The organism is Massilia litorea (genome assembly GCF_015101885.1).
Lineage (GTDB): Bacteria > Pseudomonadota > Gammaproteobacteria > Burkholderiales > Burkholderiaceae_D > Telluria > Telluria litorea.
Genome location: NZ_CP062941.1, coordinates 56,064 through 171,406 on the forward strand (window position 1 = coordinate 56,064; position 115,343 = coordinate 171,406).

At 64.3% G+C, this 115,343-nt stretch carries 77 protein-coding genes, 1 tRNA gene and 1 pseudogene (2 of these 79 cut by a window edge); 29 read left to right on the forward strand and 50 right to left on the reverse strand.

What is annotated here, in order from left to right:
• From nusA to LPB04_RS00330, 9 genes are all read right to left on the reverse strand, one after another.
• Positions 1-1,335, reverse strand: partial view of a transcription termination factor NusA gene (nusA, locus tag LPB04_RS00290; protein WP_193686841.1) — the 5' portion only. It extends 231 nt beyond the left edge of the window; the window shows 1,335 of its 1,566 coding nt (coding positions 1-1,335); the start codon lies at positions 1,333-1,335; its stop codon lies off the left edge, out of view.
• Complete coding sequence (gene rimP, locus LPB04_RS00295; RefSeq protein ID WP_193686842.1) at positions 1,332-1,820, reverse strand: ribosome maturation factor RimP; 489 nt, start codon at positions 1,818-1,820, stop codon at positions 1,332-1,334. The genes nusA and rimP overlap by 4 nt, the downstream gene beginning before the upstream one ends.
• 430 nt (positions 1,821-2,250) lie before the next feature.
• On the reverse strand, positions 2,251-4,221 hold the full coding sequence (rluB, locus tag LPB04_RS00300; RefSeq protein WP_193686843.1) for a 23S rRNA pseudouridine(2605) synthase RluB: 1,971 nt from the start codon (positions 4,219-4,221) through the stop codon (positions 2,251-2,253).
• Positions 4,208-4,942 (reverse strand): SMC-Scp complex subunit ScpB, encoded by a 735-nt coding sequence (scpB, locus tag LPB04_RS00305; RefSeq protein ID WP_193686844.1) that lies wholly within the window; start codon positions 4,940-4,942, stop codon positions 4,208-4,210. The genes rluB and scpB overlap by 14 nt, the downstream gene beginning before the upstream one ends.
• A gap of 397 nt (positions 4,943-5,339) precedes the next feature.
• Positions 5,340-6,353 (reverse strand): glucokinase, encoded by a 1,014-nt coding sequence (locus LPB04_RS00310; protein WP_193686845.1) that lies wholly within the window; start codon positions 6,351-6,353, stop codon positions 5,340-5,342.
• Positions 6,354-6,495: 142 nt separating this feature from the next.
• A complete protein-coding gene (locus LPB04_RS00315; RefSeq protein WP_307727301.1) occupies positions 6,496-7,470 on the reverse strand; it encodes a DedA family protein/thiosulfate sulfurtransferase GlpE in 975 nt (324 codons plus the stop codon).
• 60 nt (positions 7,471-7,530) lie between these two features.
• Positions 7,531-9,234, reverse strand: coding sequence for an ABC transporter ATP-binding protein (locus LPB04_RS00320; RefSeq protein WP_193686846.1), 1,704 nt, complete (start codon positions 9,232-9,234; stop codon positions 7,531-7,533).
• Positions 9,231-10,235, reverse strand: a complete 1,005-nt coding sequence (locus tag LPB04_RS00325; protein WP_407943873.1) for an ABC transporter permease — start codon at positions 10,233-10,235, stop codon at positions 9,231-9,233. The genes LPB04_RS00320 and LPB04_RS00325 overlap by 4 nt, the downstream gene beginning before the upstream one ends.
• 5 nt (positions 10,236-10,240) lie before the next feature.
• A complete protein-coding gene (locus tag LPB04_RS00330; RefSeq protein ID WP_193686848.1) occupies positions 10,241-11,179 on the reverse strand; it encodes an ABC transporter permease in 939 nt (312 codons plus the stop codon).
• Between the two features lie 387 nt (positions 11,180-11,566).
• Here LPB04_RS00330 and LPB04_RS00335 point away from each other — a divergent pair, with 387 nt between their 5' ends.
• Positions 11,567-14,350, forward strand: coding sequence for a TonB-dependent receptor (locus LPB04_RS00335; RefSeq protein WP_227496561.1), 2,784 nt, complete (start codon positions 11,567-11,569; stop codon positions 14,348-14,350).
• 136 nt (positions 14,351-14,486) lie between these two features.
• Here the strand turns inward: LPB04_RS00335 and aroG are convergent, their stop codons facing one another.
• Entirely contained in the window at positions 14,487-15,545 is a 1,059-nt protein-coding gene (aroG, locus tag LPB04_RS00340; RefSeq protein WP_193686849.1) for a 3-deoxy-7-phosphoheptulonate synthase AroG, read from the reverse strand.
• 491 nt (positions 15,546-16,036) lie between these two features.
• Here aroG and LPB04_RS00345 point away from each other — a divergent pair, with 491 nt between their 5' ends.
• Positions 16,037-18,904, forward strand: a complete 2,868-nt coding sequence (locus tag LPB04_RS00345) for a TonB-dependent receptor (protein ID WP_193686850.1) — start codon at positions 16,037-16,039, stop codon at positions 18,902-18,904.
• Positions 18,905-19,249: 345 nt separating this feature from the next.
• The gene (locus LPB04_RS00350; protein WP_193686851.1) at positions 19,250-21,907 is read left to right on the forward strand and encodes a TonB-dependent receptor; all 2,658 of its coding nucleotides are present in this window, start codon (positions 19,250-19,252) and stop codon (positions 21,905-21,907) included.
• A 229-nt stretch (positions 21,908-22,136) separates the two neighbouring features.
• On the opposite strand, the gene tldD is transcribed toward LPB04_RS00350, so the two are convergent.
• The 3 genes from tldD to LPB04_RS00365 form a co-directional block, all read right to left on the reverse strand.
• Entirely contained in the window at positions 22,137-23,597 is a 1,461-nt protein-coding gene (tldD, locus tag LPB04_RS00355; protein WP_193686852.1) for a metalloprotease TldD, read from the reverse strand.
• Positions 23,598-23,864: 267 nt separating this feature from the next.
• The gene (locus tag LPB04_RS00360) at positions 23,865-24,662 is read right to left on the reverse strand and encodes a carbon-nitrogen hydrolase family protein (protein WP_193686853.1); all 798 of its coding nucleotides are present in this window, start codon (positions 24,660-24,662) and stop codon (positions 23,865-23,867) included.
• 4 nt (positions 24,663-24,666) lie between these two features.
• On the reverse strand, positions 24,667-28,824 hold the full coding sequence (locus LPB04_RS00365) for a YhdP family protein (protein WP_193686854.1): 4,158 nt from the start codon (positions 28,822-28,824) through the stop codon (positions 24,667-24,669).
• Positions 28,825-28,990: 166 nt separating this feature from the next.
• Here LPB04_RS00365 and glnE point away from each other — a divergent pair, with 166 nt between their 5' ends.
• The 5 genes from glnE (at position 28,991) to map (ending at position 42,254) form a co-directional block, all read left to right on the forward strand.
• Positions 28,991-31,705, forward strand: a complete 2,715-nt coding sequence (gene glnE, locus LPB04_RS00370; RefSeq protein ID WP_193686855.1) for a bifunctional [glutamate--ammonia ligase]-adenylyl-L-tyrosine phosphorylase/[glutamate--ammonia-ligase] adenylyltransferase — start codon at positions 28,991-28,993, stop codon at positions 31,703-31,705.
• 370 nt (positions 31,706-32,075) lie between these two features.
• Complete coding sequence (locus tag LPB04_RS00375; protein ID WP_193686856.1) at positions 32,076-34,970, forward strand: TonB-dependent receptor domain-containing protein; 2,895 nt, start codon at positions 32,076-32,078, stop codon at positions 34,968-34,970.
• 315 nt (positions 34,971-35,285) lie between these two features.
• Positions 35,286-38,195, forward strand: a complete 2,910-nt coding sequence (locus tag LPB04_RS00380; protein ID WP_193686857.1) for a TonB-dependent receptor domain-containing protein — start codon at positions 35,286-35,288, stop codon at positions 38,193-38,195.
• A gap of 325 nt (positions 38,196-38,520) precedes the next feature.
• Entirely contained in the window at positions 38,521-41,337 is a 2,817-nt protein-coding gene (locus tag LPB04_RS00385; protein WP_227496562.1) for a TonB-dependent receptor domain-containing protein, read from the forward strand.
• 152 nt (positions 41,338-41,489) lie between these two features.
• Positions 41,490-42,254 carry a type I methionyl aminopeptidase gene (gene map, locus LPB04_RS00390; RefSeq protein ID WP_193686858.1) on the forward strand — a complete coding sequence of 255 codons (765 nt, stop codon included), beginning with the start codon at positions 41,490-41,492 and terminating at the stop codon, positions 42,252-42,254.
• A 63-nt stretch (positions 42,255-42,317) separates the two neighbouring features.
• Here the strand turns inward: map and gap are convergent, their stop codons facing one another.
• Complete coding sequence (gene gap / locus LPB04_RS00395; protein WP_193686859.1) at positions 42,318-43,328, reverse strand: type I glyceraldehyde-3-phosphate dehydrogenase; 1,011 nt, start codon at positions 43,326-43,328, stop codon at positions 42,318-42,320.
• Positions 43,329-43,408: 80 nt separating this feature from the next.
• A complete protein-coding gene (tkt, locus tag LPB04_RS00400; RefSeq protein ID WP_193686860.1) occupies positions 43,409-45,406 on the reverse strand; it encodes a transketolase in 1,998 nt (665 codons plus the stop codon).
• A gap of 293 nt (positions 45,407-45,699) precedes the next feature.
• On the opposite strand from tkt, the gene LPB04_RS00405 reads away from it, so the two are divergent.
• Positions 45,700-46,425 (forward strand): 16S rRNA (uracil(1498)-N(3))-methyltransferase, encoded by a 726-nt coding sequence (locus LPB04_RS00405; protein WP_193686861.1) that lies wholly within the window; start codon positions 45,700-45,702, stop codon positions 46,423-46,425.
• A 94-nt stretch (positions 46,426-46,519) separates the two neighbouring features.
• On the opposite strand, the gene LPB04_RS00410 is transcribed toward LPB04_RS00405, so the two are convergent.
• Positions 46,520-49,492 (reverse strand): TonB-dependent receptor, encoded by a 2,973-nt coding sequence (locus LPB04_RS00410; protein ID WP_227496563.1) that lies wholly within the window; start codon positions 49,490-49,492, stop codon positions 46,520-46,522.
• 903 nt (positions 49,493-50,395) lie between these two features.
• Entirely contained in the window at positions 50,396-53,473 is a 3,078-nt protein-coding gene (locus LPB04_RS00415) for a TonB-dependent receptor (RefSeq protein WP_193686863.1), read from the reverse strand.
• Positions 53,474-54,013: 540 nt separating this feature from the next.
• Between LPB04_RS00415 and LPB04_RS00420 the strand changes: the two genes are divergently transcribed.
• Entirely contained in the window at positions 54,014-55,651 is a 1,638-nt protein-coding gene (locus LPB04_RS00420; protein WP_193686864.1) for an NAD(P)/FAD-dependent oxidoreductase, read from the forward strand.
• Complete coding sequence (locus LPB04_RS00425; protein ID WP_193686865.1) at positions 55,651-56,517, forward strand: EamA family transporter; 867 nt, start codon at positions 55,651-55,653, stop codon at positions 56,515-56,517. Before LPB04_RS00420 ends, LPB04_RS00425 begins: the two co-directional genes overlap by 1 nt.
• Here LPB04_RS00425 and corA read toward each other — a convergent pair.
• The 5 genes from corA to glnA all read right to left on the reverse strand — a co-directional run bounded on the left by corA (position 56,514) and on the right by glnA (position 62,230).
• Positions 56,514-57,482 carry a magnesium/cobalt transporter CorA gene (corA, locus tag LPB04_RS00430; protein WP_193686866.1) on the reverse strand — a complete coding sequence of 323 codons (969 nt, stop codon included), beginning with the start codon at positions 57,480-57,482 and terminating at the stop codon, positions 56,514-56,516. The two genes, LPB04_RS00425 and corA, sit on opposite strands and share 4 nt — an antisense overlap.
• Before the next feature lie 68 nt (positions 57,483-57,550).
• Positions 57,551-59,017, reverse strand: a complete 1,467-nt coding sequence (ntrC, locus tag LPB04_RS00435) for a nitrogen regulation protein NR(I) (protein WP_193686867.1) — start codon at positions 59,015-59,017, stop codon at positions 57,551-57,553.
• 59 nt (positions 59,018-59,076) lie between these two features.
• On the reverse strand, positions 59,077-60,159 hold the full coding sequence (gene glnL, locus LPB04_RS00440) for a nitrogen regulation protein NR(II) (RefSeq protein WP_193686868.1): 1,083 nt from the start codon (positions 60,157-60,159) through the stop codon (positions 59,077-59,079).
• Positions 60,156-60,662, reverse strand: coding sequence for a DUF4124 domain-containing protein (locus tag LPB04_RS00445; RefSeq protein WP_193686869.1), 507 nt, complete (start codon positions 60,660-60,662; stop codon positions 60,156-60,158). The genes glnL and LPB04_RS00445 overlap by 4 nt, the downstream gene beginning before the upstream one ends.
• Before the next feature lie 152 nt (positions 60,663-60,814).
• Positions 60,815-62,230 (reverse strand): type I glutamate--ammonia ligase, encoded by a 1,416-nt coding sequence (gene glnA, locus LPB04_RS00450; protein WP_193686870.1) that lies wholly within the window; start codon positions 62,228-62,230, stop codon positions 60,815-60,817.
• A gap of 319 nt (positions 62,231-62,549) precedes the next feature.
• Between glnA and LPB04_RS00455 the strand changes: the two genes are divergently transcribed.
• Entirely contained in the window at positions 62,550-63,008 is a 459-nt protein-coding gene (locus tag LPB04_RS00455; RefSeq protein WP_193686871.1) for a rhodanese-like domain-containing protein, read from the forward strand.
• A gap of 57 nt (positions 63,009-63,065) precedes the next feature.
• Here LPB04_RS00455 and LPB04_RS00460 read toward each other — a convergent pair whose 3' ends face one another.
• The 4 genes from LPB04_RS00460 to LPB04_RS00475 form a co-directional block, all read right to left on the reverse strand.
• Complete coding sequence (locus LPB04_RS00460; RefSeq protein ID WP_227496564.1) at positions 63,066-65,033, reverse strand: CocE/NonD family hydrolase; 1,968 nt, start codon at positions 65,031-65,033, stop codon at positions 63,066-63,068.
• Positions 65,034-65,087: 54 nt separating this feature from the next.
• Complete coding sequence (locus LPB04_RS00465; RefSeq protein WP_193688804.1) at positions 65,088-66,482, reverse strand: TAXI family TRAP transporter solute-binding subunit; 1,395 nt, start codon at positions 66,480-66,482, stop codon at positions 65,088-65,090.
• A complete protein-coding gene (locus LPB04_RS00470; protein ID WP_193686872.1) occupies positions 66,479-69,727 on the reverse strand; it encodes a transglycosylase domain-containing protein in 3,249 nt (1,082 codons plus the stop codon). Before LPB04_RS00470 ends, LPB04_RS00465 begins: the two co-directional genes overlap by 4 nt.
• A gap of 343 nt (positions 69,728-70,070) precedes the next feature.
• Positions 70,071-70,883 carry an EI24 domain-containing protein gene (locus tag LPB04_RS00475; protein ID WP_193686873.1) on the reverse strand — a complete coding sequence of 271 codons (813 nt, stop codon included), beginning with the start codon at positions 70,881-70,883 and terminating at the stop codon, positions 70,071-70,073.
• Between the two features lie 170 nt (positions 70,884-71,053).
• Between LPB04_RS00475 and LPB04_RS00480 the strand changes: the two genes are divergently transcribed.
• Positions 71,054-71,410 carry an FKBP-type peptidyl-prolyl cis-trans isomerase gene (locus LPB04_RS00480; protein WP_193686874.1) on the forward strand — a complete coding sequence of 119 codons (357 nt, stop codon included), beginning with the start codon at positions 71,054-71,056 and terminating at the stop codon, positions 71,408-71,410.
• A gap of 165 nt (positions 71,411-71,575) precedes the next feature.
• Positions 71,576-71,830 (forward strand): acyl-CoA-binding protein, encoded by a 255-nt coding sequence (locus LPB04_RS00485; RefSeq protein WP_193686875.1) that lies wholly within the window; start codon positions 71,576-71,578, stop codon positions 71,828-71,830.
• Between the two features lie 51 nt (positions 71,831-71,881).
• On the opposite strand, the gene LPB04_RS00490 is transcribed toward LPB04_RS00485, so the two are convergent.
• On the reverse strand, positions 71,882-72,163 hold the full coding sequence (locus LPB04_RS00490; protein WP_193686876.1) for a polyhydroxyalkanoic acid system family protein: 282 nt from the start codon (positions 72,161-72,163) through the stop codon (positions 71,882-71,884).
• A 163-nt stretch (positions 72,164-72,326) separates the two neighbouring features.
• Between LPB04_RS00490 and LPB04_RS00495 the strand changes: the two genes are divergently transcribed.
• From LPB04_RS00495 to LPB04_RS00515, 5 genes are all read left to right on the forward strand, one after another.
• Positions 72,327-73,841, forward strand: a complete 1,515-nt coding sequence (locus tag LPB04_RS00495; protein WP_227496565.1) for a gluzincin family metallopeptidase — start codon at positions 72,327-72,329, stop codon at positions 73,839-73,841.
• Positions 73,838-74,119 (forward strand): protealysin inhibitor emfourin, encoded by a 282-nt coding sequence (locus LPB04_RS00500; protein ID WP_193686877.1) that lies wholly within the window; start codon positions 73,838-73,840, stop codon positions 74,117-74,119. Before LPB04_RS00495 ends, LPB04_RS00500 begins: the two co-directional genes overlap by 4 nt.
• A gap of 205 nt (positions 74,120-74,324) precedes the next feature.
• A complete protein-coding gene (gene fdxA, locus LPB04_RS00505; protein ID WP_193686878.1) occupies positions 74,325-74,648 on the forward strand; it encodes a ferredoxin FdxA in 324 nt (107 codons plus the stop codon).
• Positions 74,649-74,800: 152 nt separating this feature from the next.
• Entirely contained in the window at positions 74,801-75,898 is a 1,098-nt protein-coding gene (locus LPB04_RS00510; RefSeq protein WP_227496566.1) for an NAD(P)/FAD-dependent oxidoreductase, read from the forward strand.
• 303 nt (positions 75,899-76,201) lie between these two features.
• Entirely contained in the window at positions 76,202-77,437 is a 1,236-nt protein-coding gene (locus tag LPB04_RS00515) for a polyhydroxyalkanoate depolymerase (protein WP_193686879.1), read from the forward strand.
• Positions 77,438-77,516: 79 nt separating this feature from the next.
• Here LPB04_RS00515 and LPB04_RS00520 read toward each other — a convergent pair whose 3' ends face one another.
• The gene (locus LPB04_RS00520; RefSeq protein ID WP_193686880.1) at positions 77,517-77,723 is read right to left on the reverse strand and encodes a hypothetical protein; all 207 of its coding nucleotides are present in this window, start codon (positions 77,721-77,723) and stop codon (positions 77,517-77,519) included.
• Positions 77,724-77,832: 109 nt separating this feature from the next.
• Complete coding sequence (locus LPB04_RS00525) at positions 77,833-78,273, reverse strand: RcnB family protein (protein WP_193686881.1); 441 nt, start codon at positions 78,271-78,273, stop codon at positions 77,833-77,835.
• 170 nt (positions 78,274-78,443) lie between these two features.
• Here LPB04_RS00525 and rsxB point away from each other — a divergent pair, with 170 nt between their 5' ends.
• Both rsxB and nth read left to right on the forward strand, forming a co-directional pair.
• Complete coding sequence (rsxB, locus tag LPB04_RS00530; RefSeq protein WP_193686882.1) at positions 78,444-79,127, forward strand: electron transport complex subunit RsxB; 684 nt, start codon at positions 78,444-78,446, stop codon at positions 79,125-79,127.
• 3 nt (positions 79,128-79,130) lie between these two features.
• Entirely contained in the window at positions 79,131-79,820 is a 690-nt protein-coding gene (gene nth, locus LPB04_RS00535; RefSeq protein WP_193686883.1) for an endonuclease III, read from the forward strand.
• 63 nt (positions 79,821-79,883) lie between these two features.
• Here nth and LPB04_RS00540 read toward each other — a convergent pair whose 3' ends face one another.
• Entirely contained in the window at positions 79,884-81,569 is a 1,686-nt protein-coding gene (locus LPB04_RS00540; RefSeq protein WP_193686884.1) for a methyl-accepting chemotaxis protein, read from the reverse strand.
• A gap of 210 nt (positions 81,570-81,779) precedes the next feature.
• A complete protein-coding gene (locus LPB04_RS00545) occupies positions 81,780-83,036 on the reverse strand; it encodes a serine hydrolase domain-containing protein (protein ID WP_193686885.1) in 1,257 nt (418 codons plus the stop codon).
• Between the two features lie 265 nt (positions 83,037-83,301).
• Between LPB04_RS00545 and LPB04_RS00550 the strand changes: the two genes are divergently transcribed.
• Entirely contained in the window at positions 83,302-84,498 is a 1,197-nt protein-coding gene (locus LPB04_RS00550) for an acyltransferase family protein (protein WP_193686886.1), read from the forward strand.
• Between the two features lie 33 nt (positions 84,499-84,531).
• Here LPB04_RS00550 and LPB04_RS00555 read toward each other — a convergent pair whose 3' ends face one another.
• From LPB04_RS00555 to rplU, 6 genes are all read right to left on the reverse strand, one after another.
• A complete protein-coding gene (locus LPB04_RS00555) occupies positions 84,532-84,903 on the reverse strand; it encodes a nuclear transport factor 2 family protein (protein ID WP_193686887.1) in 372 nt (123 codons plus the stop codon).
• A gap of 8 nt (positions 84,904-84,911) precedes the next feature.
• On the reverse strand, positions 84,912-86,054 hold the full coding sequence (gene proB / locus LPB04_RS00560) for a glutamate 5-kinase (protein WP_193686888.1): 1,143 nt from the start codon (positions 86,052-86,054) through the stop codon (positions 84,912-84,914).
• A 10-nt stretch (positions 86,055-86,064) separates the two neighbouring features.
• Complete coding sequence (locus tag LPB04_RS00565; RefSeq protein ID WP_227496567.1) at positions 86,065-86,481, reverse strand: hypothetical protein; 417 nt, start codon at positions 86,479-86,481, stop codon at positions 86,065-86,067.
• Positions 86,471-87,586 carry a GTPase ObgE gene (obgE, locus tag LPB04_RS00570; RefSeq protein ID WP_193686889.1) on the reverse strand — a complete coding sequence of 372 codons (1,116 nt, stop codon included), beginning with the start codon at positions 87,584-87,586 and terminating at the stop codon, positions 86,471-86,473. Before obgE ends, LPB04_RS00565 begins: the two co-directional genes overlap by 11 nt.
• Before the next feature lie 104 nt (positions 87,587-87,690).
• Positions 87,691-87,972, reverse strand: a complete 282-nt coding sequence (gene rpmA / locus LPB04_RS00575) for a 50S ribosomal protein L27 (RefSeq protein WP_193686890.1) — start codon at positions 87,970-87,972, stop codon at positions 87,691-87,693.
• A 36-nt stretch (positions 87,973-88,008) separates the two neighbouring features.
• On the reverse strand, positions 88,009-88,320 hold the full coding sequence (rplU, locus tag LPB04_RS00580) for a 50S ribosomal protein L21 (protein WP_082493710.1): 312 nt from the start codon (positions 88,318-88,320) through the stop codon (positions 88,009-88,011).
• Between the two features lie 306 nt (positions 88,321-88,626).
• Between rplU and ispB the strand changes: the two genes are divergently transcribed.
• On the forward strand, positions 88,627-89,613 hold the full coding sequence (ispB, locus tag LPB04_RS00585) for an octaprenyl diphosphate synthase (RefSeq protein WP_227496568.1): 987 nt from the start codon (positions 88,627-88,629) through the stop codon (positions 89,611-89,613).
• Between the two features lie 52 nt (positions 89,614-89,665).
• A tRNA-Pro gene (locus LPB04_RS00590) sits at positions 89,666-89,742 on the forward strand.
• A 70-nt stretch (positions 89,743-89,812) separates the two neighbouring features.
• Here the strand turns inward: LPB04_RS00590 and LPB04_RS00595 are convergent.
• The 6 genes and pseudogenes from LPB04_RS00595 to LPB04_RS00620 form a co-directional block, all read right to left on the reverse strand.
• Positions 89,813-90,214 carry a hypothetical protein gene (locus LPB04_RS00595; RefSeq protein WP_193686892.1) on the reverse strand — a complete coding sequence of 134 codons (402 nt, stop codon included), beginning with the start codon at positions 90,212-90,214 and terminating at the stop codon, positions 89,813-89,815.
• On the reverse strand, positions 90,156-90,845 hold the full coding sequence (locus LPB04_RS00600; RefSeq protein WP_193686893.1) for a hypothetical protein: 690 nt from the start codon (positions 90,843-90,845) through the stop codon (positions 90,156-90,158). The genes LPB04_RS00595 and LPB04_RS00600 overlap by 59 nt, the downstream gene beginning before the upstream one ends.
• A gap of 167 nt (positions 90,846-91,012) precedes the next feature.
• A pseudogene (locus LPB04_RS00605) lies at positions 91,013-92,023 on the reverse strand (SDR family oxidoreductase); the annotation flags it as partial.
• Positions 92,024-92,086: 63 nt separating this feature from the next.
• On the reverse strand, positions 92,087-93,298 hold the full coding sequence (locus LPB04_RS00610; RefSeq protein ID WP_193686895.1) for an MraY family glycosyltransferase: 1,212 nt from the start codon (positions 93,296-93,298) through the stop codon (positions 92,087-92,089).
• A 940-nt stretch (positions 93,299-94,238) separates the two neighbouring features.
• Positions 94,239-95,723 (reverse strand): GNVR domain-containing protein, encoded by a 1,485-nt coding sequence (locus LPB04_RS00615; protein WP_193686896.1) that lies wholly within the window; start codon positions 95,721-95,723, stop codon positions 94,239-94,241.
• A 125-nt stretch (positions 95,724-95,848) separates the two neighbouring features.
• The gene (locus LPB04_RS00620; protein WP_193686897.1) at positions 95,849-96,838 is read right to left on the reverse strand and encodes a LysR family transcriptional regulator; all 990 of its coding nucleotides are present in this window, start codon (positions 96,836-96,838) and stop codon (positions 95,849-95,851) included.
• 1,163 nt (positions 96,839-98,001) lie between these two features.
• Here LPB04_RS00620 and LPB04_RS00625 point away from each other — a divergent pair.
• Positions 98,002-98,265 (forward strand): hypothetical protein, encoded by a 264-nt coding sequence (locus tag LPB04_RS00625; RefSeq protein ID WP_193686898.1) that lies wholly within the window; start codon positions 98,002-98,004, stop codon positions 98,263-98,265.
• Positions 98,266-98,418: 153 nt separating this feature from the next.
• On the opposite strand, the gene LPB04_RS00630 is transcribed toward LPB04_RS00625, so the two are convergent.
• The 7 genes from LPB04_RS00630 to LPB04_RS00660 all read right to left on the reverse strand — a co-directional run bounded on the left by LPB04_RS00630 (position 98,419) and on the right by LPB04_RS00660 (position 108,711).
• Positions 98,419-101,133 carry a nitrate reductase gene (locus tag LPB04_RS00630; protein WP_193686899.1) on the reverse strand — a complete coding sequence of 905 codons (2,715 nt, stop codon included), beginning with the start codon at positions 101,131-101,133 and terminating at the stop codon, positions 98,419-98,421.
• 14 nt (positions 101,134-101,147) lie between these two features.
• Entirely contained in the window at positions 101,148-102,374 is a 1,227-nt protein-coding gene (locus LPB04_RS00635) for an NAD(P)/FAD-dependent oxidoreductase (RefSeq protein WP_227496569.1), read from the reverse strand.
• Positions 102,371-102,721 carry a nitrite reductase small subunit NirD gene (nirD, locus tag LPB04_RS00640; protein ID WP_193686901.1) on the reverse strand — a complete coding sequence of 117 codons (351 nt, stop codon included), beginning with the start codon at positions 102,719-102,721 and terminating at the stop codon, positions 102,371-102,373. Before nirD ends, LPB04_RS00635 begins: the two co-directional genes overlap by 4 nt.
• A gap of 10 nt (positions 102,722-102,731) precedes the next feature.
• Entirely contained in the window at positions 102,732-105,257 is a 2,526-nt protein-coding gene (gene nirB / locus LPB04_RS00645; protein WP_193686902.1) for a nitrite reductase large subunit NirB, read from the reverse strand.
• A 21-nt stretch (positions 105,258-105,278) separates the two neighbouring features.
• Positions 105,279-106,571, reverse strand: a complete 1,293-nt coding sequence (locus tag LPB04_RS00650) for an MFS transporter (protein ID WP_193686903.1) — start codon at positions 106,569-106,571, stop codon at positions 105,279-105,281.
• Between the two features lie 300 nt (positions 106,572-106,871).
• Positions 106,872-108,056: a CmpA/NrtA family ABC transporter substrate-binding protein gene (locus LPB04_RS00655; RefSeq protein ID WP_193686904.1), complete on the reverse strand. Its 1,185-nt coding sequence runs from the start codon at positions 108,054-108,056 to the stop codon at positions 106,872-106,874.
• Between the two features lie 19 nt (positions 108,057-108,075).
• The gene (locus LPB04_RS00660) at positions 108,076-108,711 is read right to left on the reverse strand and encodes an ANTAR domain-containing response regulator (protein ID WP_193686905.1); all 636 of its coding nucleotides are present in this window, start codon (positions 108,709-108,711) and stop codon (positions 108,076-108,078) included.
• A gap of 76 nt (positions 108,712-108,787) precedes the next feature.
• On the opposite strand from LPB04_RS00660, the gene LPB04_RS00665 reads away from it, so the two are divergent.
• From LPB04_RS00665 to LPB04_RS00680, 4 genes are all read left to right on the forward strand, one after another.
• Entirely contained in the window at positions 108,788-109,018 is a 231-nt protein-coding gene (locus LPB04_RS00665) for a hypothetical protein (RefSeq protein ID WP_193686906.1), read from the forward strand.
• 174 nt (positions 109,019-109,192) lie between these two features.
• Entirely contained in the window at positions 109,193-111,556 is a 2,364-nt protein-coding gene (locus LPB04_RS00670) for a S9 family peptidase (RefSeq protein ID WP_193686907.1), read from the forward strand.
• 90 nt (positions 111,557-111,646) lie between these two features.
• On the forward strand, positions 111,647-113,908 hold the full coding sequence (locus LPB04_RS00675) for a hypothetical protein (RefSeq protein WP_227496570.1): 2,262 nt from the start codon (positions 111,647-111,649) through the stop codon (positions 113,906-113,908).
• Between the two features lie 108 nt (positions 113,909-114,016).
• Positions 114,017-115,343, forward strand: partial view of a vWA domain-containing protein gene (locus tag LPB04_RS00680; RefSeq protein WP_193686908.1) — the 5' portion only. Its footprint extends 359 nt past the window's final position; 1,327 of the gene's 1,686 nt are visible here — the first part of the coding sequence; the start codon lies at positions 114,017-114,019; its stop codon lies beyond the right edge, outside the window.

Below are 115,343 nucleotides of genomic sequence, written 5' to 3' on the forward strand. Positions count from 1 at the left end.
GGCAGTCGTACGGTCCATGCCTTCGAGGTTGACCAGTTCCTCTTCCATACCCTCAAGACCTTCTTCCGAGGCGATCGCCTCGGTCACCAGGGCGTCGCGGGCACGGGTACGCAGTTCGTTGACGGTCTCTTCGTCGAAGGATTCGATTTCCAGCATTTCCGAAATCGGCACGTAGGCGATTTCTTCCAGGCTCGAGAAACCTTCCTCGACGAGGATGTCGGCCACTTCCTGGTCGACGTCCAGCTTTTCCATGAACAGCGTACGAATCGTTGCCGTTTCCTGGGCCACCTTGTTGGCCGATTCCTCGGCCGTCATGATGTTGATCTTCCAGCCGGTCAGTTCCGAGGCCAGGCGCACGTTCTGGCCGGAGCGGCCGATCGCGATCGCCAGGTTCTCTTCGTCGACCACGACGTCCATCGCGTGCTTTTCTTCGTCGACCATGATCGACGACACGTTCGCCGGCGCCAGGGCGCCGATGACGAACTGGGCCGGATCGTCCGACCACAGCACGATGTCGACGCGCTCGCCGCCGAGTTCGCCAGTCACTGCCTGGACGCGCGAACCGCGCATGCCGACGCAGGTACCGATCGGGTCGATGCGCTTGTCGCTGGTGAAGACGGCGATCTTGGCGCGCACGCCGGCGTCGCGGGCAGCCGATTTAATTTCCAGCAGGCCCTGCTCGATTTCCGGCACTTCCAGTTCGAACAGCTTCATGATGAATTCCGGCGCGGTGCGCGACAGGATCACCTGCGGGCCGCGCATGTTGCGGTCCACGCGAAGAATGTAGGCACGGACGCGGTCGCCGATACGCAGGTTTTCCTTCGGGATCATCTGGTCGCGCGGCAGGCGCGCTTCGATCTTGCCCGACTCGACGATCGCATCGCCCCGTTCCATGCGTTTGATGGTGCCGGTCACCAGCGAATCGCCGCGCTCGAGGAAGTCTTGCAGGATCTGCTCGCGCTCGGCGTCACGCACGCGCTGCAGGACGACTTGCTTGGTGTCCTGGGCGAAGCGGCGGCCGAATTCGACCGATTCCACCGGCTCTTCGATGTATTCATCGACTTCGATGTCCGGAATCTGTTCTTTTGCTTCGAAGTGCAGGATTTCCTGGTCCGGCAGTTGCAGGCCGGCCTCGTCGGGCACGACGTGCCAGCGGCGGAAAGTTTCGAACTCGCCCGTGTCGCGATCGATGCTCACGCGAATGTCGACCTCGCCTTCATAGCGTTTTTTGGTGGCCTGGGCCAGGGCGAACTCGAGCGCCCCGAACACCACTTCCTTATCGACGTTTTTTTCGCGCGCAAGCGCATCAACCAATAACAAAATTTCGCGACTCATGCTTTGCGACTCCTAAAATCCACCTGCGGCACCAAACGTGCCTTGTCCAATTCGGCCAGCGTAAATTCCAACAACGCCGGCCCATCTTTGCCTTCAAATTCCAGACCGATCTTGTCGCCTTCCGGCGCGACCAGGATGCCCGTATAGGTCTTCCGGTTCGCGGTGCCCGGCATGGCGACGCGCAGCTTCACCGTGCATTCATGGCCGGCGAAGCGCTCGAAATCGGCCAGGGTGCGCACCGGGCGGTCCAGCCCGGGCGACGAAATCTCGAGACGTTCGTAATCGACGTTCTCCACCGTCAGCACGTGCGACAACTGGTGACTCACCGTTGCGCAATCCTCGACGGTAATCAAGCCCTTCTCTTCCGCGACTGCAGCCGGGAAATCGATAAACACGCGCAGGACCCCGCGCTCGCCCCGCTCGACATCAACGAGGTCGTAGCCGAGGCCACCGACTGTCTTGGCGATCAAATCAAACTGCTGCACGACACTTCTCCAAGGGCGTTAAAACGTTTTACCAAAAAAAAAATGGGCATCTGCCCATCTTTTGTATTTACAACCCAACCAGATGAAAGCACTTGCACCAAATTAATACTGGGGAAGGACTTCGATTAGGCTGCAAATTATAACGTATTCGAGGGCACGCTGCAATCGACATACCATTTTATGAGCAAGCAAACAACGGCCGCGCACGATATTAAAGCTGAAACTGGTGGTGTTTCGAACACAACAGGCCCGGAGCGCCAGTGTGCACTTCGAACCGATGCGTAACGTAGGGTGGGCTCCGCCCACGCGGACGCGCCATACGAGCAGCGTTACAGACACGCTCGGAGCGACCATATGAAGACAGGCCGCGAAAATTCAAGCGCCATAGACGCGTGGAGTCAGGATTCCACCCTACACCACCACCGGAGTGTCAGCCCCGGCGTCCGCGGCGCGGCAGACCGTGCTCGGACCCGCGCGGACCCTGGCCGCCGCGACGGCCGCCACCGGTGCCGGCAAAGCCGAAGGTGGTCTGCAGCGGATCGGGCTGCTTCGGACGGCTGCTGCCGCCACTGTTCGGACGGCCCGACGCATTGCCGCCAAAGCCGCCGGCGTTGCCGCCTCGGCCCTTGCCGCCCGCAGGACGGCCCACGGGTGCCTGGCCGCCGCGCGGCGGGACGCCGACGCGCGCCACCGGCGGCCCGAACGGGTCGACGTTGCGATTCGCGTCGGCACGGTCGATGCGGTTACCGTCGGAACGGCGCGGATCGGCCGGCTGGCCGCCCTTGCCCTTGCCCTTGCCGTCGCCGCCGGCGCCGCCCTTCTTCTCGATCCCGAAGGCCGACATGAAGCTGCGCACGTCGTTTTCTTCCAGCTCTTCCCAGCGGCCACGCTTCAGGCCCGACGGCAGCGTCATCGCGCCGTAGCGGGTACGGATCAGGCGCGAGACAGTCAGGCCGACCGCTTCGAACATGCGGCGCACTTCGCGGTTGCGGCCTTCGCCGATGACCACGCGGTACCACTTGTTGATGCCTTCGCCGCCGCCGTCGGCGATCTTGGTGAAGTTCGCCAGACCGTCGTCGAGTTCGACGCCGGCCAGCAGCTTCTGGCGCATGCCCTCTTCCAGCACGCCCAGCGTCCGCACGGCGTATTCGCGGTCGATGTTGTAACGCGGGTGCATCAGGCGGTTCGCCAGGTCGCCAGAGGTCGTGAACAGCAGCAGGCCTTCGGTGTTGAAGTCGAGGCGGCCCACGGCCAGCCACTTGCCGGTCTTCATGGTCGGCAGGCGATCGAACACCGATGGACGGCCTTCCGGATCGTCATGGCTGACAATCTCCCCGGCCGGCTTGTGGTACACCAGCACGCGCGGCGGCTTGCTGCTGGTGACGCGGCGCTGGATCAGCTTGCCGTTGATGCGCACGGCGTCGGTCGGCAGGATGCGCTGGCCGATGTGGGCCGGCTCGCCGTTCACCGACACGCGGCCGGCGACGATCAGGTCTTCCATGTCGCGGCGCGAACCGAGACCGGCTTCGGCCAGCACCTTGTGCAGCTTCGGCGCATCGTCGTCGGCGGTCAGGTCGCGGCGCACCTGCTTCGCAGGCTGGCCACGGCCGCCTTCGTTGGCGTCGAAGGCGTCCGAGGTGACAAACGAGAAGACGGCGTCGGCGTCGTTCGGCTTGGCGCCCGGCTTGCCCTTGCCGTTCGGCTTGCCGCCCTGGCCGCGCGGATTCTGCTGGCCTTGCTGTCCCTGCTGCGCATTGCGCTGGCCGGCCTGTGCACCACCGCCTTTACCGTTCTTGCCTTTGCCCTTGGCCTGGCGCTGCTGCTCGCGGCGCGGTTGCTCGGCGGCGGCGCCCTGCTCGCCCTGCGCTTGCGGCGCGTCGGCTGCCGGTGCTTCAGGCGCGGCGGCCGCTGCGGCGACCGGCTGGCGTGCTTCGCGGCTGGCGCGCTGTTCGCGCATCTGGCGCGGACCGCGCGGCTTGCGCTGGCCGTCGCCTTTCCCTTGTTCCTGGCGCGGCGCGTCGGCAGCAGCCATGTTGTCCGCCGCAGGGGCCGACGCGGCGGCCGGCTGCGGCCAGGTTTCCATCGCCGGGGCCGGCGCTTCGGCCGGCTTGGCCTTGGCGGCACGTGGCTTGCGTACGGAGACGCGCGCCGGCGCAGGATCGGCAGCCGGTGCAGCCGCCGGCGCGGCGGCCGGCGCAGGCGCTTGCGCGCTCACGGGCGCTGCGGCCTCGGCCGCAATAGCCGCCTTGGTGCGGCGCTTCGGCTTCTCGGCCGCAGGCGCAGCGTCGGCGGCAGGCGCGGCTGCGGCAGCTGGAGCAGCAGCTTTGGTGCGGCGCTTCGGCTTGGCCGCTTCGTCCTTGCCCGGTTCGGCAGGCGTGATGTCGGTGTCAGTTGGATTCATCGTTCGTTTCGTTGTTGTTGACCCTGTCCACGCCGTAGGCCGGTTGCGGGTCGTGTATCGGGACTTCAACGGGTGAAGTAACTTGTTCTTCTTCGGCGTCCGCCTGTGCGTCCGCCTTGTCAAAATTCTGCTGCAGCGCCGCTTCCAGCGCCTCCAGGCTGCGCCCGTCCTGGGCGTCGGCAATGCTGTCAAGCGGAGGCAATTGCCCCAGCGATGCCAGGCCGAGGTCGTCGAGGAATTGCTTCGTCGTCCCCAGCAGGGCTGGCCGTCCAACCACTTCGCGGTGGCCGACGACGTCGATCCAGCCGCGGTCTTCCAGCATCTTGATCGTCTGCGAGTTGACTGCGACGCCGCGGATTTCCTCGATGTCGCCGCGCGTGACCGGCTGGCGGTAGGCAATGATCGCCAGCGTCTCGAGCGTGGCGCGCGAATACTTCGGCGGCTTTTCCGGCGTGATGCGGTCGAGATACACCTTCATCTCCGGACGGCTCTGGAAGCGCCAGCCCGAGGCCAGGCTGACGATCTCGATGCCGCGGTCCTGCCAGTCGTGGCGGAGTTCCTCGAGCAGAAGCTTGATGGTGTCGGCCCCGACGCCGATGCCGAGGACGCGCCCGTTGGCGTCGACATCGGCAAACAGCTTCTTCATGCCGTGCAGCGACATCGGCTCGCGCGCGCACAGCAAGGCGGTCTCGAGGACCCGCTTGGCCTCATCAGTCTTCATTCTCGATGTCGTCAGGCTCGCGCCAAAGGTTCAAACAAATACGCGTCCGACGGGCACCGGCTGGCCGGATACGGCGCAGCGCAGGCCCTATCGCCGACGCGGTTCGAGGTACTGCTCGCGCAGTCGTGCTTCTCTACAGGAATCAAGGCCCGCGCTTGGACGCGGCGGGCGATAGTACGGTGGCGGGACAGGACCCGCCCACCGGCTGCCCGCGTGCCAGGCGGTCAACCTACAGGTGATTATCTAGCGAAACGCGGATTTTGCATGCGGCTTCGAGGCTCGGCTCGGTGGGCACGTCATGACGACAATCGACGTCGTTTCTTCCAACTGCGGGCCATTGTAACCGATAAAACACAGGAAGGGCCACTTGCGCAAGGGGTGCGAGCCCGCTTTGGCTTCAAGCTGACAGTTTTTCGGCCAAAACGGCGGACACGCCAAGGAAAGCCGGATATTCGGCAGTGATCACGTAGGTGGGTACCTGGGCCAGGTAGGAAGCGAAGCGGCCCTTCTGTTCGAAGCGGCTGCGGAAAGGCGAGCTGGCAAAGCGTTCGCCCAGGCGCGGCACGATGCCGCCGCCGATGTAGACGCCGCCTTGGGCACCGAGCGTAACGGCAAGATTGCCGGCGACGGTGCCGAGCATGCCGCAGAAGACGTCGAGTACCTGGCTCGAGAGCGCGCACTCCCCCGCCAGCGCGCGGCGCGAAATTTCCGGTGCCGACAATTCCTCGGCCGGGCGCCCCTGCACATGCGCCAGCGCGCGATGGATCAGCTCGACGCCGGCGCCCGACAGGAAGCGTTCCGCCGAAACATGCTCGAACTCGCGCCATGCGTATTGCAGCACTGCCACTTCGAGTTCGTTGGACGGCGAAAACGTCACATGTCCGCCTTCGCTCGACAAGGCCGTCCAGCTGTCGCCAAACGGGATCAGGCCGGACACGCCGAGGCCGGTGCCGGCGCCGAGCAGGCCCAGTGGTGCCCCCGCACGCGGCAGGCCGCCGCCGACTTGCACCTTGTCGCCCTCCTGCAGATGCGGCAGCGAGCGCGCCAGCGCATAGAAATCGTTGACCACCAGCAGCGTGTCGAGCCCGACTTCGCGGCGCACGGCCTCGATCGAGAATTGCCAGTGGTGGTTGGTCATGCGGATCTGGTCGCCATCGACCGGATTGGCGATCGCCACCGCCGCATGGGCTACCTTGCCGCAGGCGGCCACCTCGGGCGAAGCGAGATAGGCGCGCATGGCGTCGGCAAAGCTCGCATGGTCGCCGCAGGCAAGTACCTGCACCGCCTCGAACTGCCCCGGCGCACGCTCGAGCGCGAATCGTGCATTGGTGCCGCCGACGTCGGCCAGCAGGCGTGCGCTATCGAAGGGAGCGGCGGAGGAAGCAAGGTCGGCAGGCAGAGAAGCAGTCATTGCGGGACATAAGGCTGGGGATGTCCAAGCTTACTGGATTTCTTTGCTGACTTACAAGAAGATTTTGTAGTTTAGGTACAGGATTGAGCAGAGAGTGACCGGATTACCGCACCAGCATAAGTAGTACGACTACGTTAGTCCCTCAAGCCGCGGCCGGGCGCGACTCTGGCGCCTGCGCCTGATGCGCATGCCAGGCATCGAGCCCGCCATGCAGCGGACGCGCCCGGTGAAAGCCGTTGGCCAGGAATTCCTTGGCCACCTGGGCCGCCGTGACGTCGTTCGGGCAGCTGCAATAGACGACGATATGCCGGTCCTTGTCGAGGCTGGCCATCAACTGGCCGGGTTCGCAACTGTTGTATAGCAGCGCGCCCGGGATCGCCGCTTCGAGTTCCTGGGCGGTGCTGCTGCGCGCATCGATGATGAGCGGATCGTGCCCGCCCTCCATCAGCGCCTGCAGTTCAGCGATGGCGATGCGCGGGATGGCGAGCGAGGCGCGGTGCCGGCGCCGCTCCATATGTTTATAGACGATGAACAGCGCCAGCAGGCCGCCCAGCACCATCAGCGCCGCGCTGCCCATGGTTTCCAGTGCCGCCAGCACGCCGTCGACGCTGTCGTGGAAGACCGCCCCGAGGGCGATGCCGGTCCCGCCCCAGAGCAGCGCGCCGCTCGCGGAAAAGCCGAGGAAGGCGCGGGTGCCGGTGCCCAGCGCACCCGACATCGGCGCGGCGATCGTATTGAAGCCGGGCACGAATTTCGAAACGAGCAGGGATTTCGGGCCGTAGCGCCGGAAGCGGTCTTCGGTCTGGTTGACGCAGGAATCGGGAGAAAGGGAAATCCGGCACAGCAAGCGCAGCACGCGCTTGCCGTAATACCGTCCGGCGCGGAACCAGAAATAATCGCAGATCAGGCAGGCGAGCAACACGGCGGCCAGGCACAACTGCCAGCTGGCGCCGCCGTCGACCGCCATCGCACCGGCCAGCACCAGCACCGGGAAAGCGGGGATCGGCAGGCCGAACTGCTCCAGCAGCACCGTGCCGAAGACGAGGAAGACGCCGTAGTGCTGGATCAGGAGCGAGAGCTGGGACATCCGGTCATGGTAGCCCAAATCGGCGGTCAAGGTTGGCAACGGCCGCCTTCGAGGCTACCCATCGTTCCGCGTGGGCACGGAGTGTCCACCCTACGCCAGACGCGGAATCGCCCCCAGCAGCGAGCGCGTGTACGGATGCTGCGGATTGCGGTACAGCTCGTCCGAATCCGCCATCTCGACCACGCTGCCATGGTGCATCACCATCACCCGGTCGGCGATATAGCGCACCACCGATAAATCGTGCGAGATGAAGATATAGCTCAGCTTGTACTCGTCCTGCAGGTCCTGCAGCAAATTCAGCACCTGCGCCTGGACCGAGACGTCGAGGGCCGATACCGATTCGTCGCAGACAAGGATTTCCGGCTTCATCGTCAGGCAGCGGGCAATGGCGATGCGCTGGCGCTGGCCGCCGGAAAACTCGTGCGGATAGCGGTGGAAGGCTTGCGCCGGCAAGCCGACCCGCTCCAGCAAGGCATGCACGGTGTTGGTGCGCTCGCGGTCGTCCTCGCCGATACCGTGGATGCGCATCGGTTCCAGCAGGATCTGGCCGACCGTAAAGCGGGGATTCAGGGACGCGTACGGATTCTGGAAGATGATCTGGATACGCCGTTTATAGGCCGCATACTCGCGGTCCGACAGCGCGAACAGGTCGCGCCCGTCGAACCGGGCACTGCCGCCGGTGGCGCGATGCAGGCGCAGCAGGGTCAAGCCGACCGTGGTCTTGCCGGAACCGGATTCGCCGACCACGCCCAGGGTTTTACCGCGCGGGAGCGTGAACGACACGTCTTTCACGGCGTGGAAGACCCGCTTGCCGAACAGGCCTTCGCGCAGCGTAAAGCTTTTGGCGAGATTGTCCACCACCAGCAGGTTCTCGTCGTCCGCCGCATAGCCGCGCGCACGCTGCGGCAGCGCGGCCAGGGGATCGCTGCGTCCGCTTAAATAATCGTCGATCACGGGCAGGCGCACCGGACGGCTGTCGAGTGTCGGCCGGCAATGCAGCAGGGCGCGCGTATAGGCGTCGCGCGGGGCGCCGAACACTTGCGTCGCACTGCCCTCTTCCCGCACTTCGCCATGGCGCATCACGATCACGCGGTCGGCAATTTCTCCGACCAGTCCGAGGTCGTGGGTGATGAACAGGACCGACATGCGGTGCTTCTTCTGCAGGGCCGCGATCAGTTCCATGATCTGCTTCTGGATCGTCACGTCGAGCGCCGTCGTCGGCTCGTCGGCGATCAGCAGCTTCGGTTCGCAGGCAATGGCCATCGCGATCATCACGCGCTGCTGCTGCCCGCCCGACATCTGGCTCGGATAAGCGTCGATCTTGTTGGCCGGGTCGGGAATGCCGACTTCTTCCAGCAGTTCCAGGGTGCGGGCGCGCGCTTCCCTCTTGCTCATGCCCATATGCCGGCGCAGCACTTCGCCGATCTGGAAGCCCACCGTGAACACCGGATTGAGCGAGGACATCGGCTCCTGGAAGATCATCGCGATGTCCTTGCCGCAGAGCTTGCGGCGCTCGGCGATGGGCAGGTGCAAGAGCTCGCGCCCATTGAACAGCACGCTGGAACCGGGTTCGATGAGCGTCGTCTCCGGCGGCAGCAAACCCATCACGGCCAGCGAGCTGACCGACTTGCCGCTGCCCGATTCGCCGACCAGGGCGACGGTGGCATTCTGCGGCACGTCGAACGAGATGCCCTTGATCGCCTCGGTCGTGTTCTTCTTGTCGACGCGAAAGGAAATGCGCAGGTCGCGCACCTGGAGAAGCATGCTGTTATTCAAATTCGGATTCGGACTCATTTGATTTTCGGATCGAGCGCATCGCGCAGCGCATCGGTGAACAGGGAAAACGCCGTCACCAGCAGTGCCATGGCCCCGGCCGCGGCGGCCAGCTGCCACCATTTACCGAGGATCAGTTCGTTCTGCGCTTCGTTCAGCATGCTGCCCCAGGACACGGTGCCGACCGGCACGCCAAAACCCAGGAAGGACAGGATGACCTCGGCCTTGATGAAGCCGACGACCAGGATCGACAGCTGCACCAGCGCCACGTGCGAGACGTTCGGGAAAATGTGCGAGAACATCTTGCGCCAGCTAGAGGCGCCGATGGCGTCGGCCGCCATCACGTATTCGCGCGCCTTGTGCTTGATGTATTCGGCGCGGATCAGGCGATACGGTCCGGTCCAGCCGGTCAGGCCGAGGATCAGCACGATCGTCAGCACGCCCTTCTGCTGCAGCACCGCGGCCACCGTCAGGATCATCAGGATCGACGGAATCGACGTAAAGATACTGTAGAACCAGTTAAAGACGTCGTCGACCACGCCGCCGAAAAATCCGGACAGGGCGCCGAACAGCGTCCCCAGCGCGACCGCGACAAAGGCGGCGACGAGCCCTACCACGATCGAGGTTTCGCCGCCCTTGATGGTCTTCTTGACGATGTCATGGCCCCACTTGTCGGCCCCGAACGGCAGGGTCAGCGCTTTCGCGCGCGGCGGGTGGCCGGCGTGCACCTCGGCCTTGAGGACCTCGAGTTCAGCCGCCAGCGGATCGAAGGCATTCGGCGGCGTCGGCGCCTGCGGGCGCGCCAATGCGGCGCCGGCGGCGTCGGGGCCGACAAACGATGGCGGCGCGTAATTGACCGCCACCTCGTCTTCCCAATCGCCGGCGACCAGTCCGCTCGAGGACAGCAGCAACAGCAGGATGAAAGCGCCGACCACGCCCAGTGCCGCCATCGCCAGGCGGTCGGCGCGCAGGCGCCGCCAGGCAAGCGTCCACAGGCCGGGAGAAATTTCGTGATGCATCATTGCGTTCATTTCAATTGCACGCGCGGGTCGACCGCGCCATACAGCAGGTCGGCCAGCAGGTTGAACATCATGGTCGCGGCCGCCACATAGACGGTGATGGCCTTGATGACCGGAAAATCGCTGCGCTCCACGGCCAGGATGACTTCGCGCCCAATGCCGGGAATGCCGAAGAAGCGCTCGAGGAGAAAAGCGCCGATCAGCAGCGCCGGCAGGTTCGCCATGACGTGGGTGATGATCGGGATCGCTGCATTGCGCAACACGTGGACCCAGACGATGCGGCGCTCGGACAAGCCTTTTGCACGCGCGGTGCGCACGTAATCCTGGTGCACCTCGTCGAGTACGAAGCTGCGGTACAGGCGCAGGGTCGGCGCGATCGAGACGGCGAGGCCGATGATGATCGGCAGCAGCGCATAGCGCAGCAGGTTCTCGCCCAGGCTCTCGCCCCAGCCCTGCACCGGGAACAGGCCCAGCTTGTAAGCGAAGAAGTACTGGAACACGATGATGTAGACCAGGATCGAGATCGACATGCCGACCGTGCAGGCGACCATCACCGCGCGATCGGTGAGCGAGCCGCGTACGAAAGCAATGGCGAGCGCCAGCGCGATGCCGAAAAAGGTTTCCAGGATGGTCAGCGGCACCAGCACCGTCAGCGAGGGGCCGAGGCGGCTGGCGATGATGTGGGCAACCGGTTCGCCCGTGCTCCAGGCATTCCCGAAATCGAAGGTCGCGATCTGCTTCAGGAAGATCCCGAGCTGCACGTAATACGGCTGGTCGATGCCGAGCTGGGCGCGGATGTTGGCGATCGCCGCCTCATCGGCCATCTTGCCGGCGAGAAGATAGGACGGATCCCCGCCCACCCAGTTAAACAGCAGGAACACGAGCACGATGACGCCCGCCATCGTCGGCAGCATCTGCCACAGCCGCCGCACAATATAAGCCAGCATGGAAATCCCTCAGCGGCCGCCGGCGCCCTGCACTCGCTCGGCCATATCCAAAAGGCGTAACGATAGCGTAAATCGGATGCGCCGGGCGGGTCCGTCATGCTGCGCCGCACAAACCTCACCAAATATCTCGGGAGCACGCCTGTCAAGCCCCGCACGATTGACGAACTCGACTGTTGTTTCCGTGTCGTGCATACCGTGCGCGTCCTTGACCGTGCTGTATTTACATGTTTTTATGCAAGTGGTCGGGAATGAATGGACTAGTTTTCGGCCTTATAACGATACGCATGGCATATGTATGAGCGTTCAGTAGGATTGACATGCTTGTCAATTTCTTAATGCAAACTGCATATATCCTGCGAAATTTTCTGTAGCTATTTTGGAGTAGAGATGTTGAAAAGAACAATGATGTCGCAAGCCGTTTCCATGGCCCTCGCCGCCGCCTTCGCCCTGCCTGCCTTTGCGCAGACCTCCGGCACACCGGAAGTACCGGTCGCCCGTGTGGAAGTGACCGGCTCGAGCATCAAGCGCGCCAGCGCAGAAACCGCATCCCCGGTGCAGGTCGTCACCCGCGATGACCTGGCCAAGTCCGGCAAGGGCACGGTTGCGGAATACCTGCAGACCCTGACCGCTGACGGCGCGGGCTCGCTGCCGACCGGTTTCGGCAACGGCTTTGCGGCCGGTTCGACCGCGATCTCGCTGCGCGGCCTGGGCGCGACCTCGACCCTGGTGCTGCTCAACGGCCGCCGCATGGCGCCGTTCGCGCGCGCCGACGACGGCCAGAAAAGCTTCACCGACCTCTCCACCGTACCCATGGAAGCCGTCGAGCGCATCGAGATCCTGAAGGACGGCGCCTCCTCGACCTACGGCGCCGACGCCATCGCCGGCGTCGTCAACATCATCCTGCGCAAGGACTTCACCGGCATGGTGCTCAAGGGCGAAGTCGGCCAGTCGCGCTACCACGACGGCGAGATGGCCAAGGCCTCGCTGACCTGGGGCATGGGCAAGCTCGACCAGGAAGGCTACAACGTCCTGGTCAATATCGAGGGCTATGCCAACAAGGAGCTCATGAACAAGGACCGCGCCGACCGCAAGTGGATCGGCGCCGGCGACCTGCGCCGCTGGGGCTATCCGCAGAACACGCAGTTCGCGGGCGGCTTCATCACCCCTGGCGCGTCGAGCCCCACCCCGACCGGCGCGCTGCGCGACCCGGTCACCGGCAACTTCGTGTCGCTGCCGGGCTGCGCGGCCCTGTCGACGACGACCGCCCAGGATCCGGCCGGCGGCTGCCTCTGGTACCACGACCAGTTCCGTTCGATGCAGCCGAAGATCGACGGCTTCAACCTCTACACCCGCGCCGCCAAGCGCCTCTCGGGCGGCCACGAACTGTACGCCGAAGCCGGCTATTCGCGCCGCGATACCGAATTCACGCTGATTCCGCCATCGGTGTCGCCGACGGTCGCATTCCCGCCGAACGCCCAGTTCCCGACCGGCGTCATCAACTACGGCACCGGCGCCAACGCCATCGTGCTGGCGGCGAACCACCCGCAGAACCCGTATGGCGTGCCGGTACGCCTGCGCTACTCGGCCTTCGACGTCGGCCCGTCGACCCGTTCGGCCGACAACGCCTTCATGCGCGCCGTCATCGGCGTCAAGGGCGAAGTGGCGGGCTGGGACTACGACACCGCCTATGTCCACTCGCGCTCGGAGCTCGACCTCAACTACAGCAACATGCTGAACATGCCGGCGCTGGCCGCCGCGCTCGGCAACCCGGCAAGCAACCTGTTCCCTTACTACATCGGCGCCCAGGCCGGCCGCAACCCGGCCTCGCTGTACCAGGCGATCGCGCGCAATGCGACCTCGCACTCGACCACGCGCCTCGACATCCTCGACTTCAAGGCTTCGCGCGAACTGATGCAGCTGCCGGGTGGCGCCATGGGCCTGGCTTTCGGCGCCGAATACCGCCGCGAGAAGCTCGACAACCCTTCCCTGTCGGGCACCGAAAACGGTTCGATCAACGCCTCCTACGTGGCCGCGCGCGGCGACCAGGACATCAAGGCGGTCTTCGTCGAGGTGGTGGCGCCGGTCATCAAGGGCGTCGAAGTGAACGGCGCGGTGCGCTATGACCGCTACGAGAACTTCTCGTCGACCACGCCGAAAGTCGGCGTGAAGTGGACCCCGATCCAGACCTTCGCCCTGCGCGGCACCTATTCGGAAGGCTTCCGCGCGCCGGGACCTGCGGAATCGGGCGTCGAAAGCCAGAGCACCGGCACCGCCACTGCACGCGATCCGATCCGTTGCCCGGGCGGCGTCCCGGCCGCCGGCGGCGCGACCCTGGCCGATTGCTCGGTTGCAGTCGGCGCGGTCAAGATCGGCAACCCGAACCTGAAGCCGGAAACCTCGAAAGGCGTGACCCTGGGCATGGTCTGGGATCCGCTGGCCAACACCAGCTTCGCGCTCGACGCCTGGAAGATCAAGCGCAGCGACGAAATCAACCCGCTGCCGTACAACGAAGCAGCCGCCCTGCCGGACGCGATCCGCAGCGACAACAACCTGGTGGTGAACGGCGTCGTGCAGCCGAACACCGGCAGCCTGCTGCTCTCGCGCGCTCCTTACCGCAATTCGAGCTTCACCGAAGTCAAGGGTGTCGACCTGGACCTCAAGCAGCGCTTCCGCATGGGCGATTACGGCCGTGCCACGCTTGGCCTGACCTGGACCCACATCGCTTCGTGGGAACGCGCCGAGTCGGCTACCAAGCATTACCAGTACGCCGGTACCCACGGCAACTGCGACACCTCGAACTGCGCGGGTACGCCGAAGAACAAGGTCAGCATGGTTGCCTCCTGGGACCGTGACGCGCTCAACCTGACGGCAACGGCCAACTACCGCAGCAGCATGCAGAACGTGGCCTTCGCGGGCGACCTGTGCGCTTCGAAGTTTGCCAACGGCAGCGATGCGCCGTATGGCTGCAAACTGGCCTCGTTCACCACGCTCGACCTGTCGGCGCGCTATAACCTGAACCGCAACCTGCAGCTGTTCGCGTCGATCAACAACGTGCTCGACAAGGTGGCACCGCTCGATCCGCTGACCTACGGCGGCCTGAGCTACAACCCGATGGACGCCAGCGGCGCCATCGGCCGCTACTTCAAGCTGGGCGCGCGTTATCAGTTCTAAATGGTAGGGTGGGCGGCTTTGCCGCCCACGCGGCGATCGATAACGGCTCCGCTATCGCGCCGGACGATCTCGCTGCCAACCATCACCGCGTGGGCGGGAGACCGCCCACCCGACGCCCGGCCTCGGCCGGGTTTTTTCATTCCCCGCGCAAACGGCGCTGGCGCACCGACTCCGCCAGGCCCTCCAGCACGCCCACACTCGTTTCCCAGTCGATGCAGCCGTCGGTGACCGACTGGCCATACGCCAGCTCCTTGCCCGGCACCAGGTCCTGGCGGCCGGCCAGCAGGTGCGATTCTATCATCACGCCGACGATGCGCTCGTCGCCCGCCGCGATCTGGCGCCCGATGTCGGCGCACACCGGCACCTGGTTCTCCGGCTTCTTCGAGCTGTTCGCGTGCGAGGCGTCGATCATCAGGCGCGAGGCCAGGCCGAGGGCGGCGATCTGCTTGCAGGCGTCGTCGACGCTGGCGGCGTCGTAGTTCGGCGTCTTGCCGCCGCGCAGGATGATGTGGCAATCCTCGTTGCCGGCCGTCGAGACGATCGCCGAGTGCCCGCCCTTGGTCACGGAAAGGAAGTGGTGCGGCGTCGAGGCGGCCCTGATCGCCTCCACGGCGATCTTGATGTTGCCGTCGGTACCGTTCTTGAAACCGACCGGGCAGGACAGCCCGGAAGCGAGCTCGCGGTGCACCTGCGACTCGGTAGTTCGCGCGCCGATGGCGCCCCAGCTGATCAGATCGGCGATGTACTGCGGGCTGATCACGTCGAGGAATTCGGTACCGGCAGGCAGTCCCATCTCGTTGACGTCGCGCAGCAGCTCACGCGCCATGCGCAAGCCGTCATTGATGCGGAAGCTGTTGTCCATGTAGGGGTCGTTGATCATGCCCTTCCAGCCTACCGTCGTGCGCGGCTTTTCGAAATACACCCGCATCACGATCTCGAGCTCGCCGATAAAGCGGTGGCGCTGTTCGACCAGGCGCCGTGCGTATTCGAGCGCGGCCTTCGGATCGTGGATCGAGCAGGGTCCGATCACCACCATCAGGCGGTCGTCCTGGCCATGCAGGATGCGGTGCAGCGCCACCCGCGCCGCGGATGCCGTTTCCTCGGCCATTGGTGTCACCGGAAACTCGCGGATCAGGTGCGAAGGTGGCGTCAGTTCCTTCATTTCGCGGATGCGTAAATCGTCGGTACGAGGCATGCGGTACTCCGTTTCGTTGGTCTGGGCTGCAAATAAAAAAACCGCCATCTCTGGCGGTTTCTGGTTGTTCGGTCTGTTCTGCTGTCGCGTGAACCTGCCGCTATTCCACCGCCTGAGGGCCGGAAAAGCTAAACCAAAAATAGCAGGTAAAGAAGACAGGGTTGCGCATGAGGGATCCGAAAAGCTTGAAACGACTATAACCCTTGGCTGGGAAGCTTGGCAAGGGTTTTGTCGCAGTGCGTCATTTGCTGCATAAATCATCAGTGATGAGCAAGCGGTTGCGCAGAACGGACAGGTTTTTGAACGCTCCAGAAACGTTTGAGAGATATCAGATGGTGTGTTGTCTTCAATGCAAAAGTCGGACCAAGCCCCCGTCCGGCCTGCACACACCTTTGCTTCGGATCAGTTTCTTTGAATCCAAACCATGAGGCGACGTAAGGTGCGGCTACAGTCAGGACAGGGATTTCCATACGATCCCTTGGAGTCGAGACATGACCGAGACCTTGTTATCCAGATCCGTGCGCCGCCTGTTCGCAGGTGGCGGCGCCATCGGCCCGATTTTGCTGGTCCAGCTGCTGGTCCAGCCGCAAGCCCATGCGCAGGAAGCGGCCGAGCGGCCGGTCGCGCGCGTCGTCGTCACCGGCAGTAACATCCGCCGTGCGGAAGCCGAAACCGCTTCGTCGGTGCTGACCGTCAACCGGGCCGACATCGAGCGCTCCGGCAAAAGCACCGTGTCCGAACTGCTGCAGACCCTGGCGGTGGACAACCAGGGCTCGGTGCCGAGCAGCTTCGGCAACGGCTTCGCGGCCGGCGCCTCGGGCATTTCGCTGCGCGGCCTCGGCACGGCCTCGACCCTGGTGCTGCTCAACGGCCGGCGCATGGCGCCCTACGGCCTGGCCGACGACGGCCAGAAGGTATTCTCAGACCTGAACGTGATCCCGACCGACGCCGTCGACCGCATCGAGATCCTGAAGGACGGCGCCTCCGCCATCTACGGCTCGGACGCGATCGCCGGCGTCGTCAACATCATCCTGCGCCGCGACTTCAAGGGCACCACGGTGCGCGGGTCCCTCGGCATGACCGGGGACTGGGACGGCGAGAAGGAGAACTACGCGATTACCCACGGCTTCGGCGACCTCCAGGCCGACCGCTACAACGTGCTGCTCAATTTCGAGTACAAGCGCAACAACAACATCTGGCTGCGCGAGCGCGACGACCGCCGCCACATCGGCCGCATCGACCTGCGGCGCTGGGGCTATTCGGCGCAGCAGGCGCTGGGCGGCACCGGCGCCATCACGGGACCGAACGCCGCCGGCAGCGCGATCAACGGCAATGTGCGCAATCCGCTCACCAACAACTACTACAACCGTGGCAGCCTCGACCCGGCAGCCGGATTCACGCGCCCCCAACCGGGCGCCGCCTGCTCGAACTTCACCAATCAACCGCAGGGTGACCCCGGCGGTGGCTGCCTGATCGATTCGACCCTGCTGTACAACCAGATCGTGCCGCAGCAGGAAAACTACAGCGTGTTCGGGCGCGGCACCTTCCGCCTGACGCCGGAGATCGAGGGCTATACCGAGCTGAACCTGTACAAGAGCCTGACTGCAGCGTCGACCACCCCCTCGACCGTCAGCGCCAACGTCGGTTTCCCGGGCGGACCAGTCAGCAATGCCGATATCGCGCTCGGCGCCGGCCATCCGGACAACCCATATTTCGGCACCGCCGCCCGCCTGCGCTACCTGGCTGCCGACGTCGGACCGCGGGTCTCGAACATCGACTCCATCTTCGTGCGCGCGCTCGCCGGCATCAAGGGCAGCTTTGCCGGCTGGGAATACGATACCGCCCTGCTGTTCTCGCGCAACAGGGTCAGCAACGAGCGCTCCGGCTACCTGCAGCGCGACGTCGCCTATGCGCTGCTCAACCCGACTGCGGCGAATGTCGCCCTGGCGCAAGCCGGCAGCCCGGCCTATGCCGCGCTGCCGGCCGGTACCCTGTGGCGCATCGGCGAAAACGCGGGGCTGAACACTCCCGAGGTGTACGGCGCGCTGTCGCCAAGGATCGCGAACGACGCCCGCACGAAAATCATCCAGGGCGACTTCAAGGCCACGCGCGAAGTCGGGCAGTTGGCCGGCGGCGCGATCGGCGTTGCGGCCGGCGCCGAGTGGCGGCGCGAAGAAACCGAGCTGCAGCCGACCGCCGGTACCGAACGCGGCAACATAATCGGCCTCGGCTACTCGGCCTACCGCGGCGCGCGCAATGTCTTCGCGCTGTACGGCGAGGCGCTGGCGCCGGTGCTGCCGGGCCTGGAAGTGACGGGCGCGCTGCGCTGGGACCATTTCACCGACGTCGGCAACTCGTACACGCCGAAGGCCGGCGTCAAGTGGCAGCCGGTGCCCCAGCTGGCCCTGCGCGGCACGTTTGCGCGCGGCTTCCGAGCCCCGAGCGCGGCCGAAAACGGGGTCGGCGGACTGGCCGCCTTCTCGACCGCGGCCGATCCCCTGCGCTGCGGCCTCGGCGTGGCGGCGGCCTGCAACCCGGCGTCGATCGCGATCATCACCTCGCCCAATCCGAACCTCTCGCCGGAACGCTCGAAGAGCTACAACCTCGGCGTCATCTGGGACCCCTTGCCGCGCACCAGCGTCTCGGTCGACTTCTGGAAGATCAAGCGCAAGAACGAGATCAACCAGGAACTGACCACCGCGGCGATCGCCGCCGGCCACGTTGCGCGCGACCCCAGCACTGCACAACAACCGGGCGACCCGGGGGCGATCACGGCCGTGCTGGCGAACTACGTCAACTCGGCCCAGACCGAGGTGCGCGGCGTCGACGTCGACGCCCGCCACACGGTGCGCCTGCCCGGCGACTGGGGCAATATCCTGCTCGACGGTAAATGGACGTATATCGACAAATGGCTGCGCACTGAACTCGACGGCAGCTCGCGCGACTTCGCCGGCACCCATGGCAACTGCGACGTCTCGAACTGCGTCGGCACGCCGGACCACCGCGTGAACCTGCGCGCCGCCTGGGACCGCGGCGACTGGCGCGTGTCGCTGAACGCCAACTTCCGCGGCACGATCGAGAATACGCAGTTCAAGAACGATCCGCGCGGCTGCGCCAGCCACTTCGCCAACGGCGAGGATGCGCCGAGCGACTGCAGGCTGGCCTCGTTCACGACCTTCGACCTGGTCGCGCGCTGGAAACCGCTCCCCGGCCTCGAAGTGTTCGGCAGCATCGAGAACCTGTTCGACAAGATCGCCCCCCTCGATCCGCTGACCTATGGCGCCCAGGCCTACAACCCGCTCGACTTCCAGGGCGCGGTGGGGCGTACCTTCACGCTGGGAGCGCGCTACACGTTCTGATCCGAGGAAGTGGAGGCAGGGAGGCAGAGGCAGACCCGGCGCCGGCCGGTGCGCACGCACTGGCCGACGCTGGCTTGGGTGGGCTCCTTGCCATGTCGCATGCAAGCGCGGCGCCGGATGTGGCGCACATCCAACGGCTTTCCCCGGCAAGCAATGCTTTTGGCGCCAAGAGCACACGAACTCCCACGCCATTTGAGCGCGATCACTCAAATCGACAGGCACGGTGCAAGACTCAGTCCCAATCACCCCCGCCTGACCACAGTTGTCCATGCTTGCGGTCAATTTACCTACAGATAAGCATTGAGGTGGCGCAATGAGGGGCCGACAATCTTCCAGGAGCCGGAAATGAACGAAACCATCTTGTCCCGCCAGCTGCGCCGCCTGTTTGGCAATGCCGTGGCGGGCCTTGGCCTGCTGGCCTGCCTGCCAGCCGGCGCGCAGGACACAAGCGCCCAGCCGATGCAGCGCGTCGAAGTGACGGGCTCGTCGATCAAGCGGCTGGCGACCGAAAGCTCGTTGCCGATCACGACCATCCGCGCCGCCGACTTCGTCAAGCAGGGCCTGACGACGGCCCAGGACGTGCTCAACACGATCCCGATGAACCAGACCTCGACGGTGAGTTCGTCGGCGGTCGGCGCCGGCACCGGCGGGCGCGCCGTGGCCGACCTGCGCGGCCTCGGCGGCGACAAGACGCTGGTGTTGCTCAATGGCCGGCGCCTGGCGAACCACCCGTATTTCGCCGACACCGTCGACCTGAACATCATCCCGCTCTCGGCGCTCGAACGGGTCGAGGTGCTGCGCGACGGCGCCTCCGCGATCTACGGCACCGATGCGATCGGCGGCGTCATCAACTTCATCACCAAGCGCTCGGTCGAGGGCGGCGCGGTCACGCTCGAAGGCTACGAGCCGCTGCGCCGCGGGGGCGGCGACGAACAGCGCGTCAACGCCTCGGGCGGCTGGGGCGACCTCGAGCGCGACGGCTACAGCATGTTCGGCGTGCTCGACTACCACCAGCAGAGCGCGCTGCGCTCCACCGACCGCAGCTTCTCGCGCACCGGCGTGCGGCCCGAGCGCGGCATGAACGAAATCAGCCGTACGCCTTTCCCGGCCAATTTCTTTTCAAGCCTCGGCATCGCCGGCAACCCGTCTTTCGCCACCGGCTGCCGGCCGCCGGACACCCTGCCCGCCACCGACGACCCGGTCTGCGAATTCGACTACACCCAGTTCGTCGACAACGTCCCCAAGACGCGCCAGTACAGCGCGATGGGCAAGTTCAACCGCAAGCTCGGCGCCGACCACATCGGCAGCCTGGAAGTGCTGTGGGGCCGCAGCACCAACGAGTCGCGCGTCGCGCCGCCGCCGCTGTCGAACATCGGCGTCACCATGACGGCGGCGAGCCCCTACTATCCCGGCGCCGGCATCACGCCGGCCTTCCCTGGCCTGACCGGCGAGGACCTCGACATCAGCTGGCGCCCGGTCGAGACCGGCGGACGCCTGAACTACGACAGCAGCAGCACGGTGCGCCTGCTGGCCAGCCTCGAGGGCACCCTGGCCGGCTGGGATTACAATGCCGGACTATCGCATTCGATGGGCCGGGCGCGCAGCGCCTTCCGCGGCGGCTACGTGATCGACCAGGCCATCATCAACGGGGTCGGGGCCGGCATCCTGAATCCCTTCGGTCCGCAAAGCCCGGAGGGCGCCGCCTACCTGCAGAACTCGCTGCTGCTGGGTGAATACCTGCATGCGCGCATCCTCAGCAGCGCCGTCGACGCACGCGCCAGCCGCGAACTGATGACCCTGCCCGCTGGGCCCCTGGGCTTTGCCGTCGGCGCCGAATTCCGGCGCGACAGTGCCAAGTATTTCGTCAACCGGCCACTGGCCAGCCAGGCCTCGAGCTCGGGCTACGCCGACGCCCAGGACCAGAGGGGCCAGCGCCGCATCTACGCCGTCTTCACTGAGCTCAACGTGCCAGTGATCAAGGACCTCGAGCTGAACTTCGCCGGCCGCTACGACCATTACAGCGACGTCGGCGGCAGCTTCAATCCGAAAGTCTCCGTGCGCTACCAGCCGGTACCCCAGGTGCTGGTGCGCGGCTCGTTCAACAAGGGCTTCCGGGCGCCGACGCTGTTCGACCTGTTCGGTCCGCAATCGACCACCAACAGCTCCGACACCTATGACGATCCGCGCCTGTGTCCGGGCGGCGTGGCCATTCCCGGCGCCAACCCGAACATCGTCTGCGGCCAGCAGCAGAACATACGCGGCGGCGGCAACCCCGACCTGTCTCCGGAACGTTCGCGCACCTTCAGCGCTGGCATCGTGGTCGAGCCGATCCCCTCGCTGACGCTGTCGGCCGACTACTGGCAAATCAAGCTCAAGGACCAGATCAATTCGCTGGCCGAGCAAACGATCTTCGGCGACCCGGTGAAATACCAGAACCTGTTCGTCTACGACCCGAGCGGCACCCGGCTCAACTACGTGCTCGACCTCACCGACAACCTCGGCGAAGTGCGTACCCGCGGCCTCGACCTGTCCGTGCTGTACCGGCTGCCGCGCAACGATTTCGGCAACATCAGCCTTTCGATCGATGGCACCTATGTCAACAAATACGAGTACCAGAACGAGCGCGGCGGCCCGTTCACGCAGAACGCCGGACGCTATGCCGACGCCAGCCCGGTGTTCCGGTGGCGCCACAACCTGCTGCTGACCTTGGTACGCGGCGACTACAGCTTCAACCTGACGAACCGCTACCTGTCGCACTACGAAGACCAGAACACGTCCGTTGCGCCCGAGTTCGCCAACAAGGTCCGGCATTACTCGACCTGGTCGCTGTCGACCACCTTCACCGGCAACAAGATGTTCGAACTGACCGCCGGTATCAAGAACCTGTTCGACAAGGAGCCGCCGTTTACGAACCAGGTCACGAACTTCCAGCTGGGCTACGATCCGCGCTATACGGATCCGATCGGGAGGACGGTGTATGCGCGGTTGACGTACAAGTTCTGAGGGGTGGCGGGTAATCCTGCAACTTCAAACGGAGGGACGCAGGGTGGGCCTCGGCGGCCCCGCGGTTTGCCGCCCACGCGTTCAACCGGCTGATGATATTTCGGGAAGAAGCCAGCGTTCGTTGAACGCGTGGGCGGGGGACCCGCCCACCCTACAGCTTAAATCCAATTCATCGCCAAAAAAAATGCCCGGCAAGCCGGGCATTCGTTCATCGCAACAGCAGCGAATTTTATGCCGTACCGCCAACGGTCACGCCATCGATCCGCAGCGTCGGCTGTCCCACGCCGACCGGCACGCTCTGGCCTTCCTTGCCGCACACGCCGACGCCCGAGTCGAGCGCCATGTCGTTGCCGATCATCGAGATGCGGTTCATGACTTCCGGGCCGTTGCCGATCAGGGTTGCGCCCTTGACCGGATAGGTGATCTTGCCGTCTTCGATCATGTAGGCTTCGCTGGCCGAGAACACGAACTTGCCGTTCGTGATGTCGACCTGGCCGCCGCCGAAGTTGACCGCGTACAGGCCGTTCTTGACCGAGGCCAGGATTTCGGCCGGGTCCTTGTCGCCCGCCAGCATGTAGGTGTTCGTCATGCGCGGCATCGGCAGGTGGGCGAAGGACTCGCGGCGGGCGTTGCCGGTGATCGGCATCTTCATCAGGCGCGCGTTCATCGTGTCCTGGATATAGCCCTTCAGGATGCCGTCCTCGATCAGCGTCGTGCACTGGGTCGGATTGCCTTCGTCGTCCATGTTGAGCGAACCGCGGCGGTCCTTCAGGGTACCGTCGTCGACCACGGTCACGCCCTTGGCAGCCACGCGCTGGCCGATCATGCCGGCATACGAGGACGAACCCTTGCGATTAAAATCGCCTTCCAGGCCGTGGCCGACGGCTTCGTGCAGCAGCACGCCGGGCCAGCCCGGTCCGAGCACGATCGTCATCGGGCCGGCCGGGGCCGGGCGCGCATCGAGGTTGACCAGCGCCGATTTCACCGCCTCGGTCGCATAGCGGTCGAGGATCTCGTCGTCGAAATAGCCGTAGTCGAAACGGCCGCCGCCGCCCGAGGAACCGGTCTCGCGCCGGCCGTTCTGCTCGGCGATCACGGTGACGGACACGCGCACCAGCGGCCGGATGTCGGCGGCCAGCACGCCGTCGCTGCGCACCACCAGCACTACGTCGTATTCGCCGGCCAGGCCTGCCATCACCTGCACCACGCGCGGATCCTTGGCGCGTGCCATTTTCTCGACGCGCTCGAGCAGGCGCACCTTGGCGGTGGCGTCGAGCGAGGCGAGCGGATCGCGCGGCAGGTAGAGCGAACGGCCGCCGGTCGGCGTCGTGCTGGCCGCAACCTTCACGCGGCCGGCGCCGGCGCGCGCGATGGTGCGCGTCGCGGCCGCCGCGTCGAGCAGCGCGGATTCGGAGATCTCGTCGGAATAGGCAAAGGCCGTCTTCTCGCCCGAGATGGCGCGCACGCCCACGCCCTGGTCGATCGAGAAGCTGCCGGTCTTGACGATGCCCTCTTCCAGGCTCCAGCCTTCGCTCTTGGTGAACTGGAAATACAGGTCGGCGTAATCGACCTTGTGGGTGAACATCGTGCCCAGCGTGCGCAGCAACTTGCCTTCGTCGAGGCCAAATGGCGTCAGCAGCACATCGCGTGCGACAGCCAGGGAGGAAAGATTCGGTTCGAATGGGGTCATTTTGCGTCTTGTCTCGGTCTCGTGAGGATTCGGGCATTGTGCCATATCCGCCTGGATCGTACCGGTGCGGACGCGGGTGTCTGGCCAAGCAAGCAGCGTAACGTAGGGTGGGCACTCGTGCCCACGCGGGCGCACTTGTGCGCCGTGGTATCGCGACAAAACATCGTAAACGCAGCAATCGCCATGTTGGATACGTTGCGGCATTCAACTGCACGTACGCGTGGGCACAAGTGCCCACCCTACGTTACCTCGGCGTTCCAGGCGAGATCACATTTTTCGGTGCCGTAGCGCCGGCAGGCTCTCGCGCACCGATGCCAGGAACGCCGGATCGAGCTCGCCCGACACCACGCCCTCCCCTTCGCGCAACACGTCCTTCACTTCGCCCCAGGGATCGACCAGCATGCTGTGGCCGAAAGTGCGGCGGCCGTTGGCATGGGTGCCGCCCTGGGCCGAAGCGAGCACATAGCACTGGTTTTCGATGGCGCGGGCGCGCAGCAGGACTTCCCAGTGGGCGCTGCCGGTGGTGTGGGTAAAAGCGGCCGGGACCACGATCAGCGCGCATTCGCCCATGGCGCGGTAGAGCTCGGGGAAACGCAGGTCGTAGCAGACCGACAGGCCGACCCGGCCGAACGGCGCCTCGAAGCTGCCGACCGCTTCGCCCGGCACGATGGTGCGCGCTTCGTCATAGGATTCGCCGCCCTTGTTGAAGCCGAACAGGTGGATCTTGTCGTAGCGGCCGATCGATGCACCCTGCGGGTCGTAGACCAGCGTCGTGTTGAGCACCTTGCCGTCTTCCTGCGAGCGCAGCGGCAGGGTGCCGCCGATCAGCCAGATGCCGTGCTCGCGCGCCAGCGCCGCCATGCAGTCCTGGATCGGGCCGGCGCCTTCCGGCTCGGCATGGCGCACTTTATCGGTATCGGTCATGCCCATGATGGGCCAGTATTCGGGCAGGGTCACCAGGGTCGCACCCGCGGCGGCCGCTTCGCCGACGAGGCGGCGCGCGGTGGCGAGGTTGTGGGCGACGTCGGGGCTGGACACCATCTGGACTGCGGCAACGCGGGTCATCTCGTTATTCCTTCGCTTTGGCGGCCGCGGCGGGCGGCGGGTTGTCGAGTTTGATAATGGTAGGCGATTTCCACGGTCCCGTGACCCGCATCTGGTAAGTCAGCGCCTTCATCACCGGCGCACGCAGGAAGAGCTGCGCCAGGTAGGAGCCGAGGCCGATCACCGGATTGACGGCGAGGCCGTACACCAGCGGCCCGGTACCGAGGTTGAATTCGGGGATCACGACCACGCGCAGGTCGGTCGATTCGTTGGCGATGTCCGCCGTGCCTTCCATCATCACCGTGGCGGCGACGCCGTGCATTTTCAGGTTGTCGGTTTTCACGACGCCGCGCGTGATCATGGCGTTGGCGCTGATGCCGTCAAAGGCCAGGCCTTCCGAGAACACGTCGTGGAAGTCGAGTTTCAGCAGCCGCGGCAGCATTTGCAGGCTGAGCACGCCGAGCAGCTTGGCCGCGCCCGGGTCCTGTTTCAGGAACTGGCCGCCGCCGACGTTCATCTCGATCTGGCCCGACAGCGTCGGGATGTCGAGCGCATACGGCAGGCCGCTCCAGGACAGGTCGCCGGACAGCTTGCCCTTGCCGCGGCGCAGGGTTTCGGGGAAGCCGAGCCGATCCAGCAGACGCCCGGCATCGAGGATGTCGAGGGTGAAATTCATGCCGGTATTGCTCTTGCCGTCTTTCGTCAGCCAGCGCCCGGTCGCTTTCAGCTGGCCGTCGGGATTGGTCAGCGACAGGCGGTCGATGCGCCATTCCTTGCCGGCCAGCGCCTGCACGTTGCTCGCCTGCAGATCCAGGCGCCCGAACTGTTTATTGAAGAGCTCGAAGTGTTCGGCCACGATGTCGAGCGCTGGGATCGTGGCGCTGGCGCCGCGGTTCGATTCGAGCAGCGCCTTGACTTCGGCCGCCTGCGATTCCGGGATCACGAGCGAGGCCAGGCGCGCCGTAACCTTGCCCACGCCCTGCCCCTGCCCTTCGCTCCAGGTGAGATACCCGGTCGCCTGGCGCGAATGGATGTTCGCCTGCCAGGCGTTGCCCCGGTGCGTGGCGCCGACCACGACGTCGGCCATGCGGCGCTCGCCGACGAACAGCTCCGAGGCGCGCGCCGCGATCGTGGTCGGTATCACGTATTGGGAAAAATTCGGACCGGCGGCGGCGCCCGCGACAGCCTCGCCCTCGCCCGCAATCTCGCGCGCCGTGGCCAGCCAGTTGTCGACATTCAGGGACTTCATGTCGACGTTGATCATCATGCCGTCGTCCGGTTCCGGGGCCGGCAGGTTGACGCCGATACCGCCGCGCTCGACCGTCCAGGCGCCGTGCGGCGCGCGGCTGCGCACATAGCGCGCGGCGACCGCTTCGCCCAGGGACAGGCGCAGTTCGTCGCGTCCGCTGCCGTCCGCCGCCGTCGGCGCGCCGGTGAGGGCGAAGCGTAGCGGCAGCGCGTCGGCCTCGGACTTGTTCAGCGGCGCCGGCAAATCCATGCCGAGTCCGGCCAGGCTCGAATCGAGCGTGACGCTGAGCTGGTGGTCGCGGAAGGCGACCAGGCCGCCGTAGCGCGTACTGCCCGACAGGCGCTGCGCCAGGCGCGCCATCGCCGGCGCCGGCGCGGTACGGCGCATGCCCTCGGCCGACAGGGTGCCGGCCAGGCGGATCGCGATCGCACCGTCGCGCTGGGTGCCGCCGGTGAGCGCCAGCGGCCCGCCAAGGAAGTTGGCGCCGACCCCGTTCAGGTTGACGCCGTGTTCGCTGAACTCGACCTTGCCGACGGCAGCCTGCATGGGCGGCAGGTCCGGGAAGAGCTGCACGTCGTTCTCCTGCAGCTGCAGGGCGCCCTGCACCCTGGTGTCGTGCAGGTTCGCCAGCGGCATCTGCAGCTTCAGTCCGAGGCGGGCATTGCCGCTGCCGCGGGTGTCTTCAGTGAAATGGCCGATCCAGCCCAGCACCGGGCTGGCCGCGACATAACGCAGGAAGTCCTGCAGGGCGCCGGCGGCATTGCCGTCGATGTCGAGCTGCATCTCGTGCGAGCCGAGGTTCGGGATCACTGCCTTGACGTTGGAGAGGTTCAGGTCCTGGGTGCGCAGCGTGTCGCCGATGATTTCCATGCGCGCGCGGTCGAAGACGATGCTGCCGTTGATGGCCTCGGCAACCGGCCACGTCGGCTTGTTCTCAGGCGTGCGGTGGAAGGGCGCGTATTCGAGCACGCCCCCGGCGATGCGTCCGGCGACGCGGAACTCGCCGCGCGCGCGCGCCGCCGCGTTCTCGGCGCGGAAGGGGAACTCGGCCAGGTCGCCGCGCAGGCGCAGGCGCACGTCGTTGAGCATGCCGCCCTGCAGCGCCGTGCTCAGCCAGTCGCGCAGGTGTTCGGGCGTCGCCAGCGGCAGGAAACGCCCGACCTGGGCGATCTGGAAGCCGTCCAGCGTGCCTTCGACATCGGCCACGCCCGGACCGTGACCCGGACCCAGCGGCAGCAGGTGGCGCCCCGACAGGTTGCCGCGCAGGCTGCCTTGCGCGAACTCGAGCTTGTCGACCTCGACCAGCAGCTGCTCCTGCGGCTGGTAGGTCCAGCGCGCGCCCAGCGCCAGCTTATCGAAAGGCATGGCCGGATCGGCGAACCAGGCCGGCATGTGCAGCACCAGCTCCCTGGAATCGAGGACGATGCTGCCACCCTTGTCGGTCGCGTCGATCGAACCCGACAGGTTGTCGAAGCCGGGCAAGGCCGGCAGCGCCGGCTGCGCGGTATCGGCGGCTGCACCCGGGGCGGCCGGCACCGCGGCGCGCGCCGCCTGCGGCCGCAGGCTGAGACCAGCCACCTGCCCCTTGATCCGATAGCCGGCCAGATGGGGATACTGGCCGTCCCAGGAGGCCGAGAAATCGAGTAGGCGTCCGCGCGGTGCGAAGTCGGCCAGCGCGCGCCGCTGCAGGTTCGACAGCGGCAGCTGCGCCGCCATCTCGGCCAGGGCCGCCAGGTCGACCTGGCGCGCCTCGACCGTGACGCGCTGCGGCTTGCCGGCCGCTGCCGGAGCGAAAGTTTCGGTCAGGGTGGCCGGCGGCAGGCTGCGACCGTCGTGCGTGACCACCATGAAATTGTCCAGGCTGACCGTGTGGCCGTTGGCGCCGAACGTCGGCTTGCCGTCTTCCTTGCCGGGCAGCAGGGTCTCCTGCGCCGACAGGCGTCCCGAAACCCGCGCCAGCCGCAGCGGCGGCAGCTCGGGTTTGACGCGCGCGGCCACGCCGGACAGGGCAAGGTCGGCAGTGAAGCCGGCCAGGCGCGCATTGTCGAGCGTGATCCAGGCGCGCAGCGAGCCGCGGCCCTGGGTCAGCGAAAACGGATAGTCGAGGTAACGGCGCCAGGCGGCCAGGTCAGCTTCGCGCAGGTCGGCGTAGAGCTCGCCGCGCCAACGCGCGACGTCCGACGCCCGCCCGCCAAAGCGCGGATGGGTGAAGCGTGCGCGCACGTCGAGCGGCTGGGCCAGTTCGGTCGGCGGCGTCGCCTTCAGGGCAAACTTGTGCGTGGTCCAATGGTTCTGCAACACGACGCCGACCTCGCGCAGGCTCAGGGGCGGCGCCCCACGCTGGCCGTCGGTCCAGTCGATGCGGCCTTCGCGGATCAGGATCTCGCGCTGGCGAAACACCCAGTCGCCGCCGGGTCCGCCCTTGTCCTCTTTCGGATCGATGCGGATGCCGGCGACCTGGATTACGCCGTCAGGCCCGCGCCGCACGTCCAGCTGGGGCCGGATCAGTTCGAGCGTTTCGAAGCGCGGCTCGGCCGCGAACACGCTCCACCAGGAAAAGGTGGCCGCCACCGAAGGCAGCGCGAGCACCTGGCGGCCGGCGGCGTCCGTCAGCGTGACGTCGCCCAGGAACAGCGAGGGATGCACCCCGCTCCAGGTGGCGTAGATGCGGGCGATCGCGACTTTGTTGCCGAGCGCGTGGCTGGCGGCGCGCTCGATGTCGCCCTTGTACAGGTCGATGTTGGGGAGGATCGCGTAGCGCAGGACCAGGAACAGGATGCCCAGGCCGAAATAGACGAGCAGCGCCAGCTTGACGGCGAATCCAAGCACATGATGCGACGCCAGGTTGGCATAGCGGTAGGCGGCACGCAACCGCCGCCAGCGTTCGGCCAGCGGCACGGGCGCGGGAGGGGCCTGCGGTTCCGGATTGTGCATCAGGGTGCTAATAATAAGGCTCGCCGAAAATTAGTTCTTTAATAAGAGAGCGCTTGCTTGAATTGCGGCGTCTACCTTACCATCGTGCTGACCGGGGCAGCACGGCGGGCAATTCTACCGCAAGCTGCCTGTCGGAACGCTTTTACTCTCGTGCCGGACACCCTCCATGCCCCATCCTTCCCCCGCCTGCGCCTCGCGCTTCTACCAACGCTGGATCGCCGCCGCCGCCGGGCGTGAAGAGCGCGTCGCACAGCTGGCTCAATTATCGCTGGCTTGCCCGGATTTCGGCGCGTTATTGGAGCACGAGCTGGCAGCCGGCATTCCCTTGCCGCGCGCCATGCGGCGCCTGCGCAACCTGCTGCTGGCGGCCCTGATCCGGCGCGAGCTGGAAGGCGCATCGAACATGGACGAAGTCGTCAGCGCCATGACCCATCTCGCCGACTTCGCGATCCGCACCCACCTGGCCGACCTGATGGCCGAACTGGTGGCCGCCCACGGCATGCCGATCGGCGCCGAATCGGGCCGCCCGCAGGAGATGATCGTGCTCTCCATGGGCAAGGGCGGCGGCGGAGAACTGAACGTCTCCTCCGACATCGACCTGATCTTCGTCTATCCCGAGGATGGCGAAACGGCCGCCGGCCCCGGCCAGCGCGAGCTGTCGAACCATGAATTCTTCGTGCGCCTGGGGCGGCGCCTGATCGGCGCGCTGTCGGAAGTCATCGAGGACGGCTTTACCTTCCGCGTCGACATGGCGCTGCGCCCGAACGGCAATTCCGGGCCGCTGGCCGCCAGCCTGAACATGGTCGAGGAATACCTGATCGTGCAGGGGCGCGAATGGGAACGCTATGCCTGGGTCAAGGCGCGCGCCGTGACCGGGACGGCGGAGGACATTGCCGCACTCGAGGCGATCGTGCGGCCCTTCGTGTTCCGGCGCTACCTCGACTTCGGCGTGATCGACGCGATCCGCAACATGCACGCCCAGATCCGCGCCGAGGTCAAACGCCAGGAGCGCCTGCACCCGGACCGCAGCAACAACGTCAAGCTCGGGCGCGGCGGCATCCGCGAGATCGAATTCCTCGCGCAAGTGTTCCAGCTGATCCGCGGCGGGCGCGATCCGGCCCTGCGCGAGCGCTCGACCCGCCTGACCCTGCGCCTGCTGGCCGAGCGCGAACTGATGACGCAGGAAACCGTCGAGCGCCTGCTGGAAGCGTATACCTTCCTGCGCAACCTCGAACACCGGCTGCAATACCTGGACGACGCCCAGACCCATACCCTGCCCGCGAACGAGGGCGACCGCGAGATCGTCGCCCGCATGATGGGCCTGCCCGACGTGCCGACCCTGCTCGCCCAGCTGGAACAACGGCGTGCCTTCGTCGCCGCCCAGTTCGACGACATGTTCGCCGACAAGAGCGCCCCCGCCGGCGAGGAGCGCGCGGAACTGGAAGCGATCGCGGCCGACCCGGAAGCGATCGCCGCGATCGAAGCCCACCTCGGCGCGCTCGGCTATGACGATCCCGCAGGGGCCGCGCGGCGCCTGGCCGCGACCTGGGGCGCGCCCCGTCTGCAGAGCCTGCCCGACGCGAGCCGTGCGCGCCTGCTGGCCCTGGTCAACCTGGCGCTGCCGCTGGTGGCGACCGTCGTCGTGGAAGCCGGCGTCGGCAGCCATGGCGCGACCCTCGGGCGCCTGCTCGATTTTCTCGAGGCCATTGCCCGGCGCTCGGCCTACCTGTCGCTGCTGACCGAATACCCGCACACCCTCGAGCGCGTGATCCGCATGATGCATGCGAGCGGCTGGGCCGCGACCTTCCTGACCCTGCACCCGATCCTGCTCGACGAACTGCTGGACGACCGCGGCGGCATCGACGAGCCGGCCCAGCTGTCGGCCAGCCTCGACGCGAAACTCGGCGAAGCAGAAGGCGACACCGAACGCCAGCTCGACATCCTGCGCGATGCCCACCACGCCCAGCTGTTCCGGCTGCTGGCCCTGGACCTGGCCGGAGAATTGTCGGTCGAGCGCCTGGCCGACCACCTGTCGGCGCTGGCCGACGTGGTCGTTGCCGCCACCGTGCGCTGGGCCTGGAAGACGGTGGCCACCCGCCACCGCGAGGATCCGCGCTTCGCCGTCATCGCCTACGGCAAGCTCGGCGGCAAGGAACTGGGCTATGTCTCGGACCTGGACGTCATCTTCCTGTTCGACGACGACGACGACATGGCGCCGTCGAATTACGCCAAGCTGGGGCAGCGCTTCATCACCTGGATGACGGCCCACACCCCGGCCGGCATCCTGTTCGACATCGACACCGCGCTGCGTCCGGACGGGGCCAGCGGCATGCTGGTCAGTTCGCTGGCCGCCTTCGAGCGCTACCAGCACAATGCGGCCTGGGTCTGGGAACACCAGGCATTGACGCGCGCACGCTTTTGCGCCGGCGATGCCGCCATCGGCGCGCGCTTCGAGGAGATCCGGGAGGCCGTGCTGCGGCGCGACCGCAGCGCCCAGGAGGCCGAGCTGAAGGCCGAAGTGCTCAAGATGCGCCAGCGCATGCACGACGCGATGCCGAACCGCACTTCCCTGTTCGACCTGAAGCAGGATGCGGGCGGCATGATCGACATCGAATTCATCGTCCAGTACCTGGTGCTGCGCTATGCCTCGGCGCATCCGCAACTCACGGCGAATGTCGGCAACATCGCATTGCTGCACCGCAGCGGAGAACTGGGCCTGATCGATCCGGCGCTGGCCGCCGGCGCCGCCGACGCCTACCGGGCGATGCGCAAGCTGCAGCACCAGTTGCGGCTGCAGGGCGACGAGGCGCGCGTGCCCCATGCGCAGGTTCTCACGCACAGCGCCAACGTCAAAAAGCTCTGGATCAGCCTGCTGGGCTGAAACAGTTTCCCCCTCCTGCCGCCCGCACCGCGATGGTGCGCCGCACCAGCATTTTTGCACTGCCACCAAGCGCTCGCGACCTGCTTCGATGCAGGGCGCGAGCTGCGCCGTGGGCGGCCGTATTTATGCACATTTTCTTATAAAAGAAAACAAAGTTTTCAGGAGCAACTGTTGTGTTGCGTTTAAGACTAATCGGCTCTGCAGAGTATTGACATTGATCAAAGGAAAGTGTCCTATATACAAGTCTTGCAGACAATACATACAGCCTGCGCACGGCACGTCATCCGTGACGTGGCGGGCCGGATTGTTGAAATTGCAGTCTCGAACAGAGCAGACGAAATAACTGAAAACCCATTTTCTTGGAGTGTCCATGCATCAACGTACAAAAATCGCGGTGGCCGTTACCCTGGCTGTAAGCGCGATGTCCGCCTTTGCCCAAACGGCGACTACCGAAACCTCACTGCAGCGCGTCGAAGTGACCGGTTCCCGTATTCGCGCTGTTGACCTGGCGACGGCACAACCAATCCAGGTCATGAGCCAGGAGCAGATCCAGAAGAGCGGCCTCGTCACCGTCGGCGACATCCTGAACACCCTGTCCTCGTCGGGTAGCCCGGACTTCTCGCGCGGCGCGGTGCTGACCTCCAACCGCGAAATGGGCGGCCAGTTCCTGAACATGCGTAACCTGGGTTCCGAGCGTCTGCTGGTGCTGGTGGACGGCAAACGCTGGAGCCAGTCGGTTGACGGCTTCACCGACATGTCGACCATCCCGTCGTCGATGATCGACCGCATGGAAATCCTGAAGGACGGCGCCTCGGCCATTTACGGCTCGGACGCGATCGCCGGCGTGGTCAACATCATCCTGAAGAAAAACATGGAAGGTGGCCAGTTCAGCGGCTACATGGGCCAGAACAAGGAAGGCGACGGCAAGACCAAGGACTGGAGCCTGTCGTACGGCGTCGCTGGCGACAAGGGTTCGTTGATGTTCGGCCTGTCGCACGCGGAGCAAGGCGTTGTGTGGGCACGCGACCGCGCGCTGACCAGCTTCACCTACGGCCCGAACCACTACTTCGACGGCCTGGGCACCAGCCCATGGGGCCGCGTTACCCCGATCACGGCAGCCGGCACCTCGAACACCTCGGCCGCAGCCGGCGGTTTCAACCGCATGATCAACCACACCGGCACCTACGACGGCGTGGGCACCAGCTCGGATTCGCGCAATCCGGCCAACTACCACGCTTTCTCCAGCGCCAAGGAAGCGGACCTGTACAACTCGACCCAGGACATGATGTTCCAGGCGCCGAGCCGCCTGACCTCGATCTTCACCAAAGGCACGCTGAACCTGCCGATGGACATGCGCTTCACCACCACCGCCATGTACGCCGAGCGCGGCTCGACGACCCAGGTCGCCGGCTACCCGCTGACCAGCACCTCCCAGGTCGCGAACAAGGTCTTCCTGGACAAGGACAGCTACTACAATCCGTACGGCAACCAAGTAGCCGGCGCCGGCCTCGGCCAGGACGTGTTCTTTGCCCGCCGCGTCATCGAACTGCCGCGCATCACCCAGAACAAGAACCGCACCCTGCACGTCGACGCAGCCCTGCAAGGCAACCTGAACCTGGGTCCAAGCACCTGGGACTGGAGCCTGGGTTACAACCACAGCGCGGTCAGCGGCAACACCACCAGCAGCGGCAACATCGACCTGGTCAACCTGAAGAAGGCCGTCGGCCCATCCTTCCTGGGTACCGACGGTGTCGTGCACTGCGGCACCAGCATGACCAACATCGTCACCGGTTGCGTACCGTTCAACGTCCTGGGCGGCCCATCGGCGTCGACCCCGGAAGCGCTGGCTTACATCAACCACAAAGGCGGCGGTACCTACAACAGCACCGTCAACAGCGCAACGGCCGACATCAGCGGCGAAATCTTCAAGCTGCCAGCAGGCGGCCTGGGCTTCGCAGCCGGTATCGAACGCCGCGAAGTACGCGGTTCGGACAATCCTGACTCGCTCGAGCAGCTGGCACTGACGACCAACCTGGCTGGTTTCAGCACGGTCGGCAAGTACACGGTCAAGGAAGCGTATGCCGAATTGAACGTTCCTATCCTGAAGAATGTCTTCCTGGCACAGAGCCTGGGCCTGAACCTGGCAACCCGCTATTCGGACTACAGCAACTTCGGCGACACCACCAACAGCAAGGTCAGCCTGACCTGGAAGCCAATCAACGACCTGCTGGTCCGCGGCACCTGGGCTGAAGGCTTCCGTGCTCCGGCACTGGGCGACACCTTCGGCGGCGGCTCGCAGTCGTTCGACACCTACCTGGACATCTGCGATACCGCCTTCGGCCGTGCCTCGCGCGACGCAGCCGTCGCAGCACGCTGCATCGCCAGCGGCGCCCCAGCCAACTTCCGCCAGAAGAACCAGGCTGGCGGCAACGTCGGTGCAGCTGGTGCACAGACCCCGGTGGCGTTCAACACCGGCGTCGGCAACAACAGCCTGACCCCGGAAACGGCAACCACCAAGACCGCAGGCTTCGTGTACAACCCATCGTACGTGAACGGCCTGTCGATCGCTGTGGACTACTTCGACATCGAAGTCAAGAACCGTGTGTCGGCCATCGGCGTCGCTTACACCCTGAACCAGTGCTACGTGAGCGGTGTGCAAGAGTTCTGCAACAACTTCTCGCGTGACGCAACCGGCCAGATCACCCAGCTGAACCGTGGCAACAAGAACATGGGTTCGATGTCGACCAAGGGTATCGACCTGGAGCTGAACTACCGCCTGGCGCGCAATGCGTACGGCCAGTTCGCGATCCGCAGCCAGACCACCTATGTGGACGAGTTCAACCTGCAGAGCACGAACGAGTCGGAAGTGCTGAACTACGCCGGCGAGTACCCGTACTACCGCGTGAAGTCGAACGTCAACCTGGACTGGTCGCTGGGCAACTGGTCGGCCACCCTGGGCGCCCGTTACTTCAGCCCGGTCAAGACCACCGGCTGGGATTGCGATCCTGCCGCGCCGATCGAGTGCAACAACCCGACTGGCCAGTCCGCTGGCTTCGACGGCTACAACAAGCTCGGTTCGCAGGTCTATACCGACCTGAGCGTCGGTTACAAGACCGCATGGAACGGCAAGATCATGGTTGGTATCAACAACATCCTGGGCCGCAAGCCACGTTCGAACTACGATGCCGGCTCGTCGGCAGCGAAAGTCGACGCGGACGTCCCGCTGGACCGCTTCTTCTGGGTCCGTTACAACCAGTCGTTCTAAGCCACGCCTGAACGGCCCGCTCCGGCGGGCTGTCATCGAATGCCCGCTTCGGCGGGCATTTTTCGTTAACGCTTTGCCTACGCGGCGTCAAGGGTGCACAAAAGAAATTCTCACGTATTTACACAATTTTGCAACATTTCAAAAGTAAAAAGTTCACTCCATTGACAAGCTCATGCGTGAGATGGTTCCATGATGCCCGCTTGATGCAACTCCAGTTGCGTCGAAGAATGCCTGAACGCCTGAATGACGTATTTACATAAAAAAATACTAAATCTGGATCAGAGTGAGTGATTTTTTACTGAGGAGTGTCGTTTCATGATCGAAACAATCTTGTCCCGGTCGATCCGCGTGATCTGCCTGAGCGGCCTGGCCGTTGGCATGCAGTCTGCGTTTGCCCAGGACGCAGCGCCGGCGTCGGCATCGATGCAACGCGTCGAAGTCACCGGTTCGCGTATTCGCCAGGTCGACCTGGAAACGGCCCAGCCGGTCCAGGTGATGACCCAGCAGCAGATCCAGGCAACCGGCCTGGTCACCGTCGGCGACATCCTGAACAACCTGTCGTCGGCCGGCTCGCCGGACTTCAGCAAGGGCGGCTCGCTGACCTCGAACCGTGAAAACGGCGGCCAGTACATCAACCTGCGCAACCTGGGCTCGAACCGCCTGCTGGTGCTGGTCAACGGCAAGCGCTGGACCCAGACCGTCGACGGCTTCACCGACATGTCGACCGTTCCTGCCTCGATGATCGAACGCATCGAAGTGCTGAAGGACGGCGCCTCGTCGATCTACGGCTCGGACGCGATCGCCGGCGTGGTCAACATCATCCTGAAGAAGTCGATGGAAGGCGGCCAGCTGAGCCTGTACACCGGCGCCAACCAGCATCATGGCGACGGCAAGAACAAGGACTTCTCGCTCTCTTACGGCGCCGGCAACGACAAAGCCTCGCTCATGTTCGGCCTGTCGCACACCGAGCAGGGCGTGGTCTGGCCATCGTCGCGTGAAATCACCTCCACCTCCTACGGTCCGGCACACCCGACCGCAGGCCTGGGTGGCGGCCCATGGGGCCGTATCACCGCCGTCGACGCGTTCGGCGGTTCCCTCACCGATCCGGCCAAGGGCGGCTTCAACAAGACCCTGAACCACACCGGCACCTACGACGGCGTGGGCACCGGCGCCAATTCGCGCGACCCGAACAGCTACCACAACTACGTGGGCGCCAGCGCGGACAAGTACAATTCGACGCAAGACATGATGTTCGTCATGCCGAACAAGCTCGATACGCTGTTCGTCAAGGGCGAAGTCAACCTGCCGCTGGACATGAAGTTCAGCAGCACCGCGATGTACTCGCAGCGCAAATCGACCGCGCAGATTGCCGGTTACCCGCTGCAGTCGACCACCCAGTCGACCTTCCCGGTCTACATCGACCAGGACAGCTACTTCAACCCGTACGGCAACCAGGTGGCCGGCGCCGGTAATGGCCAGGACCTGTTCTTCGCCCGCCGCACGATCGAAGTGCCACGCGTGACCGAAAACGAAAACCGCACCCTGCACGTCGACGGCACCCTCGAAGGCAACTTCAACGTGCGCGACATGGCATGGAACTGGAGCGCCGGCTGGAACCACAGCAAGGTCACCGGTTCGACCCTGGGCACCGGCAACCTGAACCTGCCGAACCTGAAGCGCGCCCTCGGCCCATCGTTCTTGAATGCCTCCGGCGTCGTCCAGTGCGGCACCCCGGGCGCGCCGATCGGCCTGACCGAGTGCACCCCGTTCGACATCCTGGGCGGCCCATCGGCCTCGACCCCGGAAGCGCTGGCCTACGTCATGTCGACCGGCCAGGCGACCTATGGCAGCTCGGTCACCAGCTTCACCGCCGACATCGGCGGCGAAGTCTTCAAGCTGCCGGCCGGCGCAATCGGCTTCGCGGCCGGCGTCGAGCGCCGTGAAGTGAAGGGCTACGACCGTCCGGGCCAGTTCGAGCAATCGGGCTACTCGACCGACCTGGCGGGCAACCCGACCGTCGGCCGCTACACCGTCAAGGAAGCCTACGCCGAACTGAACGTGCCGGTCCTGAAGGGCCAGCCGTTCGCAGAACTGCTGAGCTTCAACCTGGCGTCGCGCTACTCGGACTACAGCAACTTCGGCAACACCACCAACAGCAAGATCAGCTTCATGTACAAGCCGGTCAAGGACCTGCTGACCCGTGGTACCTGGGCTGAAGGCTTCCGTGCACCTGCCCTGGGCGACACCTTCGGTGGCGGCCAGCAGTCGTTCGACACCTTCCTCGATCCGTGCGACACCCGCTTCGGCGAAGCCGCGCGCGATCCGGCCGTCCAGGCGCGCTGCGTTGCCATGGGCACCAACGCGACCTATCGCCAGCTCGACCAGTCGGGTACCCCGATCAGCAGCACCGGTGGCACCCAAGGCCTGACCGCCTTCAACTCGGGCGCAGGCAACACCTTCCTGCAGCCTGAAACCGCGGTTACCAAGACCCTTGGCTTCGTCTACAGCCCGTCGTTCCTGCCAGGTTTCTCCGGCTCGCTCGACTGGTACAACATCAAGGTCAAGAACCGTATCACCGGCATTTCCGCCGAATACGTGGCCAACGAGTGCTATATCAACGGTTCGGCTGACTTCTGCAGCGTGATCAAGCGTGACCCGGCCACCGGCCAGGTCAATGCCCTGTCGCACGGCAACGCCAACCTGGGCGAAATGGAAACCGAAGGCTTCGACATCGCCCTGTCCTACCGCCTGCCGCGTACCCAGTACGGCCAGTTCTCGGTCCGTAACGAGACCTCGTACGTCGACACCTTCCGTACCCGTACCGGTGCCGACAGCCAGTGGAACAACTACGCCGGCGAGTACCTGTACAACCGCGTGAAGTCGAACACCACCCTGGACTGGAACCTGGGCAACTGGAGCGCGACCTGGGGCATGCGTTACTACAGCCCGGTCAAGGACCAGTGCTGGGACGTGGACGTCGAGTGCAACCTGCCGAACGCCCAAACCACCTGGGGTACCGGTGCCAACAAGCTCGGTTCGCTGGTGTACCACGACCTGAGCGTCGGCTACAAGACCTCGTGGAACGGCCGCATTCTGGTGGGCGTGAACAACGTCTTCGGCAAAGAGCCGCGCATCACGTACAACACCCAGGCCTCGGCTGCCTCGGTGGATGCGGACCAGCCAATCGACCGCTTCTTCTACGTCCGTTACAACCAGTCGTTCTGATGCACGCCTGATCGCAGATGCCGGCCATGCCGGCATGCGGTGCCCGCTTCGGCGGGCATTTTTTATTGTATTTCCGCTTTTCCCGCGTCCCCGCGCCGCCTGCCGCGGCCCTCCAAGCCAATGTGTTTCCTTACAACATTGTGACTCCGTAACGACACATATTCACAATAGTTGTTTTCTTATAACGCGCGCTCGTTGACACCGAAGTTGCCAAATGATGTTATGGCAAAGGTGAAAAGAAGGAACTTCTTTTCACAGAGAACCCATCAGGATGTACCGGACTTCCGCTCGGATTTCCGGGGCCCAATCTATTAAATAGGACATCATGTTTAAAGAAAAAGTTATGGCGCAATCGCTGCGCCTGATGTTTTCCAGCGGTGTCGCGCTCGGCCTGGGCGTCGCCGCCCTGCCGGCAATGGCGCAAGAGCAACCGGAACAACCAGCCATGCAGCGCGTCGAGGTGACGGGTTCCTCGATCAAGCGCATCGCCGCCGAAGGAGCGTTGCCGGTCACGACCGTCACCGCCGAAGCCATCCGCGCATCTGGCGTTACCTCGATGGCCGACCTGGTGCAGCGCATGTCGACGGTGCAGGGCTCGACCGGCGAATCGGCTTCGGTCGGCGGCCAGACCTTCGGCTTCTCGGGCATCTCGATCCACAATGTCGGTGAAACCCGTACCCTCGTCCTGCTCAACGGCAAACGCCTCGCGCAGTTCGGCGGCCAGACCCTCACCGGCTTCGCCGCCGGCTTCGACCTGAACTCGATCCCGCTGTCGGCCATCGACCGTGTCGAACTGCTGACCGACGGCGCTTCCGCGCTGTACGGCGCCGACGCCATCGCCGGCGTCGTCAACTTCATCACCAAGCGCGACCGTACCGATGCCGACATCACGGTCGGCTACTCGCATCCCAAGGACGGCGCCCGTGAACGCCGCTTCAGTCTGACCAAGGGCTTCGGTTCGCTCGACGAGGACGGCTGGAACGTGATGCTGACCTTCGGCCACGACGAGCGCACCAAGCTCACTTCGGGCAGCCGTTCGTTCGCCAACACCGGCGAGCGTACCTTCTCGGCCAACGGCAAGCAGTATCGCATCCAGCAATTCTCGGCCAGCCCGATCCCGGCCAACGTCCTGAACGACCGCGGCGAGCTGATCAGCCCGGCACTGCGCACCAGCGGCAGCTGCCCGACCAAGACCTTCCGCGTTACCCAGCCCTACACCATCGACGGCGAGAACTTCGTCGACGACTACTGCGGCTACGACTTCGTCAAGGATCTGGAGATTTTCCCGGAACGCAAGCGCGACAGCCTGATGCTGTCCGGAACGACCAAGGCCTTCGGCCAGGAACTGTATGCCGACGTGCTGCTCTCGCAAACCAAGCAAAGCTCGCGCATCGCGCCGGTGCCGGGGCAGGTCTCGATCGATGCCGGTACGGCCCTGCACAACCAGTACCTGGTGCCGCTCGGCATTACCGGCGACACCGTCGCCTTCTACCGCCTGTTCGACCTGGGCCAGCGTACGTCGAACGACATCGCCCAGTTCGCCAGCGCCGTGTTCGGCTCGCGCGGCAGCTTCGCCGGCTGGGATTACGATGCGTCGTACAACTTCTCAAAGAGCAAGGTGCGCGGCGACATCTCCGGTTATCCGGGCGCCCTTGCCGTCAGCAACCTGACCAGCAGCGGCCTGCTCGATCCCTTCGTCGGACCGGGCCAGCAAAGCGCTGCCGCGCAACAGGCGATCAGCGCGACTGCCTATAACGGCTATTGGGATGGCGGTGTGTCCGAGCTGAATTCGGTCGCGCTGACCGGCTCGCGCTCGCTGATGCAACTGGCGGGCGGCGCCATGATGCTGGGCGTCGGCGTCAACTTCAACCGCGAGGAGTTCTCCTCGAAGCCGAGCCTGTTCGCCCAGGGCGCACTGGCCGATCCGGTGGCCGGCACCCTGTGCGGCGGCGCCGCAGGCCTCGAGTGCGACCAGCGTTTCGGCGATGCCGCCAGCTCCCTGCCGTACACCGCGAAGCGCAATTCGAAAGGCGTGTTCGCCGAATTGGTGATGCCTGTCATCAAGAACCTGGAACTGGGTGCCGCGGCACGCTACGACCACTACTCGGACTTCGGCAGCGCCCTCACCGGCAAGGCCAGCTTCAAGTGGTCGCCAACGACGAACTTCCTGGTGCGCGGTTCGGTCGGCAACGGCTTCCACGCACCGACGGTCCCGCAGGTCAATGCCGCGCTCCAGAGCTTTGGCGTGACCAGCGAGAACTACACCTGCTCGCCGGAACTGCAGCAGGTGGCAGCGGCTAACGGCGCGCTCTGCCGTCCAGGCAGCGCCCAGTACGACCAGCTGGCCGGCGGCAACCAGACCCTGAAGCCTGAAAAATCGCGCCAGGCCACCCTGGGCTTCCGCTACGAGCCGTTCCGCGCGCTCAGCCTCGGCGCCGACATCTGGACGGTTGCGATCCGTGATACCTTCGGCCAGCTGAGCGAGCAGGTGGTCTTTGCGAACCCGCTGCAGTTCCCGAACTCGTGGGGCTCGCAGGTGGACATCGCCACCGGCCGCAACTACCTGGCCTTCAAGGCGGATAACCAGAACCTGGGCAAGTCCTACGCCACGGGTATCGACTGGGACATCACCGGCCGCTACCGTACCCCTTGGGGCGCGCTGACCTCGCAGCTGAACATCTCGCAGATGCTGCGCGAGAAGGGCCAGCTGGAACAAAACGGAGAGTACTTCTCGGCGATCGCCAACTTCGCCGAGTTGGGCACCGTGACCTTCCGCAACCGCGGCACCTGGCGCAATACCCTGAAGACCGGCAACTTCTCGACCACCCTGAGCGCGAACTTCAAGTCGGGCTACCGCGACCAGGAAACCCTGGTCGATGTACTTGACGCCGGCGGCAACGTCACCGGCCAGGAAGAAGTGCGCTACAAGGTCAAGTCCTTCGCCACCTTCGACCTGCAGACCGTCTGGACCCCGAACGCGACCTGGTCGGTCACCGCCGGCGTCCTGAACCTGGCCGACAAGGAACCACCTTTCGTTCCCTCGACCTCGGGCGCGAACCGCGGCCAGCAGTTCGGCTACGACGACCGCTACTACGATGCACGCGGCCGTACCGCGTACATCAACGCGTCCTACCGGTTCTGACGCGTCACCCGTCGCACCCACATCCGCCGGCCTGCCCGGCGGATTTTTTTTGTCCGCGCACGCCCGGTGCAGCCCTGCAACACCCTGAGGTATCATAGCGGATTGACCGCACCGCGCCCGCAGGGCCGGCACACCTGGCTTTCAAGGCAAACATGGCAATCAAACTCAAGAACGACAAGGACATCGCGAAGATGCGCGTCGCCGGCCGCATGGCCGCCGAAGTCCTGGAAATGATCAATGAATACGTCGTTCCCGGCGTCTCCACCGAAGAACTCGACCGCCGCTGCAACGAGTACATCCGCAAGGTACAGAAGGCAACGCCGGCCAACGTCGGCTACCACGGCTTCCCGAAGACCCTGTGCACCTCGGTGAATGGCGTGGTCTGCCACGGCATCCCGAGCGAAAAGGAAATTTTGAAGGACGGCGACATCGTCAACATCGACGTCACCGTGATCAAGGACGGCTGGCACGGCGACACCAGCCGCATGTACTACGCCGGCACGCCCAGCCTCGAGGCGAAGCGCCTGGTCGACACCACCTATGAATGCATGATGGCGGGCATCCGCACGGTGCGTCCCGGTTCGCGCCTGGGCGACGTCGGCCACGCGATCCAGAAAATCGCCGAGGCCGCCGGTTATTCGGTGGTACGCGACTACTGCGGCCACGGCATCGGCCGCGTCTACCACGAAGACCCGCAGGTGCTGCACTACGGCCGCCCGAACACGGGCCTGCTGCTGAAGGAAGGCATGACGTTTACGGTCGAGCCGATGATCAATGCCGGCGACGACGAAGTGGCCCAGCTCGACGACGGCTGGACCGTGGTGACGCGCGACGGCTCGCTCTCGGCCCAGTGGGAACACATGATCGCGGTCACCGCCAATGGCTTCGAGATCCTGACACCCTGGCCAAAGGCCTGAGCGCAGGCGATGGACGAAAAAAAACCCGCCGGTCGGCGGGTTTTTCATTGCTGCTTGCGAGAATTATTTGGCGTTCATCAGCGCGACGGTGGTGTCGAGCATGCGGTTCGAGAAGCCCCACTCGTTGTCGTACCACGACGAGACTTTCACCAGGCGGCCCGAGACCTTGGTCAGGGTCGAATCGAAGTTCGACGAGGCCGGGTTGTGGTTGAAGTCGATCGAGACCAGCGGCTCGGTCTGGTAGGTCAGGATGCCTTTCAGGGCGCCTTCCGAGGCGCTCTTCAGGATCGAATTGACCTCGTCCACCGTGGTGTCGCGCTTGGCGATGAAGGACAGGTCGACCAGCGAGACGTTGATGGTCGGCACGCGGATCGCGAAGCCGTCCAGCTTGCCGTTCAGTTCAGGCAGCACCAGGCCGACCGCGGCGGCCGCGCCGGTCTTGGTCGGGATCATGCTCATGGTGGCCGAACGGGCGCGGCGCAGGTCTTCGTGCATCACGTCCGACAGCACCTGGTCGTTGGTGTAGGCGTGCACGGTGGTCATCAGGCCGGTTTCCAGGCCGATGGCGTCGTTCAGCGGCTTGACCAGCGGGGCCAGGCAGTTGGTGGTGCAGGAAGCGTTCGAAATGACGGTGTCGGTCGACTTCAGCACGTCCTGGTTGACGCCGAAGACGATGGTGGCGTCCACATCCTTGCCGCCCGGTGCCGAGATGATGACCTTCTTGGCGCCGCCCTTCAGGTGGGCCGATGCCTTTTCCTTGGTGGTGAAGAAGCCCGTGCATTCCAGCACCACGTCCACGCCCAGCTCGCCCCATGGGATTTCGGCCGGGTTACGCTGCGCGAACACGCGGATCGGATCGCCGTTGACGATCATGTTGTCGCCTTCGACCGTGACGGTGCCCGGGAACTTGCCGTGGGCGGTGTCATAGCGGGTCAGGTGGGCGTTCGACTCGGCATTGCCGAGGTCGTTGATCGCCACGATCTGGATGTCTTGCTTTTTGCCGCCTTCGTAGAAAGCGCGCAGGATGTTGCGGCCGATGCGGCCGTAGCCGTTGATTGCAACTTTGATCGTCATTGCTTAGCTCCTGATTAGAAAAAAACTCTTTTCGACCTCGAATACGAAACGGGCCACCCGCAGGCAGCCCGTGAAAAACATTAGGCAGCGATGACCGCTTTCGCCTTGGCCACGACGTTCTCGACCGTGAAGCCGAAGTGCTTGAACAGCACCGGCGCCGGAGCCGACTCGCCGAAGGTGTCGATACCGACGACCGCGCCTTCCAGGCCCACATACTTGTACCAGAAATCGGTCACGCCGGCTTCGATGGCGACACGTGGCGTGCCGCGCGTCAAGACACTTGCTTTATAGCTTGCATCCTGGCGGTCGAACACGTCGGTCGACGGCATCGAGACCACGCGTGCGGCAATGCCCTCGCCTGCCAGCGCTTCGGCCGCCTTCACGGCCAGCTCGACTTCCGAACCGGTGGCGATCAGGATGACTTTGGCGTCAGCGGCGTCGCGCAGCACATAGCCGCCCTTGGCGACGTTGGCGACCTGGGCGCTGTCGCGCTCCATGAACGGCAGGTTCTGGCGCGAGAAGATCAGGGTCGACGGGCCGTCGCGGCGCTGGACTGCCGCGCCCCAGGCCACTTGCGATTCGACCGTGTCGCACGGGCGCCAGTTGTCCAGGCCCGGGATCAGGCGCAGCGACGAGACGTGCTCGACCGACTGGTGGGTCGGACCGTCTTCGCCCAGGCCGATCGAGTCGTGGGTGAACACGAACAGCGAGCGGATCTTCATCAGGGACGCCATGCGCAGCGCGTTGCGGCTGTAGTCCGAGAAGGTCAGGAAGGTCGCGCCGAACGGGATGAAGCCGCCATGCAGGGCGACGCCGTTCTGGATCGCGGCCATGCCGAATTCGCGCACGCCGTAGTTGATATGGTTGCCCGGAATGCCCGAACGCACGGCGACGATCTCTTTCCAGTTCGTCAGGTTGGAGCCGGTCAGGTCGGCCGAACCGCCCAGGAATTCAGGCAGGATCGGGGCCAGCGCCTGGATCGCGTTCTGCGAAGCCTTGCGGGTGGCGATGGTTTCCTTCTTGTCGATGCAGGTGGCGATGGCCGCTTCCAGGACTTCGTTGAAGTTACCCGGCAGCTCGCCTTTCATGCGGCGCTCGTATTCGGCGGCCAACTCAGGGTGCTGGGCGCGGTATTCCGCGAACATCGTGTTCCAGCCGTTTTCCAGCTCGGCGCCGCGTGCCTTGGCGTCCCATGCCTGGTAGATTTCGCCAGGAATGTCGAACGGGACCGGGTCCCAGACCAGGTGCTGGCGCACGGCCGCGATTTCCTTGTCGCCCAGCGGGGCGCCGTGGACTTTATCGCCGCCTTCCAGGTTCGGGGCGCCTTTGCCGATGATGGTCTTGCAGCAGATCAGGGTCGGACGGTCCGAGGTCTTGGCTGCCGCGATGGCGGCGCTGACGGCTTCCACGTTGTGGCCGTCGACCTTCGGGATCACGTTCCAGCCATAGGCTTCAAAACGCTTCTGGGTGTCGTCCGTGAACCAGCCTTCGACGCGGCCGTCGATCGAGATGCCGTTGTCGTCGTACAGCCAGATCAGCTTGTTCAGGCGCAGGGTGCCGGCCAGCGAGGCGACTTCATGCGAAATGCCTTCCATCAGGCAGCCGTCGCCCAGGAAGGCATAGGTGTAGTGATCGACGACGTCGAAGCCCGGACGGTTGAATTCGTACGACAGCAGCCACTCGGCCAGCGCCATGCCGACGGCGTTGGCGATACCCTGGCCCAGCGGACCGGTGGTCGTTTCCACGCCCGGGGTGATGCCCACTTCCGGATGGCCCGGGGTCTTCGAGTGCAGCTGGCGGAAGTCGCGGATGTCGTCCATCGACACGTCGTAGCCGGCCAGGTGCAGCAGCGCGTAATGCAGCATCGAGCCGTGGCCGTTCGACAGCAGGAAGCGGTCGCGGTTGCTCCAGTGCGGATTGGCCGGGTTGTGGCGGTAATGCTTGTCCCACAGGGCGACGGCGATTTCTGCCATGCCCATCGGCATGCCCGGGTGGCCGGAGTTGGCTTTCTGGACAGCGTCCATTGCCAGCGCGCGGATTGCGTTGGCCATCAGGGAGGTGGTTTGCATAGATGTCATGATCGGTAAGTCTGGGAATGGGAGGCGGCAGACCTTGAAAAGGCCGTAACCCGATATTCTACCAGAGCTGCCGCTGCCTAACTTAGAACCTATCCCGGTAGGGATGAGTCGTTGCTGACGCGCCTGGAAAGCGGGTGCTGCGTTGCTCGTCGTTGCATGGCTTGCCATGCGGCCTCCTCGCGCCTTGCCCCCGCTTCCCATGCATCGTCACCAACTTCCCCCTCCCTACCAGGATAGGTTCTGAAAGGCATTCATTTACAATGCGCCCTTCCCTTGACTTTCGCAGGATCTCCATGCCCCGTTTCTACTGTCCCCAGCCGCTCGCCACGGGCGCCGTCGTCGACCTGCCGGAAGCGGTCGCCCATCACTTGCACGTGGTGCGGATGCAGCCGGGCGATGCACTGACGCTGTTCGACGGCCGCGGCGGCCAGTACCGGGCCAGCCTTGCCGAGATCGGCAAGAAACGCGCAAGCGCCCTGGTCGAGGAACATCAGGCGCTGGAGGCCGAACTCCCGTACGCCCTGACGCTGGCGCAAGGCTTGCCGGAAGGGTCGAAGATGGACTGGATCATCGAAAAGGCGGTCGAACTCGGCATCGCGGCGATCCAGCCGCTGGCGGCCCAGCGCAGCGTGGTGCGCCTGTCGGGCGAGCGGCTCGACAAGCGCCAGGCGCACTGGCAGGGCGTGATCGTGGCGGCTTCCGAGCAGTGCGGGCGCAACCGGCTGGCGCAGCTGGCGCCGCTGGCGGATTTCGAGCGTTTCATCGGCCAGCCGGAGGCCCAACCCCGCATCCTGTTCTCGCCACGCGCCACACAGTCGCTCGCCGGATGGGCGCGCGCCGCCGGGCCGCAGGCGGTGACGCTGCTGGTTGGGCCGGAAGGCGGTTTCAGCGATGAAGAAGAACAGGCGGCGATCGGCGCCGGCGCCCTCGCCCTCTCGCTCGGACCGCGCGTGCTGCGCACCGAGACGGCGGGACTGGCGGCGGTCGCCGCCCTGAACGCGCTGTGGGGCCAGTTCTGAGCCTGCCCGGCCGGCGCCGCCCATAAAAAAAACCGCAGCCGAGGCTGCGGTTTTTTGTTGCAGCCGTAAAGGCCGCAAGCCCTACACCGTTCGATTACTTGAACTTGTAGTTGTACTCGGCGGTGAACTTGGCCGAACGTGGCGCGGTTGCGCTGATCAGGCCTTCGTACAGGTTGTAGCGCGACTGGTTGGTGTTGTAGCGCTCGTACACCTTCTGTGCGGTCTGGCTGTTGAAGACGTTGAACACGTCCACTTTCAGCGACAGGCCGGCGACGGCTGCCGGACGGTACACCACGTTCATGTCGAAGGTCTTTTCCCAAGGCAGACGGCCAACGCTGCCGCGCGGCGACGGCGTGTTGGTCGAACCGGTCGCGCCGAAGCAGTAGTGCGATGCCGACTGGTAGTTCAGGCCAGGAGGGAAGCCAACCGTGTTCGGGTTGGTACCCACGCACGAACGTGGACGGCCCGATGCCAGGGTAGCGGCGCCACCGATCACCCATTCGGGCGTGATGTCATAGAAACCGAAAGCCTTGATCTGGTGCTTGCGATCGTTCGGCAGCAGGCCGTCGGCGTAAGACATCAGCTCACGGTAGTCCCAGGTCTGGGTAGCTGCCACGTCGCCCTGCGCCGAACTCGTATCCGACAGCGTCTGGCCCTCGGTGTTGCCCTTGTTGCGCGACAGGGTGTAGTTCACCTTGGCGTACCAGCCGTTGCGGTATGGGTGCTCGGCGAACAGATCCAGCGCTGCGTAGGTACGCGTTGCCTTGTCGAAGCCCAGCTCTTCCTTGGTCAGGTGGACCTTGGTGTAGGTGCCGTTGCCTGCGTAGTCGACCAGGAAGTCGTTGTCTTCGCCCGGGTTGAACGTGGCGCAACCGAAGCCCGCGTAGTTGGTGGCGTCGATGCCGTTACGCGCGGCGTAGGCATCGAACGGACGTGGATCGCACAGGTCGTCGATGGTCGAACGCAGCTTGCGGTAGGTAACCTTGGCGCCGAAGTTCAGGCTCGGGTTGAACGAACGTTCCAGACCGAGGGTGATTTCGTCCTGGTAGGCCGGCTTCATGTTCTGGGCCGCGACCGTCTTTGGATCCTTGGCCTGGCCGAATTCGTTGTTCGACGACAGCACGCCGGTCAGCTCGGTCGTACCGGTCGGCTGGCCGTTTGCATCTACACCGGTGTACGAGAAGTTCTGGGTGGTATACAGCGAGCCGTTCGCGCCGCGCAGGGCAACCACGGTCGGGATCTGGATGGTGTAGCGGCCGATGCTACCGAACACCTTGAACGATGCGTCACCGTTCACGTCCCACGACACGTTCGCGCGTGGTGCGTACTGGTTCTTCATCTCGATGTACTTGGTGCCATCTTGGTTCGCGTTGTAGAAACCTTCGCGACGCACGCCGACGGTCACCAGCACGTCCTTGGTTGCCTGCCAGCGGTCTTCGATGTACTGCGCGTCCTGGCCTGCAAAGGCGTTCGACACGGTCGAGTAGATCGTCTTCTGGACGTAGTAACCCTGGTTCGCCAGGCCTGGCTTGCCCAGCAGGATACCGACGTCGTCGGCCGGCTTGGTCGGATCGGTATGGAGGTAGGTCAGCAACGCACCGCCCGCATAGGCCTCGCCGGCGCCCAGCGATGCCATCTTGTTGTTGTCCAGACCAGCGCGCAGGGTATGGTTGCCCAGCTTGTACTCGAGGTCCAGGCGCTTCGAGGTCACGTCGTCCGACGAGCCGTTCTTCGGCAGCGTGCCGGTGATCGACTGGCCGCTCGTATAGGCCAGGCCAGGGTACTGGTTTTCCGGCGCTGCGGTTACTTGCGGCAAGGCCGGGTTGTAGCCGGCAGGCGTGTAGAAGTGGCGGGCCTGCATCTTGCCGTACAGCGCGTTGACGGTCAGGTTGTCGGTGATGTTGCCGACGTAGCGCAGACTCTGCAGTTCGCCGCCATTCGCGTTGAACGGACCGAATTCCTCACGGGTCGAGGTATTGACGGTCGCGCCGACGGCACGGGTCGCGTAGTTGTACGAGCGGTACTGGGTCTCGGTCTTCGGCAGATCGCCGATCAGCGTCAGCTCCAGGCGGTGGTCGTCGTTGATGTTCCAGTCGACCTTGCCGTAATAGCGCTTGGTCTTGGTCTCGTAGTCGCGCCAGCCGTTGCTTGCCAGCGTGGTCGAGGTACGCGACTGGTAGACGCCATTGCTTTCCAGCTGGGTCTGCTCCAGGGCGAAGAAGCCGAACAGGGTGTCGGGGATCAGCGGGCCGCCGGCATACACCGAGTACTGCTTCTGGTCGACCTTGTTGTCTTCGCGGCGCAGGCGCAGCGTGTTGTCCGTTGCCGGGAAGGTGCCGATGTTCGGGTAGTAATAGTCGCGGTAGCTGGCGCGGGTCGACGATGGGGTGATCGAGACCAGGGCACCTGCTTCCCAGGTGTTGGTGCCGGATTTGGTGGTGATGTTCACCACGCCGCCGGTCGAGCGGCCGAATTCGACGCCGTAGCCGCCGGTCAGGATCTGCGCCTGGGCGATTGCGCCGAACGGCAGTTCCATCGCGCCCAGCTGGGTCAGCGGGTTGGTGACAGGGAAACCGTTGATGTTGTACGCGTTTTCCGATGCGCCGCCGCCGGCGAAGCTCGCGCCTGCTGCATAGGTCGGGTCGCCACGGGTGGTGTTCGGCGCCAGCTGGACGATCGATTCGACGTTGCGGCCGATCGGCAGCTTCTCGAGTTCGCGCGCGGTGAAGGTCGCGCCGTTGACCGAGCTCGACACGTCGATGCGGCTGCGGCGGCCGCTCACGCGGACCGTTTGCGCGCCGCCGGCGATGGCGGCAGCGCTCTCGAAGCTCGCTTCGACGCCCTGGCCGGCAAGGACTTCCAGCTGGCTGGTGCCGACGGTGGCGCCGCCCTTGGTCAGGGTCGCGCTGTAGGTGCCGATCGGGAGGCTGGTGATGCGGAAGTTGCCGTTCGCATCCAGTGCCACCGAACGCGTCGCGTTAGTGCCGTTGTTCTTGAGGACCACGGTGTCGCCGGAACCGGCAGCGACCTTACCAAAAACCGTACCCGAGGCGTTGGATTGCGCCATTGCGGTCGGCATTACGGCTACGGTAATAGCACTGGCTGCGAAGGCAACCTGTAAGGCGCGAACCAAGACTGTATTTCTCAACATGCTCTATTCCTATTTAGTTTTTAGATTTACTGGCGTTCATGTCTCCGCAAAGGAAGCCTCTGCAGCAGCGCAGCTACTCTCCCTGCCATGATGGCCGCGAGACTCAAGTTCCACTCACGCGAGAACCAGTGTTACTGAGCTTACAAATAGAAACATGTGGGCTGAGATTGTGTCAACAGTGCAAGATGCGGTTGTGCATATTTGCAACAGAAAAATTTCACTTAAACAGATTTTTGAAGGATGTACATACTACGTTTTTAGGATCGATAGCGTGTATGTACACGTATTTACGGCTTGTTGGAAGCCTTCTCTTTTTCGCTGCAGCGCAGCAATTGACCCGAAATGTTAAATTTCCTCTTTGCTTGCTCCATCGCTCGACCAGATTCAACCATGCGCAAGCTTGCCGCAAATCGCGAAGAATTAACTCGGCAATAATCTGCAATACCATGATGAAAACGCGCGAAAATAATTTCCTCAATCAGGACATAATAATCAGCCAATTCGGCGGGCGAGAATCAGACATTATCCTGCTCGGGGAAAACTTATGGATATCAAAGCGATGATTTGAATATGCACCGTAACAGGCGGCCGGTTGCGCTTGTTTTCCGCGCGGCGAACAGCGCAATAAAAAAAGCCGGTCCTCGTGGTTGACCGGCATTCGACAAGCAAGCGTGATCATTTTCCGTTGCAGGAAACGTCCGCACGCGAGCCGGCCTCTGGATGGCAGCGCGCGCCCATAAAAAAACCGCAGGCCGAAGCCTGCGGTTGCTCACTGCTCTTGGCGCTAGACCAGCCGCCTTGCGGCGGCCGTTCCCCTCATCAGAAGCGGTAGTTGTACTCGACGCCGAGTCGGACACTACGTGGTGCCGTGTAGCTGATCACGCGGCCGTAGGTCGGGCTGACATCTTCCGTGCTGCCGACATTGTAGGTCTCGTCGATCGTCTGCACGGTCTGCTTGTTGGCCACGTTGAACATGTCCAGTTTCACAGCCAGGCCTTTCAGCATCGCCGGACGATACGCCACGCTCAGGTCCAGGCGGATATCCCATGGGAGCTTGCCGCTGGTACCGCGTGGTGCAGGACCGCCGTTGCAGTAGAAGAACACCGAACCGTAGTCAGCCTCAGGCGGAACGTTTGGATTCCAGCCGAAGCAGTTCTTCGGACGGCCGGATGCAGCCAGGAAGTTACCGCCCAGGGTGATTTCCGGAGTCAGGTCGTAGTAGCCGAATGCCTTGACCTGGTGCTCGCGGTGGTTCGGCAGCAAGCCGTACGCATTGACCATCAGCTCTGGATTGTCCCAGGTCGACGTCGCTGCGACGTCGGTCTGTGCGTTGTCCGACTTGGTCTGGCCTTCCGTATTGCCACGGCTGCGCGACCAGGTGTAGTTCACGCGGCCATACCAGCCGTTGCGGTACGGGTGCTCGGCGAACAGGTCGACGGCGGTGTAGGTACGCTTCGGTTCGTCGAAGCCCAGGTCGGCCTTGCTCAGCTTGACCGTGGTGTAGCCGGTGCCGGTGCCGGCGTAGTCGACCAGGAAGGTCGAGTCTTCGCCCGGATTGAACGAAGCGCAGCCGAAACCACCCCAGTTGTCGGTGTTGATCTTGTTACGCTCGGCGTAAGCCTCGAACGGACGCGGATCGCACAGGTCGTCGATCGTGGCCTTCAGGACACGATGGGTCAGGCGTGCACCCACGTTCAGGTCCGGCGTCAGGGAGCGTTCGATACCCAGGGTCAGCTCGTCCTGGTAGGTCGCCTTGATGTCGCGAGCACTGACGGTGTTCGCGTCTTTTGGCTGGCCCAGTTCGTTGTTGACCGAGTACACGCCCGAAATTGGGTTCAGGCCGGTCGGCTGACCGTACTGGTCGGTGCCGGTGTAGGTGAATGCCTGACGGGTCAGGGTCGAACGGCTGGCGCCGCGCACTGCCAGGTGGGTCGGGATCTGCAGCGCGTAGCGGCCTGCCGAACCATAGACCTTCATCGACGAGTCGCCGTAGACGTCCCAGCTTGCCGCGACGCGTGGCGAGATCAGGTCCTTGGCTTTGAGGAAGGTCTCGCCGTCGCCGTTGATGTTCTTGAAGCTCTCGTTACGCAGGCCGAGGGTCACCAGGAGATCCTTGTTGACCTGCCATTTGTCTTCGATGTACTGGGCTTCCTGCTCGGAGCCGGCGCTGGTCAGCGAATCGAAGATACGACGCGAAACGTAGTAGCCCTGAGTTCCCAGGCCGCCGCCGCTTGCCGTCGAGGCGCGGGTCGGACCGAATGCGAGCGGGGTGTTCGGATTCGCCGTTTTTGCATAGACCCAGATACCGCCGCCGCCGTACACCTGGCCGATGGATTCCGAATCGAGCTTGTTGCTGTCGACACCGGCGCGCAGGAAGTGGTCACCCAGCTTGTATTCGACGTCGAAACGACGCGACTTGACCTTGCTTTCCGAGCTGCCGCTGGAGACGGCACCCGACAGCACCTGCGGGCTGAAGTAGTTCAGGCCGGGAGCACGGGCATTGCTCGGTGCAGTGATCTGGAAAATGTCGGCAGGAATGTTGCCAACTGGGTCGTATTTCGCCGAAGCCGGCGTCTTCATCTGGCCGACCAGCGCGGTCACGGTCAGGTTGTCGGTCAGGTTACCGGTATAGCGCAGGATCTTGATATTGCCGCCGACACCAGGGCCGAAGTCTTCGCTGTTCTTGTAGTGCTGCGAGGCGGTCTGGGCGCCGATCGTACCGCCTTTGACGCCGCTGGTCGGGTAGGTATAGCCGTACAACTGGCGGTCTTCCTCGCCTTTGTCACCGATGAAAGTGGCTTCCAGGCGATGCGCGTCGGTAATGTTCGCGTCGAGCTTGACCAGGTAACGGTCGGTCTTGTCCTGCGTGCGTTCGAAGCCGGTCGAGGCCAGGGCGCTCGAGGTGCGGATACCGATCACGCGGTCCAGGTCGTCGGTGCGGCGCTCGACGGCAGCGAACATGAACAGCTTGTCCTTGATCAGTGGGCCGCCGACGTAGGCGCCGTACAGCTTTTCGTCGCGCTCGAGGTTGTTACGCTGGACGTACAGGGTGCCATCGGTGGCCGAGTTAATTGCCGCGCCGGTGTTCGGATAGTAGATATCCTTCGGTTTCGAGCGCAGGCCATTCGGGGTAATCGAGGCGCTCACGCCTGCTTCCCAGGTGTTGGTGCCGCTCTTGGTGGTGATGTTGACCACACCGCCGACGGAACGGCCGAATTCCGCGCCGAAGCCGCCGGTCAGGATCTGTGCCTGGGCGATGGCGCCGAATGGCAATTCCGATGCGCCGAGCTGGGTCACCGGGTTGGTGACAGGGAAACCATTGATGTAGTAGGAGTTTTCAGAAGCACCGCCGCCGCCGAACGAAGCACCAGCCGAGTAACGCGAGTCGGCGCGGGTGGTGTTCGGTGCCAGCTGGATGATCGCTTCGACGTTCTGGGTCGTCGGCAGCTTGGCCAGTTCCTTGGCGGTGAAGACTGCACCGTTGTTGGTGTTCGAAACGTCGATCCGGTTGCGGCGACCCGTCACGCGAACCGTCTGCGCGCCTCCCGTCACAGCACCAGCCGCAGGCGCGAACGAAGCATCGACACCCTGGCCGACGATGACGTCGATTTCGGTGGTGTTGACCACGGCGCCGTTACGCACCTGTTCAACACGGTAATGACCTGGCGGCATTGCCGTAGCCGTATAGCGGCCACTTGCATCCGGCGTCACCGAACGCCGCACGCCCGTTTCAGTGTTGATCAGGTTGACGGTGGAACCCGATGCTGCCTCGACGGTACCGAAGATGGTACCTGCGGCATTCGACTGGGCCATGACCGGGTTGGTCACTGCCATCGATACTGCGGTTGCGCCGAGCGCAAGCTGCAGTGCACGGACCAAAACAGTTTTCTTCAACATGTGTGATTTCCTAAATTGATAGCGTCTCTATTGATCGGCTTGTTTAACAGTTCTTTAACCCTACAAACTGCCTTACCTCACTACTTCTTCTTTTTACTTGGCCAAGAGATTAATCAGCCTCAAATTTCGATTGGATACGTTCAAACGTTATCTGATCGCAACATAAAACCATAGCAAAAGAACTACTGTCAACGAACAACTATTTGTGACGTGCATATAAACAACAGTCGTCTCTCCCTGGAGTAAAGTTACCAACACGTTCTCCTCAAACTGATGCGGTGCAACGAAAAATGCACCGTAAAATTCCTCCCATGCACCAGACGGGTGCGTCGTTTAACTACGGTTATATTTACGCGATCGTGCAAGGGCAGCAGCCGGACATTCGCGCATTTATATTGCATCGCAATAAAAAATCGCATGCGGGAGCTGCCGTGCGCCGGCCTCGACCTACAGCGCAGCGCCGCTGCCGGGTTAAAATACGTGTTTGCCCACCGCCCTCCCGCGGCCCGGCACAGCGCTACCGCCCCATCTGGACTCTCCATGCTGCGAATTAACGAACTCAAGCTTCCCCTCGACCACCCCGACCACGCCCTGCGCGATGCCATCCTCAAGCGCCTCGGCATCGACGCCACCGAGCTGGTCGACTTCAATGTCTTCAAGCGCAGCTACGATGCGCGCAAAAAAGCGGCGATCGTGCTGATCTACGCGATCGACGTCGAAGTGAAGAACGAAGCGGCCGTGCTGGCGCGCATGAAGGGCGACCAGTACATCGTCCCCTCCCCCGATACCGGCTACAAGTTCGTCGACGCCGCGCGTCCGCCGGCCGGCACGCCGCGCCCGGTCGTGGTCGGCACCGGTCCCTGCGGCCTGTTCGTCGCCCTGATCCTGGCGCAGATGGGCCTGAACCCGCTGGTGCTCGAGCGCGGCAAGGTGGTGCGCGAGCGCACCGTCGACACCTTCGGCTTCTGGCGCAAGCGCAAACTGAATACCGAGTCGAACGTCCAGTTCGGCGAAGGCGGCGCCGGCACCTTCTCGGACGGCAAGCTCTACAGCCAGATCAAGGATCCGAAGCACTACGGGCGCAAGGTGCTGACCGAATTCGTGAAGTCCGGCGCGCCGGAAGAGATCATGTATGTCAGCAAGCCGCACATCGGCACTTTCCGCCTGGTGAAGATGGTCGAGCAGATGCGCGCCGAGATCCTGTCGCTGGGCGGCGAAATCCGCTTCGAGACCCGCGTCGACGACATCCGCATCAGCGAGACGAACGGCGTGCGCCAGGTGCGCGGCGTGGTGCTGGCCAGCGGCGAAGAAATCGCCACCAACCACCTGGTGATGGCGGTCGGCCACAGCGCGCGCGACACCTTCGAAATGCTGTACAAGCGCGGCGTCTACGTCGAAGCGAAGCCGTTCTCGATCGGCTTCCGGGTCGAGCACCCGCAGTCCTTGATCGACGTCTGCCGCTTCGGTCCGAACGCCGGCAACAAGATCCTCGGCGCCGCCGACTACAAGATCGTGCACCACGCCTCGAACGGGCGCTCGGTCTACAGCTTCTGCATGTGCCCGGGCGGCACCGTGGTCGCCGCCTCCTCGGAAGAAGGCCGGGTCGTCACCAACGGCATGAGCCAGTATTCGCGCAACGAGAGAAACGCCAACAGCGCCATCGTGGTCGGCATCACGCCGGAGGATTATCCAGGCCACCCGCTGGCCGGCATCGCCTTCCAGCGCGAACTCGAATCGCGCGCCTTCCTCCTCGGCGGCAGCACGTATGACGCGCCGGGCCAGCTGATGGGCGATTTCGTGCGCGGCGTGCCCTCCAAGGAATTCGGTTCCGTCATCCCGTCGTTCAAGCCGGCGGTGCACCTGACCGACCTGGCGCCGTCGCTGCCGGACTACGCGATTCTCGCGCTGCGCGAAGCCTTCGTCGCATTCGACAAGCAGATCAAGGGCTATTACAAGGAAGACGCGGTGCTGACCGGCGTCGAGACCCGCACCTCCTCGCCGATCCGCATCAAGCGCCGCGACGACGACCTGCAAAGCATGAACACGCGCGGCCTGTTCCCGGCCGGCGAAGGCGCGGGCTACGCCGGCGGCATCATGTCGGCGGCCGTGGACGGCATCCGCGTGGCCGAGGCGGTGGCGATCGCCATGGGCGTGCCGGTCCCTGCACTGCAGGACTGATGCAGGCCACGCCCGCCAGCCCTCCTGCCCGCTCGTTCGCGCCCTTCCTGGCGATCGTCGGGTCGCTGATCTCCGTGAACGTGGGCGCGGCCTATGCCAAGGGCCTGTTCCCGCTGGTGGGCAGCGCCGGCATCACGGCCGTGCGGGTGGGACTGGCGAGCATCTTCCTGATGGCCTTCTGGCGGCCCTGGCGCGCGCCGCTGGCACGGCCCGATGCGATCAACGTCGGCATCTACGGGGTCATGCTGGGCATGATGAACCTGCTGATCTACGCGGCGTTTGCGCGCATTCCGATCGGGGTGGCGATCGCCATCGAAGTCATCGGCCCGCTGGCGGTGGTGGTGCTGTCCTCGCGCCACCTGCGCGACTTCTTCTGGGTCGCCTGCGCGGCATGTGGATTGTGGCTGCTGGCGCCCACCAGCGTGGGCGCGGTGGCGCTCGATCCGCTCGGCGTCGCCGCGGCCGTCGGCGCCGGCTTCTGCTGGGCCATGTACATCGTCTTCGGCAAGCGCGTCTCGACGCTCAAGGGCGGCCATGTGGTCGCCTGGGGCATGCTGGTGGCCGCGCTGTGCACGGTGCCGGTCGGGATCAGCCAGGCCGGCAGCGCGCTCTTCTCCCCGCAGGTGCTGGCGGGCGGCCTGGCGGTCGCCCTGCTCTCGTCGATCCTGCCCTACTCGCTGGAGATGATGGCCCTGTCGCGCCTGCCGCGCCGGGTGTTCGGCATCCTGGTCAGCGCCGGCCCGGCGGTGGGCGCGCTCGCGGGCTTCTTCGTGCTCGGCGAAGTCCTGAGCACGACCCAGTGGCTGGCGATCGGGATGATCGTGGTGGCCACTGCCGGCAGCGCGGCCACTGCCGGGAAAAACTAAATCCAGCCGGATTTCTTGAAGCGGTAGTAGAGGTAACCGCAGACCCCGAACATGATGCAGACCGCGGTCGGATACCCGTACTTCCATTTCAGCTCCGGCATGAATTCGAAATTCATGCCCCAGACGCCCGCAAAGGCCGTGAACACGGCGAAGATCGCGGCATAGGCGGCAAGCTTTTTGTTGATGTCGTTCTCTTCGATCGTGACCATCGACAGCGATACCTGGATGGCGGTGGCGATGGTGTCGCGGATGGTGTCGAGCCGCCCCGAAATACGCAGCAAGTGGTCGTGGACGTCACGAAAATAATCCTGGGTATGCGCAGCCAGGTCCGGCACGCGCCCGCCATGCAGGTGGTCGACGGCGTCCATCAGCGGCATCACCGCGTGGCGCAGCACCAGGGAATTTCGCTTGAGGTCGTAGAGACGCTCGATGTTGTCGCGCTGGGCGCCCTGGCCGCCGAAGATGCGGTCCTCGATCGATTCGAGGTCGGACTCGAGCTTGTCGATGACGGGGAAATAGCGGTCGACGATGGCGTCCATCAACGCGTACAGCACGAAGCCGGAGCCCATTTTGAGCAGCTTCGGTTCGCGCTCGGCGCGGGCGCGCACGCCGAGGAAGCCCTGGGCCGAATCGCGCCGCACCGACAGCACGTAATTCGGGCCGGCGAAGATCGCGACCTCGCCCGAGCAGAGTTCGTCGCCGTTCAGGTTCACCGTATGCACGACCGTAAACACCGAGTTGCCGTATTCCTCGAGCTTGGGGCGCTGGTGGCCGCGCGAGGCGTCTTCCACGGCCAGTTCGTGCAGGCCGAATTCTTCCTGCATCTTGGCCAGTTCGCCGGGCTCCGGATCGCGCAGTGCGACCCAGACGAAGCAGGCGGGTTGTTTCAGGTACTCGCTGATATCCTCGACTGGGATATCGGACAGTTTTTTGCCTTCCTGGTAGGCGACGCAGTTGATCAGCATGGGTGCAATGGATGGGGCAACGGGGCTAAAGCTAATACCAGAGCTTACACCATTGCCCACCCGCCACCCTACTCTTCCCGTGCCCCGTCGATCCCCAGTTCCACGATCTTGCGCGTGATCGTATTCCTGCCGATCCCCAGCCGCATCGCCGCATCGTTCTTGCGCCCGTGCGTGTGCTTCAGCGCCGTCTTGATCAAGGCCGACTCGAACTGTTTGCCGAGGGTGTCCATCACCTCGAACTGGCCGGCGCTGAGCATGCTGGCCGCCTGCAATTCCAGCAGGCCGATCCAGCCGTCCGGCGCCGGCGGCGTTGCCGGCACGGCAGGCGCCACGGCCCCGCCCTCGGCCAGCGCGGGCGTGAACGGCGCCGCGCCGCTCGGGGGTGCCTGGGTCAGGTCGCGCGGCAAGTCCTTGACCTCGACCGTCTGGCCCGGCGCCATCACCGTGATCCAGTTACACAGGTTTTCCAGCTGGCGCACATTGCCCGGCAGTTCCAGGCTGGAGAGAAAACGCATCGCGCTTTCGCTCATGCGCTTCGGCTCGACGCCCAATTGGTGTGCGCTCTGCACCAAAAAGTGGCGCGCCAGCAGCGGGATGTCTTCGCTGCGCTCGCGCAGGCTCGGCAGGCGCAGGCGGATTACGTTCAGGCGGTGATACAAGTCTTCGCGGAACAGGCCGTCGCGCACGCGCTGTTCCAGGTTCTGGTGGGTCGCGGCGATGACGCGCACATTGGCTTTCACGGGCTGGTGCCCGCCCACGCGGTAGAAATGGCCGTCCGAAAGCACGCGCAGAAGGCGCGTCTGCAGATCGAAGGGCATGTCGCCGATCTCATCCAGAAACAGCGTACCGTCCTCGGCCTGTTCGAAGCGGCCGCGCCGCATCGCCTGGGCGCCCGTGAACGCGCCGCGCTCGTGGCCGAAGAGTTCGGACTCGAGCAGGTCCTTCGGGATCGCCGCCGTGTTCAGCGCGATGAAGGGCTGCTGGGCGCGCGGGCTGTGCTTGTGCAGGGCGCGCGCCACCAGCTCCTTGCCGGTACCCGATTCGCCGGTGATCAGCACCGTCACGTTCGACTGCGACAGGCGGCCGATGGCGCGGAACACTTCCTGCATCGCCGGCGCCAGGCCCAGGATCTCGGGCGTCTCCGCAGGCGCCGCCTCGACGCTGGCTTCGCGCAAACTCTCTTCCAATGCGCGCCGGATCAGGGCGACGGCCTTGTCGATGTCGAAAGGTTTTGCGAGGTAGTCGAAGGCGCCGCCCTGGAAGGAGGCGACGGCCGAATCGAGGTCCGAGAAGGCGGTGATGATGATGACCGGCAGGCCGGGATGTTTGGCCTTGACGGCCTGCAGCAGGTCGATGCCCGATTCGCCGGGCATGCGGATGTCCGATACCAGCACCTGCGGCGCATCAAGCTCGAAGGCGCTCAGGGCGTCGCGCGCGTTGGCGAAGCTGCGGGTCTCGAGATTCTCGCGCGCCAGGGCTTTTTCCAGCACCCAGCGGATCGATGCGTCGTCGTCGACAATCCAGATTGGTTTCATGTAGGTCGTACTTTCCGCAGTGAATTCATCATTGGACACGGCGGAAGCGCTTCGGCTGCTTATGGCAGCGGCAGCAGGATCCGGAAATCCGTCAGTCCAGGCCGGCTTTCGCACTCGATCATGCCCAGGTGCTGCTGCACGAAAGTTTGCGCCAGCGTCAGCCCCAGCCCGCTCCCGCCATCCCTGCCCGACACCAGCGGGTAGAAAATTCGGTCGCGGATCTCCGGTGCGATGCCCGGTCCATTGTCGATGATATGCAAGTCTAATGCCAGCCCGTAGCGGACCTTGGCCAGGGTCACCTGGCGCGCCACCCTGGTGCGCAAAACGATCTCGGCGTCGCCCGCCGCGATGCGGCCAGCCAGGGCCTGGGCGGCGTTGTGGACGATGTTCAGCACGGCCTGGATCAGCTGCTCCTTGTCGCCCCTGAACTCGGGAATCGAAGCGTCGTAGTCGCGCCGGATGGTCAGCCCGTTCGGGAATTCGGCCAGCACCAGCGAGCGCACCCGTTCGCACACTTCGTGGATGTTGACGTCGCCGACGATGTGCGGCTTGCGGTGCGGCGCCAGCAGGCGGTCGACCAGGGTCTGCAGGCGGTCGGCTTCCTTGATGACGACCTGCGTGTATTCCTTCAGCGCGGAGAGGTGCAGCGGCGGCAGTTCGAGTTCGAGCAGCTGCGCCGCACCGCGGATGCCGCCCAGCGGGTTCTTGATCTCGTGCGCCAGGTTGCGGATCAGTTCCTTGTTGGCCTGGCTCTGGTCGAGGAAGCGTTCCTCGCGGTCGAGTTTCAGCTGCTGCACGTTTTCGCGCAGCTCGATCAATACTTCGCCGTTTTCCAGGGCGCTGGCGATCGAGTGCACGTGCAGGGTCTCGCGCCCCGGGCGCACCAGGGCCAGGTCCTGCCGCAGGTCGGCGTACTGGTGCAGCCGGGTCTGGTCGCACAGGGCGGCCAGTTCGTCGCCGTTCGAGAACAGGGCGCCGAGGGTCTGGCGCGACAGCGATTTCAATGAAGCGTCGAGCATGTTCTCGGCCGCCGGATTGGCATAGCGCACGCGGTCGCTGCCGTCGACCAGCAGCACGCTGGAAGCGAGCAGCTCCAGGCCGGCGAAGCGGGCCTGGGCGGCGGGACGGTCGGGGATGGTCATCGTATGTTGGCGATCTCGCGCCGCAGCGCTTCGATATTGCGTTCGGTGCGGCTGATGTCGTCGCGCATCTGCGCCACGCGTTCCTGGTATTTGGCGTAGTTACGCTCGTTGCCCTGGCGTTCGGGTTCGCCGTTGTTGAAGACCTTGCGCAAGTCCCCCAGCTTCTGTTCTTCCGCGCGCAGTTCCTCGGTCAGGATGCCGCGCCGGTCGTCGTCGCGGGCACGCTGCTGCGAGGTGTCGACGCGCGGAAAGTTCGAAGGGCTCGGCGTGGCAGCGGCCGGAGCCGGATTGCTCGCGCGGGCAGCGGCTGGCGGCGGGCCGCGGCGTTCGACCGGCGCCGGGATATAGCCGGGCAGGTCAAGCGCCTTGCAGCCTTTCTTGCCGGTGTCGGTAAATTCGACGCGGCCTTGCGCGTCGACGCATTTGTAGACCGTGGTCTGGGCTTCGGCGGCGCCATGGAACATCACGCCGGCCAACACCAGGCCGGTCACACTGGTTGTCATTCGCATCAGTAGAGGCAGCACGCTTGAATGCGTGCATGGTGGAGTTGAGCCGAATATACCGCATCCATAAAAAAACGCGGGGAAAGCCAATGGCTCTCCCCGCGTTTGTTACCTGCGCTTACAGCTTATGATGCCGTAGCGCAACAGTCGGATTACGACGAGTAGTACATGTCGAACTCGGCCGGGTGCGGGGTCATGCGCAGGCGCTGGACTTCGTTCATCTTCAGTTCCAGGTAGGCGTCGATCATGCTGTCGCTGAACACGCCGCCGCGGGTCAGGAACTCGCGGTCCTTGTCCAGGGCTTCCAGCGCTTCTTCGAGCGAGGAGCAGACGGTCGGGATCAGCTTGTCTTCTTCCGGCGGCAGGTGGTACAGGTCCTTCGAGGCGGCTTCGCCCGGATGGATCTTGTTCTGGATGCCGTCCAGGCCCGCCATCAGCAGCGCGGCGAAGCACAGGTAGACGTTGGCCAGCGGGTCCGGGAAGCGCACTTCGATGCGGCGGCCCTTCGGGTTCGGGACGTGCGGAATGCGGATCGAGGCCGAACGGTTACGGGCCGAGTAGGCCAGTTTCACCGGCGCTTCGTAGCCAGGCACCAGGCGCTTGTACGAGTTGGTGCCCGGGTTGGTGATTGCGTTCAGGGCCTTGGCGTGCTTGATGATGCCGCCGATGTAGAACAGCGCCGTTTCCGACAGGCCGGCATAGCCGTCGCCGGCAAACAGGTTCTTGCCGTCTTTCCAGATCGACTGGTGCACGTGCATGCCCGAGCCGTTGTCGCCGTTGATCGGCTTCGGCATGAAGGTGGCGGTCTTGCCGTAGCTGTGGGCGACGTTCCAGACCACGTATTTCAGGTTCTGGGTCCAGTCGGCACGCTCGACCAGGGTCGAGAAGCGGGTGCCGATTTCGTTCTGGCCGGCGCCGGCCACTTCGTGGTGGTGCACTTCGACCGGGATGCCGAGCGATTCGAGGATCAGGCACATTTCCGAGCGCATGTCCTGGAAGCTGTCGACCGGAGGCACAGGGAAGTAGCCGCCCTTGACTGCTGGACGATGGCCGCTGTTGCCGCCTTCGGTTTTCGCGTCGGTCGACCACGAAGCTTCGTCCGAATCGATCTTCACGAAGCAACCCGACATGTCGACTTTCCAACGGATCGAATCGAAGATGAAGAATTCAGGCTCCGGACCGAAATAGGCGGTGTCGCCCAGGCCGGTCGACTTCAGGTAGGCTTCGGCGCGCTTGGCGATCGAGCGCGGGTCGCGGTCGTAACCCTTGCCGTCCGACGGTTCGATCACGTCGCACTGCATGAACAGGGTGGTCTCTTCCATGAACGGGTCGATGTTGGCGGTGTTCGGGTCCGGCATCAGGATCATGTCCGATGCTTCGATGCCCTTCCAGCCGGCGATCGATGAGCCGTCGAACGCGTGGCCCGACTCGAATTTGTCGAGGTCGAAGTGCGACACAGGAACGGTGACGTGCTGCTCTTTACCGCGGGTATCCGCAAAGCGGAAATCCACGAATTTGACTTCATTGTCCTTCACCAACTGCATCACATCTGCGGCGGTCTTTGCCATGCGTTTCTCCTAAGTAAAATGGGGTGCCGTAGAACAGGCGAGATCGTTACCGACCAGTCAGCCAACCTCCGACATGCTCGCAGGAACTTATGCAGGAACCATGCCAGCCTGATTCGAATGACTAAATACGCAATCGTTCTTTGGAAAGCCGAGAGTTTAACCATAAAATCTTCAGCAACACGGGAATATCCAACGGTGCACCACAATTGAACGTTTGCACCATGGTAGTGCACTTGCACATAAATGCACTATTTTGAGGCGTGACGCACTATTTCGGCAAGCCTGCGCCAGGCCGGTGCGATCAACGACAAAGGACAAGATGAAAACGACCAAAGAGATACTCGACGCCGCGCGCGAACGCGCCCCCGGCCAGCCCTATGCCGGTGCGGTAACGCCGGACGAGGCCTTCACCCTGCTGCAGGCGGCGCCGAACGTGAAGCTGGTGGACGTGCGCACCAATGCCGAGCGCGACTGGGTAGGCCGTGTCGTGGTGCCGGAAGGCCAGCACCTGGCGGTCGAATGGGCGAGCTATCCGGGCGGCCAGCCGAATCCGCAGTTCGGCCAGCAACTCGAACGCGTGGCCGGCAAGGACGACGTCCTGCTCTTCCTGTGCCGCTCCGGCGTGCGCTCGCGCCACAGCGCGCGCGTGGCGACCGAACTCGGTTACGCCAACGCCTTCGACATCCTCGAGGGCTTCGAGGGCGACAAGGATGGGGAAGGACACCGCAAGACGGTGGGCGGATGGTGCAAGGCGGGACTGCCCTGGATCGGGGCGTAGATCGTTCGCGACTGATCTGCGGCCTGTCGAACGCGTGGCCGGGGGAACCCGCCCACCCTACGGCAGCACCATCACTTGCAAACCGGACGGGGTAGCGGGCGCGCGGTAGACGCGCTGGGTCGCCTTGACGAAATCTTCCGGCTTCGCCTTCGGGATGTGGATAAACGTCTGCGGATTCAGGTCGACCAGCGGGAACCAGGAACTCTGCACCTGCACCATGATGCGGTGGCCGCGGCGGAAGGTGTGGTTCACCTGGCCGAGCTCATAGCTGAGCGCTTCCACCTTGTTCGGCGTGAACGGCTCAGGCTTCTCATAGCTGTTGCGGAACTTGCCGCGCAGCGGGTTGCCGCGCACCAGCTGCTGGAAGCCGCCCATTTCCACGCCCGGGGCTGCGATGTCGCCGCCCTTGTGTTCACCCGGCGCTTTCGGATAGGCCGCCGGATACACGTCGATCAGTTTCACGACCCAATCGGCGTCGGTGCCGCTGGTCGAGACGAACAGCTTCGGCACCACCGGCCCGGCGATCGTCACGTCGTCTTCCAGCACGGCGCTCTGGTAGACCAGCACGTCCGGACGCGTAGCGGCGAAGCGCTGGTCCGAGACCATGTATTCCTGCGGTACACCGGTTGCCGGGTAGCCGATATAGGGCACCGGTTTGCGCGGGTCGGCCACGTATTCGTCGAAAGCGCCGGCGACCGCCGGCTGGGTCCATCCGAGCTTGCCGTCGGCGCCGAAGTAGAGGGTGCGCGCTTTGGCCTGTACCGGCGGCCAGGCCGAATAACGGCGCCACACATTGCTGCCGGTCTCGAAGGCGGTGACCTCGGCGAGCGCCGCGGCCGGTTTCACGCCCTTCAGGTGCTGCTCGAAGAAGGGGAACTGCAGCTCCTTGCGGAAGTATTCCGAGGTCTTGCTGTCGAAATTCACGTGCCCCAGGCGCGCACCTTCTCCGCGTGCCCAGCCCCCGTGCACCCATGGCCCCATCACCAGGCTGTTCACGATGCCCGGGTTCTGCTTTTCGATGGCGCCATAGGTCGTGAACGGGCCCTGCGGATCTTCGGCGTCGAACCAGCCGCCGACCGCCAGCACGGCCGCCTTGACGTTCTTCAGGTGCGGTGCAATCGCCCGCGCCTTCCAGTACGCGTCATAGGTATCGTGTTCGACGTTCGGCAGGAACAGTGCGCGCTGCTGTTCGCTCATGCTGGCGGCGATGTTCGACAGGCTCAGGCGCTCCAGGAAGAAGTCGTAGGCGCTGGTCGTACCGTATTCGAATCCAGCCCAGCTCTTCGGCAGCGGGGTCGGATTCGGCGCCTCGGTAAAGGCGGCATAAAAATCGAAGTTCGCGGCCAGCATGAAGGCGCCGCCGTGGTAGGAGTCGTCGCCCAGGTAGAGGTCGGCGATCGGCGCCTGCGGCGAGGCGGCCCGGATCGCGGGGTGCGAATCGATGATGCTGGCCGCCGTATAGAAGCCCGGATAGCTGATGCCGTAGATGCCGACTTTGCCGTTGTTGTTCGGGACGTTTTTCAGCAGCCAGGCCACGGTGTCGTGCATGTCCTGGCTCTCGATGCCCTCGCCCGCGGCCCGTTTCGCCTGCGCGTGCGGCGTCATCTCCTGCCACTTCCCTTCCGACATGTAGCGTCCGCGTACGTCCTGCTTCACGAAGATATAGCCGGCATCCTCGAACTCGGGCGAGGGACCGATCGAACCCGGCATCCAGTCGACGCCATAGCGCAGCTCTCCCTCGGCCTGGACGCCGGCGCTGTAGGGCGTGCGCTGCATCAGGAAGGGGTAGCTGCGTGCACCGTCCTTCGGCACGTAGACGGTCGTGAACAGCTTGACGCCGTCGCGCATCGGGATCCGGTATTCGTACTTGGTATAGGTTTCGCGCAGGTTGCGCCTGGCGGCGGGCGCGTCGGCGGCGCTCTCGCTGGAGGCCAGCGTGGCGGCCAACATCGGACCAGGACCGAAGGCAAGCGCCATCGACAGCGCGAGCAGGGAAAGCGGACGGGAAAGCGGGCGACGCATCATGAATTCCTCTGAACAAAGACGGCCGCCAGTGTAATCGCATTCAGTGAGGAATTGTTATTCGGGCAATCCGCTTTCGTCATGGTGTGCCGCCTGCAGCCGCTGGCGCACGATGTTGATATGGCCGCGCAAGCCATACAGGCCGTCGGCATAGGCCAGCGGGATCGAGATGTGGTTGACCTGCTCCTCGATCTCGTCGAGGCGGTGCAGCAAATCGTGGCGGACAATCTCGCGCTGCGCTTCGACCACGCCCTCCCAGGCCTGCTCCACCGCACGCAACTCGCCGTACCAGCGGTAGACGCGCGAACGCACCCGCCACACGTACAGCGGCGGCACGATCTTCGACAAGGGAATCACCAGCGCCGCCAGCGCCACCACCACGACCCACAGCCGGTCGAACAAATTCGCCAGCCAGAAGCTCATGTAGCGCTGCAGCAGCGGCGGGCCGTCCCGGTAGTATTTCGCCGCCTCGCTTGCTACCGGAATCTCGGTGAACTTCGGTGACGGGAACTGGCCCTGCTGCTGGAACCACCCTGCCCCGCCGTGGATCTCGCCGGCCGCCTTCACGAACAAATCGATCAGCGCCGGATGCAGGTCCGCGCGCGCGACCAGGGTCGCCGTCGGCGCGATCAGATGGTAGTCCTGCGAAGGGATGTCGCGCCCGAGGTCGACGATGCCGCGCGGCAGGGTCACGTGCGTGAGGAAAGGCAGGCGCCGGGTATAGGCTTCGGCCTGGCTGAAATTGAAGAGGCGGATGCCCGGGGTTTGCAGCAGCATCTGGATCAGCGGCGCTTCCGGGGCCGAACTGAAGACCAGGCCGTCGATGCGCCCGGCCAGCAGTTCGACGGTGGCCGGCGTGTTCTCGAGCGCGCCGATGCGGAGCTCTTTCGGCTCGACCCCATTGACACTCAAGATCTGCCGGAACAGGTTGGGCACGCCCGTGCCTTCCGGCCCCAGGTTGATGCGCAGTCCGCGCAGGCCGGTGAGGCTTTTCGTCTTGACGCCCTCGCGTACGAACAGCCACACCGGTTCGGTGAACAGGCTGCCGAGCGACACGAGGCCGAGCTCCTTTACTTTTTTATCGGCCTGCTCTTCGCTGGTCGAGCCGCTCTGGACGAAGGCGATGTCGGCCTGGCCGCTGCGCAGGCGCTCGAGATTCTCGCGCGAGCCGAGCGTCGGCTGGAGGGTGACGCGGATGTCGTCCTTTTTCAGTTCCTTCGCGTACTGCTTGCCGAAGGCTTCGTAGGCGCTGTTTTCCTGGCCGGTGGCCAGGCGCACCTGGCGCGGCGGGGCCGGGTCCACTACCCAATAGGCGACGACACAGGCAGCGATGACGAGGACGATCGTCGGCCCTGCGGCGACCAGCAGGTCGCGCAGGGAGACGAGGCTGAAACTGCGGATTCTGGAGACGGCGCGCCGGCTGGCCCGGCGCGCCCGTTCACCCGGGTTCAACGCACGCACTGGCGCGTGGCGCCCACGCTGCCTTGCGGCGGTTCGATCATCGGCATCAGGCTTGGCGCCAAGGTCACCAGCAGCTGCGTCGGCAGCGCGCTGGTGAAGTCGTATTTTTCCGACTGCGGACCGTGGACATACGCCGTCATCGAACCGAAGAAGCGCTCGCCGATGTTGAAGACAAAAGTCGCCGAGCGGTTCACGTAGCGCGACTCGATCAGGCGCCCGCCGCGTGCATAGACGTCGAAGCGCTGGTCGCCGGTACCGGTCTTGCCGCCCACCGCGACCACGTTGCCGTCCGAGGTGGTGAACGCCGTCTTGACGCGCTTGGCCGTCCCTTCGGAGACCACGCCGCGGATGGCATTGACCGCCGCGCGCGCCACTTCCGGCGCCAGCACGACTTCGTTCTCCACTTTCGGCGCGCGCTTCACGAGGGTCTCGTAAGGTGTGCCCTTGGCGAAGTGCAGCGAATCGATGCGCTCGACGGGTTTGCGCACGCCGCCATTGATGAGGATGCCCATCATTTCGGCCAGCGCGGCCGGACGGTCGGCCGAGGCGCCCAGCGTCGTCGCATAGGACGGCACCAGCGAGTCGAACGGATAGCCCATCTTCTTCCACTGCGCGTGGATCTTGAGGAAGGACTCGACTTCCAGCAGGCCCGCGATGCGCTTGTCCTGGGCGTTCTTGCGGTTCGTCTTGAACAGCCAGGAATACACTTCCTGGCGCTCCTTGGTGCTGGCCTTGACCGCTTCGCTCCAGCCGGCTTTTGGATGCGTGCGCAGGTAGCCGACCAGCCACAGTTCCAGCGGATGAACCGAAGCGACATAGCCGCGGTCGGCCAGCGACATGTTGGCCGGGGCGTACTGGTCATACATCTTGGCGATGCGTTCCTCGTCGACCTCGTTGGTCGGCAGCGAGGCGTCGATGAAGGCGCCGAACTGCTGCAGGCTCGCGTTCGGGGCGATCGTGCGGTGCACGGCGGCCAGCTTCGAGGCCATCGGGCGCACGCCCTGGATCAGCAGCGCGGTCGCTTCGTCGCCGGTCTTGCCCTTGTACTTGTTCCAGAATTTCGCCAGGAAGGTTTTACCCTCGGCGTCGGCGAAGCGGGCCAGGTACTCGGCGCGGCGCGGATCGTCGGCGTCGGCCAGCAGCGCGGCCGAGGAACCCGGCAGCTGGAACATGTAATAGCGCGCCACGTCGCGCATCAGGCGCACGAACACGAGGTTCGTCGACTGCTGCAGCGCTTCCTGCACCGTCATGATCTTGCTGTTATCGAGCTTGCTGAAGTTGCCGAAGTAATGCAGGCCGCCGCCGGTGAAGAAGCCTTCGCCCGGGTTGCCCGAATACTTGCGCGCCATCGCGGCCGCCAGCATCGGCGTGAGGCCGCGGTCGGCATTCGCCGGCAGCGCCAGGAAGTAGTCGACCGCCCAGCGGCTCAGGTGGTCTTTCGGATCGATGCGGACCTCGCGCAGCGCCTTGGGATCGAGCGGTTCGTAGCGCTTGTGCAGCTGGTCGACGATGTCGAGATAGCTCACCAGGGTGCGCAGCTTGGCGGTCGAGCCGAGGTCGAGCTTGGCCTGCTCGTTGATGTCGAGCGGCTGGTCGTAGTTGTCGGTCTGGACGCGCAGGTAGTTGACGTTGTCGCCGCGCTCCATCAGCGTGAAGCTGTAGACCACCTGCGAGGGGTCGCCGTTGCCGAGCATACCCTTGCCGGTCAGGCCGGCCTCCGCCGCCGCTTCCGGCGTGGTCAGGCGGCGCAGCGCAGCGGTGACGGCCTGCTGGGCCTCCGAGTCGAGCGTCGAGACGACCGACATGTCGAGGCGGTCCAGGTTGTACAGGCGCGGTTCGCCCAGCAGGTAGCCGAGGTGGTTGCGCACCGCGTTCGAGGCCTTGCGCGAGACGAAGGCATTGGCCGCGGGGGCTTCGACGCCGGAGCCGAGCGCCGGTTTCAGTTTCACGGCCAGCGCGGCGTCGCGCAGTTGCGGCGTGATCACGCCGGCCTGCGCCAGCACGCGCAGGTGGCTGTTGGTCAGCGTTTCGAGGTCGGCTTCGCCGGCGCCCAGGTAATAGGCCGGGCGGCGCTGCGCGATCATCAGCGACAGCGCTTCCTTGTAGACGAGGACAGCCTCCGGCGTGTCCATGCGGCCCTTGAGGGTCTCGCCGACTTTCTTGAAGTCGCGCCCGTACCAGACCCACATGCCGTCGCCGAGGCCGTTGACTTCGCCGTAGCCGAGCTTGGCCGACAGCGGCACCGTGTTCAGGTAGTCGAGCACGATCTGGCGGCGCGCGGAAGTCGTATCCTCGCCGTCCTGGTAGGCGCGCAGCGTGGCCGAGGCCATCTGGACGAATTTATCGTGCAGCGAGGCGGTACGCCCTTCCGGCGAGTGGCGGTATTTTTCGATCTGGGTCGCCAGCGTCGAGCCGCCGGCCACGCGGCCGCCGCCGCTGATGCCGATGGCGGAGAGCGACTTGTCGAACACGGCTTTCGAGAAGCGGTCCCATTCGACGGCCGGGTTACGTTTCGGGTAGGCCGGGTCGAGCAGTTCGCGGTTCTCGATGAACAGCAGGCTTTGCACCAGCAGCTGCGGCGTGTCGTCGAAGCGCTCGTAGAAACGCTCGGGGAAGCGGGAAGCGAACAGCGGCTGGCTGCGGCAGTCGAGGATCTCGAGGCCGGTGCGGGTCTTTTCGCGGTAGGTGGCGAAGATGCCGCGGTCGGCCAGTTCCACCATCTTGGGCGACATGCGCGCCTGGGCGTCGATCACGTAGTCGCGCGTCTGCAGCTTGGCGAGGAAGCCCGGCAGGTGCGAATAGCCGAGGCGCGCATCGTAGGGGCTCTCGGCCGGGAAGCGGATCGCGTTGCTGGGACCCTTTTCCATCCGGTAGTGCACGTCCTTCATCATGCCGGCGAAGACTTTCGCCTGCAGCGTCGAGGTACGCGTTTCGTAGACCGCATAGGCCGAGCCGGCCGCCACGACCACGAGCAGGACGCCGAACAGGACCAGCTTGCCCCGGCCGCGGCCCTTCGGCGGCTCGCCTTCGCGTTCGGGTTCAGGGCTGTTGCCGTCTCCAGGGGAGGTGTCCGCGGGCGCGCCGGTCTCGGTCACCAGCGAAAGGTGGGGAACGGTATCGGACAAGGGTTCTTCCTGCGCGGCCGCATCGATTGCGGGCGCGGCATTGCCGGCCGCTTGACCGCGCAGTGCGCGAAATACGTTACGAGGCCGTTTGAAACGGCGGGTGCTTTCCATGATGGCTCAACCGGTTTTGAATCGACATTCCTGCAATCCCGTCAACCTGCTCGCCATCCCTGCTGCCGGTTTGTTCGAGTGATCGCGGTGGTCATTGGTTCACGTTTGTGGTTCTTTTTTCAAGCGCCGTTCCAATGTCAATTGTGTCGACGCCCAAGACATCATTCCACCACATCAACAGGTTTTGCACGTAGCCCTCTTCAAGAAATTTGACCTGCCCTGATCTTTTTCGCAAAAAAACAACGGCAGAGTTATCTGGATAGCATTGATGCCTACAAGCATTCTTCTCGCTATCCTACATGGCGTCAATGTCGGGCAGATGACATGCCATTTTCGGGTCTGCTCAGGCGGTGACCGGGGCGCTTGCACGCAAGTCTTCCAGCGCCTGCAGGCAGTAGTACTGGAACCATAGTCCAGTGAACAAAAAGATCAGGATATACAGCCAGGCCGACAGGATCGCCAGGACCGGGAACAGGGCCACCGCCAGCACCGCGCCACCCATCCAGGCAATCCCCGGCAGCGCGCCGAGCACGCCCGAGACCATGCCGATCGCCAGCAGCGGCCAGCGCCGCGCCTGCATCAGGGTCTTGCGCTCGGCGGCGCTGGCGTGGGCGGCGAGCGCGTCGTAGCTCATCACGCGCGCGGAGACCCAGCCCCACAGCGCCGCCTGCACCACCACCGCCAGCGGCGGGATCGCATACAGCGGCACCGTGCACAGCCAGAGCAGCGCAAAGACGATGACGCTCGTCAGGTTCATCCAGATGCTGCCGGCAAAGCTGCCGCCCTCCTTCCGCTCGAGCTTGGGGAAGGTCCGGCGGCCGACATGGCGTTCAATGGCCGGCATCGCGAACACCCCCATGAACAGCAGGGCAGAGGCGATCATCAGCGGAAGCAGCAGCAGGATCGCCATCAAGGGCACCACGACCACCTTCAGCATGCCCAGGCCGAGCGTGGACAGCAGGCTGCCGCTTGCCTGGAACCAGCCGTACTCGGCGAACAAGCCCTGCAGCCAGTCGAAGAACGCCGGCCCGAAGGCCCACAGCAGGCCGCCCCAGAGCAGCAGCGACAGCAACAGCGGCGCCAGCGACAGCATCATCATGCGCGGCGAGAAGCCCGCGCGCAGGGCGCGGGCCCAGGCGGTGGCGATGCCGTTCATGTGCGGCTCCAGGGTGTGGTCAGGAAAGATACGGGCATGGTCGCGCGGCTCCCGATGTCAAAAGGTCATTGTAGACGCGATGGGACAATATGGGACGGAACGGGCAACGGATGGCAGTTTCGCAGGGCATGCACTACAATCGCCGTTCACCAGATTATCGAGGGAACAACATGTCCACTACCACCACTGCATCGGGCCTGCAATACGAAGACACCGTCGTCGGCGAAGGCGCAGAAGCCAAAGCCGGTGCCTACGTCACCGTCCACTACACCGGCTGGCTGCGCAACGACGACGGCACCGCCGGCGCCAAGTTCGATTCGAGCAAAGACCGTAACGATCCGTTCCAGTTCCCGCTGGGCGCCGGCCACGTTATCAAAGGCTGGGACGAAGGCGTGCAGGGCATGAAAGTCGGCGGCCAGCGCCGCCTGACCATCCCCGCCAGCATCGGCTACGGCGCACGCGGCGCCGGCGGCGTGATTCCGCCGAACGCCACGCTGATCTTCGACGTCGAGCTGCTGGGCGTCTAAAGTAATACCCCGCCCTGCCGCTCCCGCGGCAGGGCCTGCATCGAGCATCCCCTCTAAAATACCGTCCAAAAGCACGGTTTCTCCCGCCCCCTGCGCTAAGATGGCGCGCCGCATTGCCTTCGAAGCAATGCCCCCATTCAGCAACCAGACCACAGGAGTATTTCCATGAGCTTGCAGGACCAGTTCACCCAGGCCCAGGCCGATTCGAAGAACCTGCCGGAACGCCCGGACAACATGACCTTGCTGAAGATCTACGCGCTGTTCAAGCAGGCGTCGAGCGGCGACGCGACCGGCGAGCGTCCAGGCTTCACCGATATGGTCGGCCGCGCCAAGTTCGACGCGTGGGACGGCCTGAAAGGCACCTCGAAAGAGGAAGCGATGCAGCAGTACGTCGATCTGATCGAAGAGCTGAAGGGCTGATCGGCCCGGCTTGTCGTCGGGGGCCGCGTGCCCCCGGTCATCGCGACGGCATCACGCCGCCGCAAAAATCCTGCGCATCTTGTCCGTCACCTTCGCCTCGATCGCCGGGCGAAACGCACTCATCAGCATTCCCAGCCTGATTTGCAGCGCCGCGCGCTGCGCGCCCAGGGTCAGCGCCCCTTCGACGCCGCTGCGTTCGAAACGCAACACATCACCTTCCCAGCGCCACTGCATGCCGAATTCGGCGGCCACCTTGTCGGCCACTTGCTGCGCCGCGGCGCGTGCCCGCTCCGGGCTCAGGTTGTGTTCCTGGACGATCTGGATGTCGGCCATGTGCTTCCTTTCTCTACAAAATGCGTAAAACAATCCGCCATCATGCCAGTTGCATCGGCGTGATGCCAGTCCACAGTGCAATTGATGGGGGTCAAAACCTGATCCGCCGGGGGCGCGAGTATCTGCTGAGCCAAGTCAATCACGACCACGCGAGGATTGCGCCATGGAACAAAGAGCCCTGCTACCCGACGACATCGCCAGCTTCGAACTCCCCACCCCGAGCGCGCCCTACCGCCAGCACCGCAAGGCGTCCCAGCTGCTCGACCAGCCTGGCGCCCCGCGCGCTGCCGGCGCGCCACCTGAGTCAAGCGTACCGCTGCCCTATGCCTTCGGCGCGCGCGTGCTGATGTGGAAACAGGATCCGTCGGTACTCGAGATGGGCACGAGGAAAGCCTATCTGCCGGGCGTGGTGCTGGCCGGCCCGAGAGATGCCCGGATTGCCTCCGGCGACCCCGGCATCAGCCCGGTCGAACCGAATGCCTTCGGCGACTTCGTCACCATGCCCGACACGCCCCAGTTCGATGCCGTCCACACCTTTGCCGTGGTGCGCCAGACCCTGACCATGTACCAGCGCTCCCTGTCCTCCGCCGGCGCCGAGATGCCGCTGCCCTGGCAATGGAACAGCAGCATCGACACGGCGCCGCTGCAAATCTTCCCCTACGGCTTGCCGAACGTGATGAACGCCTTCTACAGCCGAACCCAGAACTGCCTGAAGTTCGGCGATTTCGTGCCCCCGGGGGAAAAGGAGCGCGTGTTCACCTGCCGTTCCTTCGACATCGTCGCCCACGAAACCGGCCACGCCGTGCTCGATGGCCTCAAGCCGCATTGGCTCGAGGCCGATAATCCGCCCCAGACCGGGGGACTGCACGAATCCTTCGGCGACCTCACCGCGATCTTCCTGGCCCTGTCCCAGCTCGACCAGTGCGAGGCCGTGGTGGCCCAGACCAAGGCCCGCTTGCACGACAAGACTTTTCTGGCCGACATCGCCGAGCAGTTCGGCCTGGCGCTCGGCGGCACCACGGGCCTGAGGAATGCCGACAACGACCTGACCCTGTCCCAGGCCGGGACGCAAGTGCACGCGATCTCCCAGGTCTTTACGGGCGCCGTCTACGACATCCTGGCCGACCTGTTCGCCCTCGAGCGCAACCCGGCCTTCGAGGACGACGCCGCCGTGCTGCACCGGGTCGCCGCCTGGCTGCGCGGACTCGTATTGCGCGCCCTGGTGGCCGCACCCGACATCGCGGCCACCTATGCCGATGTCGTCAACGAAATGTTGCGCCTGGCCATAGAGGACGGCAAGCCGGCCGCCTATGCCGATGCGATCCGCCACCAGTTCACGCTCCGCGAAGTGGTCGGGGAGCCGGAAGTCACGCAAGACATGCCTGTTCCCACCGAACCCGCCAGCGCGACAACGTCCGCCACCTGCACCTTCCAACGCCTGAGCGCCGTCGTCTGCGACGCTCCCGGCGCCCAGCAGGACCGGCGCGCCTGCTGCGGCACCATGAACCTGGCCGAGTACTACAACATCGAACGCGTGCTGGACGCCGAGTCCGAGGCGCTGGCGCGCTGGTGCGCCGAGCACGGCCGCAACGGCCCGGCCGGCGAAGCGCTGCCGGTCGAGCCGCTGCCGGAACCCGGCGACCAGACCCGGGCCGCCCCGGTCCCGGTTGCGCCATGAAGATCCGCGCGAAACTGGCGGGCGGCTTCGCCGGCCTCGAGCGCTGCGTCGAGCTCGACACGGCCTGCCGGCCGGACGGGCCCGTGCTCGAAACCCTGGTGCACGGCGCCGACTTCTTCGGCGCCACCCCGCCCCAGCCGGTCGGGGCCGACCTGCCGCGCTGGGAAATCACGGTCGAGGATGGCGAGCGCTGCCGCTCGGTGCTGCTGATCGACGAGGGTTCTGCCGATGCGGCCGGGTGGCCGGCCTTGCTGGCGCATTTGCGCAGGCTCGGTTAAGCAGGCAGGATGCGGGCGTTACCCCGGGCGGTGCCCGGGCTCCCCGGGTCAAATCGCGCGTCACCCGATGCATTTGCATATGTATATTGTGTCTAAGCCTGATTTGTGGGAAAACTCGAATTGCCCTAAAATACAGTGCTTTGCCATGTTGGCGGCCCCAATTTGCGCCCTGACGCCGCGGCACCCCACCATAGATAGGACTGTTATGACCCACGTTGTCACCGAATCGTGCATCCGCTGTCGCTATACCGACTGCGTCGATGTATGCCCGGTCGATTGTTTCCGGGAAGGCCCGAATTTCCTCGCGATTGACCCTGACGAGTGCATCGACTGCGCAGTATGCGTGGCCGAGTGCCCGGTGAATGCGATCTATGCCGAGGAAGACGTGCCGGGCGACCAGCAGCAATTCATCAAGATCAACGCCGACCTGTCGCGCGCCTGGCCTTCGATCACGAAGACCAAACCGGCCCTGGCCGACGCCGACGAGTGGAAAGACGTCAAGGACAAGCTGGACCAGCTGGCCCGCTAAGCGCGCCTGATTGTCCGCCTGCCGACGCCGGTTTTACCCGGCGCCTGCAGGCAAGTTCCATCCATGGCACACTAGCGGCCATCGCAGCATCGGGCACGCATCGACGGCATGCCATTAGCGCCCCTCTTTTCAAAAATCAACAGGATTTGCACATGACCATCAGTGCCACCCACGATGCGGGCAGCATCGCCCCTAACACTTCGTTCGCCGGCGCCATCGATGCCGACGCGGTCATCATCGGTGCGGGCCCGGTCGGCCTGTTCCAGGTCTTCGAACTCGGCCTGCTCGAGATCAAGGCCCACGTCATCGATTCGCTCGCTGCCGTCGGCGGCCAGTGCGTCGAGCTGTATCCGGACAAGCCGATCTACGACATCCCTGCCGTGCCTGTGTGCACCGGCCAGGAACTGACCGACAACCTGCTCAAGCAGATCGAGCCGTTCGAGCCGACTTTCCACCTGGGCCAGGAAGTGACGACCGTGCAGCGCCGCGAAGACGGCCGCTTCAATGTCGAAACCTCGGCCGGTACCCGCTTCATCACCAAGACCATCTTCATCGCGGCCGGCGTCGGTTCGTTCCAGGCGCGCACGATCAAGGTCGACGGCATCGACAAGTTCGAAGGCAGCCAGCTGCACTACCGCGTCAAGGATCCTTCCCAGTTCGAAGGCAAGAACCTGGTCATCTGCGGCGGCGGCGATTCCGCGCTGGACTGGGCGCTGAACTTCGTCGGCAAGGCCGAGTCGGTCGTGCTGCTGCACCGCCGTGAAGACTTCCGCGCGGCCCCGGCATCGGTGGCCAAGATGAAGGCGCTGTGCGACGAATACGAGATGCAGCTGATCATCGGCCAGGTCACCGGCTTCGACGAAACCGACGGCAAGCTGACCGAAGTAAAGGTCACCGGCGCCGACGGCGTCACCCGCCGCGTGCCGCTGGACATGCTGCTGGTCTTCTTCGGCCTGTCGCCGAAGCTGGGCCCGATCGCCGAATGGGGCCTCGACATCGAGCGCCGCCAGCTGAAAGTGGTCGACACCGAAAAGTTCGAAACCAATGTGCCGGGCATCTTCGCCGTGGGCGACATCAACACCTATCCGGGCAAGAAGAAGCTGATCCTGTCGGGCTTCCACGAAGCGGCCCTGGCTGCCTTCGGCGCGGCGCCGTATATCTTCCCGGACAAGAAGATCCACATGCAGTACACGACGACCTCGCCGAAGCTGCACAAGATCCTCGGCGTCGAAACGCCTGTGTTCGATTGATCTTCGTACAAACGCACGATCGTTCAGTTACATGAAAACCACAATGCCCCGGTCCTCCGGGGCATTTGTTTTTATGTGTGCCGTATCACCGACGGCCTATCAAAATCGGGTGTATAACCCCCTTAAGCGTGCCCCACATGCAGCCTGCAAGGGAAATGGTTATTTCCACGCGTCAATCAACTTATCCTATAATTGGCTGATGAATTTTCGCGCAAGGGACGGCCAGCCCATACGGCAGCCATGCCAGGCGCAAGGGCCTGGGCAACGCGCCCCGGCGACACGCACCACATGAAGGAATTATTTATGCTTTATCAACTGCACGAGATGCAACGCTCCTTCCTGACCCCGCTGATGCAATGGGCGGATGCGTCCTCGAAGCTGTTCTCCAATCCTGTTTCCCCCTTTGCCCACACTCCGTTCTCCCAGCGTATCGCCGCCGGCTACGAACTGATGTACCGTTTGGGCAAGGATTACGAAAAGCCGGCCTTCGGCATCGACACCGTCACCATCAAGGGTGAAACGGTGAACATCGTCGAGGAAGCGGCTGTCACCAAGCCGTTCTGCAAGCTGCTGCATTTCAAGAAAGACTTGCCGGACGCGGCCTATGCCGCGCTGGCGCAGCCGACCGTGCTGCTGGTCGCACCGCTGTCGGGCCACCACTCGACGCTGCTGCGCGACACCGTGCGCGCCCTGCTGCCGGATCACGACGTCTTCATCACCGACTGGATCGACGCGCGCATGGTGCCGTTATCAAGCGGTCCCTTCCACCTGGACGACTACATTTATTACGTGCAGGACTTCATCCGCGCCCTCGGCCCGGACGTGCACGTGATTTCCGTCTGCCAGCCGACCGTGCCGGTGCTGGCCGCGATCTCGCTGATGGCCTCGGCCAACGATCCGAAGCTGCCGAAGACGATGACGATGATGGGCGGCCCGATCGACCCGCGCAAGTCGCCGACCGCCGTCAACGACCTCGCCACCGAGAAGCCGTTCTCGTGGTTCGAGAACACCGTGATCTACGCGGTGCCGGGCAATTACCCGGGCTATGGCCGCAAGGTGTACCCGGGCTTCCTGCAGCACGCCGGCTTCATCGCCATGAACCCGGGCCGCCATGCACAGTCGCACCGCGAGTTCTACCAGCACCTGGTGCGCGGTGACGACGAGTCGGCCGAGAGCCACCGCCAGTTCTACGACGAGTACAACGCCGTGCTCGACATGCCGGCCGAATACTACCTCGACACGATCAAGACCGTGTTCCAGGAATTCCGCCTGCCGAAGGGCACCTGGGAAGTCGGCGGCAAGCTGGTGCGTCCGCAGGACATCAAGACGGTCGCCCTGTTCACCATCGAAGGCGAACTCGACGACATCTCGGGCGCCGGCCAGACCCAGGCCGCGCACGAACTGTGCAGCAACCTGCCGGAGACCATGAAGCGCGACTTCGTGGCGCCGAAAGCCGGCCACTACGGCATCTTCTCGGGCCGCCGCTGGCGCGAGACGATCTGTCCGAAGATCGGCGAATTCATCCGCGAATTCGGCTGATCCGCTGACACCGCCCATGAAAAATGCCACGACTTTGTCGTGGCATTTTTTTTACTGCCGCCGCTACCGGCCGCCGTCTTCAGACCAGGTCGCCACGCCGGTCGTCGCCACGCGCGAAATCGGGATCGGCTTCGTCGTCGTGCCCGTCGCGGCGGTCGCCATGGCGGCGATCGTCGACCACACCCTCATGCGGGGGCTGGCCTGCTTCCTCCGGCGACGTGCCCCGGTGCGCGATCATGCCGGTCGGGTCGGGTTCAAGCAAGGGGGCGATAATCCATTCGTTCATGTGTTCTCCTGTTGGCATTGCCGCGTCATGCGGCCCATGGCCCATTAAGCCATTGCGTGAGGATCACATCTGTTCGATATGCCACTTACCGGCCCCCTTTTCGCACAGCTCAGTTGCCGAGCAGGACACTGGCGATGATGCCGGTCGCCACGGCGGCCAGCACGTAGTCGCCGCCCACCTGCACCCAGTGGTAGCCGCGCGGCGGCGCGCTCAGGCGATGCGAACGCCAGTTGTCGACCACGTACTGGCGGTTGTGATAGTGCGAGGGCAGGCGCCCGCCGCGGTAGAGGTCGTGGCGCGGACCGGCGCCGCGCGCTTCACGGCGTGCCTCGCGGCGGTCGTCCCGGTAGTCGCGGCGCGCCTCGCGCTGGGCATCGCGGTAGTCGCGGCGTTCCTCGCGCCGGTCGTTGCGCATCTCATGCCGATCATCGCGGCGCTCCTGGGCGCGGCTATCGTAGCCATCGCGGTAGCCCCGGTCCTGCGCCATCGCCGGCAGGCTGCCGGCCAGCATGACGGCGATCATCGCCCGTGCAATCATCTTGTTCTTCATGGATTTCTCCTGTTGTGGGAGCCGGGCTGGTGACCGGCGGTGTTCCCAGTAGGCCACAGGGGATGCTTCCACTCTGTACGCTTCCCCACGCAAGCGATGAGCTCGCTACCAGGCTTCGCACGCCCCCGCCTTTTGTCGGATAATGACGGCTTTACATTGTCAGCCGCGCCGTGACCAAGACCCTTGCCGACCTGATCGAAGACCAGCTGCCGCAGACGCAATGCACGAAATGCGGCTATCCGGCATGCCGGCCCTATGCCGAAGCGATTGCCGCGGGCGAAGCCGAGATCAACCAGTGTCCGCCCGGCGGCCTCGAGGGCGTGCGCCGGCTCGCGGCCGTCACCGGGCGCCGGGTCATCCCGATCAACCCCGCCAACGGCGTCGAGCGCCCGCGCCCGGTCGCCTTTATCGACGAAGCCTTGTGCATCGGCTGCACGCTGTGCATCCAGGCCTGCCCGGTCGACGCGATCCTGGGCGCCGCCAAGCAGATGCACACGATTTTGCCGAGCCTGTGCACCGGCTGCGACCTGTGCGTGGCGCCCTGCCCGGTCGACTGCATCAGCATGGTGCCGGTCACGGGTGACGCCACCGGCTGGGCCGCCTGGTCGCAGGAAGCGGCGGACGCCGCGCGGGCGCGCCACGATTTCCGCACCCAGCGCCTGACCCGCGAGCGCGAGGAAAACGATGCGCGCCTGGCGGCCAAAGCCGTCGAGAAGATGCGCGAAGTTACCGCCGAGGCAACGAACACGCCTGAAGAACTGGCCGAGAAGGAGCGCAAACGCGCGATCATCGCCGCGGCCATGGAGCGTGCGCGCCTGCGCGCGGCCGGCAACGCTTCCGAACAAAAAGACTGACGCATGAATCCAGCCAAACGCTTCGAGATTTTTTCGCGCTTTCGCGCCGCCAATCCGCATCCGACCACCGAACTGGAATACACGACGCCGTTCGAACTGCTGATCGCCGTGCTGCTGTCGGCGCAGTCGACCGACGTCGGCGTGAACAAGGCCACGCGCCGCCTGTGGCCGGTGGCGAACACACCGCAAAAAATCCTCGATCTCGGTCTCGACGAGCTGAAAACCTATATCTCGACCATCGGCCTGTACAACACCAAGGCCAGGAACGTGATCGCGACCTGCCAGATCCTGGTGGACCAGTACGGCGGCGAAGTGCCGCGCGCGCGCGAAGCGCTGGAAGCCCTGCCGGGCGTGGGTCGCAAGACGGCGAACGTGGTCCTGAACACGGCTTTCGGCGAGCCGACGATGGCGGTCGACACCCATATCTTCCGCGTCTCGAACCGCACGAAAATCGCACCGGGCAAGAACGTCGACCAGGTCGAGATGAAACTGCTGAAATTCGTGCCGAAGGAATTCCTGCAGGACGCGCACCACTGGCTGATCCTGCACGGGCGCTATACCTGTGTCGCGCGCCGGCCGAAGTGCTGGAACTGCATCATCAACGATCTATGCGAATTCCGCGACAAGACGCCGGCGCCGGATGGCCTGGTTGCGCCGGATGCTGTGCCGCCAGTTGCGCTGCCCGCTGCCTGACGCAGGCGCAAAAAAACCCGCGCAGCTTGCACCGGCGCGGGCTGTCAAGGCAAAAACGCTGGCTTAAAACTCTTCCCAGTCACCGCCGCCGGCCGCAGCGCGCTGTGGTGCCGGGCGCTTGACGCCTGCGGCTGCCAGGGCACGCGGGGCCGGACGGATGGCAGGCGCAGGCTTGACGAACTGTACCGCCGGTGCATCGTTAGCGGCCGCTGCCACGCTGCTGTCGCCGTCGAGCTTGAACACGCTCACGACTTCATTGAGGGTCATCGTCTGTTCGCGCAGGGCCTGGGCCGCTGCCGCCGCTTCCTCGACCAGGGCGGCGTTCTGCTGGGTTGCCGTGTCCATCTCGGTCACGGCCATGTTCACCTGCTCGATACCGGCGCCCTGCTCCGACGTGGCCGCGCTGATTTCGCTCATCATGTCCATCACGCGCTTGACGCTGGCGACGATGTCGGTCATGGAGGCGCCCGCCTCGCTCACCAGCGCACTTCCGGCTTCGACACGTTCGACCGAGGCCCCGATCAGGCCCTTGATTTCCCTGGCCGCTACCGCCGAGCGCTGGGCCAGATTGCGCACCTCCGATGCGACCACGGCAAACCCGCGGCCCTGTTCGCCGGCACGCGCTGCCTCGACGGCCGCATTGAGTGCCAGGATATTGGTCTGAAAGGCGATGCCGTCGATCACGCCGATGATGTCGACGATCTGCTTTGACGATTCGCTGATCGCCGCCATCGTGCCGACCGCACGCTCGACCACGTCGCCGCCCTTGACGGCGACGTCGCAGGCGCTGATCGCCAGCTGCTTGGCCTGGCGCGCATTGTCGGCGTTCTGCTTCACGGTCGAGGCCAGCTCTTCCATCGAGGATGCGGTTTCCTCGAGCGCACCGGCCTGCTGTTCGGTGCGCGAGGACAGGTCGAGGTTGCCCTGGGCGATTTCATTGGACGCCACCGAGATCGTCTCGGCGCCGCTGCGCACCTGAGTGACGATCTGCTTCAGGCTCTCGTTCATGTGCTTCAGCGCGGCCAGCAGCTGGCCGGTCTCATCGTTCGAGGTGACCTCGATGCGGGCACGCAGGTCGCCGCCGGCCACCGTTTCGGCCACTTTGACTGCGAAGTCCAGCGGACGCACGATCGACCGCGACACGACGATGCCGGCGGCGATCGCCGCGGCCGAGCCGAGCACCATCGCAATCAGACTGAGGAAGGTGGCGCGCTTGCTGCTCGCATCGGCGGCCGCCACGCTTTCCTCGGTATGGGCGACGATCTGTTCGCGTGCCTTGACCAGCAATTCGGAGGGCCCACGGTCCTTGCCCTTGACGGCGGCGTCGCCTGCGGCCGCATCGAAACCGGCAGCAGTGAACTGCTCGAAGCCCGCACGGTAGTCGCGGCCCATCTGTTCGTGAGCACGGTTGAACTGTTCGACCAGATCGCGCTCCTTGCCGGCAGGCAGAGATGCCATCAGCTTCGCCGCCTCTTTCGCGACCTCGCGCTCGCCGTCCTGGAACGCTTTCCAGTACTTCGTGCGCTGGGCTTCATCCTTGCCGCGCAGGAGCGTGTTCTTCCACTCCTGGATCTGGGTCTTGAAGGTGGACAGCAGCGTTTCGACGCCTTGTGCCTGGCTGTAGCTGGTGACGGCGCCGCCGTAGGTGGTGATCGAGCGGTTCAGTTCGGACAGACCGAATAAGCCTGCGCAGGCCACCACGAGGGCGACTGCGGCAAAGCAGAGAGGAAGTTTACGGCTCAGTTTCATCGTGAATCCAGGAGTAAAGGCGCAATGGGCGCCAGTGCAACGCGGCCTATGCCGCATCGTGCACGCGAGCCAGGCGGCGCGTCAGTCCGGGCCAGTCTACTGGACGAGTATCCTTACGGCAATAAAAATGGAAATTTGACGAACTGCCCGCACAACTTTGTCACTACGTCACAACATCGTTAGGGGCATGTCATTATTGTTGAAATAATGCTACCAGCGGTCGTAATGCGCCACCACGCCGCGCCAGAAGGCATCGGCTTCCTTGCCCAGGGACGTTTGCCCGGCCTTGGCGGTCGCGTTGGCCGCCGTCTGCACCATCACCAGTTTCAGTTCCGGATCGATGAAGATCATCTGGCCGTACACGCCCAGCATGGCGAACCGCCTCTTCTCGCCCGGGAAGGTCCAGAACTGGTAACCGTAGCCGTAATACGGCGTCGCTACCTGGGGATGGAAGGCGTCAGGCGCACGGCGCCAGTCGGTGGCCTCGAGCAGGTAGTCGCGCGGGATGACCTGCCGGTGCTGGGGATCGTCGGGACGGGCGCCGTCGTTGGCCAAAACAATGCCCAGGCGCCCGTAGTCGCGCAGCGTGGCGTTGAAATTTCCGGCGGCGCGTTCAAGGCCGGTCCGATCGGCGCGCCACAGCGCCGGCGTCTCGGCGCCGATCGCCTGCCACAGGCGGGTGCCGAGATAGTCGCTCAGATTGCTCCCGGTTGCACCGCGCAGGACGGCCGCCATGATTTCCGTTTCGGCGCTGGCGTAGGAAAAACGGCTGCCCTGCGGCGCGTCGCGTTCGGTGATCACCCCGGCCGCTTCCTCGACCCCGCCCTGGATGACGGCGCGGGCAAAGCGCTCGAGGTCGTCCTTGCCGTCGTAGCGCTCCTCGAAGTGTGCGCCCGAGGACATGCGCAGCAGATTGCGGATCGTCGTTTCGCCGTACAGGGTGCCGGCCAGCTTCGGCGCATATTTGTCGGCGCGGTCGTCGAGCGAGGCGATCTTGCCTTCCTGCCGGGCGATGCCGATTGCCAGCGAGACGAGCGACTTGGCCATCGAATTCGACACAAAGCGCTGCTGCGGCGTGCGCTCGTACTGGTAGCGCTCGACCTGTACCACGCCGTCCTTGATGATCAGCAGGCCCATGATGCGCTGGCGCGCCAGGTAGTCGTCGACGCCCAGTTTTTTGCGCCCGTCGAGCGTCCAGCGGATCGGCGGCTCCCCCTCGCGCCGGCGCAAGGGCATCGGCGCGCTGCTCGCCGGCAGGACGTTGGCCTTGCCGCCAAAAATACCCGGAATCTCGCCTTGCGCCGTAAACGAACCGACGCGCACCGATTCGTCATAGAACCAGTTTTTTGCGGTGCCGACCGGGTAGCCTTGCGCCTTCCCCAGCTTGTCTTCATCCGGGGCGGCAAGGGCGCAGGCCGCACATGCAGCCCACAGCAGGGAGAATACGAACGGTGTTGCGCGCGACATATCGGGATTCCTTCATTCGGGTTGAACAAGGGTGCCGGCGTGCTGCGACGAAGATGGGACCGGCTGTAAAACCGGCCCGTCTTGTCACGTTATTATTGTTGAGGCAATACGGCCATCGTTCCATTCCGAGCGATGAGTCACTGTGCGTTACTGATTTCCGCTTACCGAAATTCAATGCATATATGTAATTTCAGCAACTTTCTCAGCTAAAATGGTCCATCTGCCAGCGCGACGCCCGCTCACGCGGCAAGGTCTGAACGGGTATATGGAGCCATCCGCACGACTGCATTCCTTCGACAACCTGCGCGCCATCCTGATGTGGCTGGGGATCGTCCTGCACGTCGCGATCAACCACACTACCGGGCCCTCGGCCCTGCCCTGGCGCGATACCCAGACCACGCCGCTGGCCGACCTGGTGCTGCTGTTCATCCATGCGTTCCGCATGCCCGCCTTCTTCATCCTGGCCGGGTATTTCGTGGCGCTGCTGGTGGCGCGGCAGGGCTACCAGGGCATGCTGAGACACAGGCTGCGCCGGCTGGCGCTGCCCTTTGCGGTCTTCTGGCCGATCCTCATCGTCTGCACGACGCTGCTCATGCTGGTCTACGTCCACCTGATGGCATATGGCACGCCAGGTATCGAGGTAGCGCTGCTCGCGAAGAAGTCGAAGATGGGTTCCCCGTTCAATACGATGCACATGTGGTTCATCTATTACCTGATCTGGTTCTGCGTGCTGACCGCCGTGCTCGCGCCGGCAGCGGCGCGGCTGCCCCGCGGGCTCAGGGCAAGGATCGACGCCTTGTTCCGCACCTTGGCCGCCAACTGGTGGGGGCCGCTGCTGCTGGCGATTCCACTGGCGCTGATCGGCTCGTTCTACCGGGCCGGCGTGCTGGCGCCGAACGGGTCCTTCATTCCGAATCTGAGCGAACTGGTGCATAACGGGCTGTTCTTCGTCTTCGGCCTCTACCTGCATCGCCACCAGGATTTCCTGTTTCCGCTGTTGACGGCCAGGGGCTGGCGCAATGCGGCCGCAGGCTGTGTCAGCTTCGTGCTGGTGCTCGGCGCCCTTAAATCTTTCGTCGCCAACCCGCATGGCCTGGCGCATATCGAACTGGTCGTCGCCTTCCTCTACAACCTGACGAGCTGGCTCTGGAGCCTGGCCCTGATCGGGCTGTTCCTGCGCTACCTGCCGACCCAGAACCGGGTATTGCGCTACGTGTCCGACAGCTCGTACTGGGTATTCCTGGTACACATGCTGGGAACGGTCGGCTTCGGCGCGCTGCTGTTCAACCAGCCGTTCGGGCCGCTGACCAAAATGGCACTGAACATTCTGGCGACGACGGCGGCTTGCCTGGTTACCTATCAGGTGCTGGTGCGGTACACCTTCATCGGCGTGCTGCTGAACGGGCGGCGCCAGCCGAAGGCGGTACAAACAGGCGTGCCGGCGGCGGTCGAACCGAAATGAAGGGCTGACCTGTGGAGTCGGCCAGCCCGGCGCCTACGGAGAAGTGACCAGCGTCGTTGCGCCCGTGGCAAACGAGGCGCGCTGGATGCGCCCTTCCACGACCTCGTAGATGCACAGCATCTCGACCGTACCCAGCCCTTCCGGGAAATTGCGGGTGACGAGTTCGAGATCGGTGACGAAGTTGCCGAGCACGGTGCGGCCGAGCAGCCGCGCGTGCAGGTCGGGTTCGGCAAAGCGCGCGACATAGCGCGGCCGGATGACCTCATGGCCTTGCGCCAGCAGCGGGCCATGCAGCACGAACTGCTGGGCATCGGGCGCATAGGTGCGCATCAGGGCGTCGACGTCTTTCGCGTTGTAGGCGTCGAGCTGGGCCTGCACCACGGCGGCAGGATCAAGAGTCGTCATGTGGGCTTTCAGAGGAGGACGAGGTTGTCGCGGTGGACCAGTTCCGGTCCTTCGATATAGCCGAGGATGGCTTCAATTTCGTTTGAGGAATGGCGCATGATGCGGCGCACTTCGCTGCTGGTGTAGCTCGTGAGGCCGCGTGCGATCGGGCGTCCGGCCTCGTCGACGCAGGTGATCACCTGCCCGCGCCCGAATTCGCCCTTGACCGCGATGACGCCGATCGGCAGCAGGGATTTTCCCTCCTGGGTCAGCTTCTGCACGGCGCCGGCATCGAGCACGACCTCGCCGGCCGTATGCAGGTGGTCGACCATCCACTGGCGCCGCGCGGTCAGGCGCGTGGTGGCGGCATTGAGTTCTGTGCCGATCGCCTCGCCATGGGCCAGGCGCGTGAGGACATCGGGCTCGCGGCCCCAGGCGATGACCGTGTGGGCGCCCGAGCGCGCGGCGCGGCGTGCGGCCAGCACCTTGGTCAGCATGCCGCCGCTGCCGATATTGCTGCCGGCACCGCCGGCCATGGCTTCCAGGCTGGCGTCGCCGGCCTGGGCGCGTTCGATCAGGCAGGCTCCCGGGTCCTTGCGCGGGTCGGCCGAATACAGGCCGCGCTGGTCGGTGAGGATGACGAGCGCATCGGCTTCGATCAGGTTCGCCACCAGGGCGCCGAGGGTGTCGTTGTCGCCGAACTTGATCTCGTCGGTGACGACGGTATCGTTCTCGTTGATGATCGGGACCACGCCCAGGCGCAGCAGTGTCGTCAGCGTGGCGCGCGCGTTCAGGTAGCGTTCGCGGTCAGCCAGGTCGGCGTGCGTGAGCAGGACTTGCGCGGTCTTGACGCCGTGCGCCTTGAAGCTGGTTTCGTAGATTTGGGCCAGGCCCATCTGGCCGACGGCGGCGCAGGCCTGCAGCTCGTGGATGTCGTGCGGGCGGCTGCCAAAACCGAGGCGCAGCATGCCTTCGGCAATTGCGCCGGAGCTGACCAGCACGACTTCCTTGCCGAGGGCGCGCAGTGCGGCGATCTGGGTGGCCCAACGGGCGATCGCCGTGTGGTCGAGGCCGCGGCCTTCGTTGGTGACGAGCGAGGAGCCGACCTTGACGATGATGCGGCCGGCTTGCTGGATGACGGACTTGTGTGCGGACGTAGTTGCAGCGTTCATGGCGAGAGTCTCAGGATGTCAATCCGTCCTTCCGCGGGCGCAAGGCCAGCAGGGCCAGGCCCGCCAGCAACTCGATCCCGCTTACGACGAACAGGGACCCATTCGGCAGGCCGATCGCGAATGCCGCGACCAGGCGCCCGGCCGGCTGGGCCAGCAGGAATAATGCGACGAGATCGCCGAGGATGGGCTGGTCGCCCCGCCTTGCCGCCAGCACAGCCAGCCCCGCGGTGGCGAGGCGGACTCCGACATAGATGGCGTAGAACTGGCTGTAGCCGTTCACGCCAACGAGAAACAGGCCCATTGCGGTGGCGACCCGGTCCGGGTCGAGCATCGCAACGAGCGCCGCCAGCGAGCTGGCGGTGGCGACCAGCGACAACAGCTGGCCACGCGCCCAGGCAGGCGACAGCGGAAGACGCTTAGTCTTCAAGGATTTTAAAACGAGGATCGTCCGGATCGATCGAGACGATGCCGCGCGCCTCTTCGGTCATCTGCATCGTTTCATCGACGCGCACATCCTGGGCGCGCTTCTCTTCCAGGTGCAGGTAGATCGCATTGATCAGTTCCTGGCAGCCTTCGCGGTTCAGGGCCGAGATCTCGAAGACAGGACCCTTCCAGGCCATCTTCTTGATGAAGTCCTTGACGCGCTTCTTGCGCTCTTCTTCCGGCACCACGTCGAGCTTGTTGAGCACGAGCCAGCGCGGCTTGTTGAGCAGGTCCTCGTCGTACTTCTCGAGTTCCTTGATCAGCGCTTTCGCTTCCTTCACCGGATCAATGGTGTCCTCGAAGGGCGCCAGGTCGACGATGTGGAGCAGCAGGCCGGTACGCGCCAGGTGACGCAGGAACTGGTGGCCGAGGCCCGCGCCTTCGGCCGCGCCTTCGATCAGGCCGGGGATATCGGCGATCACGAAACTCTTCTCGTGCGATACGCGCACCACACCGAGGTTCGGGTGCAGGGTCGTGAACGGGTAGTCGGCGATCTTCGGCTTGGCGTTCGAGACGGCCGTAATGAAGGTCGACTTGCCGGCGTTCGGCATGCCCAGCAGGCCCACGTCGGCCAGCACCTTCAGTTCCAGGCGCAGTTCGCGGCGTTCGCCTTCCTTGCCCTCGGTCTTCTGGCGCGGTGCGCGGTTGGTCGAGGTTTTAAAATGGATGTTGCCCCAGCCGCCCTCGCCGCCCTTGGCGAGCAGTTCGGTCTGGCCGTGTTCGGTCAGGTCGGCGATGATTTCGCCGTTGACGTTATCGATGATCAGGGTACCGACCGGCATGCGCAGGTAGACATCGTCCGCGCCCTTGCCGTAGCAATCCGAACCGCGTCCCGGCTCGCCGTGGCGGCCATGGTGGGTCTTCGAATAGCGAAAGTCGACCAGCGTGTTGATGTTACGGTCCGCAACCGCCCAGATCGAGCCGCCCTTGCCGCCGTCGCCGCCGTCGGGACCGCCGAAGGGGCGGAACTTCTCGCGCAGGAACGAGGCGCAACCGTTGCCGCCGTCGCCCGCAATGACTTCAATTCTTGCTTCGTCGATAAACTTCATTTTGACCGCCAAAAAACTAAAAAGGCCCTACCGTGGGCAGAGCCTTTCGATGGAAGGCTTGCGCCTTACAAGGATGCGCCGCTCCGGGCGGCGCTTTACGTCACTTACGCTGCGACTGCTTCAGCAGCTGGTGCAGCAACGACGGTCACGTACTGCTTCGAACCGACGCCTTGCTTGACGAACTTCACAGTGCCGTCGACCAGCGCGAACAGGGTGTGATCCTTGCCCAGGCCAACGTTGGTGCCTGGACGCACTGGGGTGCCGCGTTGACGGATGATGATGCCGCCGGCGTTGATCGCCTGGCCGCCGTACACCTTCACGCCGAGGCGCTTGCTTTCTGAGTCGCGGCCGTTACGGGTAGTGCCGCCGCCTTTTTTGTGTGCCATTTAAGTACTCCTTGATGACTTTGAAGAGAGGGGCAATTAGCCGTTGATCGAAACCACTTGGATTTCGGTGAAGTTCTGGCGGTGGCCCTGACGCTTCTGGTAGTGCTTACGACGGCGCATTTTGAAAATGCGGACCTTGTCGTGGCGACCATGGGAAACGACCTTCACCAGAACCGTAGCACCTTCAACCAGGGGAGCACCAAATTTGATGCTCTCGCCCGCGCCAACGGCGAGGACCTGATCGATCGTGAGTTCGGAACCAATGTCTGCCGGTATCTGTTCTACTTTAAGTTTTTCGCCAGCGACAACTTTATACTGCTTGCCACCGGTTTTTATGACCGCGTACATGATTGAAAACCTCATCAATTGTTTAATAAAAATCCCTGCGGCGGCGACGGGTTATTGGCCGCGCTGCGCTTCTCTGGTGCCGGGGAACAGGGAATTATACACGGTTCGATCTCTGGCGTCAAAAGCCGAGACAGAGTCAGCAATGCAGTCGGGCTGCCGTGGCATCGCGGCAACGCCTGTGCAGCAACCAGGGAAACGCGGTGCACGCCTCGCGCTGGTCGAAATGGCACGGCTCATGCTTGCATGTCGTATAATCGCCGCACTCTCGCACATCAACCGCATTTCAACTGTCACAGCAGGTTCGCCTTGTCCGCCGCTACCCCTCACGCACAGAACAACATCACCCAATCGATCGCCGCCGACATGGATGCGGTCAACACGGTGATCCGCCAGCGCCTGCATTCGGAAGTCAGCCTGGTCAACCAGATCGCCGAATACATCATCAGCGCCGGCGGCAAGCGCATCCGCCCCGTGCTGGTACTGCTGCTGGCCAATGCCTACGGATACAAGGGTGGCGCGCACCACGAACTGGCGGCGGTCGTCGAGTTCATCCATACCGCTACCCTGCTGCACGACGACGTCGTCGACGAGTCCTCGATGCGGCGCGGGCGCCAGACGGCGAATGCATTATTTGGAAATGCCGCCTCGGTGCTGGTCGGCGACTTCCTGTATTCGCGCTCCTTCCAGATGATGGTCAGCCTGGAAAACATGCGCGTCATGCAGATCCTGTCGGACGCGACCAACGTGATCGCGGAAGGCGAAGTGCTGCAGCTGCTGAACATGCACGACCCGGACGTCAGCCACGAGAGCTACCTGAAGGTGATCCGTTCCAAGACCGCCAAGCTGTTCGAAGCGGCGGCGGAACTGGGCGCCCTGGTGGCCGGCGCCAGCAGCGCGCAAGTGGCCGCGGCCGGCGAATACGGGCGCTCGCTGGGCACGGCGTTCCAGCTGATCGACGATGTGCTCGATTACGCCGGCGACGCCGCCGAGATCGGCAAGAACGTCGGCGACGACCTGCGCGAGGGCAAGCCTACCCTGCCCCTGATCTACCTGATGGAACACGGCAGCCCGGAACAACGCGAACTGGTGCGTACCTGCATCGAGCAAGGCGACGAGCAGCATTTCGACGCCGTGCTGTCCGCCGTCACCTCCAGCGGCGCCCTCGATTACACGCGCCGCGAAGCCGAAACGGCCGCCCGCCGCGCGGCCGAATCGATCGCCGACCTGCCGGAAAGCATCTATAAAGAGAGCCTGCTGCAACTGTGCCGTTTCGCTGTTGACAGGAACCATTGAGGAAATTTATATTAATGCTTCCTGAGGCATGTTTTCAGCGCCTCGAATTAGTCGGGGTGTAGCTTAGCCCGGTAGAGCGCTACGTTCGGGACGTAGAGGCCGGAGGTTCGAATCCTCTCACCCCGACCAGGAATTCTCGTACTAAAAAGCCCACGCATCCAGGTCGTGGGCTTTTTGCATTTTGCCTGCTGCCGCCTGCTCAATCCCCGTCGTCGGTCGAGACCTCCATCCGCACTTCTCCCATGTGGATCAGCTCGCCTTTCGGGCTGCGCTCGCCATCGACACGGACGAACGACACCGAGATCATGCCGAGTTCCCGTTCCAGGGCTCCCGCCAGGCGCCGCCTGATCGGATAGCGCAACTGAACCTGGGCGCCGCCATGGTGCATGGCCGCGTTGATCTTGAACGATCCGAGTGTCCCGATATGGATGCTCCTGAACCGGCCGGCCTTCCCTTTCGCTGACGGAATGTTCAGGTAGAGCTGGTAGAAATAGCCGCCCAGCCTGGCCGCTTCGCCGAGCTCGACATTGTCCAGGACGAGCTCAACCGAGCGGAACTGCTCTGCGCGGCCGGGGAAGGATGCAGCGGCGCCAAGAGCCATTCTTGCCAGCGCGCGCGTGTGTTCCGAGCCTGCCGGCAACTGCACACTGACCGATCGTTCGTCGAGGCCGACGGCCAATGCGCCGGCGATCGAGAAGGTCCGCCTTCCCGTTTGGCGCGGTCCGGACAGCCGACAGCATCCATGCCGACTGCAGGGCCACGAGTATTCCCAGGGGGAGCACGAAGATCAGGCCGGGGAGCGCCGCTTGCGCGAGCTGGACCGAATGCGCCGGCAAGCCGCTCTTTCCCAGCCCCAGCATGGTGCGCAGGCCCAGCCACGCGAGCAGCGCCAGCCCGCTCCCCAACAGGAGTGCCAGTCCAAACAGTTCCGCACGAAAATGCGGCACCTGGTCCTTGTCGTGCTCGCGGAGCCGCACGGCGAGCGGGACGAGCACCGCGGTCAGCACGCTGCACCAGATTCCGATGGGCCAGGAAAGCAGGTTATACAGAAACTGGTACGCGTCGACCTCTGCCGACAAGCCATAACGGTAGGCCACCACCATTTCCTTTGCTGCGCTCATGAGCTTGCCAAGCAAAGTGAACAGGGCGACCGTCAACATGCCCTTGAAAATCGCAAAATGTTGTGGGTCGGCCGCCTTGAACCGCGTACCCAGGGTATTGAGCAAATTCACTTGAACCTCTCGCCGGACATCGTTCCCGTCACGTCATCGTCCATACGGTCCGGGACTTACCCAGCAGCGGTTTTTTTTGCGCCAAGGATGCCGGCGTCGAGGGCGGAATACTTCGTCGAGAGCGTTCTGCTCGCCTCGCCCCTCAGAGGTGTTATCCGGTTTGCCCGTTCGACGTACCAGGGAATGGCCGCCTCGAGCCCGTCATAGATGCGGTGCTGCGGAGCATAGCCGAGCTCGCGCATGGCCTTGCTCACGTCCGCTTGCGAATGTTTTACGTCGCCCTTGCGAAACGCGGCGTAGGCCGGATTCCCGGCGACCTTGATGCCGTTCGCATTCAGGATTTCCTTCAGATAGCCGAACAGCTGGTTCAAGGTGGTGGCATCGCTTACCGCCACGTTATAGATTTCGCTGTTTCCGCTGCCGGGAACGGTCGCGGCCAGCAAATTCGCCTGGACGGCGTTGTCGACATAACAGAAATCCCTGCTCGTGCTGCCGTCGCCGTTGATGATGACCTGCCCGCCCGTCATCATCGTGGCTATCCACTTCGGAATGACGGCGGCGTAAGCACCGTTCGGATCCTGGCGCTTGCCGAAGACGTTGAAGTAGCGTAAGCCGATTGCCCTGAACCCGTAGCAGCGCGAAAACACGTCAGCGTACAGTTCGTTGACATATTTGGTAACGGCATAGGGCGACAAGGGCCTGCCGATACACTCTTCCACCTTGGGCAGTCCCGGATGATCTCCATAGGTCGAGCTGGACGCCGCGTACACGAAGGACTTTACGTGGGCGTCTCTTGCCGCCACCAGCACATTCAGGAACCCGTTGATATTCGAATCATTCGTGGTCAGCGGATCCTCGATCGACCGGGGGACCGAACCCAGGGCGGCCTGATGAAGGACGCTATCGACACCGATGACTGCTTCCTTGCAGGCGTCCCGGTCGCGTATATCGCCATGGATAAAGCTGAAACGCCGCCACTGTTCTTCGCTGACCAGGCCGCGCACGTCATCCAGGTTGCGCTGATGACCGGTGGACAGATTATCCAGTCCGACCACTGTCTGGTTCAGCTTCAGCAGCGTTTCAAGCAAATTGGAGCCGATGAAGCCGGCACAACCTGTCACCAACCACTTTCCAGGTTTATTGCGAATGGCGGATTGAATCCGTTCAAAATTCGTCATGACTCGATTCCTATCATCTCTACTGAACAAGCCAACAATATGCTGGTCGAAAATGCGCTTCGGTCAGATTGCCCTGCCCTTGGGCTGCGGCCGCAATCCGAGGATCACCGCGAGGCTCCGGCAATGGCCCCAATGGCCGCGCACCAATCTCATGTAGACCGCCACGTAGATCAGCATTTGAATGATTACCAGTGCCACGGCCGCAGGGATGGTGTTACCAATCAGCACGGTCGTGAGGGTGGCGATGGAGACCCACGCTGCCACGAAACAGGCGACGCCCGCATTCCTGCTCCATGGATATTTCCTGAACTTGAATTTGTGGCAGGCCACCCGCCGATAGAAAAGGGAGTGAAGATGTAGCCGATCCGGGGCGCCCACCACGGTGTCATGCAGTATCTTTCGGCGATACATGCTGAACAGCACTTCGATGACGGGATAAGCGTAGATCGAGAGGATTTGCCACGCGTTGATTGTGGGATTGCGCACGATCGTCAACACGGCCACTTCCGCAGCCCAGAATCCCATGAAATAGGCGCCTCCGTCTCCCATGAACAAGCGCCCGGTCGGGTAGTTCAGCATCAGGAAGCCGATCGTCGCGCCGATACCAGCCAAGGCCAGCTGTGTTACCAGCGTATCGCCCGCCTGCCACGACAGATACCCCGCTCCCGCCAGGACAATCACGACGGTCGCACCGGCGACGCCATGAAAGCCATCCACGATGTTGATCGAATTCGTGACGCCTACTACGGCAAACGCGGTAATGGCCACGGACAGCGGCAGCCAATTCAGGGCACCGTCCAGCGCCCAGATATCGAGGCGCGGCAGACGCGCTCCCAGCAGCCATGCCGCCAGGATTGCGCTCGCAAATATCGAACAAAAGCGCGTCCGCACAGAAACTTTTTTGGTCAGGTCCTCGATTATTCCCGCCAAGAAGGCCGGCGTGGCCGCCAGCAGGAGTTTTAATATGGTCGTCTTGGTTTCGAGCTGGAGCGAGAGTGGGTAGTAATCGAAATGCCCCAAGATCGGAACAGCCAGGACGCCGGACAACAAGGCAATGCCACCAGTGCGCGAAACCATGTTTTTATGCACTTTTTGGATACCATGCAGGTCCAGGTCGAAAGAATAACGGCCATGCCAGCGCACAGTCACAATATTGATGGAACACACCACCAAGCTCACAAGCAAAGCTAAAGCGATCGTTTCAATCAGAGCGGAAGTAAATATTTTAGATAATGCAAGTTCATACCCGCGATAAATCAATTCCTCGACTGCCATGGCAAGCTCCATTCTGACGTTGCTAATTCTTGGCATTCACGCGCACGAAACATCTCTTTTATCCCTGGCCGGTTATCTCCTTGCAGGCCGTGGGAACATTAACTCGGCGCAAATGTTTTCAAACCGTCTAGACAGTTCTCACTCTAGCAATTTCCGTTGTAATATAAGAATGGAAAAATCGATGTTTATCCATTAAACCCCGTGGCTCACATGTTTTTTTATAATTCGTTTCGCATAGGAAAAGACTCCATAAACACGCGTTACTGTGCTATTAGGAAATTGATTTTCTCGACACCCTAAATAGGCGAAACAAAACTTCCGATTGGAAATTTCGTTATAGCCAGGCGCTCATAATTAGTTTTCGAATACAAATTCATCGACATGGTGGCGCTCGTCGCTGCGCAGGCTTCGATGTGTTCACTCCGTGGCGGCGTAAGCGGCATAGGTGAATCGGCCGTAGCGGGCGTGGCCAGGCGGAGGCGCGGCCTTGATTGACGGCCAGCGACACGGACGGTCGCGGAGCCGCTGTCTCACGGGGGGCATGCACGCCCTTCGACCGCAGGCCGATGGATGGGCTTTCGGCTGATGGGGAAAGCACGACGTGGAAGGGAATTATCTGCACCAGGCAGGCGCAGTGGGAGGAGAAGCCTATGTGGAAGCAGCGGCAGTGGCGCTAAAGCAAGCGCCTCCGGAGCGATGTCATCCGGAGGCAGTGCAATCCACGGTCACCTGGAATTGGCGACGAAGGCACAGTGGGAACAAGGACCAGGCTGCGACGCCATACCAGCCTGCACACGGCCACGATGGATTGCGTCAACGTCGCGCTTGGCGGCCGGCAAGTGATTACCAGGTTCAGTCAGCAACCGGCAAACGCGGTCGCTCGGCATTCAACCTGGGCTAGCTATTGACTGATCCTGATAGCTGGAAGGACTTCGACTTGTTATTGCTCAGCAGGTTCCTTGTATGTCCTGTCCTTGTCGTCGTAATGCGGAAGGCCCGCACTGATCACCAACCGACGTACGCTCTCGACTTCCGGATGCCTGCTATTGCGTTCCGCCAGGAAGTTCTTCAGGATCGAGGCACCGACGCCCAGGGCGATCCCCAGCAGGCAGGACGCAGCGATCATGACCGGCAGGCCCAGCGTAGCCGGTTGCGATGGCGGCTCGGCGCGATCGACCAGACGGACATTGACACTGTTAGAGAGGGTCAATGCTTCCAGTTTGTGACGGGCGTTCAATAATTCGATATTGATCTCGCTATTGATCTGCTTATCGCGGTTGAGACTAAGAATTTCTTGCTGCGCGGCAGCGACTGCCTTGCGCTTGGCCTCGACCTTGTTCAGGTCGCGATGCACATCGTCGAGATGCTTGTTTACATTCAGTACTTCAGGATGCAACTCTGCGAAGCGGCTCGACAATTCAACTTTGCGCTGTTCAATCTCGGCCAGCTTCGTTTGCAGGGCCACGGATTGCTGTGCAAGCGTCCGCGCCTCGTCGCCCAGGTCGGAAGTCCCATGACGGCGAAGCACCTCGGCCAGCCTGGCATCGAGCTTCTGCAAGCGCTGCCTGGATTCTTCTACCTGCTTGTCGTAGAACACCAGCTCCTTCTTCGCCGCATCCGATTTCTGCACGACCTGTTGCTGAATGTATTCCTTACCGATTTCGTTGAGGATCGCGCTGATCAATTCCGGCTTCGACCCGCGCAGTAACACTGCGATCACATTCGATTGCCGTCCCTTTTCGAGAACGGCCAGGGATTTTTGCAGTTGCTCCACGATCTGGAATTCAGGCCGCCGGCTGACAAAGAACTGGGCGCCAGGCTTTGACTGTATTTCCGCGACACGAATTTCTACAGCGCCATATTTAGTCTGGATTTTGGCGAGCTGTCCAAGCTTGCCTTTGAGCTGGATCGCCAACTCCTCGTGGCTGAGCGTGAACTCGTCGTTGCCCATGGTCGTCAGCATGAAGGGTTTGCCCAGCAGGGCTGGCGGGACGTTGAATACGGATATCGTCACCCGCTCGGCGCCCCATACATAGCCACCCTGCCCGAACAATCCGGGCGTCGATATATTCTGGTTTTTTTCCGCTATGAATGCCCCGACCATGGGGAACAGTTTCGGCTCGACGCTGATGTCGAGGTGCAAGGTATTCACGACACGGGACAGGGTCGCACGCGAACGCAGAATCTCTATTTCGGTGGCTGCCGGGGCATCGGCCTGAGGATCGCCGGAGGAAGGCGCGATGCGCTTTATCTGCAGCAAGATGTTCGCCTCGTAAGCCGGCGTCATCGTCAAGCCGTACAGAGTCCCGAGCATTGCAACAAGGAGGGCGACACCTGCAATTAGCCAAGTATTCTTCAGGACATTGCCATAGTGAAACATAAGGTCCGACGGCCGGTTCACTCTGCTTGGCTTGGTGGGCATCATCTCTTACAACCTAAATGTTTGGAAAACTGCTGTCATCGAGGGATGTCGCCGCGTTCGCTTCTGATCGGGCCGCGTGCATCCCGATGAACCTGGTCCATGACCAGAAGCCATCCCCTAAGAGCCGCTCAGAAAAAGCGTTCGCTGCAAGAATGAAGAGCCTCGGCAAATGTCCTGGCAACTGAATCCGCCACCGCAGGCCGGCCGACAATGAGGTGCAAGCTCGTCTTGTAGCTCGATCCGCTTACGATCGGCAAGATACGGACGTAATTTCCATCAAGCCACTGCTGGACCTGATACTTTGGTAGCCAGGCGTAACCGAAACCGTGCCGTAGCACGGCAATAGCCCTGTCGAGACTGCTTACATTCCAAGGGCGCGAATAGCGGGGCAACCTGTAGGTGCCTTCGGAAGCGACATAATCGTCCGAACCGGAAACAGCAATCTGGAACTGTGTTTTGAGGTCGTCGACCGTCAGCTCCCTCTTCAATGCGAACAGGGGATTTTCGGGGTGGGCGACGGCAACGTGTTCGATCTGCGCCAGTTCCCTGCCCGCGAAACCGAAGGCCACCTGGGTGCTGATGGCCAGCTCGACCGTGTTGTCGTGCAGGGCTTGCTTGGCTTCGTGTGGCGTCGCTTCCTTGACACTCAATTTGATTTTCTGCGGGAATGAAGAAAGCTTGCGAAGCGCCAGCGTGAGCAGGTGGGGAGGAAAACTGGGGTCCATCGCCAGCCGGATTTCCGGCCCCCATCCCTGGCGCAGGTTCTCGGCAAGCTCCTCGAGTTCGATCGCATTTCGTACAAGATCACGAGATCTTTCCAGCAGTATCTTTCCTTCCTCGGTGATCTGCGCCTTGCGCCCCTTCAAGGCAAGAAGCGGCACGCCGAGTTGTTCCTGGAGCTTGGCGACCGCATGGCTGATCGTCGATTGCGTCACATGCAAGCTGTCGGCAGCGCCAAAAAAACCGTCGAAATCGATTACAGCGTGAAACATTTTCCATTGTTTTAGGCTAATCCGTAGATTCCGGGCTTTCAGGGAGGCGGATTCCACGCTCACCGATGGGCCTTCGCCGTCCAGTAATTTTCCGGAGGCTAATGAGCCATCCATTGGTTCGGTCATCTTCACTTTTCACCCCACCAATAGTAATGAGTTAGCGATATTTCTTTCGTACACAATAAGTGGATATCTGTCCGCATGTGTAGCGGCATTCAGAATAGTCTTGGAATGAGCCGGCAAATTCTGGCGACAAGCGATTCGCGAAGAACGGTTTTATAAGCCGGTCGCCGCATTGTTCATTGATTTCGCAAGCCGCATCCGAAACTTATTATCAGCATCGGCGATAAGCGTACACAGCGGCAAGTTCTCTCAATTAATATTAATGGCATTCGAATTGCACACGATGTGACGTAATAGCGCGAAGAATACGCTTAGGTCCATTCCGTTCGCCTTATATTAAGCAAGACGAATGCTCGGGCACTGTGAACGCTCAAACTTTGGGGGAGAAACCAGGCCGATCCGCCTTGATTTTTCTGCAGATCTACGCTTTATTGGGAAAAACGCAAATAGACGATGATGCGGCGAATTTGAACACCATGCATTGCCTGGTTTGCCGGGTGGATTCAGTCCCGGCCCGGCTTGAGGAAGGACTCGTGGCCAGGCGACGGCGGCCAGCATGTCCTCGATCGCGGCGACCGAAGCGCAAGCCAGCAATTGCTGCACGCCGCCTGGCCGGAGGGTGTCGGCCAGGCCCAGCGGCATCGACCCGATTGCGCCGGCATTGCCGTAGACCCCGGCTGATTTATTAAACTACCTTGCACTGCAGCATTACTACACAGGAGGTTCTTATGCGACTCGATATCAGTCTGGTCAGCTACATTGCCGCTTTCTGCAGCAGCGCCGCGTTCACTCCCAAGTCGTTCTCGTCTGGCGCACGCGCAGCGCCAGTGGCGTGCCGATGGGCATGTACTCCGCTTTCTGCTTTGGCGTCTTCCTGTAGCTGTGCTATGGCATTGCGATCCAGGATTGGCCCATTGCCATCAACAATGCGATCACGCTGGTACTGGCCTCCAGCGTGCTGGTCATGAAATGGCGCTTCAAACGCAGTGGCGTCAAGGATGAGCCTGCAAGCTCAGGGAGACATTCCGGCGGCTGATAACGCAGGCTTGGCGTCCTGACAAATATATGGATTACTTATCGTCGACATCACGAACTGAAAGTATATTTATGGCCCCAAGGCATTTATACTGCACCGCAACATCACAGTATTCATCTTGGAGCGACACATGAACGCAGCAACGATCACCCAGGCGCAGGAACAAGGGCTGCGCCACCAATCCACCGGCCTGTTCGCGACCATTCGCAGCTTTTCGGAGCAGCTCTTTGTTGCGCACGGCGGCTGGCTGGCCGCCCGCAAGGAACGCGCACAACGCGCTTCGTACGCCGTCGCCGAACGTGCAGGCCGCGCCGAACTGTTCGCGATGGCGGCCGATGCCGAAAAGCATTCGCCGAACCTGGCCGCAGAACTGCGCTGGATGGCAAACCGGTAAGCAGCAAGCAGTAAGCAGCAGGTAGTGAGTAGTAATTAGCAGGTAACAGCGCGCGCCCCGGCTTTCGCCGCCGCAAACGGCAGCCCGGGCGCAAACCTCCCTCCTCCGCCCGGGCCGTCGGCGCCCGCCACGCCCGGGCCGCACTTCTTTCCTCTATTGCGCGGCCTCCTCGCCGCAGCTGGCCAGCGCCAGCAGCTTGCCGATCTCCGGCACGCAGGATCCGCAATTGCCGCCCGCCCTGACGCAAGCCGTCACCTGCGCCGTCGTCTCGAGACGGTGCGTGCGGATCGCCGCGCAGATCGTATTGCGCCCGACGCCGAAGCAGGAGCACACCGTCGGACCGGCGTCCGGGCCCTGTTGCGGCGCCCGTCCTGCCAGCAAGGTAGCGCGATCGAGCGCCCCCAGGGATTCACGCGCGAACAGGCCGGCCAGCCAGTCGCGCGCCGGCAGCTGCGGGCGGCGCGCAACAAACACGCAGGCCTGCAGCCTTCCGTCGACCAGATACGCCGCGCGGTAGGCGCCGGCACTGCCGTCTTCGTAGTCGATCCAGTCGGCTTCCCCATCGGCCGCCAACAGCGCGCGCGCCCAATCGGCGCCGACCGGTCCCCGTCCCCCCATCTCGTAGCGCACGAAACCGTCCCCCTGGATACGGGTCCAGTTGGCGATGCTGTCGAGCGACAGCGCTTTCCGGCTCAGCACGAAGGCATGCCACTCGACCACGAAGGGTTCGATGCGCACCGGCGTATGCTTGAATTCCGGTTCGCCCGAGACCGGATCGACCGCCGGATTGACCAGCGCGCCGACGCGGGCGTCGGACGCCGTCTGGCCGCTCCAGTGGATCGGCACGAACACGCTGCCGCGGGCGATGCCGCCGCCGTGCGTGACGCGCGCCACCATCGCGCCCCAGCGGCTGGTAACGCGTGCCAGCTCGCCTTCGCGCACGCCGCACAGCAAGGCGTCGTTCGGATGCAGGTCGATCAACGGTTCCGGCGCGTGGTTCGCCAGGCGCGGCGACTTGCCGGTGCGCGTCATCGTATGCCACTGGTCGCGCATGCGTCCGGTGTTCAGCGCCAGCGGAAATTCGTCGTCGAGCGCGTGCACCGGGAGCCGCGGGGCGGTGGCGACGAAGCGCGCCTTGCCGCTCGCGTGGGCGAAGCGGCCGTCGGCGAACAGGCGCGCCGTCGCCTGCAGCGTGCCGTCCGCAGCGCGCAGCACCGGCCACTGGATCGGCTCGAGCGCATCGTAATCCTGGCGGCGCATGCCGCTCATGCCCGAGATGTCGAACACGCGGCGGCCAGCGCCGCCCTCGCCATTGCGCCAGCCCGACAAGCGCGCGTGCTCGTCGAAAATCGCGTGCGCGTCCTCGTAATCGAAGCCGCTGAAACCCATGCGCCGCGCGACTTCGCACAGCGCCCACCAGTCGGCACGCGCTTCGCCCGGGGCCGGAAGAAAGGCGCGCTGGCGCGAGATGCAGCGCTCGGAGTTGGTCACCGTGCCGTCCTTTTCTCCCCAACCCAGGGCCGGCAGCAGCACGTCGGCATGGGTGGTGGTATCGGTGGCGCCCACGATATCGCTGACCACCACCAGCTCGCATTTTTCCAATGCGCGCCGCACCTGGTCGGCGTCGGGCAGGCTGACCAGCGGATTGGTGGCGATGATCCACACCGCCTTGACGCTACCCTCCTCCACCGCGCGGAACAGGTCGACCGCTTTCAGGCCGGGTTTATCGGCGATCCGCGGCGCCTCCCAGAACGCGCGCAGGGCGTCGCGCTGCAGCGGATTGTCGAGGTCCATGTGGGCGGCCAGCATGTTGGCCAGCCCCCCGACTTCGCGCCCGCCCATCGCGTTCGGCTGACCGGTCAGCGAGAACGGCCCCATGCCGGGATGGCCGATGCGGCCGGTGAGCAGGTGGCAGTTGATGATTGCATTGACCTTGTCCGTGCCGCTCGAGGACTGATTGACACCCTGCGAATAGGCGCTGACGACCTTCCTGGTCGCGGCGAAGCCCTCGTAGAAGGCCAGCAGCTTCGCCGGGTCGACGCGGCAGATGCGCGCGACCTGCGCCGGGTCGCCGCAATCGGCGTCGGCAGTCGCCAGCGCCATGTCGAGCCCTTCGGTATGCGCCGCCACGAAGGCCGAATCCTTGACCCCATGGCGTGCCAGATAGCTGAGCAGGCCGTTGAACAGCCAGACGTCCGTTCCCGGTTTGACCGGCAGGTGCAGGTCGGCCAGTTCGCAGGTGGCGGTGCGGCGCGGATCGATCGCCACGACCTGCAGCGATGGCCGCGCCTCCTTTGCCTTCAGGATGCGCTGGAACAGGGTCGGATGACACCAGGCCGTGTTCGAACCGACCAGCACGATCATGTCCGCCAGCTCGAAGTCTTCGTAGGCACCCGGCACCAGGTCTTCGCCGAAGGCGCGCTTGTGGCCGGCCACGCTGGAGGACATGCACAGGCGCGAATTGGTGTCGATGTTCGCGCTGCCGACATAGCCCTTCATGAATTTATTCGCGACGTAATAATCCTCGGTCAGCAGCTGGCCGGAGACGTAGAGCGCGACCGCATCCGGCCCATGCTCGGCGATGATGGAGGCGAAGCCGCCGGCCACGCGTTCGAGCGCTTCGTCCCAGCCGGCCCGGCGCATGGAACCGTTTTCGCGCACCTGTGGGTACAGCAGGCGCCCGTCCAGGACCAGGGTTTCGCCGAGCGCCGCGCCTTTCACGCACAGGCGCCCCTTGTTGGCGGCATGCGCGGTGTCGCCGGCGATGATCGGAATGGTGCCGGGTTTGACGGTGGCGCTCACGCCGCAGCCGACGCCGCAATATGGACAGGTGGTGCGCACGGTCTGCACGGGAAGTGACATGTCCATGGTGTTTCCTTTTTCTAGGTGGCGGCGCACAGCGCCTGCCCGAACAACAGGCGGTCGCGGAAGCTCGACACGTCGGCACCGCGCTGGATCAGGTCGAAATACCAGGGGCCGTCGCCGACGTCGCCCACCAGCACGGCCCCGGTCACGCGCCCGCCTTCGAGCACGAGGCGTTTATAGATGCCCGAGGTACGGTCGCGCAGGATCAGCTCTTCGCTGCCGGCGCCCCCAAGAATATCTCCGGCCGAGTACAGGTCGATGCCGGTGACCTTCAGCTTGGTCGCGGTGGCGGCCTGCACATAGCGGCGATGTCCGGCGCCGGCCAGGTGGGCGGCGCAGACCCGCGCCTGCTCCCAGACCGGGGCGACCAGGCCGAAGGTGGCGCGCCGGTGCTGCACGCATTCGCCGACGGCGTAGATGCGCGGGTCAAAGGTCTGCAGCGTGTCGTCGACGACGATGGCGCGTTCGCAATGCAGGCCCGCCTCGCGTCCCAGCGCCACGTTCGGCCGCACGCCGGCGGCCATCACGACCAGGTCGGCCGGGAGTACGCTGCCGTCGGCGAAGTGCACCGCCTCGACCTTGCCCTCGCCGGTGATGGCGCTGGTCTGGGCCGCGAGCACGATGCGCAGGCCGTCGCGTTCCAGCGTTTCCTTGAGCAGGCGGCCCGCTTCGCCGTCGAGCTGCTGGTTCATCAGGCTGGTGGCCACATGGACGACGGTGACGTCCATCCCGCGCCGCATCAAAGCATGCGCCGCTTCCAGCCCGAGCAGGCCGCCGCCGATGACGACCGCGCGTCCTCCCTGGCGGGCAGCGGCCAGCATGGTATCGACATCGTGCAGGTCGCGAAAGCCGACCACGCCGGGCAGCGTATTGCCGGGAATGGGCAACACGAAAGGCGTCGAGCCGGTCGCCAGCAGCAGCCGGTCATATGGCGCTTCCAGGCCGGAACGCGCGACCACGACCCGGCGCTTGCGGTCGATGCGCACGACCGGATCGCCCGCATGCAGGGTGATGCCGTGTTCCGCATACCAGGCGCGCGGATGGAGCATGATCTCGTCGACGTTCTTGTCGCCCGCCAGCAGCGGGGAAAGCAGCACGCGGTTGTAGTTCCCGTGCGGCTCGGCACCGAAGACGGTGATCTGGTACAGGTCGGGCGCGAGCTTCAGCAGTTCCTCGACCGTGCGCATGCCGGCCATGCCGTTGCCGATGAGGACTAAGCGGGCGCTTTTCCGCTCCGTATTCATGCGGCTACCCACACGGTGCCGTTCTCGACCCGCACCGGAAAGCTGCTCACCGAATGCGCCGGCGCTTCCAGGCATTCGCCCGTCTGCAAATCGAAATGGTGCTTGTAGATCGGCGAAGCAACGACGATGCGCTCGCCGATGCTGCCCACCAGGCCGCGCGAGAGCACGGCCGCGTTGGCGTTCGGGTCGTAGTTATCGATCGCGAACAGGCTTTCCTCGCCGACGCGGAAGACGGCGACCTGGCGCCCGTTGAGCAAGGCGCAAACGCCGGTGTCGGGGACGATCTCGTCGAAGGCGCAGACGGCGTTCCAGTTGTGAAGTTGGCTCAGTTGCATATCCCGGTGCATGGCAGGCTCCTTAGTTGACGACCGCGATCGGAATCGTGCGGCGGCGTTCTTCGATGGTGGCCGGGCGAACCTGGCCGCGTTCCGGCATGAAGACGACGTTCTCGTCCTGCGCCGGGCTGTTGACGAAATGGCGGAAGCGCTTGCGTACTTCCGGATCCTCGACCGCGTTCTTCCACTCGCAGGCATAGGTGTCGACCACCGCCTGCATGTCGGCCTCCAGCTCGGCGCCAATGCCCAGCTTGTCCTCGACCACGACCTGCTTCAGGTAATCGAGCCCGCCTTCGAGGTTCTCGCGCCAGGTGCTGGTGCGCTGCAGGCGGTCGGCGGTGCGCACGTAGAACATCAGGAAGCGGTCCACCAGCTTCACGACCGTCGCCTCGTCCAGGTTCGATGCGATCAGTTCGGCGTGGCGCGGCTTCATGCCGCCGTTGCCGCACACGTACAGGTTCCAGCCCTTGTCGGTGGCGATCAGGCCGACGTCCTTGCCCTGCGCCTCGGCGCATTCGCGGGTGCAGCCGGAGACCCCGAATTTCACTTTATGCGGCGTGCGCAAGCCCTTGTAGCGGTTCTCCAGCGCGATCGCGAAGCCCGCGCTGTCGCCCACGCCGTAGCGGCACCAGGTCGAGCCGACGCAGGATTTCACGGTTCGTAGCGACTTGCCGTAGGCGTGGCCGGATTCGAAGCCGGCGGCGATCAGCTCTTCCCAGATCGGCGGCAGCTGGTCCACGCGCGCGCCGAACAGGTCGACTCGCTGGCCGCCCGTGATCTTGGTGTACAGGCCGTATTTTTTGGCGATCATGCCGACCGCGATCAGGCCGTCGGCCGTGACCTCGCCGCCCGGCATGCGCGGCACCACGGAATAAGTGCCGTCCTTCTGGATATTCCCGAGGAAGTAGTCGTTCGAATCCTGGAGGCTGGCGTGCTCCGGTTTCAATACGAAATCGTTCCAGGTCGAGGCCAGGATGTTCGCCGCTACCGGCTTGCAGACGTCGCAGCCCAGGCCCTTGCCGTGTTTGGCGAGCAGCTCGCCGAAGCTCTTGACGCGGCCGACGCGCACCAGGTGGTGCAGTTCCTGGCGCGAGTGGTCGAAGTGTTCGCACAGCGCGCGGCTGACGGTCACGCCCTGCTTGGCCAGTTCGGCGTTCAGCACCTGGGTCACCAGCGGCACGCAGCCGCCGCAGGCCGTGCCGGCGGTGGTGCACTTCTTCAGCGCACCGATGCTCGCCGCGCCATCGCGCACAGCCGCGCACAGGCTGCCTTTCGAGACGTCGTTGCAGGAGCAGATCTGGGCCGACTCCGGCAAGGCGTCGACGCCGAGTCCCTTCTTCGGCGCGCCGCCCGACTGCGGCAAGATCAGGCTCTCCGGCGCTTCCGGCAGTTCGATGCCGTTCAAGGCCATCTGCAACAGCGTGCCGTATTCCGCGGCATCGCCGACCAGCACCGCGCCCAGCAAGCGCTTGCCGCATTCGCTCACCACCAGCTTTTTATAGGTCTGGCGCCGCTCATCCAGGTACTGGACGCTGCGGCTGCCGCTCGTTGCGCCATGGGCGTCGCCGATGCTGGCCACGTCCACGCCCATCAGTTTCAGCTTGGTGCTGAGGTCCGCGCCGGCAAAGCCGCCGGGGGCGCCGAGCACGTGGCGCGCGGCGGTGCGCGCCATGTCGTAGCCCGGCGCGACCAGGCCGAACAGCTGGCCGCGCCAGGCTGCGCATTCGCCGACGGCGTAGATGTCCGGATCGGAAGTGAGGCAGTCGTCGTCGACGGCGACGCCGCCGCGCGGGCCCAGCGTCAGCCCGCAGGCGCGGGCCAGCTCGTCGCGTGGGCGAATACCGGCCGAGAACACGATCATGTCGGTGTCGAGGTGGGAGCCATCGGCGAACTGCATGCGGTGGGTACCTGCTTCGCCATCGACGATCTCCAGCGTGTTCTTGCCGGTGTGGACGGTGACGCCCAGTTCTTCGATGCGGGTACGCAGTACGCGTGCGCCGTGGTCGTCCACCTGCACCGCCATCAGGCGCGGCGCGAATTCGACCACGTGCGCTTCCAGGCCGAGGTCGCGCAGCGCCTTCGCGCATTCCAGGCCGAGCAGGCCGCCGCCGACGACGACGCCGGTGCGCGCGCGTGCGCCGCATTCGCGCATCGCTTCCAGGTCTTCGATCGTGCGGTAGACAAAACAGTCGGCGCGTTCGCGGCCCGGCACCGGCGGCACGAAGGAAGAGGAACCGGTGGCCAGTACCAGCTTGTCGTAGGCGAGCACTGCGCCATCGGCCAGCGTCACCGTGCGCGCGCCGCGGTCGATGGCGACGACCTTGGCGTTCAGTTTCAGGTCGAGGTTGGTGCGCTCGAAAAAGCCCGGCGCAACCAGCGACAGGTCTTGCGCCGTTTTCCCGGCGAAGAATTCGGACAGGTGTACGCGGTCGTAGGCCGGGCGCGGCTCTTCGCCGAGCACCGTGATGTGGATGTGCGGCGCGGCGGCGGCCAGCGACTCGACGAATTTGTGGCCGACCATGCCGTGGCCGATGACGATGATGTTCATGCTGCTCTCCTTGTTTTCCGACTAAGCGCGCACCGCTGCGGCGCTTGTCGCGGTATTGCTGAAACGGGCGCCGAGTGCGCACAGGCTGGCGACGACGACCAGGCCACCGAGGATCATCAGGGTCTGGCGCACGTCGCCCGTCCCTTTCATGAGGAAGCCGGCCAGCACCGCGCCGACATTCCCGCCGGCGCCGACGATGCCCGCCACGCCGCCGAGCGCCGTCGGTGCGACGAAGGGCACGAGCGCATAGGTCGCGCCGCAGGCCATGTGGGTAAACAGGCCGAAGCAGAGCATGGCGATGAAGGCAAACGCGACGCCGTCCGCATTCGCGAACAGCAGCAGGCCGAGGCCTTCGCCGATCATCAGCACGAACAGCACGGTGACGCGGCTGTTCAGGTCACCACGCGCCGCGCTGCGGTCCGACAGCCAGCCGCCCAGGGCGCGGGCAAACAGCGCCAGCAGGCCGAAGCTGCCGGCAGCCAGCCCGGCGGCCTTCAGCGACAGGCCGAAATGGTCGACGTAATAAATGGCGGCGATGTTGTGGATGAAGATCTCGATGCCGAAGCAGGCGCCGTAGGTGACGAACAGCAGCCAGGCGCGGTGATTGCGGCAGGCGGCCTTGAAACTGGCCCAGCCGCCCTTGCCGCCGCCTTCGAAGTGGATGCCGGCCGCGCGCAGTTCGCTGAAGTTACCCGCCGGGCAGTCCTGGGTATGGCGCCAGTAGACGACGGCCATGACCAGCATCGCGACGCCCGGCACGATCAGGGCGATGCGCCAGCCCATGGTTTCGCTCACGCCGGCCATGACGAGGGCCGCGAGCAGCAGCGGCATCGCCGCCTGCGCCGCCCCGCCGCCGCTGTTGCCCCAGCCGGCGGCGGCCGCGTTGGCGGTGCCGACCACCTTGGGGGCGAACATCACCGAGGTGTGGTACTGGGTGATCACGAAGCTGGCGCCGACGGCGCCGATCCCGAGGCGGAACAGCAGGAAGCTTTCGTAGCTCTGGGCGAACGCGACGCCGAGTACGGGAATCGCCCCCAGGGCGAGCAAGCCGGTATAGGTCTTGCGCGGGCCGTAGCGGTCGCACAGCGGACCGACGAGCAGGCGCACCAGGATCGTAATGGCGACCGCGGCGATGTTGATGTTGGCGATTTGCGCGACCGACAGGCCGAATTCGCCTTTGATCACCGGCATCAGCGGCGCGCAGGCGAACCAGGCGAAGAAGCAGATGAAGAACGCCATCCAGGTCAGGTGGAAGGCGCGCATCTGCGGCGTGTGGAAGTCGGTCAATCTGATGCTGTTCGCTTTGCTGGCCATGTCATCCCTCTTTTGAAAACAAAAAGGCGTCCGCGTCCCAGGGTGGTACCTGGAAGGCGGACGCCGTTGTCCGGAATGCCGGTCCAGCAGTGGACCGGCTATGTAAATGAAGGGATCGCCGTTGATCCTGCGTTCAGTGTTTGCAAGAGGCGTGCCAGCGGAGATGCGGGGCGGGTGATGCGGTCGGTCGGGAAGGGAGCGCTCTATTGCAGTGCACAATGCGCGCTAATGATGCGGAACGGCGCACTACCGGTGGTCGGTGCATCATCGCGCCGCATGAGCATGACCCGCAGACGCGGCTCATGCGCTCAAGGGCTGCGGATCGCGCTGGTGGATATCGAACGAGGCCGCGTAGGCAAGCGGATCGCTCCCGTCCCACACCCGGCCATCCATCAGCGTACTGCTGCGCATGGCGGCCGACGGCAGGTCCACGCCTGCCAGCTGCGCCGCGTCGCGATACAGCTCGACCCGGTTCACCCTGGCCGCCACGCCCAGGTAATCGGGATCCTCGCGCAGCAGGCCCCAGCGCCGCTGCTGGGTCAGGAACCACATCCCGTCCGACAGCCACGGGAAGGTCGCCTCGCCTTCGCCGAAGAAGCGCAGGCCCGGGAAATCGGAACGGCGCGGCACCAGGCAGGCCCGCAGCAGCTCGACGTCGGCATGCACGTAGGCCGGGCTGGCCAGCACCTCGGCGGCGGCTTCGCGGTTGGTGGTCGAAGCGTCGAGCCAGCGCGCCGTGTCGAGCAAGGCGGCGACGAGGGCGCGGCAGGCGTTCGGATGGCGCGCCACGAAATCGGCGCGCGCGCCGAGCGCCTTGCCGGGGTGGTCCGGCCAGACCTGGCCGCTGGACGCAACCAGCGCGCCGCTCGCTTCCATCACGGCGCGCCGGCTCCAGGGTTCGCCCGCGCAGAAGCCGTCCATGTGGCCGGCTTCCAGGTTGACCGCCATCTGGCTCGGGGGCACGGTGACCAGCCGGGTCTGCGCCAGCGGATCGATGCCGGCCGCCGCCAGCCAGTAGCACAGCCACATCGCGTGGTTCCCGGTCGGGAAGGTGTGGCCGAAGGTGTAGCGGCGCGGCTGCTCGCGCATCAGGGCGGCGAGACCGGCGCCATCCTGGACGCCGGCCGCCGCGATCGCCCGCGAGAGCACGATGGATTGACCGTTCTGGTTCAGGTTCATCAGCACCGCCATCTCGCGCGCGGCGCTGCCGATCCCCATCTGCAGGCCATACAGCAGGCCGTACAAGGCGTGGGCGGCATCGAGCTCGCCGTTCGTCAGGCGGTCGCGCATGCCGGACCAGGACTGCTGCCTGTCGAGCGCCAGCTTGATGCCGTACTTTTCGTCGAAGCCGAGGATCGACGCCATCACCAGCGGCGCGCAGTCGGCAAGCGGCATGAAGCCGATGCGCAGCACTTCCTTCTCGGGCCGGTCCGACCCGGCCCCGTGGACGTTCAAGGCAGCGCCCTGGCCTGGCAAGTCAGTCATGCGTTTCCTTTCGCCGGATCTAGCCCAGCAAGTCCTCGACGTCCAGGATACGCTGCGCGATCTCGGCCAGTCTCATGTTCTTGTTCATCGCCAGGCTGCGCAGGCGGCCGTAGGCTTCGTCTTCAAGCAGGCCGTGGCGCTTCATCAGCACACCCTTGGCGCGGTCGATCACCTTGCGCTCGGCCAGCTTCTGGCGGGTGTCGGCCAGTTCGCCCAGCAGCTTCTGTTCGCGCCTGAAGCGCGCCAGCGCCACGTCGAGGACCGGGCGCACCCGCTCGGCGCGCAGGCCGGCCACGATATAGGCCGAGACGCCGGCCGCCACCGCCGCCTCCATCGTGTCGGCGCTGTCGTCCTCGGTGAAGAGCACGATCGGGCGCCGGGCCTCGCGCGTGGCGATCACGATGTGTTCGAGCACGTCGCGCGCGTCGGACTCGCTGTCGACGATGATCAGGTCCGGCTGCAACTGGGCGATGCGTTCGGGCAGGAAGATGTCGGGCGGGAGCGAAGCGACGATATCGTAGCCCGACTCCAGCAGGCCGACGCGCAATGCTGCGCTGCGGCAGGCCTGGGCGGCCAGTTCGGCGTCGCCGGCCGGCACCTCGCCGCCGGTAACGACGACGATGCGCAGGCTGCGTGAGGGATCGGCTGGTTTCATGCGCTTTTCGAATGCAAGAACCGCGCCATCCACGATCGGACACAAAGCAAAGGTATTCTTGGAGGAAATATCTGCCATGGAGAGCACGCAAAAGACATTCATCAAACGCATCGCCGGCATCACAAACGAAAAGTTTATTTATGACTGGGTCTCACATATACTGCACCGCAACATCACAGTGTTTATCAGGAGATCCGCCATGACCGTTCTCGAATTCGTCCCCATCGCTCTCGCCGTCCTCGCCGTTGTCGCCCGCGTCGCCATGTTCCTGCCGCGCGCGCCCAAGTCCGCGGCTCAGGCGCGCTAAGCCGCAACGCAGCATGGCCCCTTCCCGATAAAGCGCGCCTGTACGTACGCAGGCGCGCTTTTTTTATGCCGGATAAATGTTCCGGAGGCCTCCCCTGTCGCAGAGTGGCTGCGCTAGAATGCATTCGCAATTTCTAGCCAGAAAGCTATTTTCCCTACTCACCGAACATCCACGATGCGACTTCCTGCACTGACTTTCCTTGCCGCGCCGTTCTGCGCGCTCCTTGCGCTTCCGGCAACAGCCGCGCCCACCCCGATTACCCTCGACCAGGCGATGGCCCATCCGGACTGGATCGGCAATCCCGTCGAACAGGCGTGGTGGGGCTGGAACGGCAAGGACGTGTACTTCAAGCAGAAGCGCACCGGCTCGCAGCTGCGCGACACCTTCGTCGTTGCACAAAACGGCGCCCACAAAGTCGCCGACACCGAACTGTCCAGGCTCGACAGCCCGGCCGTGGTCTATGACCGTGCACACAGCCGCACCATCATGGTGCGCAATGGCGACCTGTTCGAGCGCGACCTCAAAAGCGGTGCACTGGTTCAGATCACGCGCGGCGTGAAGGCCGAAGATCCGCAATTCTCCAGCGACGAGCGCGCGGTGCAGTTCCGTATCGGCCAGGACTGGTTCAGCTGGGATCGCGCCAGCCGCCTGCAGGCCCCGGTCGCCCTGCCGCGTGCGGCCAAGGATCCGGCGGCGCAGGACCCCGACGCACTGCGCGACATGCAGCTGCGCCTGATCACGACCCTCAAACGCGCGAAGGACGACCGCGACGCCGCGCGCGCCCGCCTCGACGAAGAGCGCCGTCTCGATCCCACCCGCGCCCCCGGCCAGGTCTACCTGGGCGACAAGGTCACGATCGAAGGCAGCGCATTGTCTCCCGACGGCCGCTGGCTGGTGGTCGTCACCGCCGCCAAGAGCGCCGATAAAGGCCGGGTCGGCAAGATGCCGCGCTACGTGACCGAATCGGGCTACGAAGAGATGGACGACGAGCGCACCCGCGTCGGACGCACCAATCCGGCGCCGCATCAACTGAAACTGATCGACCTGGCGTCCAGCCGCGTGCAGGACATCTCCTTCGACACCCTTCCCGGCATCGCGGTCGATCCGCTGGCCCAGCTGCGTGCAGCCGCCAGGCTCGATCCCCTGAAAGGCAACCGTCCACTGCGCATCGCCGACCGCGCCGACGCCATCCGCTGGAGCGGCGATGGCAGCCAGGCTGCCGTGATGCTGCGCGCCGTCGACAACAAGGACCGCTGGATCGCCACCATCGACCTGAAGGCGGCGACACTGAAGCCGCGCCACCGCCTGACCGACGAAGCCTGGGTCAACTTCGACAACAGCGAATTCGGCTGGCTGCCCGACAACCGCACGCTGTGGTACCTGTCGGAAGAAAGCGGCTACCCGCACCTGTACACGCAAGGGCTTGACGGCCGCGCCCGCGCGCTCACGAGCGGAAAATGGGAAGCCGGCGAGGTGCAGTGGAGCGCTGACGGCGGCACCGCCTACCTGCTCTGCAACCGCAAGAATCCTGGCACTTACGAAGTCTGCGCGGTGAACGCGAAGGACGGCGGCACGCGCGAAGTCACGAACCTGGAGGGGGTCGAGCGCTTCGCGCTGTCGCCGGACAGCCGCAAGCTGCTGGTGCACTATTCGATGAGCTACATGCCGGCCCAGCTGGCAACGGTGCCGGTCAGCGGCGGCGCGGCCGTCAGGCTGACCGACACGCGCACGGCGGACTATAAAGCGCGCGAATGGATCCAGCCCGAATACGTGGCCGTGCCCTCGAGCGACGGCGGCGATCCGGTCTGGTCCAAGCTGTATCGTCCCGCCAAAATGGAGCCGGGTAAAAAATACCCGGTCGTGATGTTCGTGCACGGCGCCGGCTACCTGCAGAACACGACCAAACGCTTCCCGGTCTACTTCCGCGAGCAGATGTTCCACAACCTGCTCGTCGAGAAGGGCTATGTCGTGCTCGACATGGACTACCGCGCCTCGAAGGGTTATGGCCGCAACTGGCGCACCGCCATCTACCGCCAGATGGGCCACCCGGAACTGGTCGACTACCAGGACGGCGTGAAGTACATGGTGGCGAATGTCCAGGGCGACGCGGCCAACGTCGGCATCTACGGCGGCAGCTACGGCGGCTTCATGACCTTCATGGCCCTGATGCGCGCACCCGAGATGTTCAAGTCGGGCGCAGCCCTGCGTCCGGTCACCGACTGGACCACCTACAACCACGAGTACACGGCGAACATCCTGAACACGCCCGACCTCGATCCGCAGGCCTATAAAGTGTCGTCGCCGATCGAGTACGCCGACAAGCTGCAGGGCAACCTGCTGATCGGTCACGGAATGGTCGACGACAACGTGTTCTACCAGGACTCGGTGCGCATGGCCCAGCGCCTGATCGAACTGAAAAAGGATAACTGGGAACTGGCGAGCTACCCGCTCGAGCGCCATGCCTACACCCAGCCGGAGAGCTGGTTCGACCAGTACCGCCGCATTTATAAACTGTTCGAACGCACGCTGAAGCAGTAAGCGCAAGCCGGCAGCACACAAACGGGCGCCCTCCGGGGCGCTTTTTGTTTTACTGTTGGCCTGTTATTCGTTCCTGCTCCGATTGCCTTCATGACACCTGCCCTGCTACGCCCGCTCTGCCTTCTTGTCGCGCTCTCCTGCGGCACCCTCCATGCCCAGGATCGCGGAAAGCCGGACGACACCGGCTTCGTCGGCCTGCCGACCACCGGCCAGCTCGATGCAAACCGCGTGCTCGAAGCGCGCCACGGCGCGCCGAAGGACGCCGCCGGCAAGGACCTCAAGGACGACAAGGCCGACAGGGACGACAGGGATGGCAAGGACGGCAAGGTTGGGCCAAGGCCCGCGCGCCCGGCCGCGAAAGGCATTACCGTGCCGACGGGCGGCATCACGGGCGTCGTCATCGAGAGCACGGCACGCGAAGCCCAGTCGAATGTGCCGGTGACCTTTGGCCAGGTGTTCGCGCCCGGCGACCTGCCTCGCGGCGCGGGCCTGTCAGGCAAGCTGGCCGACGGCACGCTGCTGCCGCTGCAGCTCGACGTCAAAGCCAGCCATCCGGATGGCTCGGTGCGCCACGCCGTCATTTCGCTGGTGCTGCCGCGCCTGGCCGCCGGCAAGGACCTCGGCCTTGCCCTGGTGAGGACCTCGAAAAAGGCTCACGGCCCCGCGCTCAAGCCGGAGAATCCGCCGGACACGGTGGTCAGCATCGTCGTCGACGGCGAGCGCTATACCGCCTCCAGCGCCGCCCTGCTGAAGGAACAGAAGGTACAGACCTGGCTGCAAGGACCGGCCGTGACCGAACTGCAGGTGGCCGCGCCGCTGAAGAACGCGAAGGGCGCCGAGCATCCGCACCTGGCCGCGCGCTTCGCCATCCGCAGCTACGCCGGCACGCGCAATGCGCGCGTCGACGTGGTGCTCGAGAACGACTGGGCCTACGAGCCCGAGCCGCGCAATTTCAGTTACGACGTCAGGATCACGGCCGGCGGCGAGACGCTCTACGAAAAGAAGGACTTGCTGCACTACCACCATGCGCGCTGGCGCACCGTGGCCTGGACCGGCGAAGCGCCTGCAATCCACCTGCGCCACGACAGCGCCTATCTGATCGCCACCCGCGCGTTGCCGAACTACGACCGCTCGATCCAGGTCCGCGACAGCATGCTGGCCGCGCTGGCCGCGAAATGGGAAGGCCCGAAGACCGAACCGATGGGCGTGGGCGTGGCCGAGCGCTCGATGGGCAACACCGGCGGGCGCAGCGACATCGGCCTGCTGCCCGGCTGGGGCGCTGCCTACCTGCTCAGCATGGACCCGCGCGCGAAGAAGGTCACGCTCGGCACCGCCGACCTGGCCGGCAGCTTCCCGATGCACTACCGCGACAAGCGCACCGGCCTGCCAATCAGCCTGCTCGACTACCCCTACATGACGCTGCTCGGCCATCCCTCGGACACGCGCAACCCCAAGACCGGCAAGCAGGAAGTCTTCCCGCCCTGCCGCAAGGAGCTGTGTAAAACGCCGAATGCGCCGGACGGTTCGCACCAGCCGGCCTTCGCCTACCTGCCCTACCTCGTCACCGGCGACCACTACTACCTCGAAGAGCTGCAGTTCTGGGCCATGTACAACGTGTTTTATTCGAACCCCGGCTACCGCAAGGATGCCCAGGGGCTGCTGGCCTCGGACCAGGTGCGCAGCCAGGCCTGGAACCTGCGCACCCTGGCCGAGGCGGCCTACATCACCCCCGACGGCCACCCGCTCAAGCGCCCGCTGGAAAAAATCCTCGACAGTAACCTCGACTGGTACAACGCCACCTATACCAATAACCCGCAGGCGAACCGGCTGGGTGTGCTGGTGATCGGCTATGCGATCGTCTACAAGGACAAGACCGCGATCGCGCCCTGGCAGGACGACTTCTTCACGGCCGCCGTCGGCCACGTGGCGGAACTCGGCTACAAGGAAGCCGAGCCCCTGCTCAAGTGGAAAGTGCGCTTTCCGATCAGCCGCATGACCGGGGAAGGCGTATGCTGGCTGGCCGGCGCCAACTACACCTACACGGTACGGCCATCGCCGACGGCGCCGCTGTTCGAGCGCATCGGCGACGCCTATGCAGCCACCGTCGGCCCCGACATCGCTTCCCTTCCCTGCGACGGCGACCGCATCGCTGCGGCGCTCAAGCAGAAGCCGGGCGACATGGGCGGCTATGCCGATGCCACCACCGGCTTCCCCTCCAACATGCAGCCGGCACTGGCCTACGCCGCCAGCGTCGGCGGCGAAGCCGGCCGCAAGGCCTGGGCCAGGTTCATGGCACGCAGCGTGAAGCCCGATTATGGCGAGGGGCCGCAGTTCGCGATCGTGCCGCGTTAAGCTGCATTGGCGTCGGAAAGCGGTAAAGAATTACAACTTGTAACCGCGATTGCATCGTCATCGGCCTTGTAGCATCTTGTGAGAACAATAACTCCACAAGGTCCTGACATGAGACGCTCGTCCGCCGCGCTGCCTGCCCTGGCAGCCGCATTGCTCCTCGCCGCCTGCAGCACGCAGAACCAGGCGCCGCAGCCTGTCGTTGCCGGCACTGCTGTCGCGCCGCCTCCGCCTCCCGCGTCCAACATGCCGCAGCGCGTGGATGTCACCGGCTCGAGCCTCAAACAGGGCCCGGTGTTCACCTATGCGCCCGCATCGCCGCTGATGTTCCCCATGGCGCCGGTGGTGCGCCTGCCCGGCGTCGACAAATTCCCCGATGTCCAGGCGAACAAGGCAATCCTGGTCGAGGAGCAGCCCGTCTCCACCTTCAGCACCGACGTCGATACGGCATCCTATGCCTTCGTGCGGCGCCAGCTGAACACCGGCCGGCTGCCGCCGCTCGCGGCCGTGCGCGTCGAAGAAATGGTGAACTACTTCCCCTACAACTACGCCCGTCCGGCGAGCCGCACCCAGCCCTTCGCGCTGACGACCGAGGTCATGCCGAGCCCGTGGAAAGCGGAGAACCAGCTGCTGCACATCGCCGTGCGCGGCTACGACATCCAGGCGGCGCAGCAGCCGCCGATGAACGTGGTGCTGCTGGTCGACGTCTCCGGCTCGATGGCGCCGCAGGACCGGCTGCCGCTGCTGAAACAGGGCTTCCGCCTGTTCGCCGAGCGCCTGCGGCCGCAGGACCGGGTCGCGATCGTCACCTACGCCAGCGGCACGAAAGTGGCGCTGGAACCGACCACGGGCAAAGACAAGGGCAAGATTCTCGACGCCATCGATGCCCTGGGTGCCGGCGGCGGCACGGCCGGCGCCGACGGCCTGCAGCGCGCCTATGCGCTGGCCGAGCGCCATATCGACAAGGGCGCCGTGAACCGCATCATCCTCGCGACCGACGGCGATTTCAATGTCGGCATCACCGACCCGCGCGAACTGGAGAAATTCGTCGCCGACAAGCGCAAGAGCGGCGTCTACCTGTCGATCCTCGGCGTCGGCAGCGGCAACCTGAACGACGCCCTGATGCAGCGCCTGGCGCAGTCGGGCAACGGCAACGCGGCCTACATCGACTCGCTGCTGGAGGCACGCAAGGCGCTGGGCGAGGAACTCGGCTCGACCATGTTCCCGATCGCGAACGACGTCAAGATGCAGGTCGAATTCAACCCGGCCCAGGTCGCCGCCTACCGCCTGATCGGCTACGAGACGCGCATGCTGGACCGCCAGGATTTTAAAGACGACAAGGTCGACGCCGGCGACATGGGCGCGGGCCATACCGTCACCGCGATCTACGAGATCACGCCGGCCTCCGCTGCGGGGAAACTGGTCGATCCGCTGCGCT

What these genes read in the sequence shown, in the direction of transcription:
- rluB (WP_193686843.1), bottom strand. Translation starts at nt 4,221, where the DNA reads ATGAATCCAACTGACACCGACATCACGCCTGCCGAACCGGGCAAGGAC.
- scpB (WP_193686844.1), bottom strand. Translation starts at nt 4,942, where the DNA reads ATGAAGACTGATGAGGCCAAGCGGGTCCTCGAGACCGCCTTGCTGTGC.
- LPB04_RS00310 (WP_193686845.1), bottom strand. Translation starts at nt 6,353, where the DNA reads ATGACTGCTTCTCTGCCTGCCGACCTTGCTTCCTCCGCCGCTCCCTTC.
- LPB04_RS00320 (WP_193686846.1), bottom strand. Translation starts at nt 9,234, where the DNA reads ATGAGTCCGAATCCGAATTTGAATAACAGCATGCTTCTCCAGGTGCGC.
- LPB04_RS00325 (WP_407943873.1), bottom strand. Translation starts at nt 10,235, where the DNA reads ATGATGCATCACGAAATTTCTCCCGGCCTGTGGACGCTTGCCTGGCGG.
- LPB04_RS00330 (WP_193686848.1), bottom strand. Translation starts at nt 11,179, where the DNA reads ATGCTGGCTTATATTGTGCGGCGGCTGTGGCAGATGCTGCCGACGATG.
- LPB04_RS00335 (WP_227496561.1), top strand. Translation starts at nt 11,567, where the DNA reads ATGTTGAAAAGAACAATGATGTCGCAAGCCGTTTCCATGGCCCTCGCC.
- aroG (WP_193686849.1), bottom strand. Translation starts at nt 15,545, where the DNA reads ATGCCTCGTACCGACGATTTACGCATCCGCGAAATGAAGGAACTGACG.
- LPB04_RS00345 (WP_193686850.1), top strand. Translation starts at nt 16,037, where the DNA reads ATGACCGAGACCTTGTTATCCAGATCCGTGCGCCGCCTGTTCGCAGGT.
- LPB04_RS00350 (WP_193686851.1), top strand. Translation starts at nt 19,250, where the DNA reads ATGAACGAAACCATCTTGTCCCGCCAGCTGCGCCGCCTGTTTGGCAAT.
- tldD (WP_193686852.1), bottom strand. Translation starts at nt 23,597, where the DNA reads ATGACCCCATTCGAACCGAATCTTTCCTCCCTGGCTGTCGCACGCGAT.
- LPB04_RS00360 (WP_193686853.1), bottom strand. Translation starts at nt 24,662, where the DNA reads ATGACCCGCGTTGCCGCAGTCCAGATGGTGTCCAGCCCCGACGTCGCC.
- LPB04_RS00365 (WP_193686854.1), bottom strand. Translation starts at nt 28,824, where the DNA reads ATGCACAATCCGGAACCGCAGGCCCCTCCCGCGCCCGTGCCGCTGGCC.
- glnE (WP_193686855.1), top strand. Translation starts at nt 28,991, where the DNA reads ATGCCCCATCCTTCCCCCGCCTGCGCCTCGCGCTTCTACCAACGCTGG.
- LPB04_RS00375 (WP_193686856.1), top strand. Translation starts at nt 32,076, where the DNA reads ATGCATCAACGTACAAAAATCGCGGTGGCCGTTACCCTGGCTGTAAGC.
- LPB04_RS00380 (WP_193686857.1), top strand. Translation starts at nt 35,286, where the DNA reads ATGATCGAAACAATCTTGTCCCGGTCGATCCGCGTGATCTGCCTGAGC.
- LPB04_RS00385 (WP_227496562.1), top strand. Translation starts at nt 38,521, where the DNA reads ATGTTTAAAGAAAAAGTTATGGCGCAATCGCTGCGCCTGATGTTTTCC.
- map (WP_193686858.1), top strand. Translation starts at nt 41,490, where the DNA reads ATGGCAATCAAACTCAAGAACGACAAGGACATCGCGAAGATGCGCGTC.
- gap (WP_193686859.1), bottom strand. Translation starts at nt 43,328, where the DNA reads ATGACGATCAAAGTTGCAATCAACGGCTACGGCCGCATCGGCCGCAAC.
- tkt (WP_193686860.1), bottom strand. Translation starts at nt 45,406, where the DNA reads ATGACATCTATGCAAACCACCTCCCTGATGGCCAACGCAATCCGCGCG.
- LPB04_RS00405 (WP_193686861.1), top strand. Translation starts at nt 45,700, where the DNA reads ATGCCCCGTTTCTACTGTCCCCAGCCGCTCGCCACGGGCGCCGTCGTC.
- LPB04_RS00410 (WP_227496563.1), bottom strand. Translation starts at nt 49,492, where the DNA reads ATGGCGCAATCCAACGCCTCGGGTACGGTTTTTGGTAAGGTCGCTGCC.
- LPB04_RS00415 (WP_193686863.1), bottom strand. Translation starts at nt 53,473, where the DNA reads ATGTTGAAGAAAACTGTTTTGGTCCGTGCACTGCAGCTTGCGCTCGGC.
- LPB04_RS00420 (WP_193686864.1), top strand. Translation starts at nt 54,014, where the DNA reads ATGCTGCGAATTAACGAACTCAAGCTTCCCCTCGACCACCCCGACCAC.
- LPB04_RS00425 (WP_193686865.1), top strand. Translation starts at nt 55,651, where the DNA reads ATGCAGGCCACGCCCGCCAGCCCTCCTGCCCGCTCGTTCGCGCCCTTC.
- corA (WP_193686866.1), bottom strand. Translation starts at nt 57,482, where the DNA reads ATGCTGATCAACTGCGTCGCCTACCAGGAAGGCAAAAAACTGTCCGAT.
- ntrC (WP_193686867.1), bottom strand. Translation starts at nt 59,017, where the DNA reads ATGAAACCAATCTGGATTGTCGACGACGACGCATCGATCCGCTGGGTG.
- glnL (WP_193686868.1), bottom strand. Translation starts at nt 60,159, where the DNA reads ATGACCATCCCCGACCGTCCCGCCGCCCAGGCCCGCTTCGCCGGCCTG.
- LPB04_RS00445 (WP_193686869.1), bottom strand. Translation starts at nt 60,662, where the DNA reads ATGACAACCAGTGTGACCGGCCTGGTGTTGGCCGGCGTGATGTTCCAT.
- glnA (WP_193686870.1), bottom strand. Translation starts at nt 62,230, where the DNA reads ATGGCAAAGACCGCCGCAGATGTGATGCAGTTGGTGAAGGACAATGAA.
- LPB04_RS00455 (WP_193686871.1), top strand. Translation starts at nt 62,550, where the DNA reads ATGAAAACGACCAAAGAGATACTCGACGCCGCGCGCGAACGCGCCCCC.
- LPB04_RS00460 (WP_227496564.1), bottom strand. Translation starts at nt 65,033, where the DNA reads ATGATGCGTCGCCCGCTTTCCCGTCCGCTTTCCCTGCTCGCGCTGTCG.
- LPB04_RS00470 (WP_193686872.1), bottom strand. Translation starts at nt 69,727, where the DNA reads ATGGAAAGCACCCGCCGTTTCAAACGGCCTCGTAACGTATTTCGCGCA.
- LPB04_RS00475 (WP_193686873.1), bottom strand. Translation starts at nt 70,883, where the DNA reads ATGAACGGCATCGCCACCGCCTGGGCCCGCGCCCTGCGCGCGGGCTTC.
- LPB04_RS00480 (WP_193686874.1), top strand. Translation starts at nt 71,054, where the DNA reads ATGTCCACTACCACCACTGCATCGGGCCTGCAATACGAAGACACCGTC.
- LPB04_RS00485 (WP_193686875.1), top strand. Translation starts at nt 71,576, where the DNA reads ATGAGCTTGCAGGACCAGTTCACCCAGGCCCAGGCCGATTCGAAGAAC.
- LPB04_RS00490 (WP_193686876.1), bottom strand. Translation starts at nt 72,163, where the DNA reads ATGGCCGACATCCAGATCGTCCAGGAACACAACCTGAGCCCGGAGCGG.
- LPB04_RS00495 (WP_227496565.1), top strand. Translation starts at nt 72,327, where the DNA reads ATGGAACAAAGAGCCCTGCTACCCGACGACATCGCCAGCTTCGAACTC.
- LPB04_RS00500 (WP_193686877.1), top strand. Translation starts at nt 73,838, where the DNA reads ATGAAGATCCGCGCGAAACTGGCGGGCGGCTTCGCCGGCCTCGAGCGC.
- fdxA (WP_193686878.1), top strand. Translation starts at nt 74,325, where the DNA reads ATGACCCACGTTGTCACCGAATCGTGCATCCGCTGTCGCTATACCGAC.
- LPB04_RS00510 (WP_227496566.1), top strand. Translation starts at nt 74,801, where the DNA reads ATGACCATCAGTGCCACCCACGATGCGGGCAGCATCGCCCCTAACACT.
- LPB04_RS00515 (WP_193686879.1), top strand. Translation starts at nt 76,202, where the DNA reads ATGCTTTATCAACTGCACGAGATGCAACGCTCCTTCCTGACCCCGCTG.
- LPB04_RS00520 (WP_193686880.1), bottom strand. Translation starts at nt 77,723, where the DNA reads ATGAACGAATGGATTATCGCCCCCTTGCTTGAACCCGACCCGACCGGC.
- LPB04_RS00525 (WP_193686881.1), bottom strand. Translation starts at nt 78,273, where the DNA reads ATGAAGAACAAGATGATTGCACGGGCGATGATCGCCGTCATGCTGGCC.
- nth (WP_193686883.1), top strand. Translation starts at nt 79,131, where the DNA reads ATGAATCCAGCCAAACGCTTCGAGATTTTTTCGCGCTTTCGCGCCGCC.
- LPB04_RS00540 (WP_193686884.1), bottom strand. Translation starts at nt 81,569, where the DNA reads ATGAAACTGAGCCGTAAACTTCCTCTCTGCTTTGCCGCAGTCGCCCTC.
- LPB04_RS00545 (WP_193686885.1), bottom strand. Translation starts at nt 83,036, where the DNA reads ATGTCGCGCGCAACACCGTTCGTATTCTCCCTGCTGTGGGCTGCATGT.
- LPB04_RS00550 (WP_193686886.1), top strand. Translation starts at nt 83,302, where the DNA reads ATGGAGCCATCCGCACGACTGCATTCCTTCGACAACCTGCGCGCCATC.
- LPB04_RS00555 (WP_193686887.1), bottom strand. Translation starts at nt 84,903, where the DNA reads ATGACGACTCTTGATCCTGCCGCCGTGGTGCAGGCCCAGCTCGACGCC.
- proB (WP_193686888.1), bottom strand. Translation starts at nt 86,054, where the DNA reads ATGAACGCTGCAACTACGTCCGCACACAAGTCCGTCATCCAGCAAGCC.
- obgE (WP_193686889.1), bottom strand. Translation starts at nt 87,586, where the DNA reads ATGAAGTTTATCGACGAAGCAAGAATTGAAGTCATTGCGGGCGACGGC.
- rpmA (WP_193686890.1), bottom strand. Translation starts at nt 87,972, where the DNA reads ATGGCACACAAAAAAGGCGGCGGCACTACCCGTAACGGCCGCGACTCA.
- rplU (WP_082493710.1), bottom strand. Translation starts at nt 88,320, where the DNA reads ATGTACGCGGTCATAAAAACCGGTGGCAAGCAGTATAAAGTTGTCGCT.
- LPB04_RS00595 (WP_193686892.1), bottom strand. Translation starts at nt 90,214, where the DNA reads ATGGCTCTTGGCGCCGCTGCATCCTTCCCCGGCCGCGCAGAGCAGTTC.
- LPB04_RS00610 (WP_193686895.1), bottom strand. Translation starts at nt 93,298, where the DNA reads ATGGCAGTCGAGGAATTGATTTATCGCGGGTATGAACTTGCATTATCT.
- LPB04_RS00615 (WP_193686896.1), bottom strand. Translation starts at nt 95,723, where the DNA reads ATGATGCCCACCAAGCCAAGCAGAGTGAACCGGCCGTCGGACCTTATG.
- LPB04_RS00620 (WP_193686897.1), bottom strand. Translation starts at nt 96,838, where the DNA reads ATGACCGAACCAATGGATGGCTCATTAGCCTCCGGAAAATTACTGGAC.
- LPB04_RS00625 (WP_193686898.1), top strand. Translation starts at nt 98,002, where the DNA reads ATGAACGCAGCAACGATCACCCAGGCGCAGGAACAAGGGCTGCGCCAC.
- LPB04_RS00630 (WP_193686899.1), bottom strand. Translation starts at nt 101,133, where the DNA reads ATGGACATGTCACTTCCCGTGCAGACCGTGCGCACCACCTGTCCATAT.
- LPB04_RS00635 (WP_227496569.1), bottom strand. Translation starts at nt 102,374, where the DNA reads ATGAATACGGAGCGGAAAAGCGCCCGCTTAGTCCTCATCGGCAACGGC.
- nirD (WP_193686901.1), bottom strand. Translation starts at nt 102,721, where the DNA reads ATGCACCGGGATATGCAACTGAGCCAACTTCACAACTGGAACGCCGTC.
- nirB (WP_193686902.1), bottom strand. Translation starts at nt 105,257, where the DNA reads ATGAACATCATCGTCATCGGCCACGGCATGGTCGGCCACAAATTCGTC.
- LPB04_RS00650 (WP_193686903.1), bottom strand. Translation starts at nt 106,571, where the DNA reads ATGGCCAGCAAAGCGAACAGCATCAGATTGACCGACTTCCACACGCCG.
- LPB04_RS00655 (WP_193686904.1), bottom strand. Translation starts at nt 108,056, where the DNA reads ATGACTGACTTGCCAGGCCAGGGCGCTGCCTTGAACGTCCACGGGGCC.
- LPB04_RS00660 (WP_193686905.1), bottom strand. Translation starts at nt 108,711, where the DNA reads ATGAAACCAGCCGATCCCTCACGCAGCCTGCGCATCGTCGTCGTTACC.
- LPB04_RS00665 (WP_193686906.1), top strand. Translation starts at nt 108,788, where the DNA reads ATGGAGAGCACGCAAAAGACATTCATCAAACGCATCGCCGGCATCACA.
- LPB04_RS00670 (WP_193686907.1), top strand. Translation starts at nt 109,193, where the DNA reads ATGCGACTTCCTGCACTGACTTTCCTTGCCGCGCCGTTCTGCGCGCTC.
- LPB04_RS00675 (WP_227496570.1), top strand. Translation starts at nt 111,647, where the DNA reads ATGACACCTGCCCTGCTACGCCCGCTCTGCCTTCTTGTCGCGCTCTCC.